Below are 115,343 nucleotides of genomic sequence, written 5' to 3'. Positions count from 1 at the left end.
CGCCGGGCGCGGGCGTCCAGGAGGCTCTGCCTGCGGGCGGCGAAGGCGTCGGCCGACTCGGCGCGCCGGTCGTCGAGTCGGGCGAGGAAGTCGTCGAACTCGGCGAACCTCGACTCCAGGTTCTCCAACCGGACGAGGACACCGGCGAGTTGGGTGTCGCAGGCTTCGGGGGTGTCGGCCGCCGCGAGGGCGCCGGTGACGGTCTGGCCCAACAGGGCGAATTCGGCGGCGAATTCGGCGCGACCCTCGCTGTCACGCAGGGTGCGGCGGCGGGCGTCGAGGAGGGCGCGGGCGCGGTTGACGCCGCCGAGGAGGCCGGCGATCCGCTCCAGCACGGACGTCCGTACGGTCGCGTCGCCGATGTCGAGGCCCGCCACCACCTCGGTGACGGTCCGCAGGCTCTCCCCGAGCGCCTCGATCCGGTCGGCGACGGGCCCGGCCCCGGCGACGGTCGTGACGGCCTCCGCGTCGGCCGACAGCCTCTCCACGTCGGCCTGTTGGCCGTCGAAGGCGTTCGGTCCGGCGAGGTGTTCGACGGCACGGCGCCCGAACCGGTCGAGGTCCGTCCCGGCCTGTCCGGTGAGCGCGTCGATACGCGGCAGGTCCGCGTACCGCATCTCCTTGAGGGTGAGCAAATGGCCCTGGGCGTGCCGGAGTTCGGTCAGTCCGGCCACCCAGTCGGCGGCGGTGCGCGGGGTCTCGCCGCGCAGCCGGCGCACGACGGAGGCGAGCCGTCCGTCGGCCTCGTCGAGGGCGTCGGCGGCCTGCCGGGTGAGAGTGCGGACGGTGCGGAACTCGACGAGGACCTGCTCGGCGGTGGCCCGGACCTCCGCCAACAGGTCGGCCAGGCCGCCGAGTTCGCCGTCGGCGAGCCAGTGGTGGGCGTCGGCGGCCCGGACGCAGGCGGCGACCAGCGCCTCGTGCCCCTCGACCGTCGCGGTGGTCTCCCCCACAGACCGCGCGATCGAGAGGCAGTCGGCGATCCCCCGCACCAGGTCGGCGTTCCCGACCCGGCCCAGCACCCCGCCGCCCCCGGCCGGCGGGTGCGTGTCGGAGGCGTACGGCGACGCCCAGCGCTGCACGGCGTGCACGCGCCCGGCCTCCTCCGCCGCCCGCAGCACCACGAGTTCGCCGTCGTCCCGGCGCGCCCAGCCGCGTCCGGTCAGCGGCGTCGCGAACTCCTTGCGGATGGTGTTGTACGAGAGCAGCAGCACCCGCCCCTCGGCGCGGAAGGCGTAGAGGACGTCCTCCCCGTGGGGCGAGGCCGTCTCTCGCTCGAACTCCAGCCCCTCGGCGTCGAGTTCGAAGGTCTTGTGCGCCCCGGAGGCCAGGCAGTACCCGCCGGGGAAGACGATGCCCTGGTCGTCGGGGAGGCGTCGGCACGCCTGTCCGATGCCGTCGAGCCGGACGACCGTCCGGGTCAGGGTGTTGACGACGAGGTACCGGTGGGCGGGTTCCCGGTAGGGGCGGACCCTGACGAGGATCAGGGTGCCGGCGCGGGCGTGGGCGATGTCGGCGTCGGCCAGGGACTGGAGGTTCTCGGTGACGGGCTCGGTGTGGAGGGTGCCGTCGGTGTCGGTCGCAAGGGTGAGGGCTCCGTCGGAGGTGGAGATCCGCAGGCCCTCGGGGAGGCGGGCGTAGCGGCCCTGGACGTGGTCGTCCCGTACTACTTCGGTCCAGGTGAGGTCGTGGCTCTCGGGTCGTACGTGGTCGCGGTCGCCGCGGGCGTCGAGGAAGACCGGTTCCCCGGCCGGGGTGAGGGACCAGCGCAGGGCGCGGATGTCGCCGGTCTTCTCGCCGGTGCGGAAGACGGCGAGGAGGCGGTCGTCGGTGAGGTGGAGCCTGAGGAGTCGGGCCTGCCGGTAGTAGCGGTGGAGGGCGGTGAACTCCCGTACGAAGTCGGGTGAGTCGAGGAGTCCGGGCAGGGCGTCGTCCGGGACGCGGTTCAACTCGCGGTCGTACAGGGCGAGTACGTCGGAGACCTGGCGCTCGGTGTGGCCCTGGCCGTCGGGGGCGGCGCCGTGTCCGGGGTCGTGGCCCAGGAGGAGGAACCCGCCGATGCCCGCGATGTCCCGGGGCAGGACGGGGTGTTCGGTGCGCAGGGTGTCCGTGCCGGTGAGGGCGAGGCCGGTGGCGCCGAACTCCTCGACCCGGCGGGCGTTCAACCGCTCGGTGTGCCGGGCGAGTTCGTCGGCCTGGGCGGCGAGGCGGTCGCGGAGGAGTTCGTAGGTACCGGGGTCGACACCGTCGTAGGTCTGTGGACTCAACGTCTCCCCCAGGGGTGTTGGTGGGTGGTGCGGGTGGGCGGGACGCCGGAGCTGCTGCCCCCCGCGCGGCAGCTACGGCGTCCCGCCGGGGTCAGGGCCTCGTGGTGCCGTTGAGTTCGGCGGGGCCCGATTCGGCTGCGGTGTCGAGGAGTTGGCGGATGAGCCGGTCCGGGTCGCCGGACTTCATCAGCTTCGCGAGCAGGGCGGAGACGGTGAGGTTCTGGACGTCGGACGTGCTGACGGAGCCCAGTACTCGGGTGAGGTCCTCGGTGAAGGGGGTGCTGCCGTCGAGCCAGGGCTTCGCCAACGCCTGGGCGGTGTCGGAGTGCTGGACGAATCCGTCGACGCCCTTGCCGAGCGAGATCGAGCCGACGAGGCGGTCGAGGAAGACGGAGTCGCCGCCGACGATGTCGATGTCCGCGTTCTCCAGGCCGGTCGCGAGGACGGTGGCCTGCGCCTCGGCGACCTGCCGCTGCACGTCGAGGCCGGCGAGGCGGATCTCCTTCTCCGCCTCCAGCCGCAGGCGGTACTCCTCGTGGGTGCGGGACGCCTCGTCGAGGGCGGCCAGCGCGGCGGCCTTGTCGGTGAGCCCGGCGGCCTCGGCCTTGAGCTTCTCGCCGATGGCCTTGGCGTCGGCGAGGGCCTGGGCCTCTGCGCCCTCGGCGCGGGCGAGGGCGGTCGCGCGGGTGCCCTCGGCCTCGGCGCGCAGCCTGGCCGCCGCCGCTTCGGCCTCGGCGCGGCCGGCCTTCTCGATGACCTCGGCCTCCTTGTCGCGCACCTGCACGGCGGCGAGTCCCTCGGCGGCGGCCTCGGCCTGGATGCCCTCCGCGAGGCGCAGTTTGGCCTGTGCGTCGAGTTCGGCGCTCTTCAACCGGGCCTCGGCGAGGGTGAGTTCCTCGGCGGCGCGGTGAACTGCCGCCACTTCGGCGGCTTCCGCGGCCTTGATGTCCTTGACGAGCTTCTCCTGGGCCTGAGCCTCGGCGGCGATGACGACGGCCTGGCGCTCCCGCTCGGCCTCCTCGACGGCCCGGAGCTTCTTGATGGCTTCTTCCTGTTCGGCGACCGTGCGGTCCACGGCGACCCGCTCGCGGACGACCTCGGCGATCTCCCGGCGCTCCGCCTCGACCTCCTTGTCGGCGGCGATCCGTGTCAGCTGGGTCTCGCGCTCGCGGGCGATGACCTCCAACAGACGGTCCTTCTCGATGCGTTCGTTCTCCACGGCGATGACGCGCTCGCGGTTCTTCGCGGCGACGGCGACCTCGCGGGCCTGGTTCTCGCGCTGGACGCCGAGTTGTTCCTCGGTGCGCAGGAACGCGCCCTGGGAGCGCAGCCGTTCCTCCTCGATCACGCGCGCGGTCTCGGCCTCCTCGCGGGCCCGGGTCGTCTCGATCTCGCGGCGCTGCTTGATCTCCGCGTCGGCCTGGCGGCGTTCGAGTTCGAGGATGGCCTCGCGCGCGTCGACGTTCTGGCGCGTGATCTCCTTCTCCTCGGTGCGCTGGGCCTCGTTGGTGCGGACGTGCTCGGTGGCGGTGAGTTCGGTGATCTTCCGAATGCCTTGCGCGTCAAGGACGTTGGCGGGGTCGAGCTGGCTGAGCGGCGTCTGCTCCAGGTAGTCGATCGCCGCGTCCTCCAGGTGGTAGCCGTTGAGGTCGACGCCGATGACCTCGATGATCCGGTACCGGAGCTCCTCGCGCTTGGTGTAGAGATCGGTGAAGTCGAGCTGCTTTCCTACGGTCTTGAGGGCCTCGGAGAACTTCGCGTGGAACAGTTCCTGGAGGGTCTTCTGGTCGCTGGCGCGGGCCGTGCCGACCGCCTGGGCGACCTTGACGACGTCCTCGACCGTCTTGTTGACCTTGACGAAGAACGAGATGCGGATGTCGGCGCGGATGTTGTCCCGGCAGATCAGCCCTTCCTTGCCGGCCCGGGTGATCTCGATCGCCTTCACCGAGATGTCCATCGTCTCGGCCTTGTGCAGCACCGGCAGGACCATCTGCCCGGTGAACGTGACGTCCACCTTGCGCATCTTGGAGACGATCAGCGCCTTGCCCTGCTCGACCTTGCGGAAGAGCCGGGAGACCAGGAAGAGGGCGAGTAGCAGCAGGATCAGGCCGACGGCTGTCAGCACGCCTATGACATCCATGGGGTACGTCCTCGGGCCGTTGGGTTGGTGCCGTCATCGTGGCCCGGGGGTGGATCTTCGCGCATTGCCGGTTCTCGGCAGTGTTCTCAGGGGTATTGATGCCGATCGCCGTTAAGAATCCGTCAAGAAGGCGTGAGGATCGGGTGGTTGGAGGTTTGGGAGCGCGACGGGGTGTCACGACGCCGAGGGGCGCAGGTGCTGTCCGGCGGGCCGTGCCTCGCTTCTCCCGTGCAGGGCACTGCCCTTGACCCATTCATGCCACGGCATGTTCCAGTCGCCCACGCCGTTCGAGAACGGGGTCATCTCCTGGCCGCGCGTGTGCACGGTCCGGGTGAGGTCGCCCTCGCCGAGGATGCGGAACAGCCATGCCGCGTCCTTCTCGCTCATGCCGACGCAGCCGTGGCTGACGTCCCGCCGCCCGAACGACGAGGCCGCCCAGGGGGCCGCGTGCAGGTATTCGCCGCTGCGAGTGAGGCGGATGGCGTGGTGCACGGCGAGGTCGTACGCCTCGTCGGTGTCGGAGGGGATGCCGATGGTCGTGCTGCGCATCCTGAGGACGGGCTGCTTGTCGAGGACGACCTTGACGCCGGCCCGGGTGCGGTAGCCCTCCTTGCCCGTCGTCACGGGGATGACCCTGAGCGTCATACCGTCGCGCAGGACGCTCATCCGGTGGGCGGAGGCGTCGATGACGGCCTCCACCCGGGGGCCGGTGGAGAAGCTCAGGGGTCGTACGGGGGCGACCCGTAGGTGGTCGGTGAGGCGCAGTCCGGCGAGGTCGTCGGCGGTGACGCCGATGTCGGCGTGGGCGGGCCAGTAGGTGCGGGGGCGGTAGTGGAGGGTGGTGGGGTTCAGCCAGTGCCAGGTGCCGGGGGCGGCGGCCGGGGTGGTGGTGACCCTCAGGTGGCTCTCCAGGAGGGCGCGGCTCTCGGGGGGTACGGGGTGGCTGAGGTGGGCGGTGATGATCTGGCCCACGCCGTAGGTACTACGGGGGGTGTCGGGGTCGGCGGGGGTGTGAGGGCCGGCGGTGGGGGTGTTAGGGCCGGCGGTGGGGGCCGGTCCCTGAGTACTACGGGTACGGGCCGCTGCGTCCTGGGCGCCGTGTGTATCGGCGGCTGCCCCCTGAGTACTACGGGTACCCCCGCCCTCGGGTCCCAGCGTCACCGTGAGGAGGCCGCTGCGGGCGCGCGAGGTGGTGAACTCCGTGCGGTGGTAGGTGTCGTGGCCCTGGGGGGCGGAGGCGTCCGGGGCGGGCGGCGTGGTCCGGGGGTCGGTGCGGATCTCGGCGACGTAGTGGGTGGCGGCCCGCAGGACCTGGGTGCTGCGCCAGACGCGGGCGGCGGCGTCGAGGCGGCCGGCGACCCGGTGGCCCGCGTCGTCCTTGAGGGTGACGTCGGTGAGGTTGCCCCGGCCGTTCAGGGTGACGGTGACGGGGGCGTCGGGGTCGACGGTGCCGGTACGCCCCAGGGGGTGCGCGCCGACCCGTACCTCCGGTTCCTGCGGGGCGGCCTTGTTGTCGCCCTCGGGTGCGTCGGTGTGCGGGTGGAGGGCGACGGTCAGGGCAACGGCCAGTACGGCGGCGGCGGTTGCGGCCGTGCCGTACGTCTTCAGAGCCCTGCCGCCGGGGCTGTTCGGGGTGCTCGGCGCCAACCTGTGCTCCAGCGGGGTGGGGGGCGGGTGGGTCGGCTCGCATGTAACCGGCTGCGGCGGCGGAGCGGCCCGTACGTCCCCGGCGTGTCCCGAGAACCGCGAATGATGAGCATCCGATCAGACGAAACGGCGGCCCCGGAGCGGGCGCCGGGACGGTCGTATCCGTCCGGATACACCCGTGGAGCTACGGGTCTCCCTGACAGGGGCGCCCCCATCTCCCCTTGCGGGACCCCCAATTGGCCCCTACCCCCTCCACCGGGCGCCCGCCAAAAGAACGGGGTGAATCCATGCGCCCATATGACGGCCGCTGCGCGTGCCGCCCGCCCGGCGCCCGTAAACGTAATGATCAATACGTTCATGATCATCCGATTTCCCCAGCGCGACGAGCACACCGGCGGGCCCGCTCCGCAGGCCGTCGCCGGTACCCTGGTCCGGCGGGCGGTCCTGCCCCTGGTCCTCGCCTGCACCGCCCTGTCCACCTGCTGGCCCACCCACGCGGCCCCGGCGGTCGCGCCCGCGGACGGGACCGGCACGAAGGGGCTGGTACTACGGGTGATCGTCAACAAGCGGCCCGGCACCGGCGCCGTGGACCCCGGTATCCGGACCGGCCACCCCGTACTCAAGGAGTACCGCCTCACCAACAAGGGCGGCGCCGACCTGCACGACGTCCGTGTCTCCGACCCCGGTATGAAGGGCGCCCGCATCGTCTGCGCGGGCGGCGCGGACAGGGTCCGGCTGCTCCCCGGCCTGACCTCGACGACGTGCACGGCGGAGGGCGGCGCGCAGAAGGGCCGGCGGGTCGCGCAGGCCACCGCCGCCGGCCGTATCCCCTCCCTGAACGCGCCGGTCAGAGCCTCGGCCCGCTCCGGGTACGCCGGAGTCGGCGGCACCCTCACCCTGAGCCAGCGCGCCACGGTCTCCGCGCCCGCCGGACCGGGTGACCCGGCGCGCGTCGACGTCCGGTACGCCCTGGTCAACACCGGCAACCTGCCCGTCCACGGCGTCCGTATCACCGACCGCCACCTGGCCCCCTCGGGAGTGAGCTGCGCGGAGGGTACTTCGGTACTACGCCGGGTGGCGCCGGGGCAGACCGTGCGGTGCACCGCCCGGCTGCGTCTCGACCCCGGCGAGCAGATCAGCGAGGGGCTCGCCGAGGGCAGCGACCGCCGGAGCACCCTGGACCGCAAGGGCCGGCTGATCGGGGCGCCGGTGCTGCGGGCGCGCAGCACGCTGCGGTTCGGCGTGCCGTACCAGGGGGCCGAGGACGTCGTCACGCCGGTGCCGATGCCGCTCGGCGCCCAGGTCGGGCCGGAGCCGGGCATCGCCGACGACGAGGCGCCCGCGCTCGGTACGACGGTGCCGGGGCAGACGTCGGCGAACGCGCCGGTCACCGCGCAGGACGTCGTACCGGGCGAGGTGCCCGCCGCGGGGTACGACGAACTCCCCGCCGTGGTCCCGGGGTTCCTCCCCGGCGTCGTACCAGGGGGCTACCTCCCGGGTATCCCCTCCACCCACCCGAGCGGTACCCACGTCCCCGGTGAGCTGCCCGCCTTCTCGCTGCTCCCGCCGGGGCACCACTACTCCGACCCGAGCGTGCCCGGCGGCCACACCCACCCCGGAACCGGCAGTACCCCTGGTACTTCCGGGGTGCACCAGGGCGGTACGCAGCCCCCGGGCTCCCGTCCGTCGGCCTCGCACGACGCGGCCCGTAGTACTCGGGTACCCGACCCGTACGACTACGGAGCCGCCGAAGCCTCCCCCGACGCCGGGAGCACGGCCCCCAAGGGCGCCTCCAACCTGGGCTGGTTCGGGATTCCGCGCAACACGTTCCTCGTCGGCGCGGTGCTGCTGGGGGCGTCGGCGGTGACGGGGGCGGCGCTGTTCCTGCGGCGGCGCAAGGGCGGGCCGGACGATCTGGGGTTCTGAATTCCCGGGTCCTTTTCCTGGCCGTTCAGCCGTTCAGCCGTTCCACGTTTCGTCGTAGGGGTCTTTCGGTTCGGTGACCGGGGCCGCCCGGGTCACCTGGATGAACGGAATGGGGCCGCCGTTCACCGGGTCCGCCATACGGCGCGGTGAATAGGTGCCGGTGATGAGGAGCCAGGTGTCCGGCTGGAGCACCGGAGGGATCTCTCCGGTGAGGGCGACTTTCACCGGCTGGGCGTCGGCGGCGCAGCAACTCAGCGCCATCCGCACCAAATAGGGTGTTCCGTCCTTGCCCAGCGCCAGGAATCCGGCGATCTGAATGGTTCGGCCCTTTATCTTCTCGTTGTCATAGATCGCCCGTCCCGCGTAGTCGACGAGCGCCAGCTTGAGAGGTCCGGTGGCGGGGATCTTCCCGTAGTAGACCGGTTCCTGGAGAGCCGTCCCGGTCCGGGTGGCGCTGTACGAACCGAGGGCGGGCGGCGCGACGAGAATCAGGGCGAGCAGGGGGAGGACGAGCATCCAGGAGATACGGGGTTCGCGATGGGAATGCCCGCCCTCCTCGGAATGCGATTCGCCGGAATGCGCCTCGGCGGAATGCGATTCGCCGGAACCGCTCTCCTCGACGGCCGGCTGCTTCCGCTCGTACCACCAGGTCGCCGCCGCCGCGACGATCAGTACCACACCCGCCGCGAGCAGCAGCGGCTGGAGCCCGGCCTTGACGTAGCGCAGGTAGAGGTCGGTGGACCCGGCGTGCAGCAGGGCCGCGCCGAGGAGGAAGAGAACGGCCGACTGGGCCTGACGATTCACAGCAGTACCGCCCCGGTGAGCACCGACACCACGATGGCGAGGACGAAGGTCGCCGGCGCGAATCGCAGCGCGAAACTCCGGCCGAACGTCCCCGTCTGCATGGCGAACAACTTGAGGTCGATCATCGGCCCGACGATCAGAAAGGCCAGTCGGGCGGTCAAGGAGAACTGCGTCAGGGAAGCGGCGACAAAGGCGTCCGCCTCCGAGCAGATGGAGAGCACGACGGCGAGAACGGACAGCGCCAGTACGGCGATCACGGGATTCTCGGCGGCGGTCCGCAGCCAGCTCTCCGGGGCCACCGCTTTCAGGGTCGCGGCGGCCATCGCGCCGACCACGAGAAATCCCCCGGCGTGCATCACGTCGTGCCGGACACCGCCCCAGAACGCGGCGCCTTTCGTCCGCCCCTCGTAAGCCGCGTGGGCCGGCGGTTTCAGCAGATCGGTCCGCCCGAGCCGCAACCACAGCCAGCCCATCACGCAGGCGACGACCAGGCTGCCGGCGAATCGCGCGACGACCATTTCGGGATTGCGCGGAAAAGCGACCGCGGTGGCCGTCAGCACAATGGGATTGATCGCGGGCGCGGACAGCAGAAAGGCGAGCGCGGCGGCCGGAGTCACGCCCCTGCGCACCAGGGCCCCCGCCACCGGGACGGAGGCGCATTCGCAACCCGGCAGCGCCACCCCGGCCAGCCCCGCGACGGGCACCGCGAGCGCGGGCCGCTGAGGCAGGGCGCGCGCGAAGAACGACGGGGGGACGTACACGGCGATCGCCGCCGAGAGCAGTACCCCTAGTACCAGGAAGGGCAGGGCCTGGACGACGACGGCGACGAACACGGTCGTCCAGCTCTGCATGACCGGGGCGCCCAGCGCGCGCCTGACGGGCGACTGGAACAGCACCATCAGCAGCATGCCGAGGACGAGGACGAGCGGGGAGTTGAGCCGGGCGGGCCGCTCCTGCCGCTTCGGGCCGCCGCCCTCGCGTTTCCCGTCTTCCACGCCCTGGCCGGTGACGACGGTGGTCACGGCCGGGGCACCTCGGTACGTCCGGATCGCATGTACGGCCTCCGCTCTCTGACGACCCCTAAGCCCCCCTTACGACTCAAGTACGACCGAATCGCCCGCTCCGTTCAGATGGTTGCTGGAACCATCTGTCCCGATGAGGCAGTCTTCTCCGTCGTGGGGAGCATTCCTGATCAGGCCGGACCGAGCGACGCAGAGGCGCACATGGTGGTGTGCGGCGACGACGGCCTCGCGCACCGTCTGGCCGCCGAACTCCGGGGCGTCTACGGCGAACAGGTCACTCTCGTGGTCCCGCCCGCCCAGCGCACGGTACGCCCTCCCGTGGTGGGCCGGGCTCGCGCGGTCTCGGCGGCGCTGCTCGACCGGGTGGTGAGCGCGGCCGTCAACAGGGCTTCGGGCAACGGAGGTTCATCGGCCCCGGAACCGGTCCTGGCCGGGAACGAACGGATGCTGGAGGCGGCCGAGCCCACCGAGGCGGTCCTCTCCGAGGCGGGCGTGGTCCGGGCGGCGGCCCTCGCCCTGGTCTACGACGACGATGAGACCAACATCCGCGCCGCCCTCACCGCCCGCCGCCTCAACCCGCGCCTGCGGCTCGTACTGCGCCTGTACAACCGGCGGTTGGGCCAGCACATCGAGGAACTCCTCGACCAGGCCGCCGTGTTGGCGTCCGGCGACGAGGACCTCGCGGCCGGGACGACGACGGTCCTGTCCGACGCGGACACCGCGGCCCCGGCCCTCGCCGCGACGGCGATCGCCGGCACCACCAAGGTCGTCCAGACCGACGGCCTGCTGCTGCGGGCGGTCGAGCACCACGGCGAGGAGGCCGCGCCCGGCCTCGCCACGCTCGCGCTGCTCTCCACGGAGACCCCGGGGAACATCGAGCAGGGTCCCCAACTCCTGCCGGACGCCGAGGCGGTGAGGACGGCGGCGGCCACCTCGCCGGGGCGCGGGACCGTGGTCCTGGAGCAGGTGTCGTACGCCTCGGAGGGCAGCCTCTCGACGGGGCGCGGGGCGGGGCTCATCGCCCCGATGGCGTCGCTGTTCTCGCGGCGGCTGCGCTGGTCGCTGGCGGGTCTCGTGGGCTGCGTCCTCGCGCTGGCGGTGGCGCTGTGGCTGACGACGGGCATCCATCCGCTGGGCGCGCTGTACCTGACCCTGCTGGACCTCTTCGCCATCAACGACCCTGCCGTGGGCGACCCGTTGGCCCGGCAGATCCTCCAACTCCTGTCCGGGCTGATGGGGTTGCTGCTGCTGCCGGTGCTGCTGGCCGCCGTGCTCGAAGCGCTCGGCACGTTCCGCAGCGCGAGCACCCTGCGCAAGCCGCCGCGGGGCATGAGCGGGCACGTCGTCCTGCTGGGCCTCGGCAAGATCGGCACCCGGGTGCTGATCCGGCTGCGCGAGCTGGACATCCCGGTGGTGTGCGTGGAGTCCGGGCCCGAGGCGCGGGGGCTCGCGGTGGCCCGCCGGCTCAGGGTTCCCGTAGTACTCGGGGACGTCACCCAGGAGGGGGTCCTGGAGGCGGCGAAGATCCAGCGCGCGGGCGCCCTGCTCGCGGTCACCAGCTCCGACACCACGAACCTGGAGGCCGTCCTCTACGCCCGCTCCCTGCGCCAGGACCTGAACGCGGTGCTGCGCCTGTACGACGACGACTTCGCGACCGCCGTGTACCGCACCCTGCGTGCCGCGCACCCCTACGCGCGCACCCGCAGCCGCAGCGTCTCCCATCTCGCGGCGCCGTCCTTCGCCGGGGCGATGATGGGCCGCCAGATCCTGGGCGCGATCTCCGTGGAGCGCAGGGTGCTGCTGTTCGCGGCGCTGGAGGCGGGCGGGCACGCGCAGTTGGCGGGCCGCACGATGGGCGAGGCGTTCCGCCCCGGGCACTGGCGGGTCCTCGCCCTCGACACGGGGACCGGTCTCGCCTGGGACCTGCCGGCGGACCGGGTGCTGCGGCCGACGGACCGGGTCATCCTGGCGGCGACCCGGCAGGGCATGGCGGATCTGCTGCGGCGGCGGGAACGGCGGGAGGGGTAGGGGGAGGGGCTGTACCTCGGGGGTAGCTCTCGGGAGCTGCCTCCCGAGAACTACCCGCTGAGAACTACCCCCTGGGAGCTACCTCCCGCCCTACTTCCCGAGATGCCGTTCCGCGAACTCCAGCTCCAGCCGGACCTGCTTGATCCGCTCGTCCACGACCAGCGAACCGTGCCCGGCGTCGTACCGGTACACCTCGTGGACGGCTCCCCTCGCCTCCAGGCGCCGGACGTAGTTGTCGACCTGGCGGATGGGGCAGCGCGGGTCGTTGACGCCGGCCGAGATGTAGACGGGGGCCTTCACCCGGTCGACGTAGGTCAGGGGCGAGGACGCCTCGTACCTCTCGGGTACCTCCTCCGGGGTACCCCCGAGGAGGGTGCGGTCCATCGCCTTCAGGGCCTCCATCTCGTCGTGGTAGGCGGTGACGTAGTCCGCGACCGGTACGGCGGCGATGCCCAGCGCCCACGCGTCGGGCTGGGTGCCGATGCCGAGGAGCGTGAGGTAGCCGCCCCAGGAGCCGCCGGTCAGGACGAGCCGGGCGGGGTCGGCGAGCCCGGAGGAGACGGCCCAGTCGCGGACCGCGGCGATGTCCTCCAGCTCGATGAGCCCGACCCGGTGCTTGAGCGCGTCGGTCCAGGCCCGGCCGTACCCGGTGGAGCCCCGGTAGTTGACCCGGACGACCGCGTACCCGTGGTCGACCCAGGCGGCCGGCGCGGCGGCGAAGGCGTCACTGTCGTGCCAGGTGGGGCCGCCGTGGATGTCGAACACGGTCGGCAGCGGACCCTCGGCACCGGCCGGCTTCTGGACGAGCGCGTGGATTCGGCCCCCGGGGCCCTCCACCCACACGTCCTCGACCGGCACCGAGCCCGGCGACCTCATACCAGGGGGGTCCAGTACCACCCCTCCGGAGGTGGACCGTACGACCGGCGGCTCGGCGGCGGAGGACCACAGGTACTCGACGCTGCCGTCGGGCCGCGCCGAGGCGCCGGAGACGCTCCCCGCGGGGGTGGGGACGCGCTCCAGTCCGCCCCCGGCGAGGTCGTAGCGGAAGAGTTCGCTGCGGGCCTCGTGGCTGTGGGCGATCAGCAGGGAGCCCCCGTCGGGGAACCACTCCGCGTTGACGTCGCCGGGCAGGTCGAGGGTCAGTTCGGTCTGGCCGCCGGTCGCGACGTCCCACACCAGCGGCTCCCAGCGACCGCGCCGCTGGTGCCCGATGAGCAGCCGGGTGTCCCCGGCGACGGGCGCGAACCCGAGGACCTCCAGGCCGAGTTCCTCCTCACCGCCCCGGGTGTCGTCCAGTTCGGCGACGGCCGTGCCGTCGAGCCGCAGCACGCGCAGCGCCGAGTGCATGGCGTCGCCGTGCTCGGTGTGCTCGACGGCGATCAGCGTCCCGTCGTACGACAGGTCACCGACGCCCGCGGACTCGCGGTGCCGGTAGATCTCCGTAGGGGTCTCCCCCTGGAGTACTACGTGGATGGTCGTGCCGTCCTCGTCGGTGGAGCGTCCCACCACGGAGGTACGGCCGTCCCTCCCGAGAGCCAGTCCGGCCGGGTAGGAGGGGTCGAGGCCGGGGGTGGCGGGCTCGTCGGGGCCGCCGGCGAACGGCTGCCGCCGCCAGACGCCGAACTCGTCCCCGTCCTTGTCGTCGAACCACCAGATCCAGTCCCCGTCCGGGGACAGCCTGCCGTCCGTCGTCCCGTTCGCCCGGTCCGTCACCTGTCGCTGGTCCCCGCTCGCGCGGTCCCAGGCGTACAGCTCGTACGTCCCGGTCGCGTTCGACGTGAACAGCGAGCGGTCCGGGGCGTCCTCCGCCCAGTCGGGCAGGGAGACCCGCGGCGCCCGGAACCGCTTCTCCCACTCGGGCATGGCCTCAGCGTCACTCATACGTCCATCAAACCTGATGGGGAGGGTCAGGCGGACATCCGCGGACGACGAGAAACCCCGCGCACGCCAGAAAGTGCGGGAGCGGTGCGGAAGCGGGGGTGATACCTCGGGCGTACGGCACCGCTCCCCGGGAGTACTACGGGTACGCCCCACACACCGCCGTCCGCTCCCCCGCCCCCTACCCCGCCGCCCTCCGCCCCGTACCCGGCGCGTACGGTTGAAGGCGTGTACCGGTTTCTGCTGACGCCCCGCTGGTGGGGGATCAACGTCTTCGTGCTGCTGGCCATCCCCTTCTGCCTGTTCATGGGGTCGTGGCAGCTGAGCCGGTTCGAGTCGCGGATGGACGACCACCGGGCGCTCGACCGGGCCGCGGAGACGGGCAAGTCGCAGCCGGCACGGCCGTTGGCCGGGATGCTGCCGGTGGACAAGGAGACCGTGGGCAAGCGGGTCACCGTCAGCGGGCGCTACGGCGAGCAACTGCTCGTGCCCGACCGGCAGGTGGACCGCAAGAGCGGGTACTACGTGCTCACGCTGCTGCGGACGGACTCCGGGAAGGCGCTGCCCGTCGTACGGGGCTGGCTCCCCGGCAAGGCCGGCGCCACGAAGGCCCCGGCCGTTCCGGGCGGCGAGGTCTCCGTGACCGGCGCGCTCCAGGCGTCCGAGACGCCCGGGGACAACGGCGTCACCGCCCGCGGCGGACTGCCGTCCGGTCAGGTCGGCGCGATCAGCACCGCCTCGCTCGTCAACCTCGTCCCGTACGACCTGTACGACGCGTGGGTGACGCTGGATACCGCCGACCCGGGTATGACGACCGTGCCCGCCGAGGCGCCCGCGAACACCGGGCTCGACCTCAAGGCGTTCCAGAACCTGGGGTACACGGGCGAGTGGTTCGTCTTCGCCGGGTTCGTGGTGTTCATGTGGTTCCGGCTGCTGCGCCGCGAGGTGGAGGCCGCGCGGGACGCCGAACTGGGGCTGGCGGCGGGGGACTCCGGGACTGACGCCGACGCCGAGGCGCCCACGCCCGCGTCCCCCGTCACGTCCGGCACCCCTTAGTACCAGTACCTCTTGAGTACCAGTACCTCTTGAGTACCGGCACCCCTTGGTACCGGCGCCTCTCAGCCTCTCAGGCACCGGCACACCTCAGGCACCGACGCCACCGCGACCGGCACCCCCTAGGGGCACCCGCCTCCGCTCACGGCGAGGCCACCACACCCGTCCGGTAGACCACCCCGGCGCACGCGTTCGGCACGGTCGCCGTGACCGACGGCGATCCCGCGTCGGCCGTGTAGGTCACCGACACGCTGCCCTCGGCGGTCGTGGTGCCGTCCTCCCTGACCAGCTGGGGACTGGTACCCGTAGTACCGCTGCTGGAGCCCGTCGTCTGCTCGGAGGGGCTGGGCGAGGGCGACGGCGAGGACCCGGTGTCGCCACCCGTGGTACTCCCGCCGGTGCTCCCACCGTCGCTGGGACACGAGGACGACGGCACCCAGGCGAACTTCACGTCGTACGCGGAGCCGGGCGCCAGCGCCAGTTGCGTGACGTACAGGGAGGGGTCGGGGAGGGCGGCGGCCGGGTCGCCCGCGGCGTGCTGGGTGACGCTGATCTTCGCGGCGTCGGCCGCGCCCTGCACCCCTGGGGAGAGGGTGACGGAACCGGCGACCGTACAGCTCTCGGTGGAGACGTTGACGACGCGGAACGTGCCGTACACGACCCCCGTGGAGTCCGGGCCGTCGACCGTCGAGGTCGCCGAGCCGAGCTGGCCGGCGGTGCAGGCGGGGGCGGTCGGGCTGAGCGACTTGGAGGGGTCGGCGCCGCTGGAGGCGTCCGCGCCCGGGGTCGGCTTGCCGGCACCGCTCCCCTTGGACTCCCCCGACCCCGTACCCGTAGTACCTCCGGAGGACTCCCCGACCTTCCCGGTGGAACCTCCGTCGGGGTTCTTGCCCTGGCCGGTGGAGCCGCCCGTCTCGGACGCCTGCCCCGCGACGGCGGGGTTCGCGTCGGGGTCGCCGACACCGGAGACGGTCATCAGGGCGGGGACGGCGACGCCCGCGAACAGGGCCGCCGCAGCCGCCCCCACGAGCGCCTGCCGCTTGCGGGCCTTGCGCGCGGGGACCGCCCGGCGGAGGTGGTCGAGGGCGCCGTCGCGCGGCGCCATCTCGTGCACCGCCCGGTGCAGCATGCGGCGCAGCTCCAGCTCGTCCGAGTCGAACCCGTCCTCCGGGCCCTGGTCGTCGAGGTGGTGGTTCACAGTCCTGTTCCCAGCGTGTGGTTGCTTCGGATCGTTCGGGTACGACGGTCCCGGACCGCCCCTGTCCGACGGGGCGCTTCCCCCCAGGAGTTCTCCCTGTCCCTCCAGAGGGTCATCGGCCCTGTCCGGTTCCCCGCTCACGCCGACGCCTCCATCGCGGTCCGCAGCGCCGCGATCCCGCGCGAGCCGTACGCCTTGACGGAGCCGAGGGAGATGCCGAGCGTCTCGGCGACCTGGGCCTCGGTCATGTCGGCGAAGTAGCGCAGGACCAGCACCTCGCGCTGGCGGCGCTGGAGCCCCTTCATCGCCTTGATCAGGGAGTCGCGCTCCAGCTGGTCGTAGGCGCCCTCCTCCGCGCTGGCCATGTCCGGCATCGGCTTGGAGAGGAGCTTCAGGCCGAGGATGCGGCGGCGCAGGGCGGAGCGGGAGAGGTTGACGACCGTCTGCCTCAGGTATGCCAGGGTCTTCTCGGGGTCACGGACGCGTTTGCGCGCCGAGTGCACGCGGATGAACGCCTCCTGGACGACGTCCTCGCAGGACGCGGTGTCGTCGAGCAGGAGGGCGGCGAGACCCAGGAGGGAGCGGTAGTGCGCCCGGTAGGTCTCGGTGAGGTGGTCGACGGTCGTGCCGGCCGCGACGGTGTCGTCGCCGGCACGCGGGCCGGGGATGCGGGTGGGCCGCGCTGCGGGCATCGGCGCGATCACCGGCAGACCGCCGGGCGCCCCGGCGACGCGGGGGCGGGCGGTCCGGCGGGGCGGGCGCAGGGTCGCACCGGTCGCCGCTGTGAAATCGAGTACCTCTGCCACGCCAGTTGGACACCCGTACCCCTGAGGAGGTTGTACGTGTCGGCCGTCACTTTTCGACGAACCGCCGGCGCGGGTGACCCGTACGACCCGTAATACCCGTACGCCCCGTAATACCCGTGCCCGCGCACCCCCGTCGCCGGAATCGTTTCTTCACCGACGCTCGCGCCGGTCCGCGGGGCCGGCCGTCTACCGGCCCGCGCCCCCTGGTCTACCCTCATACGTCCCGCTCTTCCCCTATGTTCCCTATGTCCCATAGGAAGTGTCCCCATACGAAACGGGCGTCCCCACGCCCGTCACACAGGCGTCCGACAGCTACAGCCCGTGGTCACACGCTTGCGCACCCGGAAAGGGTGACCGCAAAGACGCTCCCCGCGCACCGCACGGTTGCGGTGTACAGGGAGAAAAATCTTCGAACGCCGACCCGCCCGGGGACAAGGCGGCGCGACCGTCTTCCGGCTCACAGTCCTGACGTGAATCCTACAAAGCCACCCGGCCCTGGCCAGCGGCTTTTCACTCCGGGCGAGATCCGGACCGGGGTGTCCACTCGGCGGCGACCAGTTCCGCGAGCTGCGCCGTGTTGAGGGCGGCGCCCTTGCGGAGGTTGTCGCCGCAGACGAAGAGTTCGAGCGCGGTCGGGTCGTCGAGGGCCCGCCGGACCCGGCCGACCCAGGTGGGGTCGGTGCCGACGACGTCCGCCGGGGTCGGGAACTCGCCCGCCGCGGGGTCGTCGAAGAGGACGACGCCCGGCGCGGTGGCGAGGATCTCGCGGGCGCCGCGGACCGTGACCTCGTCCTGGAAGCGGGCGTGCACGGTCAGGGAGTGGGTGGTGACGACGGGGACGCGGACGCAGGTGACGGCGACCGGGAGCTTCGGCAGCCCGAGGATCTTGCGGGACTCGTCCCGCACCTTGCGCTCCTCCGACGACCAGCCGTCCTCGGTGAGCGATCCGGCCCACGGGACGACGTTCAGCGCGATCGGCGCCGCGAACGGCCCGACGTCGTCCCCGACGACCCTCCGTACATCTCCAGGGGTAGTACCGAGGTTTCCCCCTACGACCCCTACGACCTGCTCCAGCTGCCGCCGCAGCGTCTCGACGCCCTCCCGCCCCGCCCCGCTGACCGCCTGGTACGACGAGACCACCAGCTCACGCAGCCCGAACTCGGCGTGCAGCGCGCCCAGGGCGACGATCATCGACAGCGTCGTGCAGTTGGGGTTGGAGATGATGCCGCGCGGCCGGACCCGGGCGGCGTGCGGGTTCACCTCGGGTACGACGAGGGGGACGTCGGGGTCCATCCGGAAGGCCCCGGAGTTGTCGACGACGACCGCCCCCTTGGCGACCGCGACCGGCGCCCAGCGGGCGGCGACCTCGTCGGGGACGTCGAACATCGCGACGTCGACCCCGTCGAACGCCTCCTCCGAAAGAGCCACGACCTCGACCTCCTCGCCGCGCACGGCCAGCTTGCGGCCGGCCGAGCGCGGGGAGGCGACGAGGCGGATCTCACCCCAGACGTCGGCGCGCTGGGAGAGGATCGTGAGCATGACCGAGCCGACGGCCCCGGTCGCTCCCACGACCGCGAGCGTCGGTCGTCCGGTCATCGCCCGGTGCCACCGTAGACGACGGCCTCGTCGCTGTCGGAGTCGAGGCCGAACGCCGAGTGGACGGCGCGGACGGCCTCGTTGACGTCGTCCGCGCGGGTCACGACCGAGATGCGGATCTCGGATGTCGAGATCAGCTCGATGTTCACGCCCGCGTCGGAGAGCGCGGTGAAGAAATCGGCGGTGACCCCGGGGTTGGTCTTCATCCCGGCGCCGACCAGGGAGATCTTGCCGATCTGGTCGTCGTACCGCAGGGATTCGAAACCGATCCCGGAACGGTTCTTCTCCAGCGCGTCGATCGCCTTGCGGCCCTCGGACTTGGGGAGCGTGAAGGAGATGTCCGTCAGGCCGGTCGCGGCGGCGGACACGTTCTGCACGATCATGTCGATGTTGATCTCGGCGTTCGAGATCGTCCGGAAGATCGCGGCGGCCTCGCCCGGCTTGTCCGGCACGCCGACGACCGTGATCTTGGCCTCGGAGGTGTCGTGCGCGACACCGGAGATGATGGCCTGCTCCACCTTCTGGTCCCCTTGCTGCTGTGCCTTCGAAACGGGCGGCTGACTGCTCACCCACGTGCCCTGGAGTCCGCTGAAGCTGGACCGGACGTGGATCGGGATGTCATACCTGCGGGCGTACTCCACACACCGGTGGAGCAATACCTTGGAGCCGGAGGATGCAAGCTCCAGCATGTCCTGGAAGTGAATCCAGTCGATCTTCCGGGCCTTCTTCACCACGCGCGGGTCGGCGGTGAACACGCCGTCGACGTCGGTGTAGATCTCACAGACCTCGGCCTGGAGCGCGGCGGCGAGGGCGACGGCCGTGGTGTCGGACCCACCGCGGCCGAGCGTGGTGATGTCCTTCTTGTCCTGGCTGACGCCCTGGAACCCGGCGACGATCGCGATGTTGCCCCGGTCGAGGGACTCGCGGATACGGCCGGGCGTGACGTCGATGATCCGGGCTTTGTTGTGGACGGAGTCGGTGATGACGCCTGCCTGGCTGCCGGTGAAGGACTGGGCCTCGTGGCCCAGGTTCTTGATCGCCATCGCCAGCAGGGCCATGGAGATCCGCTCTCCGGCGGTCAGCAGCATGTCGAACTCACGCCCGGCGGGCATCGGAGACACCTGCTCGGCGAGATCGATCAGCTCGTCCGTCGTGTCGCCCATCGCGGAAACGACGACGACCACCTGATGGCCGTTCTTCTTCGCTTCCACGACCCGCTTGGCGACACGCTTGATGCCCTCGGCATCGGCTACGGATGAGCCTCCGTACTTCTGCACGACAAGGCCCACGTGCGCTCCTCGCTCAGTTCGTCGATTGCACCGGTCAGTCTAACGAGCGTCCGAATTCCCCTTCCGGGGTATCGCATGGTGAGATATCCGACGCCCGTTTCCGGTCTGCTACGTGAGAGCTAGTACCCAGGTCGTACGGGTTACGCGCGTGATTGCTGTGAATTAAGTTTCAAGCACTAGGGTGCCGCTGTGCGCGTACTTCTGGTGGAAGACGACGAGCCCGTCGCGGAATCTCTGCGGCGCGGCCTGAAACGGTACGGCTTCGAGGTGGACTGGGTGATGACCGGGGCCGCCGCGCTCGCTCACACCGACCCCCACGACGTCGTCCTCCTCGATCTCGGGCTGCCCGACACCGACGGGCTCGACGTGTGCAAGGCGCTGCGCGCCCGCAGCGACGTCCCGATCATCGTGATCAGCGCCCGCAGCGACGAGACGGACCGGGTGGTCGGGCTCGAACTCGGCGCCGACGACTACGTCTCCAAGCCGTTCGGGGTGCGTGAGGTCATCGCCCGGATAAGGGCGGTCATGCGGCGGGTCCAGCCGCGTACGGCCGCGGAGGCGGGGCCCGACCGGTACGGTCCCGGCCTCACCGTCGACCGCAAGGCGGCCCGCGTCCGGCTGAACGGGGAGGAGGTGTCCCTGGCGCCCAAGGAGTACGACCTGCTGGCCTTCCTCACCGAGGAGCCGGGGGCGCTGATGACCCGGGAACAGATCATGGAGGCCGTCTGGGACGCGAACTGGTTCGGGCCGACGAAGACGCTGGACGTCCACGTGGCCGCGCTGCGCCGGAAGCTGGCGGGGGCGATCACGATCGAGGCGGTGCGGGGGGTGGGGTTCCGGCTGGAGATCGTCGGGGCCGCGGGTACTACGGGTACTACGGGCACCCCCGGAGACGCGTCCGCATGATCCGGCAGCTCATCCTCAGCTACGTCCTGCTCGTCGCCGGCGCGATCGGCCTGTTCACCTTCCCGGTGGCCTTCACCCTGACCAACCAGCTCCGCGACGACACCGAGCTGTCGGTGAAGCGGGAGGCGACGACGATGGCGGTGCTGCTCAGCAACGGCGACACCGCGTCCTGCCAGGCACTGGCCCAGCTCGCCCGCGCGTACGCCAAGGAGACGAAGGACGACGTCCAGGTCACGGCGACCGCCGACTGCGCGGCCCCGCTGCCCCGCCCGGAAGCCGGCAAGGCGCTGGAGCGCGCGCTGGGCCAGGGCAAGGACACCACCGACTGGGGCTCCAACTTCATCTGGGGCAAGGAGCTGACGATCACCGTCCCGGCGAAGTCGGGCGACGAGGTCGTCGGCGCCGTACGGATCGTCTACTCGACGCACGGCATGACCAACCGCCTGTGGAACATCTGGGGTTTCCGGGCGGGACTCGCCGCCGCTGTCCTCGGCGTGGCCGCCGTGATCGGCGCCGTGGTGGCCCGCCGGCTCACCCGGCCGCTCCGCCAACTCAACGACATGGCCAGCAAGTTCAGCGACGGCGACCTGACGGCCCGTACCCCTGAGACGGGCCCCCAGGAAACGCGGACCCTCGCCCGCACCCTGAACCAGGCGGGCGAGCGCCTCGACACCCTGATCGCCTCGCAGCGCATCTTCGTCGCCGACGCGTCACACCAACTCCGCACCCCGCTCACGGCGTTGAGGCTGTCCCTGGACAACATCGCGGACGGTGTGGACGACGAATTCGTGCGCGAGGACGTCGAGCAGGCGACCGCGGAAGTGGTCCGCATGAGCCGCCTGGTCAACGGCCTGCTGGTGCTCGCGCGGGCCGAGGCGAAGGTGACCGCCGCGGAACCGCTGCCACTTGCCGAGATCGTGAACGAACGGCTCGCGGTGTGGAGGCCGGCCGCCGACGAACGCGGAGTCACCATCGCGCTCGTGGGGGGAAGTATCGACGACCGGCCGCTCGTGTTGGCCGCCCCCGGTCACCTGGACCAGGTGCTGGACAACGTGTTCTCCAACGCCCTGGAGGTCTCGCCGGACGGCGGCACCATCACGGTCCGGTGGGACGGGGGCACCGCCCGCTGGGATTCGGGCCAGCGGACGGTGGTCCTGTCGGTCCTCGACGAGGGACCGGGTATGTCGGACCAGGAGAAGTCGAGGGCGTTCGACCGCTTCTGGCGGGGACAGGGGCTCACCGGGCGAGGCGGTTCGGGGCTCGGCCTCGCCGTCGTCAAGCAGCTCGTGACGGACGACGGGGGCACGGTGACCCTGAAGGACGCGCCCGGCGGCGGCCTGTGCGTCTCGATCAGCCTTCGGGCATCTTCGAGGAGTGGTGGTTGATGATCTTCCAGTCGCCGTCGCGCTGCTTCTCGTACTCGTACGTGTAGCGGGCCTTGACGACGCTCTTCGCGCCCGTCTTCGGGTCGGTGAGCGTGAACTGGTAGACACCCGTGTCGATCGCGGAGTTGCTGTCGAGCACGTTCACGATGGTCGTGATCTTCTTGCCGACCGGCTTGTTGAGCAGGAAGTGCTCGAAGTAGTCGACGATCTCCGCGTGGTTGGTGCGGATCTTGTTGGAGACGGTGGGCAGCAGGACCGCGTTCTTCCCGTAGAGGTCGGCGACCTTCTCCGGGTCGCCGGTCTTCAGCGTGGCGTTCCACGTGTCGAAGAGTCCGGCGATCTGGGCCTTCGTCGCCAGCTTCGGCTGCGGCTTGTGCTCGGGGCCGGCGAAGCTGACGCCGGCGCCGACGGTCCCGGCGACGACGAGGGACGCCGTGCCGATGACCAGGGCCCGCTTGCTTATGGAACGAGGGCGACGGTTCATCACAACTCCAGTGCTTATGGGGGGAGTTCGTATCCTCCGGTTCTCCTGTGGAGGAAGTGACTCCAGACTCCCGTTTCACCGGTTAGCGCCCGTGCAGCCGTCGTACAGGAGAGATCCAGGACCTCTCCAAAACTCGTTCGCGCCGTGTTCGCGGTCAGGAGGAGGCGTGCTTGCCGCCGCGGTCGCGGACCAGGCTGACGCCGGCGCCGAGGGAGACGACGCCCATGCCGACGGCGGTCATGACGCCCTGGGTGCCGTCCACGACGAAGGGGGCTGCGGCGGCGACGACCAGGTTGAAGAGGAAGAGGAACCACAGGACGGGGCGGGAGGAGAGCAGCGACTTCATGGGGAATCCCTCGTTTCGGGGTCTCGGTCGGGGTTGACCTTGTGTGATCAACGATCCCGTTTTCCGGGGTCCGCAACGAGAGAGCCCGCCCCCGAACCCGTGGTGTAGCGGGCTACACCTCAAGGGGGAGGATCGGTCCCCCTACCCGGGAGCCACGTACCCGGGAGCTACGACATGAGGAGGACCCGGTGGACGATCTGGCCTGGGAGCAGGTACGGCGGCTGGTGGGCTGGCTGGACGAGCGCGCGGAGCCGGCCGCGGCGGGCGACGTACGGCTGCTGCGGGTGCTGAAGATCGGGGAGGAGTTCGGCGAGGTCGCCGAGGCGCTGCACGGCGCGCTGGGCGCCAATCCACGCAAGGGGGCGTCGCACACCTGGGACGACGTGCGCCAGGAGCTGTGCGACGTGATCGTGACCGCGATGGTGGCGCTGACGTCGTGCGTGGACGACACGGACGACACGGACGGCGCGGGCGATGCGGACGGCGCGGGCGGGCCGGCGGGGCTGCTGGCGGGACGGCTGGAGCTGCTGGTGGAGCGGGCGGGGCTGAACGCGCCGCCGGGTGGCGACGCGTCGTAACCGTTTTCCGTGCTGTTTCCGGCGCTGTTCTCCGTGCTGCTTCCGTGCGCTACTTCTGGGCCTTCAGCCCCAGCGGCTCGGCGATCTCCTCCGTCATCACGCGGCCCGCCTCGATCTCCAGGGTCTCGTCGCCCATGGCCTGGTCGGTGTCGAGGCCGTCCAGTTCGGCCAGCGGCTGGTCGAGGCGGATGTGGGCGAGGACGGAGTGCAGCGCGCGCAGGGTCGCCGAGGCCGTCGTACCCCAGTTGGAGAAGTACGAGAACTGCCACCACCACAGCGCCTCGGTGGTACGGCCCGCGCGGTAGTGGGCCATGCCGTGGCGCAGGTCGGTGATGACGTCGGCGAGGTCGTCGGAGATCCGGGCCGGTACCGGAGCCTTACGGGGTTCGTAGGGGTCGAAGACCTCGGAGTAGACGTCGACCGGCTCCAGCAGCCGGGCGAGGTTCTCGCGGAGTTCGTCGACGTCGGCGTCGGGGCCCGCGTCGGGCTCGTACCGCTCGTCCGGGACGATGTCCTCGTGGGCGCCCAACCTGCCGCCGGCCAGCAGGAGTTGGCTGACCTCCAGGAGCAGGAACGGCACCGCGGAACCGGGTTCGTCGCCCTTGGCGACCTCGGTGACCGCGACCAGGAAACTCTCCACCTGGTCGGCGATCTGGACCGCGAAGTCGTCCGGGTCCAGGCCGCTCGCGTGCAGAGTGGCGTCGGGCATCGTGACGTCAGACATCTAGGAGTCGTCTCCCCTCGAAGGCGCGGCCGAGGGTCACCTCGTCCGCGTATTCCAGGTCGCCACCCACCGGGAGGCCGCTGGCCAGGCGGGTGACCTTCAGGCCCATGGGCTTGATCATGCGGGCGAGGTACGTCGCTGTCGCCTCACCCTCCAGGTTCGGGTCCGTGGCGAGGATCAGCTCGGTGACCGTGCCGTCCGCGAGGCGGGCCAGGAGCTCCCTTATCCGCAGGTCGTCGGGGCCGACGCCCTCGATCGGGCTGATCGCGCCGCCCAGGACGTGGTACCTGCCCCGGAACTCGCGCGTCCGCTCGACCGCGACGACGTCCTTCGGCTCCTCGACGACGCAGATCACCGAGGGGTCGCGGCGCGGGTCGCGGCAGATCCCGCACAGCTCCTCCTGCGCGACGTTTCCGCAGGTCGCGCAGAATCTGACCTTCGCCTTGACCTCCAGCAGGGCGTGCGCGAGGCGGCGTACGTCCGTCGGCTCCGCCTGGAGGACGTGGAAGGCGATCCGCTGCGCGCTCTTGGGACCGACGCCGGGCAGCCGACCCAGCTCGTCGATGAGGTCCTGGACCACGCCTTCGTACACGGACTGCCGTCCTTCCTGGGGTTCGTTCAGTGCGTACGGTAGTTGCCGGAGGCCCCTCCCAGAAAGGCGACCGGCGTGAAGAAACCGGCCTGGCCTCGGGAAAGGGGTCCTGAGGGTTACGGGACCTGAGGGTTACGGGGTTCTCAGGGTGAGGTCCTCGAGGTGGGGCCCTCGGGGTGAGGGAGTCAGAAGGGCAGGCCCGGGATGCCGCCGCCGCCCAGCCCCTGGGCCAGCGGGCCGAGTTTCTGCTGCTGGAGGGTCTGCGCGTTCTGGTTGGCCGCCTGGACGGCCGCGACGATCAGGTCGGCGAGGGTCTCCGTGTCCTCCGGGTCGACCGCCTTGGGGTCGATCACCAGGGCGCGGAGCTCGCCGGAGCCGGTGACGGTCGCCTTCACGAGGCCGCCGCCCGCCTGGCCGTCGACCTCCGTGTTCGCCAGTTCCTCCTGGGCGAGCTGGAGGTCCTGCTGCATCTTCTGCGCCTGCTGGAGCAACTGCTGCATGTTGGGCTGGCCACCACCGGGAAACACCATCGGCTCCTGTGTCGTACGACGTCTGGGGCGGGGGTCTCCCGCTCGGCACGAGCCTACGTGGTCTGTGCGGGCGCTGCCCCGGCACTCTTTCGAGTGAGACTGCTCCACGGCCTATACCTGATCAAGGCCCACTTCCGGGCGTAAAACCGGCGAAACCTTCCTCTTCGCCACCCATTGGGAGGTAGGAAGGGTCAGACGCACCGGCACCACACGTCACGACGCCGTACGCGGTGCCGTCCGGCGGTGTCCGGGGGTATACGGCGGCTTCGGGGGTGTGGCTCTCAGGAGGTAGCTCCCGACGGGTAGCCCCCAGGGCTGACTCCTCGTGGGGCGTGCCGGGTGTGTGCAGGTCAGGTCAGGTAGCGGAACGGGGTTCAGGAGGGAGTGCCGGGTGGGTCAGCAGCCGGAGATGCAGCCCGAGGGTCCGCCTCAGGACGGACGGGACGAGGGCGCGGCCGGGCTGCGGCCGGGCGATCTGACCGGGCGGACGTTCCCGCACGGCGACTGGGGCGAGCCCGCGGTGCGGCTCGACGAGCTGTACCGGTGGGTGGAGCAGGGCGCGCTGGAGACGGCCGCCTGGTACCTCGCCGACCGGGGGTGGAAGCGGCGCGGGGCGCGGGTGCTGCGGGGGGCCGCGGCGGGGGGTGCGGTGATCGGCGCCGCGCTGCCGCTGCTCGACCTCGGCGGGCTGTGGCACGGCGCGTCCCCCTGGGGGTACCTCGCGCTGCTGATCGCCGTGTCCTGTGTCGCCGTCGACCGGTCCTTCGGGCTGACCTCGGGGTGGATGCGGGACGTCGCCACCGCGCAGGCCGTCCAGCGGCGGCTCCAGGTGCTCCAGTTCGACTGGGCCTCGGAGAGTGTCCGCGAGGTGCTGGGGCCGGCCGAGGGGACCGCGGGCGAGGCGGCGGAGCGGTGCCTCGGGGTGCTGCGGCGGTTCTCGGAGGACGTCACGGATCTGGTGCGTACGGAGACGGCGGACTGGATGATCGAGTTCCGGACGGCGTCGACGTCGCTGGCCCTCCAGACGACCGCGCCCAGCGTGCCGCGCCAGGAGCAGGCGGGGCCGCATCCGGGGCGGTTCTCGCCGCCGTCGGTGAACGGGACGCGGCCGAACATGCCGAGGCAGAGGCCGCCGGAGCCGCGGTGAGGGCGGTGGGGGCGGTGGGGGCGGTGGGGGCGGTGGCTCGGGAGTACTACGGGTACTACGGGGCGTACGAGGCCCTCGTCGTCGTACCGGTGTCCCCGTGGCCCCCGTACTCCCCGTAGTACCCGCACGCCTCCCCCAGATCTCCCGTACCTCCCGTAACCCCCGCCGGCAGGTGCAGGGTGGCTTCCGCGCCGCCCTCGGGGTGGTTGCGGAAGAGGAGGCGGGCGCCGAGGAGGCGGGACTGGCCGGTGGCGATGCTGAGGCCGAGGCCGGTGCCGCGGGCGGTGCGGAAGCGCTGCGGGCCCGAGGTGGCGAGGAGGGCGAGGGCCTCGGGCGGGAAGCCGGGGCCGAGGTCGCGGACGCGCAGGACGGGGCCGTCCGCGTCGTGGTCGACGTCGACGGTGACCGGGGTCGCGCCGTGCCGCAGGGCGTTGGTGACCAGGTTCGTCAGGATGCGTTCGACGCGGCGGGGGTCGGTCTCCGCGAGGGTGTCGGCGACAACCCGCACCTCGGCCCCTTCGAGCCCGGCGACCGCGCGCCGCGCCATCGCGCTGACCTGCCGGATCTCCATCTCGACGACCGCGACCCGGGCGTCGAGGCGGGCGATCTCCAGGACGTCCTCGACGAGCGCGTGCAGCTTGCGGACCCCGCCCGCGACCAGGTCGGCGGCGGGGTCCGGCGGCAGCAGGCCGATCGCGGTGACCATCGCGGCGACCGGGGTGCGCAGCTCGTGCGCGATGTCGGCGGTGACGCACCGCTCCGCCTCCAGGTGGGCGCCGAGCGCGTCGGCCATGGCGTTCATGGACCCGGCGAGCCGGGCGATCTCGTCCCGGCCGTGCGGGCGGACGCGGGCGTCGAGGTCGCCGTCGGCGATGCGTTCCGCCGTCCGGGCGGCGGCCGTGGCGCGGCGGCCCATGCGCAGGCCGAGGGCGAGGCCGAGCAGGGCGACGGCGCCGGTGGCCGCGGCGCCGGTGGTGGCGAGCGTCCGGTCGAGTTCGTCGAGGGCGTCCGCCTCGCGGCCGTAGGGGCGGGAGAGGGCGAGGACGGTCCGGTCGGAGACGTGGGTGGCCGCCCACAGCACGGGGTGCGTACCGCTCTGGAGGTAGGTCGCACGTACCCCCTTGGCGATCAGCCGGGTGAGGGGCGCGGGGAGGTCCGGCGGGTCGAGCCGGGCGGCGGACTCGCGTCCCGCGGCGTGGTCGTAGGCGGCGGAGACCAGCTGGCGGTCCAGGTCGGCGCGGGCGGTGGCGAGCTGGTCGGCGGCGGTGATGCGGTGGACCAGCAGGCCGACGGCTCCCGCGACGCAGACGGCCGCGGCGGCGACGGCGAGCGCCATCTTCGTACCGATGTTCATGGTGATCCCCTGGGGGCTCCTGAGGGTTACGGGATCTCCCCTAGGGGCGGAGTTTGTAGCCGAAGCCGCGGACCGTCTCGATGCGTTCGTGGCCGATCTTGGCGCGCAGCCGGCGGATGTGGACGTCGACGACGCGGGTGTCGCCGGTCCAGGCGTAGTCCCAGACCCGCTCCAGGAGGAGGTCGCGGGTGAGGACCGTGCCGGGGGAGGCGGTGAACTCCTGGAGGAGGCGGAGTTCGGTCGTGGTGAGGGAGAGGGCGCGGCCGGAGCGGTGCGCGGTCAGGGAGACGGGGCAGAAGTCGAGGTCGCCGAAGCGGAGGCGGGCGCTGCGGGGGGCCGCGGGGGCGGCACGGCGCAGCAGGCAGCGGATACGGGCGGCGAGGACGGTGCCGTCGAAGGGCTTCGTGACGTAGTCGTCGGCGCCGGCCTCCAGGCCCATCACGACGTCCACGGGGTCGTTGCGGGCGGATATCAGCAGCACCGGCACCCGGGACTCCTCGCGGATGCGGCCGGCCAGGCTGACCCCGTTCAGGCCGGGGAGCATGATGTCCAGGACCGCGACATCGGGCCGGTGCGCGCGGAAGAGGTCGAGGCCGGTGGCGCCGTCGGCGGCGGTCCGTACGGCGTATCCGCTCGCCTCCAGGGCGAGGCGGGTGGCCTCCCGGATCATCTCGTCGTCCTCCACCAGCAGGACCTCGTGCATGGCTGTACTCCGGGGGTAGGGGGTGGGGGTGGCTCTGAGGGGGGATCACGCGTTGGGCACCCTGAGTCGTACGGGCCCTACGTCCATGGCCCAGTCGGGGGCGGGGCCCCGGTCCGGGGTGAGGACGGCGTGGCTGTAGTACGCGGCGTACTCGCGTCTGACCAGGCCGCTGAGGACGAGGCCGGCCGGGAAGGACGGCGGGTCGCCGTGCGGGCAGCCCGAGACGCAGGCGAAGTCCACGACGAGGCCGGTCGCGACGGCGTGGGAGGTGCCCCAGCCGCGCCATTTGAGGCCGTACAGGGTGGTGGTGTCGGTGAGGTCCACCACGTCGGGGGTCTGCCGGGGTACGGAGCGCGCGTCGTTGACGTACGCGGGTCCCGACCAGGGGATCGCGGTCGGTGCCGGGCCCTCGGCGCGGGGGCCGCCGGAGACGGTGCCGCATCCCGCGAGCCCGAGGGCGAGCAGCGCGGCGAGCACGGGTCTGTCGTACCGCATGCCGCCCTCCTTCCGGTGTCTTCAGTGGCCTTGACCCCTTTTAGGAGAGGTCGAGACCACTTTCACCCGATCTCGGTAAACGCGACATGTCCTGACATTAAGAATCAGGCAAAGCAATGGAAGCGCTCCCACAACTCTGTAACAGCCCGCCGTCGCATCCGACCGCGAGCTGTGATCCGGCCGCCGGACCGCTGTCACGCGCGGCTGGTTCCTTGTGGCGCACCGGGGCCGACGGCCTCGACCGGGGCCGGCGGCCTCGGGAACCCGGAACGAGTCAAGGAGCACGAGGTGTCGACCTCCCCCACCCAGGTGTCCGCGCCCGTCGCGGAACGCCGTAAGAAGTCCCGGCTGCGCGGTCGCCGGGCCCTCACCGTCGCGGGCGTCCTGCTCGCCCTCGTCGGCGGCGCGGCCGGCACGGCCATCGCGCAGCCGCCGCCCGGCGCCTGCCGCCAGTGGTGCAACAACCCGCCCGGCGGCACCCCGGTCATCACCAACCAGCAGTGGGACGACGCCGAACAGGCCGCCGACTTCTGGGCGAACCATCAGGTCGATCCCCATCTCACCTGGGGCGTCGGCCGGTTGAACGACGCGAACGGCCACGGCTGGCCCGGCCAGGGCGACGGCGGTCGCTGGTTCGACTTCTGGGACAGCGCCGCGCACGCCTGGCGGAACATCTACTACGGCGGCCGGTTCAACGACCGCGGCGGCGACCTCGCGTCGTTCGAGCAGCAGGGCCGCGGTGTCTCGTCGAACCTCGCGTTCTCGACGGGCAACGGGCGTACGGCGCCCTACGTCGAGTACGACATCGACGAGCACACGTCGACGCGGTCGCAGGACCGGGGGCTGCGGCGGATCATCCGCAACCCGCTGACCGGGAACGTCTTCGCGACCTGGGACCACTACCAGACGTTCGCCTGGCTGGGTAAGTACTGACAGCCGCCTCAGGGGTCGCAGTCGGGGGTGCGGTCGGGGCCGCACCCCCTCCCTCTTCTTTCTCCTTCAACTCGAAAGGCAGGGGTGTCAGTTGACCGGCACGCCGACCTGGATTCGCCCGCTCGCCGAGGCTCCGGCCACCGCGCGGGAAGTACGCGGCTCGCTCAGCCGCACCCGTCAGGACCTGTTCACCGAGTGGGCCGCCGGACTCGGGTTCCCCGGCCATTTCGGCCGCAACTGGGACGCGTTCACCGACTGCCTGCGGGACGTCGGGCCGCTGGCGGTCGTCGTCCGGGAGGCGGGCGATCTCCTCGCGGACGCGCCGCCCGGCGAACTCGGCGTCCTCCTCGACGTGTTGGGGGAGAACGGGCTCGTCACGCTCCATCCGGACGACACTCCCGAGCGCCTGGAACGGTTCACCGAACGCCTGTCCGGCGCGAGTTGACGCCTCGGGCTACGACTGCGGCGAGGGGAACGCCACCGGCCCCCGCAACCCCGCCCGGTTCACGGCCCGTACCCCGAAGAACACGTTGTCCTTCGACAGGTCCACCTCGTACGAGGTCACGTCACCGGCCTCGACGACGTGCGTCCACTCGAATTCCGTCGTCTCGCGCCAGACGACCTCGTAGCCGGCGAGGTCGGGTTCCGTGCCCCGGCTCCACACCAGGCGGGTCGAGTTGGTGAGCGCCGAGGTGACGATCCGGGTACCGCGCGGGGCACCCGGCGCCTGGGCCAGCGTCCACAGCGCGGCGGCGTTCACCCGGGCGACGCGGGCCGTGAAGGCGAAGTCGCAGAACTCCGGCAGGTCCCCGAACTGGCGCCCGTTCTCGACGCGTACGTCCTGGTGCTGGTGCGCGAAGTCCTCGGCGGGCTCGGTGAACCGGAGTGCCGGGTAGCCGTTCTCCAGGAACGGGATGTGGTCGCCGCCCCGCAGATAGCGGTCGCGCCGGTAGATCACGCGCACACGCATGCCGGTGGCGTCGTTGTCGGCGACATCCCTTACGAATCGGGCGAGTTGGCGGGTCTCCGAGTCGTTCTCCCCGCCGACCGAGCGTCGTACGGCGGCCTGTTCGGGAGTCTCCGACGAGGGCACGCCCTCCGCGAAGAGCCGGAGGGTGTACGGGTCGCGGCTCCCGTCGTCGGCGGTCGAGCTGCCGACGATGTCGTTGGTGAACATCGCCCGCACCTCCGCTCCGGCACTCTTCAACTGCCGTGCCAGGTAGCCCGATCCGTACAGTCCCTGCTCCTCCCCCGCGACCGCCGCGAACACGATCGTCGACGCCGGACGCCGTCGCGCGAACACCCGCGCCAGCTCCAGTACGACGGCCACCCCGGACGCGTCGTCGTCCGCGCCCGGCGCGTCGGAGACGGCGTCCATGACGTCGCTGACCCGTGAGTCGTAGTGCCCGGAGACGACGTGCACCCGCTCGGGGGTGACCGAACCCCGCAGCGTGGCAAGGACGTTGGCGATCCGGGTCGGGACGGGGATTCTCGACGCCGGTTCCTGGACGTACGACTGGAGCTCCACGGTCATCCGGCCGCCCGACTCGGCGGCGTACGACTGGAGTTCGTCCCTGATCCAGTCGCGCGCGGCGCCGATGCCCCGGGCCGGGTCGTCCTGGACGGAGAGGGTGTGGCGGGTGCCGAAGGAGACGAGGGTGCGGACGGTCGCCTCGATCCGGTCCCGGTCCAACTCCTTGAGCAGAGCACGGAGTTCACGGCTCGGGCGCTGGGCCGTCGCCGGGCGGGGTACGGCGGTGCGGTCGGCCTCGTCCGCCTGGGCGGGCGTCGTGCCCAGGGCCGCCGCGGTGGCCGCTGTCGCGGTGAGGACGGTGCGCCTGGTGGGGGTGGTGCGCCTGGCGGGCGTGGGGGGCATGGCTCCTCCTGGGGCGGTGTCCCGTCGATGCTCCTGGACACCGCCTCGGGGCGGCAAGAGGGCCTGGGTCAGGGCGAGTTGGCGGGCTTGACGGTCTCCGCGCAGAGTTGCAGGCCCTGGGGGCTCCAGCACGGCAGGTGGCCGTGGGAGCGGATCGTCGTCTGCCCCTTGCCCCGGATGAGGTAGGTGAGGAAGCTCGCGGCGAGGGAGCCGGCGGGCGGGCTGTCGTAGGTGTAGGCGTACTCGATCTCGCGGTACGGGTAGGCGCTGGTGCCCTGTTCGATGGCCTTGAGATCGGGCTCGTTGCCGTCGAGGGCGAGCGGGTGCAGGCCCTTCGTGCCTTCGGCGACGTTGAGTTCGCTGTAGCCGATCGCGCCCGGCGTCCTGCGGACCATCGCCAACACCTGCTCCGTGGAGTCGAGTTCGCAGCGGATCGGCGCGTCCGGCGGCCGGTAGTCCCGCTCGACGCAGTCACCGGAGGTGTTGGCCGTCTCGTTCTGGCCCAGCACCCGGTGCTGGAACACCTTCCTGGTACCGGAGTTGGCGTCCCGGCTGACCATCCGCACCGGCAGGTCGGGGCCGCCCACCTCCCGCCAGTTGGCGATCTCGCCCCGGTAGACGCGCCGTACGGCGCTCGTGGAGAGGTTCGTCAGCGTCACGTCGTCGTTGACGACGAGCGCGAAGACCGAGAGCGCCGCCCGGTCCTCCACGAGTTCGTCCATGCCCGCGGACTTGGGGCCGTCTGAGATCGCGATCCGGGACGCCGAGCCCTTCCGGCCGCCCTCCGCGTCCAGTTGGCGCAGACCGGCGGTCGAGCCGTGCGCGTCCACCTCGATCGTCGCGCCCTCGCAGTCGTGCTCGAACCGTTCGGCGACGTCCCGCACGACCGGGGCGAAGGCGGTCGAGCCGCTGACGGTCAGTCTCCCCTTCGCGCACTCGATGGGCGGCGGGGTGTCGTCGCGGGCCACGACGATCGCCGCCAGCGTCACCACGCAGACCGTCAGCATCACCGAGATCGCCCGCGCCGCCCGGCTGAACAGCGGGGGTACGTCGTCCGGGGTAGCGCTGCGGTTGGGGTGTACCTCACCCTCACGTATGCCGCCGTACAGGCGTATGGGGCTGCCGACGTCGCCGCCGGAGAGCAGGACGAGCAGTTTGAAGTGGTCGCCCCGGTTGAGGGGGACGCGTGGGACGCGCAGGGTGTGGCCGTCGTAGCCGAAGCCCCGCTCCACGGTGAAGTGGCCCATCAGGTGGTCGGTGTCGGTGGGCTGGGTGACCGTGACGCCCTTGACCGTGCGGTCGGTGAACACCGCGGTCAGGCCGTGGACTTCGGGCGAGGTGTAGTCGTCGCGGTCGATGCCCTGCGAGCCGTCGTTCTCGATCCGCAGCAGCACCAGCGTCGCGTCGGTCATGCCCGGGGTCTCCTCGAAGAGACCCAGCCGCCGGTTGGCGCGGCCCGAACGGGCGTCGTCACCTATGGGGTTGTCCATCTGGACGCGGTAGCCGATCCGTCTTCGGCGCGGCACCCTGCGCTCGTACCAGACCATCACCCCGGAGGCGACGATGCCGAGCAGGGCCGTGCCGACGGCCACCACGTTCTCCGCGTTCAGCCACTCCACTGGGCTCCCCCGCCACCGCCGACCGCCGGATCGTGCCGTCACGGTACGTGCGCGCGAGGGTGTACGCCCGGACAAACCGGGCCAACTCCCTTATGTTCGCCGGACGTTCACCCCTTGGTGTAGGTCAGCCTCTCCCCGGTGGCGGTGTTGGTCCGTTGCAGGCCGCCGCTCGGCAGGAGGGCGACCTCCGTGGCGCCGCCAGGGGTACAGGAGGAGAGGGGGCGGCCGGTGGTGACACGGGAGGGGCCGTAGGTCAGGGGGCCGTCGTCGGTGGTCGCCCTGCGGGTGAGGGTGGCCGTGAACTCGCAGTGGTAGCCCGGGCCTTCGGCGACCAGGGTGAGGGCCGCGGTGCCCGGTTCGCCCTGGGTGATGGTGAGTTCGCGGGTGCTCACGCCGTTCGTGTTGTCGATGGTCGCCGTCCAGGTGCCCAAGTAGGTGGCGGGGACGGCTCCTTCGCCCGTGGGGGTGGCGGAGTCCGAGGGGCTGGGAGCGGGGGACGTGCTGTCCGGGGTGCCAGGGGTGTTCGCGCCGGCCGTCGGGGAGGGGCCGGGGTTCTTCGCCTCGGGGGTGCCGTCGCCGTTCATCAGCGCGTAGACGGAGGCTCCGGCCGCGACGGCGACGATCAGGGCCACGGCTATGAGGAGGGCGGTGGCGCGGTTGTTGCGTCGGGGGGCGGGGGTTTCCGGGGGGTACGGGGTGTAGGGGTGGTGGGGGGAATGGGCGGTGTGGGTGGCGTAGGGGGTGTACGGGGGGTGGGTCAGGTGCTGGGGCGGGCCGTAGGGGTTGGCGGGGCCCGTAGTACCCGTAGTACCCGCGGCGGACCAGGCGCCGGGGGTGTGGGCCGCGCCGGGGGCGCCGCCGTACGAGGGCTGTGGTGCGGGGCCGTACCCGGGCGCGGTCGGCGGCGAGGACTGCGGGGGGTACCCGTACCCCTCGGGGGCGGGCGGCGGGGCGGGGTGGCCGGCCGGTGCCGACGCCGGTCGTCCGGGATACCCGTACCCCTCCTCCGCCTGCGGTACGGGCTGGGGGTGCTGCTGGGGACGGCCGTACGCGGGGTGGTCGGGGGCGGGGCCGGCCGGGGTGGTGCCGGCGGGCGTGGCGGACGGGGGCGGGGTGCCGTCCTCAGCGGCGCTCCGGCCCGTGTTCCGGCCCGCGTTCCGACCGGCGTCGCGGTCGGCGTGCCGGTCGGCGCGGGCCTGACCCGGCGTGGGCGGACCCGCGGGCGAACTCCCGGGCGGGCCGCCCTCCTTGCCCCGCGGGCCGGAGTGCTCGGGCACCGCCTCGGTGCTCCCCTCCCCCTCGCCCGGCCCCTCGATGTCGAGCAACCGCACGGCGTGGCTCCCGAGTTGGGCGACCAGGCCGCTCGGCAGCCAGGGGTCGCGGGACCGCCCGTCGGAGACCGTGTCCTCGGCGCCGATGCCCTCCAGGACGGCGTCCAGGGAGGGCCGGGCGGCGGGGTCCTTGCGCAGGCAGGCGAGGACGAGATCGGCGATCCCCTCGGGCACGCCCGTGAGGTCGGGCTCCTCCTCGGCGATCCGGAACATCAGCGCGTGGATGCCGCTGTCGGCGTTGCCGAACGGCAGCAAGCCCGTCGCCGCGTACGCGAGCACGGACCCGAGGCAGAACACGTCGGACGCGGCGGTGATCCGATCGCCCCGCACCTGCTCGGGCGCCATGAAACCCGGAGACCCGACCATCGCCCCCGTAAGGGTCAGCTCGGGGGTGTCCCCCTCCAGCACGCGGGCGATGCCGAAGTCGATGACCCGGGGGCCGTCGATCGTGATCATGACGTTGGACGGTTTGAGGTCGCGGTGCACGATGCCCGCCGCGTGGATGTCCTGGAGCGCGTGCGCGAGCCCGGCGGCGAGGATGCGCACGGACCGCTCGGGCAGGGGGCCGTGGTCACGGCTGACGACCCGTTCGAGGCTCGGTCCGGCGACGTACCCGGTGGCGACCCAGGGCATCCCGGCCTCGGTGTCGGCGTCCAGGACGGGCGCGGTCCAGTGGCCGCCGACCCGGCGCGCGGCGGCGACCTCCTGCCGGAACCGCTCCCGGAACTCCTCGCGCGCGACGAGTTCGGCGCGGACCAGCTTCACGGCGACGGTGCGGCCCCGGTCCGATCTGGCGAGGTAGACGTGGCCCATGCCGCCGCCCCCAAGGCGCGCGACCAGCCGGTACTCCCCGGTCCGCCCCCGGAGCCGGAACCCCGGCGAGATCCCCATCGGGTCCCCCGCGCCCAGCTTCTCCATCGCCGCCGCCCGCCTTCCCCCCGCACACGTGAACGGGCCGAGAATAATCGGGCGGTACGAGGAGTCGTACGCCGCGGTGTCGACGGTTCCGTAACAGGGGGCCGGGGCCGATACCCGTACGACCCCCGAGGGCGGCTCGGGGATACCCGTAGTACCCGCACGGCCCGGCCCGCTCCCACCCCCGACAACCTGTCGCGGATTCTCCGCATCCACAGCACAGGACGCCGATACCTTTCCGCATCGCGGACATTTACGCTCACTCCCATGACCCTTGAGACCGACCCCCAGGCCGGCGCCGCAGTGAAGGCGGCGGACCGTGCGCACGTCTTCCACTCCTGGTCCGCCCAGGACCTCATCGACCCGCTCGCCGTGGCCGGCGCGCAGGGGTCGTACTTCTGGGACTACGAAGGGAACCGCTACCTCGACTTCAGCAGCGGACTGGTCTTCACGAACATCGGCTACCAGCACCCGAAGGTCGTCGCGGCGATCCAGGAGCAGGCGGCGAAACTCTCCACGTTCGCACCGGCGTTCGCGGTCGAGGCACGTTCGGAGGCGGCCCGCCTGATCGCCGAGCGGACCCCCGGCGACCTGGACAAGATCTTCTTCACCAACGGCGGCGCGGACGCGGTCGAGCACGCGGTCCGCATGGCCCGGCTGCACACCGGCCGCACCAAGGTCCTCTCGGCGTACCGCTCGTACCACGGGGGTACGCAGCAGGCCGTCAACATCACCGGCGACCCGCGCCGCTGGGCCTCGGACAGCGGCTCCGCCGGGGTCGTCCACTTCTGGGCGCCGTACCTGTACCGCTCGCGGTTCTACGCGGAGACCGAGGAGCAGGAGACCGCGCGCGCCCTGGAGCACCTGGAGACGACGATCGCCTTCGAGGGCCCGGCGACGGTCGCCGCCCTGATCCTGGAGTCGGTCCCCGGCACGGCCGGCATCATGGTCCCCCCCGCGGGCTACCTCTCCGGGGTGAGGGAGCTGTGCGACAAGTACGGCGTCGTCCTGATCCTGGACGAGGTCATGGCCGGGTTCGGGCGGACCGGCGAGTGGTTCGCGGCCGACCTCTTCGGCGTCGTACCGGATCTGATGACCTTCGCGAAGGGCGTCAACTCGGGGTACGTCCCGCTGGGCGGGGTGGCCATCTCGGGGGCGATCGCGGAGACGTTCGCCAAGCGGCCGTACCCCGGAGGTCTGACGTACTCGGGTCATCCCCTGGCCTGCGCCGCGGCGGTCGCGACGATCGGCGTGATGGCCGAGGAGGGCGTCGTCGAGAACGCGAAGCGGCTGGGCGCGGATGTCGTCGGACCGGCGCTGCGGGAGCTGGCCGAGCGCCATCCGAGCGTCGGCGAGGTCCGCGGCACCGGCATGTTCTGGGCGCTGGAGCTGGTCCGGAACAAGGAGACGCGCGAGCCGCTGGTGCCGTACAACGCGGCCGGTGAGGCGAACGCGCCGATGGCCGCCTTCGCCGCCGCCGCGAAGCGGGGCGGCCTGTGGCCCTTCGTCAACATGAACCGCACCCATGTCGTCCCGCCGTGCAACGTCACCGAGGAGGAGCTGAAGGAGGGCTTCGCCGCTCTGGACTCGGCACTCTCCGTGGCCGACGAGCACACGGTCGAGCACACGGCGTAACTCCGAGGTCGTAGCGGGGTACCCCTGCGGGGGTATCGCGCGATGAGGGCTTCTTCTGATTCGAACGCGTAAGGTGGCGTGCTCGTAGGTATAGGCGAGTACGTCACCCCACGGGCTCCGGCGACACCCCGCCGGCCGGCCGCGCGTCGAACGTGACGAAGGACGAAGGAGGCCCCCGACCATGTCCGCCGGCAGCGGCAACGGCGCCGTGACCCGCAGCACCCTGCGGCAGCAGATCGCCGAGGCCCTTCGCGACGAGGTACTGGGGGGCCGGCTCCAGCCGGGCCAGGAGTTCACGGTCAAGGAGATCGCCGAACAGTACGGGGTCTCCGCGACCCCGGTCCGCGAGGCGCTGGTGGACCTCTCCGCGCAGGGGCTCCTGGAGGCCGACCAGCACCGGGGCTTCCGGGTCCACGAGTACTCGGTGGCGGACTACCGGGGGATGATCGAGGCCCGCGCGCTCGTCATGGAGGGCATGTTCCTGGCTCTGGAGAGGGACAGGACCAGACTCCGCGACCCCCTGGACCCGGCGGTGGCGACCGTGCTCGCCGGGGTACGCCGCAGGGGTGAGGAGGCGCAGCGGGCCGCCGGTGCCGGTGACCTGACCGTCCTCATCGGGTACGACCTGAGGTTCTGGCGCGAGCTGAGCAGTCTCTTCGGCAACCCCTACCTTGCCGACTTCCTCAACCGGCTGCGCGTGCAGTCCTGGGTCTGCGCCGTCCAGCACCTGCGCCGCCTCACCGATCTGCGCGGCCACCTCTGGTCCCGCCACACCGACCTCGTCGACGCCCTCACCGCCCACGACACGACCACGGCCCAGGCCCTGCTCGACGAGTACAACAGGGGTGCGGTGGCGCTGATCGAGCGACTGGCCGCCACCGCATGAGGCGGGCGGAAACGGGAGAGCAAGCGGTTACGACCGACAAGAGCGGGGGCTCCGGGGGCGCCGACGCCGCTGTCCCCGGCCGGGCCGATGCGGTGTCCAGCGAGTCCGGTGCGACACCTGGCGGCCGGGCCGACACGGTTCCCGACACGCGATCCGCCGCGGTCCCCGGCCGGTCCGATGCCGTCCCCGACCTCTCCGTCGTCGTCCCCGCCTACAACGAGGAACACCGCCTCGCCCCCACCCTCGACGCGATCACCGCGCACCTCGGCCAAAACCCCTCCCGCAGCTGGGAGTTGCTCGTCGTCGACGACGGCTCGACGGACGCCACCGGGGACCTCGTCGCCGGCCGCGCGGCGGACGATCCGCGCATCCGTCTCCTCAACTCCCCGCAGAACAGGGGAAAGGGCCACGCTCTCCGGCTGGGCGTCGCCGCCTCCCGGGGGCGCCGGGTCCTGGTGACGGACGCCGATCTCGCCACCCCTGTCGAGGAGTTGGAGCACCTGGAGAAGGAGCTCGCGGACGGCGGCGCGGCGATAGCCTCCCGATCCGCCCCCGGCGCCACGGTCTCCGCCCACCCCCACCGGCTGCGCCGGCTCCTGGGCGGCGCGGGCAACTTCCTCATCCGCCGCACCACGCTCCCCGGCATCCGCGACACCCAGTGCGGCTTCAAGCTGTACAACGGCGACACCGCCCGGGACGCGTACGCCGCCTCGCGCCTCGACGGCTGGGCGACGGACGTCGAGGTCCTGCGCCGGCTGCACCGGGTCGGTGCCCCCATCGCCGAGGTCCCGGTGCGCTGGGCTCACCAACCCGGTTCGAAACTCCGCCCGTTGGACTACGGCCGCTTCCTCGCCGACCTGATACGCCTGAACCGCTCCGGGGTCCTCGCGGCGCTGCTGTTCCTGGCGTTCTCGGTGCTCCTGTACTCGGGCCGCTTCTTCGACCCGGCCGGCCGCTACCTCACCGACTCGCTCCAGGACCAGAACCAGTGGGAGTGGTTCTTCGCGGTGACGGCGGACAACGTCGCGCGTCTGCGCAACCCGCTCTTCACCGACCTCCAGGGCTACCCCGACGGCGTCAACCTCATGGCGAACACGGTCATGTTGGGGCTGTCGGTGCCTCTCACCCCGGTAACTCTCCTGTTCGGCCCGGCGGTTGCGCTGAGCCTCTGCATGACGCTGGGCCTCACCGCCACGGCGCTCGCCTGGTATCGCCTGCTGGTGCGGCGAGTTGTGCGCCACCGCCCGGCCGCGTTCCTCGGCGCGGCCCTCGCCGCGTTCGCGCCGCCGATGGTGAGCCACGCCAACGCGCACCCCAACTTCGTGGTCCTCTTCATGATTCCGCCGATCGTCGAGCGGGCGCTGCGGCTGTGCGAGGGCACCCGGCCGACGCGGGACGCGGTCGTGCTGGGGCTGATGGCGGCGTACCAGTGCTTCCTGGGCGAGGAGGCGCTGCTCCTGGCGGCCATGGGGATGACCGTCTTCGCCGTCGCCCACGCCGTCGTGCACCCGGAGGTCGCGCGGCGGGCGGCGCCGGGTCTGCTGCGGGGGCTCGCGGTCGCGGCGTCGGTGTGCCTGCCGCTCGTCTGCTACCCGCTGCTGTGGCAGTTCCACGGACCGCAGAGCTACTCCGGGATCGACCACGGCACGAACGCGGGCAACAGCCCGCTGGCGCTGCTCTCCTTCGCCGAGCGCTCGCTGCTCGCCGGGGACGCGGCGCGGGCGGACGCGCTCTCCCTCAACCCGACCGAGCAGAACGCCTTCTACGGCTTCCCGCTGGTGCTGCTGGCGCTCGCGGTCACCATGCTGCTGTGGCGGAGCAGGCCGGTCGTACGGGTACTAGGGGTCACCGCTCTCGTCGCCGGGGTGCTGTCCCTGGGGGCGCGGATCGGGGTCCCCTACACGGATGTCGTGCTGCCGGGGCCGTGGGCGCTGCTCGGGCGGCTGCCGCTGCTGGACTCGGTGATCGAGGGGCGGGTGGCGATGATCTGCGCGCCGGTCCTGGGGATGCTGGTCGCGATCGCCGTGGAGCGGTTGGCGGGGCCGGTGGGGCCGACAGGGGTGGCGCGGCAGGCAGGGGACGGCCGGTCCGCGGGGCCGGTGTCGCGGCCTCGCCTGGTGCGGTACGTCGGCCTGGCCGTCGTGGGGCTCGCGCTGCTGCCGCTGGTGCCGGCGCCGCTGAAGTCCGAACCCCGGGCGGCGGTGCCCGCGTTCTTCGCGGACGGGACCTGGAAGTCGTACGTCCGGGGCGGGGAGACCCTGGTGCCGGTGCCGCTCGCGGACCCGGCGGCGGCCGAGGCGCTGCACTGGCAGGTGGCCGCGGGGCTGGGCTTCCGGATGCCGGGCGGGTACTTCAACGGGCCGTACGGGGACGGGGACCGGACCGGGGTGTACGGGGTTCCCCTGAACTTCACCTCGGGGTTGTTCGCGGACGTCCATGCGACCGGTGTAGTACCTGTGGTGGACCCGGCGGCCCGGCGGCAGGTACGGGCCGATCTCGCCGCGTGGCGGGCGGGGGCGCTGGTGGTGGCCCCGGGGCGGTACGCGGAACAGCTGCGTGAGACCGTGGACAAGCTGATGGGGCGGCCTGGTGAGCGGGTGGGCGGTGTGTGGGTATGGGACCTGCACGAGGGGAGCTGACCGAAGCGGGAGCGACTACCCTTCCCTGACCGGACGAATGCGCTGAGTGACTTCGGATGAGGAGCGTTTCTTTGGCCTGTGACCTGTGGCTGGTACCGCTCGTGGACGTGTTGTGCCACACCCCCGACAACCCGTTCGCGGACGAACTCGCGCAGTACAACAACGTGCTCGCCGAGAGCGGACTCCCGCCGGTGCCGGTGTACCAGTACATGCCGGGCCTGTCGGGAGAGGTCGCTCCGGTGGCCGGCTTCGACTACGACGCGCTGCATTTCCTGCGCCGCGTCTACCTGTTGCAGGTGTGCGGGCTGCCGGTGACGCCGGTCGGCGAACTCGGCGGGGACTACGAACAGTTGCTGGAGATGTTCGAGGGGACCGCGCAGCAGTCGCATCTGGTGTGGCACTACGACCACGCGGGCGCGTACGTGCCGGTCGACTTCCCGGCGCCGCTGTCGAACGACGAACTCCTCGCCGGGGGCGGCCCCTTGGGCTCGTCGCAGGCGCTGCTGCGGGAGCTGGAGTACGTCGCCCCGGCGATCGGCATCGACCCGGCCAACCCGCCGGCGCCGCCGCAACCGCCGTCGGCGCCCACCGAGTTGGAGGAGCCTGCGGGACCGGCTCCGTACGACCCGAGCCCCTTCGCACGCGAGCGGCACGTATGGCTCGGGCTGCACGCGGCGGCGACGCGGAGCCTGGCGCAGGGGTCGATGATCGTGTTCAGCTAGGGCCCGTCGGGAAGGCGCCGGGCCGGTTCAGGTGCGGCCGGGCCGGTTCACGTGAGCTGGGAGAGGCCCCTCGCCAGGTCCTCCCGGTTCATGACCGGAGTCAGCTCGATCTCGGCGCCGAAGTCGAGGAAGAAGGGTTCGCCGATCTTCGGCATCTCGGAGCTGTCCTGGACGTCGATGACCAGATAGGCCGTGCGGCGGCCGTGGTCGAGGGTGAAGTAGGCGGCTTCCGGCTTGAGTTGGCCGAGCGCCTCCTCCATCAACTGCGGCATCTTGCCGCTGCGGATCGCGTCGTTGGCCCGCTCGGTGTCGAGCGCGGCCTTGAGGAGTACGCGCATTGCACTCACCTTCTCGGTCAGAAGCATCATATGCCCGAAAAGGTTTATTTGTGAGGTTGAGTGGTAGGGGGAGCCGGCGTCCGCGACGGCTCCCCCTACCCCTGTGGGAGGACTTCCCGTACCTCTGAGGGCCGGCTCAGAACACCGGCGTCCCGCCCTGCGTCAGCTTCCAGTTGACGGCCGCGAAGTCCGCCGGGTCGAGCGTCTTCTTCGCGGTCACGTAGTCGATCATCAGCTGCCGGATCTCGTTGGTCGAGCTGTACGCGATGTCGGCGGACGCGATGTGCGGGTACCCCGAACCGCCGTTCGCCCGGTAGTTGTTGACCGCGACGACGAACACCTGGTCGTCGGCGACCGGCTTCCCGGCGTACGTGAGGTTCTTGATCCGGGACCCCTCCGGCTGCGCGATGTCGATCTCGTAGCCGACGCCAGCGGCGGTGTCGTACATGTAGTCCCAGAAGTTGTTGGCGTTGGTGAGGGTGGCGGTGTCCACCTTCGTCCCGCTCGGCACCTGGTGGTAGTACTTCGCGGCGTACTCCAGGTAGTCCTTGAGCTGTACGCCGGTGAGCTTCTTCCCGTACAGGGTGTTGTCGTAGATGTAGAGGCCCGCGATGTCCTTGATGGTGACGGAGCCCTGCGGAATGTCGGCGGTGCGGCTGAAAGGCGCGGCCACGGAAATGATGGGGAGTGCGGCGTCGGCGGCGGAAAGGCCCGCTTTCACGTTGTCGATCTGGACCTGGTGGATGAAGTCCATGATCGGTACGTCCTGCCAGCAGGAATCGGCGGCCGAGAGGTCGGCGGTGCAGGTGCCCACGGCGGTGTTGACGTACTTGACGACCAATTCGTGGTCGGCTTCGAGGAGTTTCTTGATCTCCGGGTCCTCGTCGACGGTGTTCGGATTGAGCGTGGTGGCGGTCTTCTTCGTGACCTTCCACTGCCCGCGCACCAATTCGACCTCGAAGTCGAAGACGCTCAGCCGGTATCCCCAGCAATAGGGTTCGGAGAGGAGGACGTCCGCGCCGCTCTCCTCGTTCTTCACGGTGTACGACGGCACCTCGACGTGCGTGTGGCCGACGAGGATCGCGTCGATGCCGGGGACCTGCTGGGCGACCAGGTTGGAGGCGTTCTCGACGTACGGCAGCTCGTCGCCGTACGAGGAGGAGCCGTCCAGGCCGGAGTGGTCGGTGAGGAAGACGATGTCGCAGCCGAGGGCGCGGAGCCGGGGGACGAATTTCTTCGCCTGCTCCACGAGGCCGGGGAAGACCATTTTCCCGCTGACGTTGTCCTTGTCCCACAGGGCGATTCCGGGGTTCGTGAGGCCGAGAATTCCGACCTTGATGTCCGGTGCCCCGGGGACGCGGATGCGCTTCACCACGTACGGCTGGAAAGCGGGCTTGAGGGTCTTCGCGTCGAGTGCGTTCGCGCCGAGGAGCGGGAAATGACACTGCTTCTCGAATTTGCGGAGCGTGTCGATTCCGTAGTTGAACTCGTGGTTCCCGAGCGCGGCGGCGTCGTACCGCATGTGGTTCATCGCGACGGCCATCGGGTGTTTCGGGCCGCCCTTCGCGGTGATCGGCTCGACGCGGGCGAAGTAATAGGCGAGGGAGGTGCCCTGGATGATGTCGCCGGCGTCCACGAGGAGAACTCTGTCCTCCCCCTTCGCCTTTCGCTGCTGTTTGATGAGCGTGGCCACCCTGGCGACCCCTACGGAATTACCCTTGGTGTCGCTGTACGCGGCGTCCTTGTAGTAGTCCCAGTCGAAGACGTGGCTGTGCAGGTCGGTCGTCCCGAGGATCGAGAACGACCACGTCTTCGTCCGGCACTTCTCCGGCTGCGCCGCCTGCGCGGCCGGCGCCCCCACCGCGCTCGCGGCGGCGACCGCCGCACCGGTGACGGCCGATTTCTGCATGAACTGGCGGCGGTTCAAAGGGGACTTGGGCATGAGGGGGCTCCTGGAGCACGCGACGGGGTACGGACATGACTACCCGCGTAGATGCTTGCGTTCCCCGACTCGGGGGTGGAACCAGGAGTTGGCCATGGGCGGGTCAAGGATGGGATTCGGGGCGGTGATCGAGCCGATACGCTGAGTGGCGGCTGGTCTGCGTGGCGGGAGGCACATCATGACGTCGACGACCGAGCTGCCGACGGCGAGCGACATCGAGCCGCACGACTTCGAGGCGCTGCTCACGACCCTCGACGGGTTGGACGTGCCCGGCTACCGGGCCGAGATCGCCGGAGGGAGCATCGTCTTGTCGCCGTGGCCGAAGGGGTACTACATCGATGTCGTGGAGTCGGTCTGCGACCAGCTGAGGTCACGCCTCCCCGAGGATCACCGCATCACCATGTCCCCGGCCCTGTACGTCTTCCCGGGAGACGAGCGGGCCTACGGTCCTGACATCCACGCAGCGTCCCGGCAGGTCTTCAGCACCTCCAGCCCGCGCCTCGACGGCGAGGCCCTCTCCTTCGCAGCCGAACTGGCCTTCTCCCCGACGCGCGACAACGGCCTCACGGAGAAGGCCCGGGTCTACGGACGGGCCGGAGTGGCGGTGTACCTCCTTCTCGACATGCCGGCGGAGGAGGCCACCGTCTTCTGGATGCCCTGGGCCAAGGGGTATCAGGCACGTCACAGGAAGCCCTTCGGGGAGAAACTCCACATCCCCGCCCCCTTCGACTGCGAACTCGACACGACCGGCTTCCGCCGCCCCTGAGGTGCCCCTGAGGTGCCTCCAGGGGGCGCCCCCGAGCGTCCCCTACATCCCCGGTACCACCACCCCCAGCGCCCCCTCCCGCACCCGCCAGGTCCGAGTCCGTACCGGTCCCGCGACGCCCGCGTCGGCGTCGTACAGGAAATCGCCCCCGGAGACGGTCACCACGCCCCCGTGGGCGACCAGGGGTGACGCCTCCGCGCCGACGGAGGCGGGGCGGATCTCGATCAGGGCCGTGCCCGAGGCGCCCGGGGTCACGGACACCGCCTCCACCGGCTGGTCCAGGTCGACGAGGATCTTCCCGTCGACTTCGACGCGCAGCCGGAAGGGCCCGGGCGGCGCGGGCGCGGGACCGTCGAGGTGGGGGACGAGGGCCCGTACCAGGGAGCTACAGGTACGACGCCAGCGCCGGACCCCGGAGACGTCGTCCGAGGGCCCCGTAGTACCCGTAGTACCCCGGCCGCCCCCGCTCCCGCCCCCGCCCCGGCCCCCGGCTCCACCACCGCCGCTCCCGCCCCCGCCGGCCCCCCTGCCTCCCGTACCCCCCGTAATACCTCCGTCCAGCCCCGGAGCCCCCCGCCCGCCCGGCGGAATCCGCAGCACCCCCAGCACCACCCCGTCACTCTCGTCCACCAGCAGATCCACCCGCTTCTCCACCCCGTCCAGCACGGCCCGCGCGGCGGCGACGGCGTCGGTGGGCACCCCCAGCGCCCGGGCGACCGTCACCGCACCCCCCACCGGCACGACGGACAGCACGCACCCCGCCAGCTCCCGCCGCCGGTGCAGCAGGGAGACCGCCCGCAGCAGCGCCCGGTCGTCCCCTACGACCACAGGTCTACGGGACCCCCTACGGGCCAGCGCCCGCGCGAATTCGTCGTGATCATCGGGAAGGCACACTTTTGTCGCCGCCCCGGCACTCAGGACATCTTTCGCGATGCGCACGGATTCACCGTCGGTCTTCCGGGCAACCGGGTCGATGACCACCAGCAGCTGATCGGACGCCGCGAAATCGGAAGTCGCGAAAGTCGCCACCTCGGTCCTGCCTCGCTTCCTCGGGTAGCATCTTTGTGCAAGAGCCCCTTGCGCTATTGCGCCAGGGGCTTCGTCTATTCCGGGGCATCCGGGTCCGACGGGCAACGGCCGTACGACGGCTGCCGGCGACCGCAGTGCGGTTGCCGGGGTACGAGGCACAGGGCCGTGCCGCGTACGCCCCTGACCTTGGGTCTGCCCCGCCCGGAAGGGGTGTACGCGCGTGCCCGCACTTGTGCTGCTCGGTGCTCAGTGGGGTGACGAGGGCAAGGGAAAGGCGACGGACCTGCTCGGCGGCTCCGTCGACTACGTGGTCCGTTACCAAGGCGGTAACAACGCCGGCCACACGGTGGTCGTGGGCGACCAGAAGTACGCCCTCCACCTCCTCCCTTCCGGAATCCTCTCCCCCGGCTGCACGCCGGTCATCGGCAACGGCGTCGTCGTCGACCCGTCGGTCCTGCTCTCCGAGCTGAGCGGTCTGAACGAGCGCGGCGTCGACACGTCCAAGCTCCTGATCAGCGGAAACGCTCACATCATCACGCCGTACAACGTCACCGTCGACAAGGTGACGGAACGCTTCCTCGGCAAGCGGAAGATCGGTACGACCGGGCGCGGCATCGGCCCGACGTACGCGGACAAGATCAACCGCGTGGGCATCCGGGTGCAGGACCTGTACGACGAGTCGATCCTGACCCAGAAGGTCGAGGCGGCGCTCGACGTCAAGAACCAGATCCTCACCAAGTTGTACAACCGCAGGGCCATCTCCGTGGCTCAGGTGGTGGAGGAACTTCTGGAGTACGCCGACAAGCTGGCGCCCTACGTCGCCGACACGGTCCTGGTGCTGAACCAGGCCCTCGAGGACGACAAGGTGGTCCTCTTCGAGGGCGGCCAGGGCACGCTCCTGGACATCGACCACGGCACGTACCCCTTCGTCACCTCGTCCAACCCGACGGCGGGCGGCGCCTGCACCGGCGCGGGCGTGGGCCCGACGAAGATCAGCCGGGTCATCGGCATCCTCAAGGCTTACACCACCCGGGTGGGTGCGGGCCCCTTCCCGACCGAACTGTTCGACGCGGACGGCGAGGCGCTGCGCCGGATCGGTGGCGAGCGTGGTGTGACGACCGGCCGCGACCGGCGCTGCGGCTGGTTCGACGCGGTGATCGCCCGGTACGCGACGCGCGTCAACGGCCTCACCGACTTCTTCCTCACCAAGCTGGACGTCCTCACCGGCTGGGAGGAGATCCCGGTCTGCGTCGCGTACGAGATCGACGGCAAGCGCGTCGAGGAACTCCCGTACTCGCAGAGCGACTTCCACCACGCGAAGCCCATCTACGAGACCCTGCCCGGCTGGGCGGAGGACATCACGAAGGCCAAGACCTTCGCCGACCTCCCGAAGAACGCGCAGGCGTACGTGAAGGCGCTGGAGGAGATGTCCGGGGCACCGATCTCCGCGATCGGCGTCGGCCCGGGGCGTGACGAGACGATCGAGATCAACTCGTTCATCTGACAGGTCGGTTGAGCGGACGGCGGCCGAACTCCCGTACGGGGGACGGCCGCCGTCCGTGTGCCGCGCCCCGGCCGGCCCGGTTTTCCAAAGGTCTAGTTGACGCACATTTAACGCCCCGACCTCTCTCCCCGACTCATTCGGACTACAGCATTCCCCTCCGACGGCCGATACAGCGAAGACGGCTCACCGGCAGGGAGAGGGGTACCCGATGGCAGTGGACGAGGGCGTCGCGCCGGCGACGGGCAGCGGCGACGCGGGGACGGTTCACCGGCTGAAACCCAACGCCGTGGGGTTGTTGGGCGTGGTGTTCATGGCGGTCGCGACGGCCGCGCCGATCACCGCGATGACGGGGAACGTACCGTTCATCGTCTCCTCGGGCAACGGTGTCGGCGCCCCCGCGAGCTACCTCGTCGCAATGGTCGTCCTGGCTATCTTTTCCGTCGGGTTCACGGCGATGGCCCGGCACATCACGTCGACGGGCGCGTTCTACGGCTTCATCTCGTACGGCCTCGGCCGCACCGTGGGGCTCGCCTCGGGCCTGCTCGCTACCTTCGCGTACGTCATCTTCGAGCCGGCGCTGATCGGCATCTTCTCCTCGTTCGCGACGTCAACGCTCAAGGACCAGACGGGACTTCACATTCCGTGGTGGGTGTTCGCGGTGCTGATGCTCGGCGTCAACGCGCTCGGCACCTGGTTCGGCATCTCCGTCGCCGAGAAGCTGCTCGTCGTCCTGCTGGCCACCGAGGTGACCGTCCTCGCGGCGATGGCGGTGTCGGTCCTCTTCCACGGCGGCGGCCCCGACGGCTTCTCGCTGGACCCGGTGAACCCCGTGAACGCCTTCAAGGGCACCTCGGCCGGACTCGGCCTCTTCTTCGCCTTCTGGTCCTGGGTCGGCTTCGAGTCGACGGCGATGTACGGGGAGGAGTCGCGCGACCCGAAGCGGATAATCCCGAAGGCGACGATGGTGAGCGTGCTGGGAGTCGGCGTCTTCTACGTCTTCGTCTCCTGGATGGCGATCAGCGGCGTCGGCGAGCGCAACGCCGTGCGGGTCGCGACCGACAACCCGCTCGCCCTGTTCTTCGACCCCACCGAGCAGTACGTCGGCCACTGGGCCGTCGTCGTCATGCAGTGGCTGATGATCACCGGCTCGCTCGCCTGCGGGATGGCCTTCCACAACTGCGCCGCCCGCTACGTCTACGCCCTCAGCCGGGAGGGGGTCCTCCCCTCCCTCCAGAGGACTACGGGTCGTACGCATCCCCGGCACGGCTCCCCGCACATCGCGGGCCTCGCCCAGACCGCCGTCTCCGCCGTGCTGATCGGCGCGTTCTGGCTCGCCGGCAAGGACCCCTACAGCGGTACGTACGTACTGCTCGCGATCCTCGGGACGATGGCGATCCTGATCGTCCAGGCGGTGTGCTCGTTCGCCGTCCTCGCCTACTTCCGGTCCCACCACCCCGAGAGCCGCCACTGGTTCCGCACCCTCACCGCCCCGCTCGTCGGGGGTGTGGCGATGCTCGCCGTCGTCGTACTTCTGGTGTCCAACATGGGGGCAGCGGCGGGCCCGGAGTCCGGCGCGCTGCTCCTCAGGGCGACCCCCTGGCTGGTCGCCTGCGTCGCCCTCGGCGGGATCGGCTACGCCCAGTACCTGAAGCACCGCACCCCCGAGCGGTACGCGCTGCTGGGGCGGACGGTGCTGGAGGAGACGAAGGAACGCTGAGGGCGGCCGGAAAACCGCAGCAACCGGTTGCAGCAACCAGCGCCGGCACCGGCACCGGCCTCACCCCGACACCGGCCCAGCCCCAGCCCCGGCCCCGGCCCCGGCCTCAACTCCCGCCCCGGCCGGGCCGCCCCCCTCACCCCTGCCCGAACTCCCGCTCCCGATACTCCCGCCAGCGCTCCATCATGGCCCCGATCTCGCACTCGACGAACTCGAAGAAGGCGAGCGTCTCGGCCATCCGGCGCCCGGCGGGCGTCTCGGCGCCGAGGCTGTCGACGCCCTCGCGCAGCGACGACTCCCAACGCCTCAGCACGGACTCGCGGTTGGCGAACGCCTCGTACCACTGGTTGCCGCGCACCCGGTAGCGCTCGCGCCGCGAGCCCGGCTCCCGCTCGCGCGTCAGCATGCGCTGGTCCGCCAGGTAGCGCACCCCGCCGGACACCGCCGCCGGGCTGACCTGGAGCTGTTCGCCGAGGTCGGCGGAGGTGAGGACGCCCTCGTCGGAGGAGAGCAGCGCCGCGAAGATCCGGGCCGGCATGCGCTGCATCCCCGCCTCGACGAGCTGCGCCGCGAAGGACTCGACGAACTTCGAGACGGCTTCGGCGTCCCGCCCACCTGCTGTTCCGTCCATGGCCTCAGCCTACCCGGGCTTCAGATCATTCATGAACTTCACAAATTTCTGAAAGAAGCGTACGTTCGGAACCATGACGACCACCATCGAGGTCTCCGGACTGCACAAGTCCTTCGGCCGCACCCACGCCCTGGACGGCCTGGAGCTGAGCGTGCGGACCGGTGAGGTGCACGGCTTTCTCGGCCCCAACGGCGCCGGCAAGTCCACCACGATCCGCGTCCTGCTCGGCCTGCTGCGCGCCGACTCCGGCACCGCCCGCCTGCTCGGCCGCGACCCGTGGGCCGACGCGGTGGAGATCCACCGCCGGATCGCGTACGTCCCGGGCGACGTCACGCTCTGGCGCAACCTCTCCGGCGGGGAGATCATCGATCTCTACGGTCGGCTGCGCGGCGCCCGGCTCGACGCGCGCCGCCGCGCCGACCTGATCGACCGCTTCGAACTGGACCCGGCGAAGAAGGGCCGGACGTACTCCAAGGGCAACCGGCAGAAGGTCGCGCTGGTCGCCGCGTTCGCGGCGGACGTCGACCTGCTGATCCTCGACGAGCCGACGTCCGGACTCGACCCCCTGATGGAGGAGGTCTTCCAGGGGTGCGTCCGCGAGGAGCGCGAGCGCGGCCGGACCGTCCTGCTCTCCTCCCACATCCTGGGCGAGGTCGAGGAGTTGTGCGACCGCGTGAGCATCGTCCGGCAGGGCAGGACCGTCGAGAGCGGCTCCCTGGCCGAGCTGCGCCATCTCACCCGCACCAGCGTCAGCGCCGAACTCACCGGCCCCGCCGACGGGTTGCGCCAGCTCCCCGGCGTCCACGGCCTCGACGTCCAGGGCGACCGGGTCCGCTTCCAGGTCGATACGACCGAACTCGGCGCTGTGCTCAAGCAGTTGAGCGAGTCGGGGGTGCGGTCGCTGACGTCGAGGCCGCCCACGCTGGAGGAGCTGTTCCTGCGCCACTACGAGGAGGCGCGATGACAACGCTCGCCGGAACAAGGCCACTTCTGCGGTTCGCGCTGCGCCGGGACCGGCTGATGATCCCGGTCTGGGTGGCGGTCAACGCGCTGCTGGTCCTGTCGATGCCGAACACCCTCCGGAACCTGTACGGCACGCAGGCCGAACGCGCCGATCTGCTGGCCCAGTTGGAGACCAACTCCGGCTTCCGCTCGCTCATCGGCCCGCTGTACGGAGACTCCCTCGGCGCTCTGACCGCCTGGCGCGTCGGCGTCTTCGTCGGCGCCCTGGCCGCGACGACCGCGCTCCTGGTCGTCGTACGGCACACCCGCGAGGAGGAGGAGACGGGCCGTCAGGACAGTCTCGCGGCAGGGGCGGTGGGGCGCAGGGCGTCTCTCACGGCGGCGCTGCTCGCCTCGGGGGTCGCGAGCGGTGCGCTCGGTCTGCTGATCGCGGTCGGGCTCGCGGGGCAGGGGGCTTCGGGGGCGCTGGCGTTCGGGCTGGGGATCGCGGGGCTCGGGGCGGTGTTCGCGACGCTCGCCGCCGTCGTCGTGCAGCTCACCGAAAGCGCCCGGCTGGCAAGGGGGTTGACGGCCTCGGTGCTCGGCCTGGCCTATGTGCTGCGGGCCGCCGGGGACGCCTCGTCCACTGACGGGTCGTCATTCTTCACGTGGGTCTCGCCGTTGGGGTGGCTGGAGCATCTGCGTCCGTTCGCCGGTGAACGGTGGTGGGTGCTGGGGCTGTTCGCGGGGGCCGTCGTCGCGCAGGGGACGCTGGCGTACGTGCTCGCCGGGCGGCGGGACGTCGGGATGAGCTTCCTGCCGGCCCGGCCCGGTCCGGCCGTCGGGCGGCTCGGCAGCGCCGGGGCGCTGGCCTGGCGGTTGCAGCGGGGCAGTGTGATCGGCTGGGGGATCGGGTTCTTCCTCGCCGGGGTGGTGTTCGGCGGGCTCACCGACGGGGCCGCCGATCTCGTCGGGGACAACGAGCGGACCCGGGAGATCTTCGAGCGGATGGGCGGGCGGTCGGGGCTGACGGACGCCTTCCTCGCCTCGATGATCGGCATCATGGGGCTGGTCGCCGCGCTGTTCGTCGTCTCCTCGGTGCTGCGGATGCACGGGGAGGAGACGTCCGGGCGGGCGGAACCGCTGCTCGCGGGGGCCGTCGGGCGGGTGCGGTGGGCCGGCGGCCATCTGCTGATCGCGTTCGGCGGGGCGGTGTTCCTCATGCTGCTCACGGGGCTGGGATTCGCCGCCGGCTACGGGCAGCGGCCCTGGGCGATCCTGGGGGCCTGCCTGGTGCAGGTGGTGGGGGTGTGGGTGATCGGCGGGGTGGCCGTACTGCTGGTGGGCGCCTTTCCCCGCTGGGCGGTGGCGAGTTGGGCGGTCGCCGGGGCCGTCCTGCTCGTCGACTGGGTGGGGCCGGCGCTCGACGTCCCCCAACTCGTGCTGGACGTCTCGCCGTTCGGCCATCTCCCCAAGTTGCCCGGAAGCGCGATGACTTGGGGGCCTGTTGGTCTGCTCCTCGTGCTGGCAGGGGTGTTGGTGGCCGGTGGGCTGGCGGGGCTGCGGCGGCGGGACTTGGGCGGCTGACCGCGGAACCGTGTCCGCCGCGTCCACGTCGTTGCCCTCATGAGAGGCAACGGGCGGGACGCGGCGGGGTGTCTGCTGGCCGTCGGCGGGGCGGCGGCCGGTCTCGCGCTGTGGTCGGTGGGGGTCCGCAGCCGGTTCCACCGCTTCGAGGACTTCTCCGACTGGAGCGTCCTGTACGCCGAGCTCCCGCTGGCCGTCCTGGGCGGGACGGCCGGCGGACTCCTTTTGTGGGCAACGGTGTCGAGACGCCGGAAGCGGTAACCGGCGCCGTACGCCTCACAGTTCGACGTCGAGCCCCTCCAACCCCCTGATGACGAAGTTGGGTTTACGGCGGGGCTCCTGGGCGAGGCGCAGTGTCGGCGCCTTCTCCAGCAGGGCCGTGAGGGAGGCGGCCAGTTCGATGCGGGCGAGCGGGGCGCCGATGCAGTAGTGGATGCCGGCGCTGAAGGAGATGTGCGGGTTCTCCGCGCGTCCGAGGTCGAGCCGCTCGGGGTCGGCGAAGACGGCCGGGTCGTGGTTGGCGGAGCCGAAGAGCAGGGCGACCTCGGAGCCCCGGGGGATGACGACGCCGTCGACCTCGATCTCGTCGAGCACCCAGCGTTCGAAGAGCTGGAGCGGGGTGTCGTACCGCATCAACTCCTCGACGGCGCCCGGGATCAGGGAGTGGTCGGTGCGCAGGGCGGCGAGCTGGCCGGGGTGGTGGAAGAGGGTGTTCCAGCCGTTCACCGTGGCGTTGACGGTCGCCTCGTGGCCGGCGTTGAGGAGCAGGACGGCGGTGGAGATCATCTCCTGCTCGGTGAGCCGGTCGCCCTCGTCGTGGGCGGCGATGAGACCCGAGATCAGGTCGTCTCCCGGCTCGTCGCGCCGTGCGGCGATCAACTCCCGCAGATACGCGGAGAATTCGACGGACGCCCGGACCGCCTCCGTCGCCGTGTCCTCGGACGGGTTCAGCTCGTACATCCCGCAGATGGCCGCCGACCAGGGCCGCAGCGGCGCCCGGTCCGCCTCGGGGATGCCCAGCATCTCGGCGATGACGGCGACGGGCAGCGGCTCGGCGACGTCGGCGAGCAGGTCGCCCCCGCCCCGCTCGACGAGCTGGTCGACCAACTCCCCGGCGAGCTTGGTGACATACGGCTTGAGCCGCTCGACCGTGCGGGGCGTGAAGGCTTTGGAGACGAGGCGCCGGATACGGGTGTGGTCCGGCGGTTCGAGGTCCAGCATGCCGTGGTCGTTGAGCGTGTGGAACGGCTCGTGCTCGGCGGGCGGCGGGGTGCGGCCGAAGTCGTCGTGCGCGTAGCGGTGCAGATAGGTCCGCCCGAGCCGCCGGTCCCGCAGCAGCGCCGAGACGTCCGCGTGGTGCGGGACGAGCCACTGGTCCGTGGGCTCGTAGTGGATCACCCGCCCCCGGCGGCGCAGTTCGGCGTAGGCGGGGTACGGGTCGGCGAGGAACGCCGGGTCCCAGGGGTCGAAGGCTGCCATGCCGGGACGCTAACCCGGAAAACAGCCGCTGACCAGGGGGGTCTCACACGTGTGGTGAGCGCCGGGGGCGGTGCGGGAGGTCCGCCCCCGACGCGTACGACCTCGTGCGTACGACCTCGTGCGTCCGGCTCTCAGCGGACCTTCGCGGCGTGTGCCGCCGGGGCCACTCCGTTGTAGTACCCGTGATACTCGAACTGCCCGGCGCCCGCGCTGATCGCCCGGCCCGCCGCGTCGAGCGTGGCGGCGGCGACCGTACCCGTACCTCCGAAGGTCGCCGTGAACTGGATGCTCGCCGACGACTGGGTGAGGTAGCTCTGGACGACGCCGGGCAGGACGGTCGCCCTGGGGGTCCAGATCAGCGGGCTGAAGACGTTCATCGCGGCGGCGGCCGAGATGCCGTCGCGCCAGACCGGGCCGACGAGGGTGATCTGCCTCGGCGCCGCCCACCAGAACTTCGCGAGCGCGACGGACGTCGCCTCGTCGGTGCTGCCGGTGACCGGGTAGTAGACGGAGTTCGACGGCCACTTCGGGAAGCGGCTGTGCGCCACGGCGTACGCGGCGGGCGCGCCCACCGGGATGATCATCGTCTTGTTCGGGTTCAGGCCGTTGAGGTACGCCTGCACCGGGGCCGTCAGCTTGTTGCCGTTGCTGAGGACGACGCCGGCGGCGCCGCTCGTGCCCTGGGAACCGGCCGCCGCCGCTGCCGCGAGGGCCGCGTGGTAGTCGGCGCCGGTCGCGACGAAGACGTACTTCGGGGCGGTCGTGATCGCCTTGGCGGACAGCACCGAGGTCGCGTAGCGGTCCGCGCCGGCGATCCGCTGGGGGCTGTAGCCGAGGGATCTGACCTGGGTGGCGACCGTGTTCGTGAGGACCGAGGTGCCGCCCATGAGGTAGACGGGGGAGCCCTTCTTGAGCGTGCGCTTCAGTTCGTTCTTGACGGCGGTCGTCAGGCCCGTCCTGGGCGTGGCCAGCACCGGGCCCGCCTTCTTGCCGGCGAGGGCGGGCGCGGTGAGCGCGTACGCCCAGTCGTCGTGGTTGACGAGGACCGCCGAGCGCGCGGTCATCAGGCCCGGGACGCTCGGCGCGCCCAGCTTGTTCCAGGTCCAGACGGAGGCCGCGATGTTCGTCGCGTCGGGGTTCGCGCCCCACACCCGCCCGGTCTGGTTCTTGCGCAGCGGCTGCCAGCTCGGCCGGTCGCCCTTCGGCGTGCCGGGTACGCGCGTCACGTCGCCGGAGGCCAGGTCGACGTAGGCCGTGCTGTGCGCGTCCGTCGCGTCGGTCGCGGTGTGCGCGTCGAAGACGATCCGCTTGCCCGTCGGGGACCAGGACGGGTGCTCGGCCCAGCCCGTCCCGCTCGTCCGCTGCCGCACGCCCGTGCCGTCCGCGTTCGCCGTGAAGACCTGCTTGAGGCCGTTCGGGTCCTTGGCGACGTACGCCAGCTGTCCGCCGTCCGGCGAGAACGCGGGCTGCGACGCGTTGTCCAGCACCTTCTTCACGGTCCGCCTGGCGTTGTCGTACACGTACACCGCCTGGCCGCCCCCGCAGCCTCCCGTACTGCGGGCGAACGCGACGAGCCCCTTCTCGTTCACCGTCGGGCCGCTGTCGCACACCGTCGCCGGTTCGAGCGCCGCCGTCAGCAGCGGCTGCGGCACCCGGGAGCCGTCGGAGGGGCCGGCGACGAGCTGGCCGCCCGTCGCGAAGACGACGGCCTGTCCGCCCCACCAGAACGTCAGGTCCTGGTACGGCGCGGTCTTGCGCACCCCCTGCGGCTTCGGCAGCAGGAACTGCCCGCTGCCGTCCGGCCGCACGCTCGCGATCCTGCCGCCGACGACGCTGACGATCCGGCTGCCGTCCGGCGCCCACGTCGCGTACGTCCCCGTCCCGGAGCCGACCTTGGTCTGGGCGCCGGTCGCCGGGTCCACCAGCACCGGACCGTCGGTCAGCAGCCTGCCTTCCGTCCCCGGCCAGGAACCCGCGCCGTCGGCCAGGGCGCTCGGCGCCGCCACCACGGTCCCGACGGCGGCCAGTGCCACCGCCGAAGCGAGCGTCGCCGCAGTGCGACGCGTGAACAACGAACTCAAGTCGTCGACCCCCCAATGGATCTGACACCCCGCCCGGCCGTCCCCCGGCCGGGCGAAGTCGATGAGAAAAAGCGATGGGTCGCCTGCCGCCGGGTCAGCTGGAAAATCTCGGCCGACTCACAGTCACGGCACAGCGTCCCTGTGAGATTAGGTGCCCGAGTCGCCGGTGAGGAGGGGGTTTACGCGTTCATGGGAACACATTTACGACTACCGCCCCTAGTTCGGCACCACCAGCCTCGTCTCGTACGCGAACACCGCCGCCTGCGTGCGGTCGCGCAGGCCCAGCTTCACCAGAATCCGGCTGACGTGCGTCTTCACCGTCGACTCCGCCACCACCAGGTGCTCCGCCATCTCCGCGTTCGACAGGCCCTGCGCGATCAGCACCAGCACCTCCGTCTCCCGCTCGGTCAGGTCTCCGTAGGCCGCCTGCGCGCTCGCCGGAATCCGGGGTCGCTCGCTCTCCGCGAGCCGGGAGAACTCCGTGATCAGCCGCTTCGTCACCGAGGGGGCGAGGAGGGACTCCCCGGACGCCACCACCCGCACCCCGTCCGCCAGCTGCCGGGCCGAGGCGTCCTTCAGGAGGAACCCCGAGGCGCCGGCCCGCAGCGCTTGGTACACGTACTCGTCCAGATCGAACGTCGTCAGCACGAGCACCTTCGCCGCGCCGTCCGCCGCGACGATCTCCCGCGTCGCCTCGATGCCGTTCAGCTCCGGCATCCGGATGTCCATCAGGACGACGTCCGGGGAGAGTTCGCGGACCTTCGCCACGGCCTCCCGGCCGTCCACCGCCTCCCCGACCACCTCGATGTCCGGCATCGCGTTGAGCAGGACCGAGAAGCCCTCCCGGACCATCATCTGGTCGTCCGCCACCAGCACCCTGATCGTCATGTCCCGGCCCCGCCCTCACCCGTGCCGTGGCCCGCGACCGGCAGGAAAACCGCCACCTCGTAGCCCCCGTCGTCCGTATCGCCCGTCGTCATCTCGCCGTTCAGCATCGCGACCCGCTCCCGCATGCCCGTCAGGCCGTGTCCCGCGCCCGGCTGGGTCTTGGTCAGGGAGGGGTGCTCCACCGGGCCGTTCACCACCCGTATCCCGAGGCCGCCGAGGACGTATCCGAACTCCACCGTCGCCGTCGCCCCCGGTGCGTGCCGCAGTGTGTTGCTCAGGGCCTCCTGCACTATGCGGTACGCCGACAGCTCCACCCCCTGGGGCAGCTCCCGGACCGCTCCCGTCGTCACCTTCTCCACCGTCAGCCCGGCCTCCCGGACGTTGGCCAGCAGGCCGTCCAGGTCCGCCAGCGTGGGCTGCGGGGCGTCCGGCACCTCGTAGTCCTCGGCGCGGACCACGCCCAGCACCCGGCGCAGCTCGGTGAGGGCCGCCACCGCGTTCTCCCTGATCGTGACGAACGCCTTCGCCAGCTCCGGCGGGGTGTTCTCCACCCGGTAGGGGGCCGCCTCCGCCTGGATGGCGACCACCGACATGTGGTGCGCCACCACGTCGTGCAGTTCCCGGGCGATCGTCGTCCGCTCCTCCAGGAGCGTGCGGCGGGAGCGCTCGTGCTCGGTCACCGTCTGCTGCGCCGTGACCTCCCGCGCCGCCTGCCGGCGGGTGTGCCAGACGGTGACGGCCAGCAGGGAGAACGCGGAGAGCACCAGCATGGGGCCGGTGTCCGTGCCGTATCCGCCGTGGCTCCAGCCGAAGAACGACTCGGCGGTGAAGCCGTAGGCCGCCGTGAGCAGCCACATCCAGGCCGCCGTCCGGGGGCGGGTGCGGACCGCGACGACCGTCATCACCACGAGGTGCGAGATGAGGGCTCCCGGGGTCCAGGGCCACAGGGTGTAGGACGTGCCGACCGTGGCGACGACCGTCGTCGAGGCGAGGGAGAACCAGAAGGCACCCACCGGGCGGACCAGCGTCAGCAGCACCGGCGCCAGGACCAGCAGCCCGCACAGCGCGTTGATCGCGCCGCCCCGGGCGTCCGTCCACGTGTTCATCATCGCCAGGACGCCGGCCGCCGCGACCAGGGCGTGCCACGACCAGGCCGCCCACTCCCGCCTGCGGCCCTTCGAGCGGCGGACCAGGCGGCTGTCGTCGCCCAGGCGGGGAAGGGGGCGGTAGGCGAAGGCGTCGTCGATCAGGTCCTTGCGCAGCCCGCGCAGGGCGTCCAGCGCCGCCTTGGCCTCCGGACTGCGCGGGGTGTACGCGCCGTCGTCCGAATCGCCGTGCGGGCTCTGCGAATCCATGATCCGCGTCCGGGTGGTCTGCGTCGTCTCGGTCACGTTCACACCGTAGGACGGGGCCCGGACCGGCGTCGTCACCATTGAGGGGGGTTCCGCCGGGTCCGTCTCAAGTACTACGGGTCCCCCCGGGAGCTGCCCGGACCCGGGCGGCGGGCCGACGGCCGGCATCTCAGCGGGCCGCCGGGCGGACGAGGCCCACCTCGTACGCGAACACCGCCGCCTGGGTGCGGTCGCGCAGGCCCAGCTTCACCAGGATGCGGCCCACGTGGGTCTTCACGGTCTGCTCTGCGACGCACAGGTGCCGGGCGATCTCCGCGTTCGACAGGCCCTGCGCGATCAGCGACAGCACCTCCGTCTCCCGTTCGGTGAGTTCGTCGAGGCGGGCCTTCTCGGGGGCGCGCGGGCCGCCGTTGATACGGGAGAACTCGGTGATCAGCTTGCGGGTGATGCCGGGGGCGAGCAGGGCGTCGCCCGCCGCGACGACCTTGACCGCCTCGGCGAGCTGGTCGGCGGAGGCGTCCTTCAGCAGGAACCCGGAGGCGCCGGCGCGCAGTGCCTCGTACACGTACTCGTCGAGGTCGAAGGTCGTCAGGACCAGCACCTTCAGGTCGGGCAGGGTGGCGGTGATCCGGCGGGTCGCCTCGATGCCGTTGAGCTCCGGCATGCGGATGTCCATCAGGACGACGTCCGGGGAGAGTTCCTCGACCTTCGCCACCGCGTCCAGGCCGTCGACCGCCTGGCCGACGACCTCGATGCCGGGGTGGGTGTTGAGCAGGACGGTGAAGCCCTGGCGGACCATCTGCTGGTCGTCCGCGATGAGTACGCGGATCGTGTCGTCGTTCGTCATGTCTTCTCGTCTCCTGTCGCGTCGTTCGGAGGCTCCGGTGGCGGGGACGGTCCGTCGCGCCGTCCGCCCTTGCGGAGTGCCTCCGGGAGGATCATTCGAAATAGGGAGCTTTCGGGCGGGCCGTCGGTGAACTCCAGCCCGTCCAGGACCACTTCGTCGGCCGGGGGCGTTTCCGCCCGGACGCCGTCGCGGGGCAGGAACGCCGTGACGACGTAGCCGCCGTGCAGGTTCGGGTGGGCCGCCAGGTGGCCGCCCAGCATCGCCGTGCGCTCGCGCATCCCCAGCAGTCCGTGCCCCGCGCCGGGGGACGGGTCTGCCGGGCGGCTCGGGCGGGAGTTCGTGACGCACAACTGCACGCCGTCCCTCTGGTGCCCGATCTCCACGGTCACGCCCGCCCCCGGCGCGTGCCGCAGCACGTTGCTCAGCGCCTCCTGCACTATTCGGTACGCCGAGAGCTGCACGCCCGGTGGGTACGGCGGCACCGGCGGCTCCCCGGTCACCACCTTGACTACGTCGAGGCCCGCCGCGCGCGTGTTGTCCAGCAGGGCGTCCAGCCGGTCCAGCGTGGGCTGCGGGGCGTCCGGTGCCGTACCGGTCGCCGCGCCGAGCCCGTACGGGCCGTCGGCGTCCTGCGGAGTCTCCGAGCGCAGCACCCCGAGCACCCGGCGCAGTTCGGCGAGCGCCTCCAGCGCGTTCTGCCGGATGCCCGCGAGGTTCTCCTTGAGCTCCTCCGACGGGTCCGCGACCAGGTGCGGGGCCACTTGTGCCTGGATCGAGATCACCGACATGTGGTGCGCGACCACGTCGTGCAGTTCCCGGGCGATGCGGCTGCGCTCCTCCAGGAGGGTGCGGCGGGCGCGTTCCTCGGCTGTGATGCCGGTCTGCTCGACGAGTTGGGTGCGGGCCTCGCGGCGGCCTCGCATGGCCGCGCCCAGGAGGACGGCGCCCGCGAAGACGGCGACCGCCAGCAGACCGCTCGGCGTGTAACCCCATCCGCCGATCACCCCTTCCACCACCCAGGTGGCCAGCGCGGTCAGCATCAGCACGGCCGCGGAGACCCGCGCGGGGACCCGCAGGGCGAGCAGAAAGAGGACCAGCGCGTGGACGGCGAGACCGGGCTCGCCCCAGGGCCAGTAGGCACCGGCGCTCGGGCCCGTGTACCCCGGCCAGCCGGGAAGCATGGCGGGCACCATCATCCGGCTGCGCGCCGCGAGCGCCGCCACGACCGTCACCATCAGCGACAGCCACCAGCCGTGCAGCGGCCACCACAGCGCCACGACCAGGGCCACGCCCTGCGCCAGCGCGCACACCAGGCCGAACTCGACGCCCAGTCCGTAGCGGGTGTCGAACTGGTCCATGTTCGCCAGCGTCGCCACGACCGCCGCCAGGCACACCAGGCCGTGTGCCAGCCAGCGCACCCACGTCGACGGCGGCAGCGGCGCCGGGCTGGTCGGCCACAGGTCCTGCCGCAGCCGCGTCAGCACGCGGACCGGCCACCCGCCCTCCCGGGTCTTCCGCTGCGCCCCGCGCCGACGGTCCCCGCCCGGTGCCCGGCGCAGCGCGCGCTCCACCTGCTTCTCCAACCGCGTCACCCTCATCACCTTATGCACCGCCGGCCCCCTTCAGAGCGGTCGATCCCGGGCCCGGAAGCGCGGGCTTCCGGCCTGTGAGCTGGTACGCCGACTTCCTTGCCGCGTCCGGCCGTTCGGCGTCGGAGCACGGCGCCCCGTTGACGGTCCCGCCGTCCTTCGCCCGCACGACCCTGGCCCCCTCCGCGCGCCTGCCCGCGCGCCTGCCCCCACGACGGCCCGGCCGCGTCTCCCAGCCGTGGAACGCCGCCCAGCACACCGCGAGCGCCAGCGCGAACGCCGGGAGCCACAGGAGCCGGTACGGGACCCAGGCCGGGGTGTCGGGGAGGGTGTGCAGGCCGGGGAGGTGGCCGGCGGGGAGGGCCAGGGCCGTCGTCGCCATCAGGGCCGTCTGGTGCCAGAGGAAGACCGTCATCGCCGAGAGGTTGAGCAGGGCCACCGCCGCCCACGCGCGGGGGCGGCTCATCGCCCGCCGCAGCCGGCCCCGCAGCAGCAGCGCCAGCCCGCACTGGGCGAGCCCGAAGGAGACGGCCGCCAGGGTCGGCGGGTCGAGGTTGGAGACGCCCTCCCCGGGCACCCCCACCATCGACGCCGGGTATCCGCCCCACCGCACCAGCACCGCCGTCACCACCGCCCCGCCGGCCAGCAGGACCCATCCGGCCCGCCTGCCCTCCAGCTCGCCCCGCGTCCAGGCCGCGCCCAGCGTGTAGGGCACCGCCCAGCCCGCCGCCAGGTTCACCCAGCCCAGCCAGGCCGGGCCGCCGAGGCCGAAGCGGACCAGGTCGACATGGAGCACCACCACCAGCGGCCACAGCGGGTTGAGCCGGGCCAGCAGCGGAGTCGCCGCCGTCAGCCCCGCGAAGACCAGGAGGAACCACAGCGGGGACAGCGCCAGCTTCACGACCGTACGCACCGTCACGAACGAGGCGCCGCCCAGCAGCAGACAGACCGCCACCGCCGCCCACACCCCCACCAGCGCGGCCACCGGCAGGAACAGCCGCGCGAGCCGGGTCCGCAGCCAGCCGGCGTAGACGCCGCGCCGCTCGAACGTCGCACGGTACGACGGCTCCCGTCCACTCGCGTCCCGTACCCCGGCGGGCCGGTCGTCCCCGCGCGCGTGGTCCGCACCCCGTGCCCGCTTCCGCGCCGCCGCGTAGCTCCGTGTGGACACATGCCCGCCCACCATGAAGAACACGGCGAGCGTCTGGAACGTCCACGACACGGGCGCCAGCCAGGGCATCGACGCCAGCGGGCTCGCCGTGCGCAGGGTGTCGCCGTCGGCGACCAGGGCCGTCACCAGCCAGTGGCCGAGGACGACGCCGAGGATGGCCAGCGCGCGCAGGGCGTCCACGGCGCGGTCGCGGTGCGGAGGTGTGGCGGCGTCGATGCGGGCGGCCGTGCGGCCCAGGTACGTTCCGCGCGGATCACGTGTCTTGTGCACGGGTGACCTCCGTCGACTCGCCGAGGACGATCCGGGCGAGGTTGGCCAGCGAGACCGAGCCCGGGGTGAAGTAGTCGCTGTGGCCGCCGTCGCCGGCGGCGAAGACCTGGGCGCCGAAGGCCGGGGAGACCGGGTCGCGGCCGAAGCCGATCGTCGTGCCGAAGAGGTCCGCGCTGGTGTGGGGGACGTCCGCCACCCAGTCGTCCGCGCCGCGGGCCGCCCAGACTCGGGCACGGGTGCCGAGGCCGGACGCCGAGTCCGCGCCGGTGCCGGGGCTGCCGAGGAGGACCAGTTCGTCGGCGTCCAGGCGGGCAGCGGCTCGGGCGCACACCACCGTGCCGTAGGAGTGGCACAGGAGGCTGAGGTGGGTGTCCGGGCCGGTGAGGGCGCGCAGGCCGGCGACGAAGGCGCGGAGTTCGGGCGCCGCTTCGTCCGCGCGGTCCGGGGTCAGGACCGTCGTACTGATCGTGTCCGGTGTCGTGTACCCGAGCCAGGCGATCACCGCGACGCCCGTCCCTGCCGGGGCCTCTCGGGTCAGCCGGCGGTAGAGGGCGTCGGCGCCCGCGCGGAAGCGTGCGTACGTGTCCAGCGTGGTGTCGGAGCCGGGGACCAGGATCGCGATCCGGTGTGCGTGGGCGAGGTCGCCGAGGACTTCCGTGGCCCGGCCGTCGCCCCTGCCGTCGAAGGAGAGGAGGTGCCTGCCGGGGGCGGCCAGGGCGCTGTCCGCCGCCGCCCGGTGCCGGTCGCCGTTGTCCCGGGCCATCTCCGACGCCAGCTCGGCGTTCGACCGGTTGGCCGCGTACGTCTTCTCCAGCGTCCCGGCCGTCCAGGCGGTCCGCGCCGCCGGGGCGGGGGCCGGGATGTCGGGGCGGGCCGCCGCGACGAGGGGGACGACGACCGCCGCGACGACCAGGACGGCGAGCAGGGCGCGGAGCAGGCGCCCCGCCCTTCCTGTCGTCTTCTCCGCGTCGCCGATCCGCATCGCCGTTGTCCCTCCGCTTCCAGTCCGCCCGGCCGTCGGGCGTCACTGGCTTCGAAGTTAGGGATCGGCGCGTGTCGTTCGCGTCCCGCCGGAGAGCTGTTCTCCGACGTAGCTCTCAGGTATTACGGGTATGACGAGGGGCGCGGACCAGACATGCGGACCAGACATCCGGGCCAGGGGCGCGGACCACCGCCCCCGAGAACCCTCACCCCGTCATACCCGTAGCCCTCCGGGCCCGTCTCACCCCACCTCACCAGGCCAACTGCGCGATCTCCTCCCCCACCACCGCGCAGGCGTCCGCCACCGGATCGATCAACGGGAAGTGCCCCACGTCCTCCAGCAGGGTCACCCCCACCATCTCCCCCGCCTTGGCCGCCGCGTCCGCGTACGCCTCGGCGACCGCCATCGGCACGACCTCGTCGGCACGCCCCTGCACGAGGGTCGTCGCGATCCCCGTCGGCAGCAGCAGCGCCGGATCGGCGTACGGCCGACGCTCGGCGAACTTCCCTTCGCCGCCCAGGAGTTGGGTGGCGGCGCCACCGCAGACGTCCAGCTTCCGCGCGACCTCGAAGTCGGCGATCGGCGCGAGCGCGACCACACCGCGCAGGTCCGCGGGGCCGGCCGTGCGCCAGGGGGAGTCCGCCGGGAGGACGTGCCGGGCGGCGGCCCACAGCGCGAGGTGGCCGCCCGCGGAGTGCCCGGCGAGGACGATGCGGCGCGGATCGGCCGCCGGGAGGGCGTCCCGGACGAGGCCGGGGAGCGCGTCGAGCGCGGCGGCCACGTCGTCGAAGGTGTCCGGCCAGCGGCCGGCGACCGGCATCGCCTCCCCTGCGTCGTCCACAGGAGCGTTTCCGCCGGAGGCCGCCGCACTCTCCAACTCCCCGCGCCGGTACTCGACGTTGGCGACGGCGAACCCCCGTCGGGCCAGGAAGCCGGCGAACGGCGTGATGTGCAGGCGGTCGTACGGCGCGCGCCAGGCACCTCCGTGCAGCAGGACGACCAGTGGTGCGGAACCCGTACCCCCCGTACCCCTCGGGACGTAGAAGTCGATCACCTGGTCGGGGTGGTCGCCGTAGGCGGCACTCGCGTCGGGGTCGATGGGCGGGTGGGAGAAGGCGGACTGCTCCTCGGCGGCGGTTCGGGCTGCGGCGACGTCGTCCGGCATGCTCCAACCTCTCAGCAACGAAATGGAATTGACGACCAGGTAGATGTGGACGGCGGTGAATCCGTCCGCTGGCGGGGACGGTATCAGGCCCGTGACGTGCGCGGACACGCGGATGTCACGCTGGGTGAGGGGTAAACGGTTCTGCCCGGATATGACACCCTCGCGCCTCCCACCGTACGTGCCGAAGGGCACACCGCCCGTGTTCGCGCGGTGTGCCCTCCGTCCGGACCCCGGGTATGACAGGGCTACTTGAGAGCCAGCCGGAGCTCCCGCGCCGCACGCTCCACGTCCGCGAACCCGAGGTACAGCGGCGTGAACCCGAACCGCAGGACATCGGGGTACCGGAAGTCCCCCACGATCCCCCGCACGATGAGCCGTTTCATCACGTCCCCCGCGTCGTCGCAGCGCAGCGCGATCTGGCTGCCGCGCTCCGCGTGGGCCCGCGGGGTCACACACTCGACCCGGCCCGCGGGGACGTACTCCTCGACGCACGCGAGGAAAAAGTCCGTCAGAGCAAGGGACTTGGCGCGCACCGCCTCGATCGACACACCCTCCCACACCCCGAGGGCCGCCTCCAGCGCGAGCATGGAGAGGATGTCCGGCGTCCCGACCCGGCCCCGGACGAGGTCGGGCGCCGGTACGTACGACGGGCTCATCCCGAACGGCTCGGCGTGCGAGTTCCAGCCGGGCAGCGGGGAGTCGAAGTCCCCCTGGAGGTCCCGTCGCACGTACAGGTACGCGGGTGAACCCGGGCCGCCGTTCAGGTACTTGTAGGTGCAGCCGACCGCCAGGTCCACCCCGTGCTCGTCGAGCCCGACGGGCAGCGCGCCCGCGCTGTGGCACAGGTCCCAGACGGCGAGAGCGCCCGCCTCATGGATCGCGGCCGTCAGCGCGGGGAGGTCGTGCAGCCGTCCCGAGCGGTAGTCGACGTGGTTGAGCAGTACCGCGGCGGTACGGGAGGAGAGGGCGCCGGTGACCTCCGAAGGTCGTACGGGTCGTACCGTACAACCCGTCATCCTCGCGGCGGACTCGGCGATGTAGCCGTCGGTGGGGAAGGTCGTGGCGTCGACGACGATCTCGTCCCGCCCCGCCCCCGCCATCCGCCGGGCGACCACAAGTACCTTGAAGACGTTGACACTTGTCGAGTCGCCGACCACCACCTGGCCGGGACCCGCGCCGATCAGCGGGGCGATCCGGTCGCCGATCCGCTCGGGCGCCGTCCACCAGCCGCTCTCCTCCCAGGAACGGATGCGCAGTTCGCCCCACTGGCGCCGGACGACGTCCGCGACCGCGTCGGGGACGGCGGCGGGCAGCGCGCCCAGCGAGTTGCCGTCCAGGTAGACGCCCGGGTCGCCCGAGCCGTCGTCCAGGAGGAACTCGGCGCGCTTGCCCGCGAGTTCGTCCCTGGCATCCAACTCTTGAGCTTTGAGGGTCAGTTCAGACATGGGACCGCGCCGTCCAGAGCTCCGGGAAGACGTTCTTGCCGGCCCGCTTCTCCAGCCAGGCCACCCCCGCGGAGCCCCCGGTGCCGGCCTTGGCGCCCATCGCCCGGCGGGTGGCGACCAGATGGTCGTTGCGCCAGCGCCAGACCAGTTCGGCGACGTCGGTCAACGCCTCGCCGAGCCGGGCGAGTTCGGCGTTCTGGTCGCCCTGGTAGAGGGCCGTCCAGACCGCCTCCACCTCGGGCGAGGGCTCGTAGCGCAGCGCCACGTCACGGCGCAGCACCGCGTCCGGGACGGCGTGTCCGCGGCGCGCCAACAGCCTCAACACCTCGTCGTACAGGCTGGGTTCGTGCAGCGCCTTCTCCAACTCCGCGTGGACTCGGGGGGCTCCGCGGTGCGGGACGAGCATCGACGCGGACTTGTCGCCGAGCAGGAACTCCATCCTGCGGTACATCGCGGACTGGAAGCCGGAGCCCTCGCCGAGGGCCGAGCGGTACGAGTTGAACTGGGCGGGCGTGAGCTGGGCCAGGGGCCGCCAGGACGCGTTGAGCGCCTCCAGTTCCCGTACGGAGCGCTTCAGCGCGTCGACCGCGACCGGGATGTCGTCCGAGCGCAGGGCCTTCGTGGCCGTCTCCCACTCGTGGACGATGACGGTGAACCACAGCTCCATGACCTGGGTGGTGACCAGGAAGACCATCTCTCCGGGGTCGTCGGAGAGGGGGTGCTGGAGGTGGGTGAGCACATCCGCCCGGACGTAGTCCTCGTAGGGCGTCGTACCCGCGAAGTCGAGGTGAGGGGTCTCGGGCTCGTGGGCCTCGTGAGCCTCCTGGGACATCGCTGTCTCCTGTTGTTGCTCCGGGTAGCGGTCCGCCCCTGCCGTTACCGACACGGGGGCCCCGGTCCCCGCCGGGCATCCTCTTCGATCGTCCGCCGAAAAGGCAAGGCCCGCCTGATCACAGGTCCAGACGGGCCATGCTCCGGATTACCCGGAGCACCTACCCGAGTACTACGGGTATCACCCCGAGGCCCGAGCCGCGTGGCCCGAACCCCGAGGCCCGACCCGCGAACGCCGAGGCCCGACCCGCGAGCCCCGAGGGCCGGTGCCCGTCAGCCGAGCGTCTGCGCCGCCGTCGCCGAGGAGTCCTTCAGGAACTGCGTGCACCGCTCGTACTCGTCCTGCTCACCGATCGCGCCGGCCGCGCGGGCGAGGGCGTGCAGGGCGCGCAGGAAGCCGCGGTTCGGCTCGTGCTCCCAGGGCACCGGGCCATGGCCCTTCCAGCCGCTGCGGCGCAGGGCGTCCAGGCCCCGGTGGTATCCCGTACGGGCGTACGCGTACGACTCCACCACGCTCCCCCGCTCGAACGCGTCGTCGGCGAGGAGCGCCCAGGCCAGCGAGGACTTCGGGTACTTCGCGGCGACGTCGGCGGCCGAGGTGCCGCCCGCGAGCAGCTCGCGCGGCTCGGGGTCGTCGGGGAGGTGGGTCGGGGGCGGGCCCCCGAGGAGGTTCTCGTGAATCGTCATGGCCTCCAGTCTGTCACCCCGGACGGCGGCGAGCCCGGCACCCTGGGCAGGGCACCGGGCTCGGCCCGAGGAGTTACCTCCGAGGTATCACCGCGCGGCTACCCGCGAGGTATCACTTCGTGAAGTTGAAGTACTTCCACGGCCCGTACGACGTCGTGTTCGCGATGTCGCCGTTGTAGCCGTCGACGTACACCGACCGGACGCGGAACCGGTACCCGGCCGCCCCGTCGCCGTCGAGCGTGACGTACGCCTTGCCGGTGCTGTCCAGCTCGAAGAACTCCGAGCCGCCGGAGTACCAGCGACCCTGGTAGTACGTCTCAAGGTCGAGACGCGTGTACCGGCCGGGGTAGGCGTTGATCCACGTGGTGATCAGCGGGTCGGTCGTCTGGTGGAACGTCTGGTACGACGTCTTCCCGAACTTGGTCCACTTGTAGTGGCGCGACAGCGTGGTCGTCACACCCGCGCGGGTGCGCACGCCGGACTTGGCCTCGGCCTTGCCGAAGCGCGCGTCGCCGGTGAAGACGGCGCTGACCGTGGTGTCCCGGGTCATGCGCAGCGTCGTCGCCAGCTGGCCCTTGGCGTTGACGTTGCCCCGCTTGAGCAGCCGCTTCGGCTCCGGCCCCCACGGGTCGGCCCAGATCTCGACGGTCCGGTTCTTGTACGTCGCGCCGAGCGTCGCCGTGTACGTCACGTTGGTGCCGTAGTTGACGGTCGTGTTGTTCCGGTCGATCTTCAGGGCCGTCTTGTTGTAGGCGACCTTGACGAGCGCGGACCCGGAGGCGGCCGAGTGTGTCGTACTTCCGGCGTACGTGACCTTGTAGGTGACGTTGCCGGCGACGGCCGGGGTGTCCGTGAAGGAGAACGCCCCCTTCGCGGCCAGCTTCTTCGTCCCCAGGGACTTGCCCTTGGGGGACTCGGAGTCGAACCGGGTGACCGCGAGCGGCGCGCCGACGGGCAGCGCGACCGACCCCGAGACCGTCCCGGAGACGGTGAGCGCCTTGCCGAGCGCGGCCGTGGCCGGGGCCTTGACGGCGACCGCCGGGGCGGACTTCGTCGGCTCGTCCAGGACGTGCAGGCGGACGTTGCTGTCCCAGTTGTCGGTGACCGCGAACAGACGGCTGCCGCCCGGCTCCCAGGCGAGTCCGCCGTTGACGAGGCCGTCGCCGGCGGACGTCGTACCCGTCACCGGGAAGTCGTACTGCCGGACGGACGTGGTCTGCCCCGGGCGGTAGACGAAGACGTCCTTCCCGTAGGGGGCGTCGGAGCCCGCCGCGACGGTGCCGTCGGGGGCGATCGCGACCGACGTGCCGTGCTCGGTGCTGGCGTAGGTGCCGGTCTCGGTGAGGTCGGACGCCTGCCAGACGTGGTGCACCTTGCCGGGGTTGGCGGTGACGATGCGGGTGCCGTCCGGGGTGTACGCGAGGTCGTTGGTCTGCCCGGAGAGCGCGGAGGTATTACGGGACGTACGGGTCGCGGTGCCCGTGGTCACGTCGTACGTCGCGAGGGCGAACCGGTGGTAGTACGACCCGGCGGCGGCGATGGCGTTCGGGTTCGTCGGGGAGACGGCGAGGCGCGGGGCGCCGGAGTAGTCCGTCTCGGTGTCCTGGTCGAGGGCGACGACGGGCTCGGCGCCGCTCACGTCGAGGGAGCCGATCGAGCCGTCGGACTCGGTGCCGTACCCGAACCAGATCTTGCCGCCCGCGAGGGCGAGGAACTGCGGGTCGGTGCCGTCGCCGGTGGCGTACCGGGCCTGCTCGGCCATGGTGGTGGTGTCGAGCTCCACGATCGAGTCGACGCTCGGGACGGCCGCGTACAGGCGGCCCGAGTCGGCGGACAGGGCGAGCCCGGTGACGCCGTACAGCTCGGGCACGGTGGTGAGCACGTTGCCGGCGTAGTCCGTCGCGACGATCCGTCCGGTGACGGGGTCGCTGACGAAGACCTTGCGGTGGACGCCGTCCACCACGATGTCGCCCGCGGACTTCAGCGGGAGCACCTTGCTGCTGTCCGCCGCGGCCGAACCGGCCGTCCCCACGACCAGCGCGGCGGAGCTGACGAGAACCGCGAGCGCTGTCGCGGTCGAGAGAGTGCGCTTACGCACGAACACGATGAAAAGACCCCCCAATGGTCTTCGCTGCCCCGCAAGTTGGGGCGTGCCCCGAGAACCGGGGTGCGGTGATCGCAGCCTATTGCATGGCTATGACAACCTGTCCACAGGATTCCCACACATGGCGTGGCGTGGACACTGGCTCTCAGGTAGGGGGTACTCCGGACACGCGAAAGGCCCGGCGCCGTCCCCCGAAGGGAGACACCGGACCTCTCACTCGGAAGTACTACTTGATCCGCGTCCCCGCCGACCGCAGGTTCTGCGTGGCCTCGACGACCCGCGCCGCCATACCCGCCTCGGCGAGCTTGCCCCAGGTACGGGGGTCGTACGTCTTCTTGGAGCCGACCTCGCCGTCGACCTTCAGGACGCCGTCGTAGTTCTGGAACATGTGCGCCGCGACCGGACGCGTGAAGGCGTACTGCGTGTCCGTGTCGAGGTTCATCTTGATGACGCCGTTCTCCAGCGCCGTCGCGATCTCCTCCTCGGAGGAGCCGGAGCCGCCGTGGAAGACGAAGTCGAACGGCTGCGAACCGGCCGGCTTGCCGAACTTGGCGGCGACGCCCTCGTTCAGCTCCTTCAGCAGGTCGGGGCGGAGCACGACGTTGCCCGGCTTGTACACGCCGTGCACGTTGCCGAACGACGCGGCGAGCAGGTAGCGGCCCTTCTCGCCGAGACCGAGCGCCTCGACCGTGCGGATCGCGTCGTCGACGGTCGTGTAGAGGGAGTCGTTGATCTCGTGCGAGACGCCGTCCTCCTCGCCGCCGGTCGGGGTGATCTCCACCTCGAGGATGATCTTCGCGGCGACCGCGCGGGCCAGCAGCTCCTGGCCGATGGCCAGGTTGTCGGCGAGCGTCTCGGCCGAGCCGTCCCACATGTGCGACTGGAAGAGCGGGTTGCGGCCGGCCTTCACGCGCTCCTCGGAGACGGCGAGCAGCGGCCGTACGTACCCGTCGAGCTTGTCCTTCGGGCAGTGGTCGGTGTGCAGCGCGACCGTGACCGGGTACTTCTCGGCGACGATGTGCGCGAACTCGGCGAGCGCGACCGAGCCGGTCACCATGTCCTTGCTGTACTGGCCGCCCAGGAACTCGGCGCCGCCCGTGGAGATCTGGATGATGCCGTCGCTCTCCGCCTCCGCGAAGCCGCGCAGCGCAGCGTGCAGGGTCTGCGTCGAGGTGACGTTGATGGCCGGGTAGGCGAACTTGCCTGCCTTCGCCCGGTCGAGCATCTCGTTGTAGACCTCGGGGGTTGCGATGGGCATCTGTCCGCTCCTTGGGTGTGCGGGTGGGCGATCTTCGTACTACGGCCCTGACCTAGACCTTGGTGTCTGACGTCGTCGTCATCCCCATCTTTCCAGACATGGCCTACTGCTCCGGAAGGTGTAACCGGCTACGTCTCAGGTATCAGTCCAGGCCCAGCTCGTCCTTGGAGAAGGCGAAGAGGTACGGCACCCCCGCGCCCTCCTGGATCTTCCGGTCGGCGCCGGTCGCCCGGTCGACGATCGTCGCCACCGCCACGACCTCGGCGCCCGCCGCGCGCACGGCCTCCACCGCCGTCAGCGGGGAGCCGCCGGTCGTCGAGGTGTCCTCGACCACCAGCACCCGCCGCCCCCGGATCTCCGGCCCCTCGACCTGCCGCTGCATGCCGTGCGCCTTCGCCGCCTTGCGTACGACGAAGGCGTCGAGCTTCTGGCCGCGGGCGGCGGCGGCGTGCAGCATCGACGTCGCGACCGGGTCGGCGCCCATGGTGAGCCCGCCCACCGCGTCGAACTCCAGCTCCGCCGTCAGGTCCAGCAGCACCTGCCCGACCAGCGGGGCGGCCGTACCGTCCAGGGTGACGCGGCGCAGGTCGATGTAGTAGTCCGCCTCCAGGCCCGAGGAGAGCGTGACCCTGCCGTGCACCACGGCCTTGTCCTTGATCTGTTGCAGCAGCTCAGCGCGTACGTCCGTCATGGCGAACAGCTTAGAGGCGGGAGGTACGGGCTATGCGGGGCCGTGGCTCTCAGGTCGTACGGGTACTGGTCGTACGGGTACTACAGGCGCCGCCAGGTCCAGGTCGTCGACGCCTCCAGCGGGTCCACCGGGGTGACCAGGCGCGGGTGCGTGTTCAGGCCGTTGGGCGGGCCGGTCTGGGGTTCCACGCAGACGGCGGGCTCCTGCTCGTCGTACACCACGACCCACTGCTCGCGGCTGGTGACTTTCAGCTCCAGCTCGTCCGGCCAGGTCAGGGTCACGTCCACGCCGTCCGGCATGCCGAAGCAGTCGTCCCAGGGGCCGGGCTCGCGGTCGATCCGGTTGCCGGTGGGGAGGTGGTCGTCGCCGCGCTCCTCCTGCCAGGCGGGGTCGAAGGCGAGCTGTACGTCGCCGCCTCCCAGGTTCCGGTTGAACCAGGGGTGCCAGCCGATCTGCGCCGGGAAGGAGTCGCCGTACGTCTCCACCGCCATGGTCAGGGTCAGGGTCTCCTCGGTCAGGGCGAAGACCTGGGTGATACGTCCGGGGTAGGGCCAGGGAGCCACGAGGTCGTACGTGAGGACCGCCTCGTCGGCCGTGACGCGGGCGACGTTCCAGGCGTCGCCCCGCGCGGTGCCGTGGATCGCGTTGGGCGGGGCGTTGAGCGGCATCTGGTGCGTGGTGCCGCCGTTGCGAAACTTCCCGTCCCTGATCCGGCCGCACCACGGAACCATCGGGAAGCAGCCGAAGCGCTCACCCTGGCGGAGGAGTTCGACGCCGTCGACCTGGAGGGAGGCCACGCGGGCGCCGTTGGCGGGGTGCACGGTCGCCTGTGCGGAGCCGGCGGTCAGGGTGATCTCTTCGTTGCTCACAAGGGATGACAGTACTGGGGTACTACGGGGGTGACGGGGTGGTGGGTGGGGTGGAGTGGGCTTTGTGGTGGGGGTGTTCGGGGTGCTCTGGGGGCGGCGTCGGGAGGTGCTCCGGGGGGCCGAGCGGCAGAGCGACGGGGCGGGGAGGCGCGGCGAAGTCGGGTACGGCGGCGGGGGCTGTCGGTGGGGCCGGTGCCGCAGGGCAACGAGGGTCGGGGGAGCGGCGGTCGGCGGGCGGGCGCGCGGCTTCACCGGGCGGGTCGGCTGTGGGGCGGGGTGGCGGGTGTCATGCGCGGGGGCGGTCGGCGGGCGTGAACGCAACCCGTGCGGGCGTTGCTTGCCTGTGCTGTGGACGCCGGGCCCGTACGGACTCCGCTTTCCTGTTGACCGGTAGGTCCTTGCAGGCGCCGCTCAACTGGTGGGCGCCCGCGGGTGCGCGTCCGTACAAGAGCCGAGTGCGTCCGAGCGTCGCGTCCGTGCAGGTCAGCGGCGTCTGCGCAGTGCGCGTCCCACCACCACCGCCGACACCACGGCGAAGGCCGCCGCGGGGGCCGCCCAGCGGAGGGTGTTCGCCGGGGTGAAGGTCTGGGGGGCCGGGACCGGGGCGTAGCGGCCTCGCGGTGGGGCGTGGTCGACCTCTTCCGCGCTCCGGCCGATCATCGTGCGGCGGGCGTGGGCGGCTTCGGCCGGGGGGTCGGAGGGGTGCGCGGGGTCCAGCGGGTCGAGAGGGTCCAGCGGGTCGAGTGCGGACGGGGGGATGTCGGTCTCGAAGATCGTGGGCGGGAAGGGGTGTTCGGGTTTCCGGTCGGGGGTGGGGTCCGACTCGGGGGCCGGCTTGGGGTCGGGGCCTTGCCTCGGGTCACGGCTCTCGTCGGGGCTCCGGTCGGGGGCTGAGCCTTGACGGTCGGGACCTTGCTCGCCCTCACCGTCCTGCCCGCCCTCACCGCCGCGCTCGCCCTCACCGTCCTGCTCAGCCTCGCCGCCGCGCTCAGCCTCGCCGCCGCGCTCATCCTCGGCGCCCCGCTCGGCCTCACCGTCCCGCCGGGCCTCACCGCCCGGCTCGCCCACCACCCCCTGTTCACCCTCCGCACCCCGTTCGCCCGCACTCACCCCTCCGGCCTCGCCACCCTCCCCCGCCTCCGAACCCCGCACCACATCCCGTTCCGCTTCCAGCCCCGCTCCCCGTTCCGAGGACGGCTCTCCCGCCCCCGTACCCGTAGTACCCAGGTTCCCCCCGAACCGGTTCAGCAGGCGGGCCACCGCCGCGGTGACCGTCTCCGACGGGAGTTCCGCGATCCGCCCGTCCACCCGCGCGGTGCCGGTGAACCTCAGGGTCGTACCCGCACCCGTACCTGTACTCGTACCCGCAGCCCCGGCCCCCTCCGTGAGCGTGAGGCTGAGGGCGAGGTGGACCTTCCCGGTGCCTCTGGCCTCCGCCGCGTCCGCCCGGACGGTGTACGTCCCGTCGGCGGCGGGTGATACCTGGGCGGTACCCCGATAGGTGATCGTGTGGCTGCCGACACGGATCTTCAGGCGGCCGGCGATCGGCGGCGTCCCCGCGTCCTGCTGGAGGCCGGGGACCGCGCGGGCCACCTGCGCGGGGTCGGCGAGGGCCGCTCGCAGCCGCTCCGCCGGAACCGGAACGAACACCTCTTGCTCCATGTCGGTGGAGCCTACCCACCGGTTCGGGAAAAGCACCCCCGGAGCGGGGGATTCGCTCCGCTGGGCCGACGCGCGGACGAGGCCGTTCCCGGGACGCCGGAACCGAGAACGGCAGGGGCCGCGCGCCCGGCCGTCCGGCGTGCGAGCAACTCACCCACTCACCAGGCAGGTCGGACAAGCCCCCAGAGGCCGGACCGACCCCAAGCCGCCACCTCCACACCCACATCCACACTCACACCCACCTCCACTCCCGCCTCCACGCCCGCCCCGCCCGCCCCCACCCCGTACCCCTAGTACCTCGGATGGACCAGCGTCGATACCCGCACCCCCGCCACCCGCGTCGCCGCCGCTTCCCGCGCCCCCTCGGCCAGCGCCTGCGGACTCAGCGTCCTCGGCCGCGGCGGGCGCGGGTCGAGGGCGAGGACGGGAGCCCGGGGCCCGGCCGAGGCCAGCAGGAACCCCCAGTCCTTCGGCGCCCGCGAGCGGGCGGTCGTCCGGTCGGGCCCGGCCGCGAACCCGGAGTCGCTGCCGGTCACCCGGTAGGGGACGGTGACCAGCCCCGCCGCCCGCATCGTCGCGTCGACGGTCCAGAAGACCCGCGACCGGGTGGTCACCGGCCCCGCGTGGACGACGAGCCGCCCCCCGCGTGCGAGGGAGCGGCGCGCGAGGCCGTAGAACTCCTCCGAGTACAGCTTGGTGCTGGCGGTGATGCCCGGGTCGGGCAGGTCGGCGACGACGACGTCGTACGTGCCCGGCGGCGTCGTGCGCAGGACGTGGAACGCGTCCCCGATGGTGACGTGGACGCGGGGGTCGGCGAGGGCGTGGCCGGCGAGGCGGGAGAGGGCCGGGTCGGTGCGGGCGAGGCGGACGAGCCCTGCGTCGAGGTCGACGACGTCGACGCGCCGGACGCCGGGCCGGGTGAGGACCTCGCGCGCGGCCAGCCCGTCCCCGCCCCCGAGGACCAGGACGCGCGCGTGCGACCCGTACATCGCGGGTTGGACGAGCGCCTCGTGATACCTGCGTTCGTCCCGGCCCCCGACGCGCAGCCGGCCGTCCAGGTAGAGCCCTAGGGGATGTCCCGGAGTACCCCCCGTGAGGACCACTTCCTGTACGTCGGTCTGGAGGGCCACCCGGACGTCGTCCCCGTAGACCGCCTGGCGGGCCGCCCGCTCGAAGTCGTCCACGAGGACGGCCGCGGCGGCGAGGACGCCGAGCACGGTCACGTTGGCGACGAGCAGCAGCCAGCGCGCCCGGCGGGTCAGGTCGCGCCGGAACAGGCCGAGGATCAGCGCGCTGCCGGCGACGACGTTGACGGCTCCGGTGAGCAGCGAACTCGTCAACTGCCCCAGGAACGGCAGGAGCAGGAAGGGAAAGGCGAGGCCGCCGACGAGCGCGCCGACGTAGTCCGCGGCGAACAGGTCGGCGACCGCCCCGCCCGCGTCCTGGCGGCGGATGCGCTGGATCAGCTCCATCAGGAGGGGTACCTCGGCGCCGATCAGCAGGCCGATGCCCAGGGAGAACGCGACGAGCAGCACGCGTGGGCCGTTCGCCCACAGGCCGCCCCAGTCGCCGGTCCAGGCGAACACCGCGTACAGGGCCATCGCGCTGCACCCGCCGATCAGCGCGAGCGCCGTCTCGACCGCGCAGAATCCGGCGGCGGCCAGGCCGCGCAGCCGTTTGGCGGCGAGCGAGCCGATGCCCATGGCGAACACCATGACGGACAGCACGACGGACGCCTGCGTGACCGAGTCGCCCATCAAGTACGAGGCCAGCGCGACGAGTTCGAGTTCGTAGACCAGCCCGCACGCGGCGCACACGAACACGCAGGCCAGCACCAGGAACCGCCCCGTCGCCGGCCGGACGGGCAACGGGGCCCGGCCTCCCCACGGAGGCGGGGCACCGGGGGGAGCGGGCGCGTGCGGTTCGATCACGACTGCGACGTTACGTCACGGCCCGAGTACGCCATGTCACCCACACGCGTGAAACCGGAGGCCGAAGTGGTCCCTTGGGTTTACGGGAGGTGGTCCCGAGGGGGTCCTGACGGGCTGCTCCACCCGTGTGAGGAGGGGGAGTGCGCCGGGCCGGCCGTCGCGGGGATTCCACCCGAAGGTGTACGACCCCTACCCCACAGGTACCCGTACCCCGACCCGGGTCCGGGTCGCGACGAGCTGTCCGTCCTGCGGGTAGGCGTGCCAGGTGCGCCAGTGCACGTACCCGTCCACCCGCTGGGCCAGCAGCGCGGTGAAGGCGTGCGGGCTGCCGGGGAAGACGCCGGCCAGGCCGTGGGGGTGGTCGGAGACGAGGGCGAGGAGTTCCTGCGCCCGGCTCGCGAACCGGTCGGGCGAGAGCACCTCGACGCGGGCCGCGAACTCGTACTCCCAGTCGCCGACGCGTTTGGCGACGCCGAGCGGGAGCGGGGTGCTGCTGCCGGGGATGCAGGCGACCGTCTCCGAACAGGAGCTTTGTTCTTCCTCCAGCAGCACCTGATGGGAGGCGCCGAGGAGCCTCAACTGGAGTCGGGTACCGGACAGTTCGAGGTCGAGCGTGGCCAGGGCCGGCAGCGGCTCGCGCCCCAGGGCCCAGGCGAGGTCGGCCGCGCGCGTGTCGGTGTAGGAGGTGGTCAGGGTCGTGAGCATGGATCGGCTCCGCAAGCACGCGAGGAAGAAGCGGGTAGGTCCGGCGCGCCCCGGTCGACTCCGGGGTCCGGCCCCGGCCGGCCCGGTCTGAGAGGACGTCCGCGCGGGATGTCCGAGGGGTCCGAGGGGCTGCGTTGGTGTTTTAGAGGGAATCATGAACTGCGGTCCCGCCACAGCGTTTTTACCCAACTTCGTGGGGTTTCCATCCCTCAGAGGGCTCCACAGCTCAACTGTTCAACTACGGCGTACGCCGGGTGGGCCTGGCGTACGCGGGGCGTATGTCACATACGAGGACGCCCGCCGCGTGTCGTCACACGGCGGGCGTCCCTCTGCGGTAGCCCCTCGGGTCCCCCACAGGTCTCCCCCGGCTCTCCCGTAAGGGAAACCCCGTACCCCTTGGGGCCCGCGTACCCCTGGAGGCCCCCCGGCCCCGGGCGAAGCTCAGCTGCCCCGTGTCAGCTGCCTCCGCCGCAACCCCCGCCCCCTCCTCCCCCGCAGGAGCTACCCCCGCCGCAGGAGTGCCCTCCCCCGCAGGAGTGACCCCCGTGGCCCCCTCCATGACTTCCTCCATGACTTCCTCCGTGGCTCCCTCCGGAGTCACCCCCCGAGTCACCCCCGAAGATCCACCAGCCGCCCCCCGTGTAGGAGCTGTTCATGCTGTCACTGTTCGCGCTGCCGTTGCCGCTGGTGCTGCCGCTCCCGCTGTACGTCCGCCGCCGCGCCGCGCGCGCCTTCCTCTCGGCGCGCTCCTGCCGCCTGCGGCCGACGAGCGCGACGGCGATCAGGGTCACGAACAGGACGAGCAGGATGACGCCGACTGCCATGGGCATGACGACCACCCTCCTTCCGCTTCTCACAAGTCCCCCGAAGCGGCCCCCCTCGGGCGCCTCGCACACCGTGTGAGCGGTGCGTGACCTGGGGATGCCCGGCCGTCTCAGCAGCCAAAGCACACTTGAGGAACTCCAGAGCTTGAGCGCAGGATGACCGGTATGACCAGCAGCGCACGCCCCTTCCTCAACCGCCGCCTCGCCGAGTTCGGGACGACGATCTTCGCCGAGATGTCGGCTCTCGCGGTGCGCACGGGCGCCATCAACCTCGGCCAGGGCTTCCCCGACACGGACGGCCCGCAGGAGGTGCGCGAGGCCGCGGTGCGCGCCCTGCGCGACGGACGCGGCAACCAGTACCCGCCGGGCCCGGGCGTACCGGAGCTCCGTACGGCGATCGCCGCGCACCAAAGCGCGCGCTACGGCCTGTCGTACGACCCCGACACCGAGGTCCTGGTGACGGTCGGCGCCACGGAGGCCGTCGCGGCCGTCATGCTGGCCCTCCTGGAGCCCGGGGACGAGGTGGTGGCCCTGGAGCCGTACTACGACTCGTACGCCGCCTGTATCGCCATGGCGGGCGCCCGCCGGGTCCCCGTGACCCTGCGCCCCGACCCCGAGGCGGCCCGCTTCCGCCTGGACCTGGACGAGCTGCGTGACGCGGTCACCGACTCGACACGACTGCTTCTGATCAACACGCCGCACAATCCGACCGGAACGGTCCTCACGCGCGCGGAACTCACGGCGATCGCCGAACTGGCGGTGGAACGGGACCTGCTCGTCGTCACGGACGAGGTGTACGAGCACCTCGTGTACGACGACGCGGAGCACATCCCGCTGGCGACCCTCCCGGGGATGCGCGAGCGGACGGTGACCATCGGGTCGGCCGGCAAGACGTTCTCGTTCACCGGCTGGAAGGTCGGCTGGGTGACGGCCTCCCCGGGGCTGACCACCGCGGTCCGCTCGGCGAAGCAGTTCCTCACGTACGTCGCCTCCGGGCCGTTCCAGTACGCGGTCGCCGAGGCGCTCGCCCTCCCGGACAGCTACTTCACCGCGTTCCGCGACGACATGCTCGCCAAGCGGGACCTGCTGGCGGGCGGCCTGGCGGAGGCCGGTTTCAGGGTCTTCAAGCCGGCCGGTACCTACTTCATCACCACCGACATCCGCCCCCTGGGCGAGAGCGACGGCTTCGCCTTCTGCCGCGCGCTGCCCGAGCGCGCGGGCGTCGTCGCCATCCCGAACGCGGTCTTCTACGACCACCGCGAGGAGGGCGCGCCCTTCGTACGGTTCGCGTTCTGCAAGCAGACCGCGGTACTCCAGGAGGCCGTGAAGCGCCTGAAGTCGTAGCTCGTGCCCGCAAGGGCTCCGCCCGCCCAGGGGAGACACCAGCGATTTGCCGACCGCGGACGGTCAGCCGGCAGGTGAGGGCCACAGCCGTGGACCGGTGTCCGTGTCACGGCGGGCCGGCTCGACGACGCGTGACTGCCGGCCTGCCGCACCGGGCAGTGCCGGCAACGGCGCGCTCGCCGAGCGGTTGGTTCCGCGCCACGGGTCGAGCGGGAGTCGCCGTCCGCCGTGGTGTCCCGTCCGAAGCGCACCGCATGATCGGATGACAGGTTCTTCAAAGGTTCTTCATCACCTCCGGCCTACGGTCGGGAGGCCCGCCGCGCCCGCGGTCGGGCGCGACAGGAGGCGGGAGAACCGATGAGAACGAACCGGGTGCTGATGGCCGTGGTGTCGGCGTCGGTCATGGCGATCACCCTGGCCGGCTGCGGCGACGGGGGCGACACCCCGAAGGTCCCGACGGCGGGCGGCGAGAAGGCGTCCGGCAAGGCGACCGCGCCGAGTGGTGGCGACGACGTGACCGCGTACGTGAACGCCCAGCGCGAGTGGGTGAAGTGCCTGCGGGACAACGGGCTCGACGCCTCTGACCCGGACGCCAAGGGGCAGGTCGACTTCGGCGACAACGCGGCGCTGAAGAAGAACACGAAGTTCCTGAACGCCTCCGAGAAGTGCGCCTCGCTCAAGGCGGCCGTCCCCGAGAGCCTTGAGAACGCCAACCAGCCCAAGCTCACCCCCGAGCAGATCAAGGTCAAGCGTGACTACGCCGACTGCATGCAGAAGAACGGCGCCCCCGACTTTCCCGATCCCGGCCCCGACGGGACCGCGCAGGGCTCCGAGTGGAACCAGACGTCGGCAGGAGCCGAGCGTGCCACCCGTGTCTGCGCTCCGATCATCGGTGCCCCGGCGGACCAGCCCACGGGCAAGGGCTGACAATGGCGGAGACGGTTGTGCAGACCGATCACGAGCGCGGGGCGGCGCCCGCGCCGCCGCCGCGCGGTCGGCGCGGACGGCGAACGGTCCTGGTGGCGTCGGCTCTGGTCGTCGTGGCGGCGGTCGCCGTGGTCGGTGCGCTGGGCCTCGGCGGAGACGGGTCGGAGGCGGGCTCCTCCGCCCCACCCCGCTCGGGCTCCACCGTCCCGGCCACCCGGACCACACTGACCGAACGCACCACGGTGGACGGCCAGTTGGGCTACGGCACTGAGATACCGCTGCCGGTCAAGGCGACGGGCACCGTGACCTGGCTGCCCGCGGAGGGCACGACCGTGGAGCGCGGCGGCCCGCTGCTGCGCGTCGACGACCGGCCGGTGGTGCTGCTGCACGGGACGCTGCCGATGTACCGGGAACTGGGCCTGACCGCGGGCACCCAGCAGGGCACCAGGCAGGAGGCCGGGACCGAGGGGGACACCCAGGGTTCGGGTGACCAGGGCCGCACGGACGAGACCTCCGGGACTCCGGAGCCCTCCGGACCGCCGACGCCAGGTGGCGCCGGGGCTGGGGCCGGAGGGACGGGGGGCACGCTGCACGGAATGGACGTCTTGCAGTTCGAGAGCAATCTCGCCGCTCTCGGCTACACCGGCTTCACAGTCGACGAGGAGTTCACCGACCTCACCGCCCGCGCGGTCAAGCGCTGGCAGAATTCCCTCGGACTCCCCCAGACCGGCACGGTCGGCATCGGGGACGTCGTCTACTCCGCCGGCAAGGTACGGATCGGCCACGCGAGTGTCCGGCTCGGCTCGCCGACCACCGATGACGTCCTCACGTACACCGGTACGTCTCGGAAGGTCGTCGTCAACGCCTCGGCGGCGGAGGACTCCTGGGCCGTGCGCGGCGCCGCCGTCACGATCGGGCTGCCCGACGGGAAATCGGTGAAGGGCGAGGTGGCCTCGGTGGGGAAGAGCGCGACCGCGCCCGAGGAGGGAGGCGGGGAGGGTGGCTCCGCGGCACCGACGGTTCCGGTGACCATCACCATCAAGGACCAGAGATCCGTGGGACGGCTGGAGAGCGCGCCGGTCACCGTCGAGTACGTGGGGCGGGAACGGGCGGACGTCCTCACCGTCCCAGTCGCCGCGCTGGTCGCCCTTGCCGAGGGCGGCCACGGCTTGGAGACCGCGGACGGCCGGTTCGTCGCGGTGAAGACCGGGCTCTTCGCGGACGGCCGGGTGGAAGTGAGCGGAAGCGCGGTTCGCGAGGGCATGAACGTGAGGATTCCGGAGTGAGCGCGGCATCGGCGGTCGTGGCGTTCGACGCGGTCACCAAGACGTACCCCGGTGGTGTGGCGGCGGTACGGGACGTGAGCCTGAGCATCGGGCGCGGCGAACTCGTCGCGGTCGTCGGCCCGTCGGGCTCGGGCAAGTCCAGCATGCTGAACCTCATGGGCAGCCTCGATCGGCCCTCCGCGGGGCGGGTGCTGGTCGACGGCCACGACGTGGCGAAGCTGACGGACCGTGAGGTGTCAGCTCTGCGGGCCACCCGGATCGGCTTCGTCTTCCAGCAGTTCCATCTGACGGTAGGGGTTCCGGTCCTGGACTCCGTAGCCGACGGGCTGCTGTACGCCGGGGTACCGCTACGCCGCCGCCGGGCCGGCGCGGCGGCGGCGCTGGAACGGGTCGGCCTCAGCCACCGCGTCCACCACCTCCCGCACCAGCTGTCCGGTGGCGAGCGCCAGCGGGTGGCGGTGGCCCGGGCGGTGATCGGCGAACCGGCGGTCCTGCTGGCGGACGAGCCGACCGGCAACCTGGACTCCGCTTCCGGGGAGGCCGTACTCGGTCTGCTGCGCGAGTTGAACGCCGCCGGAACCACGGTCGTGATCATCACCCACGACCGGGAGATCGCGGCCGGGCTGCCCCGCCGTATCGAGATGCGTGACGGCCACGTGGTGGCGGACGCCGCGACCGATGCCGCGCCGGGCGAGGCGGTCCGATGACCGACGTCACGACGAACGGCCCGCCCATGGACGACACCCCACCGGCCCTGCCGTCCGGCCCCCGCAAGGGCGGCGGACGTGGCCGCGGACGAGCGAGCGGTGGCGTCGGTGGCACGGGCGGCCGACTGCGGGCCGCCCGCCTCGGTCCTCAGGACATCGTGCGGCTCGGCGGGACCGGGCTGCGGACTCGCCCCCTGCGGATCTTCCTCTCCGCGCTCGGGATCGCGATCGGCGTCGCCGCCATGATCGCGGTGGTCGGAATCTCCGGCTCCGGCCGGGCGGAGGTGGACCGCCGGCTCGACGCGCTCGGCACCAACCTGCTGCGGGTCGCCCCCGGCGACTCACTCGACGGCACCGAGGCCAAGCTGCCCCACGAGGCCGTCGCGATGATCGGCCGCATCCCGCCCGTACGGCAGGTCGCCGCCACCGGCGCAACCGACGCGCACATCTACCGCAATGAGCACATCGCCATCGGACGCACCGGCTCCCTCGAGGTCCTCGCGGCCGACAGGCACCTGCTCCCGGCCGTCGGCGGCCACGTCCGCCGGGGCCGCTGGCTGGATTCCGCGACCGAGCAGTACCCGGCGGTCGTGCTCGGCTCCACGGCCGCGGGCCGGCTCGACGTGTACACACCGGGGACCCGGGTCTGGCTCGGCGACCGCTGGTTCTCCCTCGTCGGCGTCCTCGATCCCGTACCGCTCGCGCCGGAGCTCGACAGCGCGGCGCTGGTCGGCTGGCCGGCGGCCCGGACGTACCTGCGCTTCGAAGGCCATCCGTCGACGGTCTACGTCCGTGCCGAGGACAGCCAGATCGCGGAGGTACGGGCCGTGCTGCCCGCCACGGCGTACCCGGAGAAACCGGGACAGGTCCGAATCTCCCGGCCCTCCGACGCGCTCGCCGCCCGCGAGGCCACCGAGTCGGCGCTCACCGGGCTGCTGCTCGGCCTCGGTGGCGTGGCGCTGCTCGTCGGTGGCGTCGGGGTCGGCAACACGATGGTCATCTCGGTCCTGGAGCGGCGCCCCGAGATCGGCCTGCGCCGGGCGCTGGGGGCGACCCGCGGCCAGATCCGGACCCAGTTCGTGACGGAGTCGCTGCTGCTGTCGCTCATCGGCGGCCTCGGCGGGACGGTGCTGGGGACGGCGATCACGGCGGCTTACGCCCTCAGCCGCGACTGGCCGACGGTCGTCCCGGTGTGGGCGAGTGCGGCGGGGATCGGCTGCACCCTGGTCATCGGCATGATCGCCGGACTGTATCCGGCGGTACGGGCGAGCCGGCTGTCACCGACGGAGGCCCTGTCCGGCTCCTGAGCGGCCCGTCCGTCGTCCGGGTCAGGGGCGGCGGTGGGTGTTGTTCCAGGAGCTGTTGTCCATGCCGGAGGCGGTCCTGCCCCAGGACGCGGCTGCGGTGGCCGGGGTGGAGAGGGCGAGCGGGACGGCTATTGCCTACTCGCCAGGGCGGGTACGACAGCCGCGATTCGACGCTTCATTTTTGAACCCCCATTGAATGCGTTCTCTGTTGACACTGCTTGAGAGACCGAAATTACCGGAAGATGAAATGCGCCACTCCACAGTCCTTTCGGCCGGAAGCGCCCCCTTGACGAGCATCCGAGTCCCGTTGAACACACACGTCCTGGCAAATAGGCGGGGTGGCATGCGATGAGCTTCCGGCTCCGGGTACTCGGCCTGCTGATGCTGGTCGCGATGGCCGCCACCGCCGCCACCGCCTGGTTGACCCTGCGTCAGGCGAACCGCCAGGTCCAGGAGAGTGTCGCCGCGGGACGGCAGGAGGTCTCCCGGATCACCGGCGACCTCCGCGCGTACGGGTTCGCGCACGGCACCTGGGAGGGCCTCTCGCCGACGGTGAGCCGCCTGGCCGAGGACACCGGCCACCGCATCCGGGTCGCCACCGAGAACGACGTCCTGCTCGCCGATTCCGACGCGCTCGAGGGCCGCGCCCCCCGCCCGGTGAGCAACCAGCCGCCCGTGCTGGTCGACCCGCGTCCCCTCCTGCGAATCCCCGCGGGACAGCTACCGCGGACCTCGATGAAGCTGACGGCGACCGCGATCGCCCAGTACCGCGCCGAAGCGGTGTACGCGGCCTGTCTGACCCGGGCGGGGGCCGAGGTGACGGCCCGGCCGGACGACACCGGCGTACCGCGAATCAGCACAGAGCTCCGGCCGGAACAGTGCAAGGAGCCGAAAGGCGAACCGGACCGGCAGACTCCGCAGGACCTCGAGGTGATCCGGACATGCGAGTCGGAGCAGCAGTTCATCACCTGCCTGCGGCGGGTGTTCAACGAGCGCGTGGGCTCCGCCGCCCCGCCACGTCTGGTGATCCGTCTCGGCGTCCGGGACGAGTCCCCGCCCACCCTGGCCGCGGCACCCACGATGGCCGTCGCAGGGGGCGTCGCCCTCGCCGCCGTGCTCGGCGCGCTGCTCCTGAGCCGGGCGGTGCTGCGCCCGGTCCGTGCCATGACCCTGGCCGCCGGAGGGCTGGGCGAGGGTGACCTGGGGCGGCGGGTGCCCCTCTCCGGCCGGGACGAGATCGCCCAACTCGGCCGTGCCTTCAACCGGATGGCGGACTCCATACAGAGCGGCGAGGAACGCCAGCGCCGCCTCATCGGTGACATCGCCCACGAACTGCGCACCCCGCTGGCCAATCTGCGCGGCTATCTGGAGGCCCTGCGGGACGGGGTCGTCGAACCGACCCCCGAGCTGCTCGATTCGCTCCACGAGGAGGCCCTGTTGCAGCAGCGGATCGTGGACGACCTTCAGGATCTCGCGCTGGCCGAGGCCGGTGTGCTCACCTACCACCGGGTGCGCGTCGATCTGCGCGAGCTCCTCGAAGCCGCCGCCACGGCCCACCGCGCCCAGGCCGACGCGGCGGGTGTCGCGCTGAGGCTGGAGGCGCCGCAGCCTGTGTACGTCATCGCCGACGCCGACCGACTGCGCCAGGTCGTCGGCAATCTGGCCGGCAACGCGCTGAGGGCCACGGCACCGGGCGGCACGGTGACACTGGCCCTGGCCCAGCACGGCGATCTCGCGTTCCTTCAGGTGCGGGACACCGGAAAGGGAATACCCGCCGAGGACCTGCCGCATCTCTTCGACCGCTTCTGGCGGGCGGACGCGGCACGGGGCCGCGCCACCGGAGGAAGTGGCCTGGGGCTGTCCATCGCCCGCCAGATCGTGACCGACCACCAGGGGACGATCGCCGTGGAGAGCACCGTCCGCGTCGGCACGACCTTCACCGTCACGCTCGCCACGAGCGGGCCGTCGCCGGCCGACGCCGGCTGATCGACCCGGTCAGGACCCCGCAAGCGCTCGGGTGGGCACGGAGCCGTCCACCATGCGGTATCCCCGGCCGTACACGGTCTCCAGATGGCGTGGCCGGGCCGGGTCGTCCCCCAGCTTCCGGCGCAGGTTGCGCACATGGGCGTCCACCGTGCGCTCGAGTACATCGCTGTCGAAGCCGAAGGCGCACTCGATGATCTGGGCCCGGGTGAACACCCGCCCCGGCTTGCGGGCCAGAGCCTCCAGTACCGAGAACTCCTTGGAGGTCAGCGCCACCGGACGGCCCGCCACCCGGACCTCGAAGCGGGCGGTGTCCAGTTCGACCGCGCCGACCCGCAGCACCTCGCTCCCGGCCGCGCCGCCTTTCCTGGAGCGCCGCAGCAGCGCCCGTACCCGCGCGGTGAGTTCGCGGGGGCTGTAGGGCTTGGTGAGGTAGTCGTCGGCCCCCAGGTCGAGGCCGAGAAGCATGTCCTCCTCGGTGCTGCGGGCGGTCAGCAGCAGAATCGGCACCTCGGAGCCCTCGGCACGCAGAATGCGGCATACGTCGAGTCCGTCGACGAGCGGCAGCATCACATCGAGAACGATGAGATCCGGCCTCGCCGAACGCGCCCGTTCCAGCGCTGCCCGGCCGTCGGCCACGACCTGCACCGCGTTGCCTTCCCGTTCCAGATAAATCCGGATGAGACGAGATTGTTTTTCGTCGTCTTCGGCGACCAGGATGCGCGCGCTCAACGATTCTCCTCAGGGGGCCCTGCACGATTCCAGCACCGTTAAAACCAACCCGCCTCCGGAATTCCCTCCTCCGGAAATTCCCGGGCAGGCCGCGCTCGCTGAACAGTACCGCGAGCGGACCATCCTTCGGCGTGGGCGGCATCCGGGGTGGTGATCACTTGATCGCCCGCGGCCGGGACCAGCTCCTCCAGGTCCCTGGGCGGCTCATGAGCCGGTCGGGATGGGAGATCCCCCCGGTAGAGCTGTCGCCCCACATGCGAACAGGCGTACGAACAAGGTGTCGGCTGGGTGACGGCGTCCCCGGGGCTGACCACCGCGGTCCGCTCGGCGAAGCAGTTCCTCACGTACGTCGCCTCCGGGCCGTTCCAGTACGCCGTCGCGGAGGCACTGGCCCTCCCGGAGTCGTACTTCACGTCGTTCCGCGCGGACATGCGCGCCAAGCGGGACCTGTTGTCGGCGGGCCTCCGGGAGGCCGGTTTCGGGGTGTTCAGCCCGGCCGGCACGTACTTCGTCACCACCGACATCCGGCCGCTCGGCGAGAGCGACGGCTTCGCGTTCTGCCGCGCGCCGCCGGAGCGCGCGGGGGTCGTCGCGATCCCCAACGCCGTCTTCTACGACCACCGCGACCAGGGGGCGCCGTTCGTCCGGTTCGCCTTCTGCAAGCGGACGAGTGTCCTGACGGCGCCTCTACAGGGGGCGTCGTTTCGGACATCCGCGGAACGTGACACTCCGCGGATGTCCGATGATCCGTCAATTTCCCCCACCCGGCCCCTTCCTGCTCGCGTGTCGGGCCGTCCGGCTGCATGGTGCCGAGTGTGACTCACGCCACCACCGCACTCGCCCCGCCGTCCGCCGTCGCGCACCGCCCCGCCGTACGACGTCACCGGGGCGTGCTCGTCGCCCTCGGGCTGTTCGTCCTGGCGCGGCTCGCCGGGGCGGGGGTGCTCGCGGGGGTCGCCCACGCGGCCGGCAAGCAGCCGCTGACGCTGCTCGCGCGCTCCTGGGACTCACGGTGGTACCTGGGCATCGCCGCGCACGGCTACGGGCGCACCCTGCGCTTCGGCCCCGACGTCGTCCACAGCGATCTGGCGTTCTTCCCGCTCTACCCGGGCCTCGTGCGCGCCGTGACCGCCGTGACGCCCCTCAGCGGCGGTTCTGCGGGCCTCCTGGTGTCCTGGACGGCCGCCGCGGTCGCCGCCTGCGGGATCTACGCCGTGGCGTGCCGTCTGCGCGGTCCCGCCGTCGCCGCCGCGACGGTCCTCCTGTGGGGGCTCCTGCCGCACTCCGTCGTCCTGTCGATGGCCTACACCGAGCCGGTCCTCACCGCCTTCGCCGCGTGGGCGCTGTACGCCGTGCTGACCGGGCGGTGGGTGTGGGCGGGCACCCTGGCCGCAGCGGCGGGGCTGTCCCGGCCCAACGGGTTCGCGGTCGCGGCGGCCGTGGTGGTGGCGGGGGTGTGCGAGGGGGTACGCGCGCGGGGGCGCGGGGTGGGGGCGTCCGGGTGGGCCGGCGGGGTCTCGGCGCGCGTACGCGCGTGGGGGCACGGGGTCGTGGTGTGGGGACAGGGCTCCGGCTCCGGCTCCGGCTCCGGCTCCGGCTCCGGCTCCGGCTCCGGGCAGGCTGCACGCGCGCGTGGGTACCTCGCGGGGATGCCGAGTCAGGGTGGGGGCCCGCGTACGGAGCGGGCGGCACGCGCGCGTGTGGGTCTGCAAAAGGCGGCGGGGGTCACGCACGGCGCACGCGCGCGCGGGCCGGTTTCCCACAGGCTGTGGACGGGGGTCGCGCTCGCACCTCTGGGGTGGGCGGCGTACGTGCTGTGGGTGGGGGTGCGGAAGGGTGATCCGCTGGGGGGTTACTTCACGGTGCAGCGGCTGTGGGGGTCGCGGTTCGACTTCGGGGAGGGGTCGCTGCGGTTCGCCCGGCACCTGCTGCTGGAGGGGGACCGGTTCGTCTTCCCGGCGACCCTGCTGATCGTCGGCGCCGCGGTCCTCCTGTACGCCCTGCTCCTCGCCGAGCGCGTCCCGCTGCCCCTGCTGGTCTACACCGGCGCCCTGCTGCTGATCGCCGTCGGCGGGTCGGGGTTCTTCGAGTCCAAGCCGCGGTTCCTGCTGCCGGCGTTCCCACTGCTCCTGCCGCTCGCGGCGGCCCTGACCCGGACGGCGAGAACCCGGCCGTGGCACGCGGCCGTGGTGGTCGCGGCCCTGGCCGGGCTCTCGTTCGCGTACGGGGCGTACCTGGTCGTGCTAGCGGATACGCCGCTGTAGGCCGGAAGGTCTACGGGTCGTGCGGGGTGCGCTCCCGTAGTACTACGGGGGTACGCCACCCCGGCCACCCCTACCCCGCCAGACCTACGGGCCCTTTGGAGGGGGACGGCCTACTGGTCGTCGTCCGCCGGCTTCTCCAGCTCCACGCCTTCGCCCTCGTCCTCAAGGCCGAGCTGCTCCACGAGCCACTTGTCGAACTCGATGGCGGCGCGGACCCAGCTGACCGTGGAGGAGACGAAGAACTCGATGTTCACGCCCGCGCCGATCAGCATCTGCGTCTCGCCGATGAGGCGGACCGAGCCGTCGTCGTGGGTGTGCGTGTAGACCTTGGGCCACAGGGTGCGGCGGTTCCAGTCGTCGATCGCCTCAAGGAGCTGGGGCTTGTCGTCGATCTGGTGCGGCCGGTCGAAGAAGGTCCGCACCGAGTAGACCTGCTGCTCGCCCTCCCCGCGGAACATGAAGTACGTGCGGAACTGCTCCCACGGCGCGGCGAGGTCACCCTCGTCGTCGATGACGTACTTCAGCTCCATCTGGTCGAGGAGCTGCTTCACGAGATCCTGGTCCGGGACGACGGGGCCCGCCGGTCCTTGGGACTGCGGCTCGGGCTGGCCCCCGAAATTCGGAATCGAGGACGGGTCGATGCTCACCGTGTTTTTCCCTTCGTACGGATGCCGCCATCCTCCCCCATGCGGGGCGGGGACTGGCAACCCCCGCAGGACCCTGTCAGCCGACGGCTGACACGAACTGACCGGGGCTTGAACATCGGGGGTGCCGGGAGGCCGGAAAGCCGGTGGCCGCAGGGGCCGGCAGGTGCCGGTATTACGGGCACTACGGGTATTACGTGCCCTCCGGCGGGGCCGGGGGTACTACGGGGTTCCCCGTAGTACCCGTAGTACCCCGACTCCGTCCCACGCCCCCCACCCGGTGCCCCTTACAAACTCTTCCCGGTAGCCGCCCCCACGATCAGCCCGTCCCCGAACACGTCCACCCGGACAGTGTCCCCGTCCTTGACCTCCCCGGACAGGATCTCCTTGGCCAGCCGGTCCCCGATAGCCGTCTGGACGAGCCGCCGCAGCGGACGCGCCCCGTACGCGGGATCGTTCCCCTCCGTCGCCAGCCACGCGAGCGCCTCCTCGCTGACCTCCAGCGTGAGCCGCCGGTCGGCGAGGCGCCGGGCGAGCCGGTCGATCTGGAGGCGCGCGATGTGCGCCAGCTCGTCCTGCGAGAGGGCGGAGAAGACCACGAGATCGTCGAGCCGGTTGAGGAACTCCGGCTTGAAGGACGTCCGCACGACCTCCAGCACCTGCTCCCGCTTCTCGTGCTCGCTCGTCAGCGGGTCGACCAGGAACTGGCTGCCCAGGTTGGACGTCAGCACGAGGATGGTGTTCCGGAAGTCGACCGTCCGACCCTGACCGTCCGTCAGACGCCCGTCGTCCAGCACCTGGAGGAGCACGTCGAAGACCTCGGGGTGCGCCTTCTCCACCTCGTCGAGCAGCACGACGGTGTACGGCCGCCGGCGCACCGCCTCGGTGAGCTGGCCGCCCTCCTCGTACCCGACGTAACCAGGAGGCGCCCCCACCAGCCGGGCCACGCTGTGCTTCTCGCCGTACTCCGACATGTCGATGCGGACCATGGCCCGCTCGTCGTCGAAGAGGAAGTCCGCGAGCGCCTTGGCGAGTTCGGTCTTGCCGACGCCGGTCGGGCCGAGGAACAGGAAGGACCCGGTCGGCCGGTCGGGGTCGGCGATCCCCGCGCGGGCGCGGCGTACGGCGTCGGAGACGGCCTGGACGGCCTCGGCCTGGCCGATCAGCCGGCGGCCCAACTCCTCCTCCATGCGCAGGAGTTTCTGGGTCTCGCCCTCCAGGAGCCGCCCGGCCGGGATGCCGGTCCAGGAGCCGACGACGTCCGCGATGTCGTCGGGACCGACCTCGTCCTTGACCATCGTGTCGCGGGCGGCCACCTCCTCGGCGGCCGACGCCTCCTCCAAGTCCCGTTCCAGCGTGGGGATCTCGCCGTACAGCAGCTTGGAGGCGGTGTCGAAGTCGCCGTCGCGCTGGGCGCGTTCGGCCTGGCCGCGCAACTCGTCGAGCTTCTCCTTGAGTTCACCGACCCGGTTGAGGGACTGCTTCTCCTTCTCCCAGCGGGCGTTGAGGCCGCGCAGTTCCTCCTCCTTGTCGGCGAGGTCGCGGCGCAGCCGGTCCAGGCGCTCCCGGGAGGCGGCGTCGGTCTCCTTCTCCAGGGCCAGCTCCTCCATCCTCAACCGGTCGACGGCGCGCTGGAGTTCGTCGATCTCGACAGGCGACGAGTCGATCTCCATGCGCAGCCGGGAGGCCGCCTCGTCGACGAGGTCGATGGCTTTGTCGGGCAGGAAGCGGGAGGTGATGTACCGGTCGGAGAGGGTCGCGGCGGCGACGAGGGCGCTGTCGGCGATCTGGACCTTGTGGTGCGCCTCGTAACGGCCCTTCAGGCCACGGAGGATGGCGATCGTGTCCTCCACCGAGGGTTCGGCGACGAGGACTTGCTGGAAGCGGCGCTCCAACGCCGGGTCCTTCTCGATGCGTTCGCGGTACTCGTCGAGCGTCGTGGCGCCGACCATGCGCAGTTCGCCGCGTGCCAGCATCGGCTTGAGCATGTTGCCGGCGTCCATCGCGGAGTCGCCGCCCGCGCCGGCGCCGACGACGGTGTGCAACTCGTCGATGAACGTGATGACCTGGCCGTCCGACTCCTTGATCTCGGCCAGCACGGTCTTCAGCCGCTCCTCGAACTCGCCGCGGTACTTGGCGCCCGCGACCATCGCGCCGAGGTCGAGGGAGACGAGCCGCTTGTTCTTGAGGGACTCCGGGACGTCGCCCTTCACGATCCGCTGCGCGAGCCCCTCCACGACGGCCGTCTTGCCGACGCCGGGCTCACCGATGAGGACCGGGTTGTTCTTCGTACGCCGCGACAGCACCTGGACGACCCGGCGGATCTCCTGGTCGCGGCCGATGACCGGGTCGAGCTTGCCCTCGCGGGCGGCTGCGGTGAAGTCCGTGCCGAACTTCTCCAGCGCCTTGTACGACCCCTCGGGGTCGGCGGAGGTGACGCGCCGGCCGCCGCGCGCCTTCTGGAACGCGTCCAGCAGCTTCTTCGCGGTGGCGCCCTGCCGGACGAGGACGTCGCCGGACTGGCCGCCCTTGTCGGCGATGCCGATCAGGAGGTGCTCGGTGGAGAGGTAGTCGTCCCCGAGGTCGGCGGCGCGGCTCTGGGCGTCCGCGATCACGGCGAGCAGCTCGCGGTTGGGCTGCGGCGGGGCCACCGTCGACCCCGTCACCCTTGGGAGGGAGGCGAGCACCTGCTCCGCCCCCTGGCGCACGGCGGCCTGGTCGGCCTCGACGGCGACGAGCAGGTCGGTGACGTTCTCGTTGTCCTGCCCGGCGAGCAGAGCCAGGAGCAGGTGGGCGGGGGTGAGATCGGGGTGCCCCTCGGACACGGCACGGCTGCTCGCCGCGTTGATCGCGTCCCGGCTCCGGTTGGTCAGCTCTGCGTCCACGGTCGGGGTCTCCTCCTTGCGTCCTACGGGTACTACGGGTGCCGACTGTTGCTGACTTGAGCAACGTCCATAAAGTTGAGTCTATTCCACTCAAGGTGTGCCGGGGAGAGGAAACGGTGAGAGCGGTTACATTCACGCCATGGCCGCGTACCCCCAAGACCTGGACGCGCCGGATGCCGCGTACGTCGACTTCTGGCGCGAATACCACCTGTGCACCCTCACGACACCACGCCCCGACGGCACCCCGCACGTCGTACCCGTAGGGGTTACGTACGACCCCGGAAATCGACTCGCACGCGTGATCGCCAGCAGGACCAGCACGAAGGTGCGGAACGTGCTGGCCGCCGGGGAGGAAGGGGCGCGCGTCGCCGTCTGCCAGGTGGACCGGGCGCGCTGGGCGACGCTGGAGGGGCGGGCCGTCGTACGGAGCGAGCCCGAGCGGGTGGCCGACGCGGAGCGGCGTTACGCCGAGCGGTACGGGAGGACGCCGTCGCCGAACCCCGAGCGCGTAGTGATCGAGATCACACTGACGCGAGCGATGGGGCGGGGTGACCCCAGGGGCCGGAGCGATGGTTTCCGGCCAACCGGGAAACCGTCGTCAAGCGTGAAATGTCGCCACAAACTGCAGCGGCGTCACCGTGTTCAGGTCACGGTGACGCCGCTGCGGGGGGAAGCACCTGAGCGATCTTTTACGACGGGGGAATCGCGTCAGGCACTGCGGGGGGTGGCTGAGATCGTCCGCGAGGTGGGGGGCTCCGCGTCCGTCAGCCGGTGGTCTCGTCGATCGAGGTTCACAAAGATCATTCCGTACCGGATGGCACACTGCACCGGCTGCGGCGCGCCCCGGGGCCGCCGCAGACATCGGTACGCCCGCACGTCCCCGTCCTCGTCCCGCGTCACGACCACCGGTTCTCCGAAGACAGTCACCATCAGCGAGTCACCGTTGTGGGGGATGGCGGTGACCAGATCGATGAAGTGCCAGCCGGAGCGGTAGGCGGTGGCCATTTCTCGGCGGAAGGAGCGGTCGTCGGGTGGGGTTGTCATCAGGGGCCCCAACTGCTGTTGGCCGGAGCAACGAGAACTTCACTCGACCCATCCAGCGAGAGCACCTGCTGAGGGCCCCAACTGCTGTCGGCCAAGCCATTGGTCTTCGCCTCAGGGAGGCCAGCCAGTACACCGAAGGCCGCCACGACAGAGAAAGCCACGGCAAGCGCCGAGCGGAGCAATCTCTTTCGCATAGTCGGCTTCTTCCTCTCTTAAACGTCACCCCATTCCCCCGACGGATACGACGATGGCTCATTCAGGCACGTCATGGCCACACAATCGATGCATCATGTTCCTGCATGTTCAGGACCCTGGGGGGTGGAGATTTTATGAAAAATCGGACACACGGGGCACATCCCCACTCGGCAACCGAACTGTGTGAAGAGGGCAGCCGCCTCTATCTCACTGCTCTCCGTGCGGGACGCATCGCCCGTTCGGACGTCGACGCTGCCCCCTGTCTGATGGAGTTCGCCCTGCTCCACCCCGACCCTGACGATGCGAACTGGCTGAGGCCGGCTCTCCCGTCGGTCGCGTTGGCCCAGCGTCTCAACCCCATTGAGCGGGAGATCTCGGAGCGCAGACGGCTCGCGGCCGAGTTGGTCGAGTCCTTCGAACCGTTCATGGCAGTCAGCGCCCAGGCCGCCACGGACACTAATGCGATCACTGTGCTGGAGGGCTTCGACCGGATCAACGCAGCACTTGATCTGGCTACGTCGCAGTGCCAGTCCGAGATGCTCACCGTCCAGCCAGGTGGCCGCCGTCTCGAAGAGACACTGGCGAAAGGATTGGAGCGGGACCGGCCGCTGGTCGAGCGCGGTGTCACTGTGCGCACTCTGTACCAGCACACGGCCAGGCATAACCCGCAGACGCTGGCCTACGTGGAGCAGACGTCCAACGGCAAGGTGGAGATACGTACGATCGACGAGCTTGTGGAACGCCTCATCATCTGCGATGAGACTGTCGCCTTCATCCCCACCCGTAACGATCACCGCATCGCGCTGGAACTCCGCAATCCCGGACTGGTCCGCTACCTGATCAAGGTCTTCGAGTTCATGTGGAACCGTGCGGTCCCGCTGAACGCCGGCGGCCCCTACGAGACATCCCTCGACGGCATCTCCGAGATCCAGCACTCCATCGCCAAACTCCTCATCGAAGGCCACGTGGACGAAGCCATCGCCCGCCGTCTCGGTATGAACGTCCGCACCTGCCGCGCCCACATCGCCAAGCTCGCCACAGCCCTCGGCAGCGGCAGCCGCGCCCAGCTCGGCTACCTCATCGCCCAGTCGGGCATCCTGGACAGGGAGAACTGAAGTGCCGTGGAAGCACACCGTCACGGCACCGAGGAAACGCGCGAGGAGAGCCCCGTACGCCGCCCACGGCGGCTGACCAGGCGACGGACACGGCGGACAGGGGCCGACGCGACATACTGCGGCCTCACTCACCCGAACGGCCCCACCAGGGCCGACGACACCCCCGCCCGGCCCCCCGACGAGCCCCGGGCCTCTTCACCGGCTCCCTCGCAGGAGCAGAGGCGGGAGCGGGAGACGCCGTCGTCCCAAAGGGTTCGTACGGACCCCCCGCACCGGCACCCGAGCCGGTACGACCCCCTAGTACCTGCGCGGTACGAGCCACCCGCCGACACCCCCGAGGCCCACCCCCTCGGCGTGTCCCGGAACCGCCCCATCACCTTCGTCCCGGCCGACGCCGAACATACGATGGCCGCGGGATCACGACATCACCCCAAGGTCGCCCACCTGGCGACAGCGTTCGACCGACTGTGGCGGCCGGCCACCCCTCCGCACCCCGAGGCCGCCCGACAGCCTTCGTACGACGGTGTCACGCCCTGCCGACGGACCATCGCCGCACTCCTGGCGGAAGGCCGCACGGACACCGCGATCGCGGAACGTCCCGGCATGAACCTCCGGACCACCCGCGAGCGCACGGCGAGACCCACAGCGGCCCCCGGCAGCGCCGGCCGTGCCCGACTCGGCCACCTCACCGGCGGGACCGGAATCCTGAAGCAGAAGGAAGCCGACACATGACGGTGCCCCACCCACCCCATGGAGTGGAGGAGCTGTGCGAGGCGGGCCTGGAGCTGTACACCCGCGCGCTGCGTGAGGAGCAAGTCGCCGCGGATGAGGCGGAGTCACTGCCCTGCCTGATCGAAGCGGGCCTGTTGCAACCGGACTTGGAGGACGTACGCCGGCTGAGACCGGTACCCCCCGCCGTCGCCCTGTCCCGCCTCCAGCGCACAGCAGACGACGACATCGCCGAACGCCGCAGACAGAGCACGCGGTTGGCGGAGAGCTTCGAGCCGCTTCTCACACTCGTCATGCCGGACAACGGGAGCACGGACACGTCCGGCATCCACCTGCTCAGCGGCCTGGACCGGATCAACTCCGCCATCTCCGCGGCGATGGCGGCCGTGTCCGGTGAACTCCTCACCGTCCAGCCCTCCCCCAACCGCCACCCCAGGACGGTCAGCGTGGCCCTGGACCGCGACCAGGCCCTGCTGGACCGGGGCGGCCGTATCCGCACGCTGTACCAGCACACCCAGCGCCACATACCCGAAACCCTGGCCCGTTACGAGCAGTTGAGGGGCGACGTCGAGGCCCGCACCCTCGACGAGGTCACCGACCGCCTGATCCTCATCGACCGCAAGGTCGCCTTCGTCCCCGCCGGCAAGGACCGCACCCTAGCCCTGGAAGTCCGCAACCCGGCCCTCGTCAGCTACTTCACCACCACCTTCGACCGCCTCTGGCGCCTCGCCACCCCCATGCACCCCCAGGCGGTCCACCACACCCCCCTCAGCGGCGTCACACCCCGCCAGCGCGCCATCGCCGCTCTCCTCGTCGAAGGCCACACCGACGCCGTCATAGCCGACCGCCTCGGCATGAACATCCGCACCGCTCGAGTCCACATCGCCAAACTCGCCACCACCCTCGGCAGCGACAGCCGAGCCCAACTCGGCTATCTCATAGCCCGATCCGGCATCCTGGACGGGGAAGGAAAAGACCGGTGAACCATCAGGAGCACGGTGCGGAGAGGCTGTGTGAGGCGGGCAGGGAGTTGTACGGACGTGCGCTGCATGCCGGTTGGCTCGCGGCGGCGGATGCCGGGCCGGCACCTTGCCTGGTCCGGTTCGGGTTACTGCACCCGACTCCCCATGATCTGGGCCGACTTGAGCCGGTCGCCCCGACGGTCGCGCTGCACCGCCTGCTGCGCTCCGCCGAGGACCGCATCGCGGACGAGCGTCGCCGCGAGGCCGAACTGGTCGACTCCTTCGAGCCGTTGCTGCGGATCGACGTCCCGCCGGACCTGACGTACGACAGCCCCGCGCTCCGCGTCCTCAGCGGCACCGAACGCATCAACCAGGCCCTGGACGAGGCCCTCCTGAGCGCCTCCCTCGAACTGCTCAGCATCCAGCCGCACATCCCGTACAGCAGCGGGCGCATCGAACGCGCGCGAGCCGCCGCCATGCCGCGCGACCAGGCACTCCTCGACCACGGCGGCCGTATCCGCACCCTCTACCAGCACACCCAGCGCCACTCCCTGGGCGTCCTCGGCTACACGGAACAGCTCAAGGGCGACGTGGAGTGCCGGTCCCTGGACGAGGTCACCGACCGCCTCGTGGTCGTGGACCGTGCCGTCGCCTTCATCCCCGCGGGCGACGACGGCCGGCTCGCCCTGGAGATCCGCCACCCCGCGCTGGTCAAGCACTTCGTGACGACGTTCGACCGGCTCTGGCGCCTCGCCACCCCCATGCACCCCAGACCCGTCACTCCCCGCCCCGCCCTGAACGGCGTCACCCCCCGCCAACGCGCCATCGCCGCCCTCCTCGTGGAGGGCCACACCGACGCCGTCATCGCCGACCGCCTCGGCCTCAACGTCCGCACCGCCCGCGAGCACATCGCCAAGCTCGCGGCGACTCTCGGCAGCGACAGCAGGGCCCAACTCGGCTACCTCATAGGCCGGTCGGGAATCCTTGACCGGGAAGAGTGACCCCGCCGCCACGCGCCCCGCCGTCCCCGCGCGCCCCACCGCCACGCGCCCCGCCGTCCCCACCCGCCTCGCCACCCCGGTACGACTCGCCCCCCTCGTACGCCTCCCCGCCCCCGACCAGCCCCACCTGCGCGATCCGCACGCCGAGTTGGGTACGGCTGGCCGCCCCCAGCGTCTCGGAGAGGCGGGCGATATGGGCGCGGCAGGTGCGGACGCTGATGCCCAACCGCTCGGCGATGACGGCGTCCTGGTGCCCCTCGGCGAGGAGCGCGGCGATGGACTGCTCCCGGTGGGAGACGCCTTCGAGGGCGGGGGCGGGGATGGGCGCGGTGAGGGGGATCGCGAGGCGCCAGAGGCGTTCGAAGACGGTGACGAGGTAGGTGATGAGCGCGGGGTGGCGGAGTTCGAGTGCCATCGTGCGGTCGGGGTTCGCGGGGATGAAGGCGACGGCGCGGTCGAAGACCATCAGCCGGTCGGTGACCTCGTCGAGGGTGCGCGCCTCGACCGCGTCCCCCATCAGGTCGAGGTAGGTCAGCAGCCCCTGGCCGTGCCGGGCGACGTGGTTGTAGAGGTCGCGCATCCGAACTCCCCTCGCCCGCAGGGACATCGCGCGATGCAGTCCCTCGGAGAGCTCGTGCTCGCGCCGGATGCCGCCGGGCTGGACGGTCAGCACCTCGGTCGTGCAGGCGTCGGTCGCCTCGTCCAGCGCCGCCTGGATACGGGAGGCCCCGTCCAGCACGCGCAGTGCCATGCCCTCGCCGGAGACGCTGACGGGGCCGCCGAGTCCGGCGTACCACTCGAAGGCGGCGACCGCCGCGCCCATCCGTCGCCGGCTCGCGCTGACCTCGTCGTACAGGCCGTGCAGCAGGCGGGTCATGACCTCCTGCGGCGCCGTGGGGACGAGCCAGTCCATGTCGTCGGGATCGGGGTGCAGCAGGGCGAGTTCGAGGAGGCAGGCCGCCTGTTCGGCGTCGGCGCGCGGGATACGGCCGCGGCGCACGGCGCGGGAGTAGACGCGGTCACCGGCCTCGCACAGTCGGTCGGCACCGTGGGGATGGTCCTCCGTCCCGTGCCCGGTCATCGTCCATCCCACCCCCGCAGTTTGCTCTTCCGCAGCGCAACTATGCGGGGCGTCCGCCCGGCTCCGCAACACGGCGCCCCCGCTCACACGACCTGAAATCCCCCGGTATACGGCCGTTTCGACCCGCCTCCGCCCCTCGCACTGCAACAAGCTGACGGTGGTGCACCGTACCCACTCAAGGCATCGTGGAACCGCTCCACCCGGGCTGCCGCTCGCCCGGGAGACCCGGCCGGACGCTCCCCGTCCGGCCGGGTCCACCACGCCGCGAGGGAACCCGTACGACCCGTAGTACCCCCGGCCCCCTCCGGCCCTAGTACCTCCGGCCCCTCCCGCCGTAGTACCTCCGGCGCCGGAAAGAACCCCGGCTCAACCCTCCGCACCCCTCCCCACCCCCGCCGTAACCCCCCACAATCCCCGGTATGGCGAACCGAGACGCACGGAAACCACCCCGCCTGACCCAACCCGTACGACCCGTACGACCCGTACGACCAAGCCCCGGCCCCGTACGCCTCCTCCTCGCCCTCCTCACTCCCCTCCCCCTCCTCCTCACCACCAGCTGCGACACAGGCTCCACCCCCGACGTCACCACCACCCCCGGCGCCACCACCCAGCCCCCCTCCCGCCCCCACCAGGACGGCCACCTCGTCTTCACCGTCCTCTCCCTGCGCTGCGGCCTCACCGGCGTCAGCGGCACCCACAGCGACGCGGAGCCCGACGGCCAGTTCTGCTCCGCCCGGCTCCGCGTGGACAACCCCAGCGCCGACTTCCACACCTACGTCGTGAAGGACCAGCGCCTGGAGGGCGTGACCGGCCGCGCCGCCCGCCCCGACAGCTTCGCCATGGCCGTCCGCCGCCAGCACGAGTCCGTCTCGATCGGCGGCCACTCCCTCATCGAGGTGGAGCTCTGGTACGACGTCCCGCGCGACGCGAAGGTCACCGGCCTGCGCGTCATGGGCGACCGCGACCCGGCGGGCTGGATGGCGACGACACCGGCGGCACACGCGCCGGACGGGCTGGTGATCCCGATGAAGCCCTTGATGGGCTGGTGACCCCCTACTCGAGACCGACTACTTGAGGCCGACTACTTGAGGCCGACCGCCGCACAAGCCGACTCGAACTTCGCCGTGCAGATCTGCGCCACCGTGTAGATCCCGTCCGCCACGACCGTCGACTTCACCTTGTCCTTGGTCACCGCGACCACCGTCACCAGCTGCGCCGGGATCTTCTTGTTCGTCGGGCTGTCCACCCGGTCCCGCGTCAGGGAGTCGAACTTGATGTCCTTCCCCTGGATCTTGGCGACGGCCATCTCCGCGGCGGCGGCGGCCATCTCGGGGTACGGCTTGTAGACGGTCATGTACTGCTTGCCGCTGATGATCCGCTGCACGGCCGGCAGCTCCGCGTCCTGCCCGGTGACCGGCGGCAGATTCGTGACCCCGGCGTTCTCCAGCGCCTTCAGCGCGCCCCCGGCCATCGCGTCGTTCGCCGAGTACACCCCCGCGATGTTGTTCTTGCCGATCTTCTCGATCGCCTGCTCCATCTCGGACTGCGCGAGAGTCGGGCTCCACTCGTCGGTGTCGTAGGTGGCCGCGATGGTCACCCGCCCGTCGATCTCGCCCAGCGCGCCCGCCTTGAACTGCCCCGCGTTGGGGTCGGTCGGCGAGCCGTTGATCATCACGATCTTGTCGGCGGTGCTGGCGTCGTTGATCGCCTCGACGAGCGTGCGCCCCTGCACCTGCCCGACCAGCTCGTTGTCGAAGGAGACGTACGCGTCGATCGGCCCCTCGGCGAGCCGGTCGTAGGCGATGACCGGAATCCCCGCGTCCTTGGCCTTCTGCACGGTGTCCGCGATGCCCTTGGAGTCGACCGCGTCGAGGAGGATCAGGTCCACCTTGTCGCTGATCATCTTCTCCATCTGCTGGACCTGCGTCGCCGCCTTGGCCGCCGCGTTCTGGTAGACCGTCTTGCCCTGCTTGTTCGTGAGCTCGGCGATCTTCTCCTTGATGATCGGATAGTCGAACTGCTCGTACCGGGTGTTGGTCTTCTCCGGCATGAGCACGCCCACGGTGAGGTCGTTGCCCTTCGTCGGGGTGGCGTCGGCCGTGTCTCCCGTCGCGTTGAGCATCCCGCATCCGGCGAGCGAGAGGGTCATCGTGGAGGCGACGACGGATATGGCGATACGACGCATGCGGGGGCTCACTTCAGGTGGCGTTCCGGACATGGGTACGACTTCTTGGACCCAGGTGTCTGAAAGCCAACGCGGCCCGCTCCCACAGAGTCAAGAAGAATCACTTAACGAGATAGCAACATCACACTGCGCTCAAGCAACGACAACACATGGAGACGACTCCCCGGCATCTCCAACACCCTTCACACACCCGCCACTTGAGAAGCCCGAAAGGGCCCGGAGTCATGAACTCCGAGCCCTTCGAAGGCATTCGCCCCACTTGGGAAGAATTTCAGTCCTTCGGCTTCTTCGGCCGCCAGACCACCAACGCACTGGTCTGCTGCACCTCCTGGTACGGCACCAGATCCCGCCGGTACGACGCGTGCACCGCGGCCTCGCGCTGCTGCATCGCCGCCGCCGCGCCGTCCAGCGCCGACTCCAGCTCCGTCACCCGGGACTGGAGCGCGGCGACCTGGTTCTCCAGCTCGATGATCCGCTTGATACCTGCCAGGTTGATGCCCTCGTCCTGCGACAACTGCTGCACGGCACGCAGCAGTTCGATGTCGCGGGCCGAGTAGCGGCGGCCCCGCCCGGCCGTGCGGTCCGGGGAGACCAGGCCGAGACGGTCGTACTGCCGCAGGGTCTGCGGATGCAGACCGGAGAGCTGGGCCGCCACCGAAATGACGTAGACCGGGGTCTCCTCGGTCAGTTCGTACGGGTTGCGCCGGCGGCCGTCCATCACTCTCATGCTCCCTTCGCGGCCTCGAACAGCTCCGCCCGCGGGTCCTCGCCCGCGGTCGCCTCGCGATACGCCTCCAGTGCGTCACGAGCCTTCCCCGTCACGTCCTTCGGGACACTCACCTCGACGGTGACCAGAAGGTCCCCGCGGGTGCCGTCCTTGCGGACCGCGCCCTTCCCGCGCGCACGCATCGTGCGCCCGTTGGGCGTGCCCGGCGGCAGCTTGAGCGTCAGCGCGGGCCCGCCCAGGGTGGGCACCTTGATCTCGCCGCCGAGCGCCGCCTCCGAGAACGTGACCGGCACGGTCACCGTCAGATTGTCGTCCTTGCGCCCGAAGACGGGGTGACTTCCGACGTGGACGACGACGTAGAGGTCGCCCGCCGCGCCGCCCCGCTCGCCGGGGCCGCCCTTGCCGCGCAGCCGGATGCGCTGCCCGTCCGTCACCCCTGCGGGGATGCGGACCTGCATCGTCCGCGAGGACTTGGCCCGGCCGCTGCCGTGGCAGTCCTCGCAGGGCTGCTCGGCGATCAGGCCGCGCCCCTTGCAGTCGGGGCACGGGTCGGTGAGCGAGAAGCCGCCGCCCGAGCCGCGCGCGACCTGCCCGGTGCCGACGCAGGTCGGGCACACGCGCGGCGTGCCGTTCTTGTCGCCGGTGCCGGAGCACGTCTTGCAGGCGGCCTGTGAGGTCATGCGCAGCGGGACGGTCGCCCCCTCGATGGCCTCGGTGAAGCTGAGGGTCACCTCGGTGTCGATGTCCTGGCCGCGCCGGGGCTGGGTGCGCCCGGCGGTCGTACCGCCCCGGTTGAACAGGCCCCCGAAGACGTCCCCGATGCCGCCGCCGAAGCCGCCCTGGGCACCGCCCTGGCCGCCGCCCCCGAAGAGGTCGCCGAGGTCGAAGTTGAACGAGCCGCCGCCCGCGCCGGGCCCCGGACGGAAGCCGCCGTTGCCGAAGAGAGCGCGCGCCTCGTCGTACTCCTTGCGCTTCTTGGGGTCGCCGAGGATGTCGTTCGCCTCGGAGATCTCCTTGAAGCGCTCCTCCGCCTTGGCGTTGCCCTTGTTGGCGTCCGGGTGGAACTCGCGGGCGAGCTTGCGGTACGCCTTCTTGATCTCGGCCTCGGTGGCGTCCTTGGGGACGCCGAGGACCTTGTAGAAGTCCTTCTCGATGAAGTCCTTGGTGCTCATCCTCGACGTGCCCCCTTCCGCTCGTCGGCTGCGTCAGCCCTCCTCAGGGCCGTTGTCCTTCTCGTCGCCGGCCTCGTCCTCGGCCTTGACGGTCTGTGCGCCGGGCTGCGGTTCGGCGACGGCCACCCGCGCGGGGCGGATGGTCCGCTCGCCGATCCGATACCCCGGCTGGAGAATCGCCACGCACGTCGTCTCCGTGACGTCCGGCGCGTACGAGTGCATCAGCGCTTCGTGGATCGTCGGGTCGAAGGGCTCGCCCTCCTTGCCGAACTGCGTCAGCCCCATCTTGGCGGCTGTCGTCTCCAGCGACTCCGCGACGGACTTGAATCCGCCGAGCAGTTCGCCGTGCTCCCGCGCGCGGCCGATGTCGTCGAGGATCGGCAGCAGTTCGGTCAGGAGGTTCGCGACGGCGATCTCCTTGACCGCGATGCGGTCCCGCTCGACCCGGCGGCGGTAGTTCTGGTACTCGGCCTGGAGGCGCTGGAGGTCGGCGGTGCGCTCGCCGAGGGCGGTGCGCACCTGGTCCAGCTGGGCCACCAGACCGGCGGTCTGGTTCGCGTCCCCGGCCGGGGCCGCCTCCTCCTTGGGGGCGGCGGCCGTCGGCTCGGCGTCTTCAGGGGCGCCGGAGGGGACGTCGGGCTTCTCCTCGAAACCCGGGGTCTCCTCCGTCACGCGGCACCACCCTTGGGCTTCTCGTCGTCGACGATCTCGGCGTCCACGACGTCGTCGTCGGCCTTGGGACCGGCCGCGCCCTCGGCACCCGCCGCGCCCTGGGCCGCCTGCGCGTCCGCGTACATGGCCTGGCCGAGCTTCTGGGAGACGGCGGCGACCTTCTCGGTGGCGGTGCGGATCTCGGCCGTGTCCTCGCCCTTGAGCTTCTCCTTCAGCTCGACGAGCGCGTCCTCGACCTCGGTCTTGATCTCGCCGGGGACCTTGTCCTCGTTGTCCTTGAGGAACTTCTCGGTCTGGTAGACGAGCTGCTCGCCCTGGTTGCGGGCCTCGGCGGCCTCGCGGCGCTTGTGGTCCTCGTCCGCGTACTGCTCGGCCTCCTGGCGCATGCGGTCGACCTCGTCCTTCGGCAGCGAGGAGCCGCCGGTGACGGTCATCTTCTGCTCCTTGCCCGTGCCGAGGTCCTTCGCGGTCACGTGCATGATGCCGTTGGCGTCGATGTCGAAGGAGACCTCGATCTGCGGGACACCGCGCGGGGCGGGCGGCAGGCCGGTCAGCTCGAACATCCCGAGCTTCTTGTTGTACGCCGCGATCTCGCGCTCGCCCTGGTAGACCTGGATCTGCACGGAGGGCTGGTTGTCCTCGGCGGTGGTGAAGATCTCGGAGCGCTTGGTCGGGATCGTCGTGTTGCGCTCGATGAGCTTCGTCATGATGCCGCCCTTGGTCTCGATACCGAGGGACAGCGGGGTGACGTCGAGCAGCAGGACGTCCTTGACCTCGCCCTTGAGGACACCGGCCTGGAGGGAGGCGCCGATCGCGACGACCTCGTCCGGGTTGACGCCCTTGTTGGCCTCACGGCCGCCGGTCAGCTCCTTGACGAGCTCCGCGACGGCGGGCATCCGGGTCGAACCGCCGACCAGGACGACGTGGTCGATCTCGCTGAGGGAGATGCCGGCGTCCTTGATGACGTTGTTGAAGGGCGCCTTGCAGCGCTCCAGGAGGTCCGCGGTGAGCTGCTGGAACTGCGCGCGGGTCAGCTTCTCGTCGAGGTGCAGGGGGCCCTCGGCGGAGGCCGTGATGTACGGCAGGTTGATCGACGTCTCGGAGGACGACGACAGCTCGATCTTCGCCTTCTCGGCGGCCTCGCGCAGGCGCTGGAGGGCCATCTTGTCCTTGCCGAGGTCCACGCCGTGGCCCGACTTGAACTGCTGGACCAGGTAGTCGACGACGCGCTGGTCCCAGTCGTCACCACCGAGGTGGTTGTCGCCGTTGGTGGCCTTCACCTCGACGACGCCGTCGCCGATCTCCAGCAGCGAGACGTCGAACGTGCCGCCACCGAGGTCGAAGACCAGGATGACCTGCTCGTCCTTGTCGAGGCCGTACGCGAGGGCGGCGGCCGTCGGCTCGTTGACGATGCGCAGGACGTTCAGGCCCGCGATCTCGCCGGCCTCCTTCGTCGCCTGGCGCTCCGAGTCGTTGAAGTACGCGGGGACGGTGATGACCGCGTCGGTCACCTTCTCGCCCAGGTACGCCTCGGCGTCGCGCTTCAGCTTCTGGAGGATGAACGCGGAGATCTGCTGCGGGTTGAAGTCCTTCCCGTCCAGCTGGATCTTCCAGTCCGTGCCCATGTGGCGCTTCACGGAGCGGATGGTCCGGTCCACGTTGGTGACGGCCTGACGCTTGGCCACCTCGCCGACGAGCACCTCGCCGTTCTTCGCGAAGGCGACGACGGACGGCGTGGTCCTGGCGCCCTCTGCGTTGGTGATGACGGTGGGCTCGCCGCCTTCAAGAACGCTGACGACGGAGTTAGTCGTGCCCAGGTCGATGCCGACCGCACGTGCCATGGTGATCTTCCTCCAGCTGACTTGAGTGGAACAGGCTCAAGTGTGCATCACCCGCCCAGCCGAGTCAACAGAGCTGAGCCACCAAGGCTCAACTCTTATCCGTTCCTTACACGCATGTCACCCCTGACCTGCGAGGACTCCCCCCTCCGAGGCCCCTGAACACGTGCCCCAGGGGTGACACCAACAACCTGAGCCCCCTTGCGCCCCACACTCCCCAGCCCGAGACGGCGCACGCCCCCGAGACGCCGTACGACGAGACGGCTTACGAGGGTGAGGCGCCGCGAGCCGGAAGCGCGCCCGAGCCGCCGCGGGCCGGGTGCCCGGTTTCCCACCCTCTCCCCGCTCCGCCCCGCACGCACCTTCACGGCCGGCGCCGGCCGCCCCGGCGCCCCGTACACGCGCACGCGCAGCAGCCCCAGGACGGCCACCACCGCACCGGCCGCCACCCACACCGACGCGGCCCCACCCGTCCACCCCATGTGGACGAGCACGCCCACCAGGACGCCCGCGAAGACCCCGGCGCCGATCAGGACGACACTCCCCTGCGCGGTGATCCCGAGGCGGCGCAACCGGTGCGCGAGGTGGTCCGGCGCGGTCCGCAGCAGCGGCCGTCCGGCGCGTGCGCGCGAGAGGGCCACGAGGACGACGTCCAGGGCCGCCACGGCCGTCAGGGCGAGCAGCACGCCCGCGCCGGCGAGCGGTTCGCGTCCCGCGCACGCCTGGACGGCGACGGCGGCCGGCAGGAACCCGGTGAACAGCGCGCCGCACGTACCGAGCCCCACGCGCGCGTGCGGCCAGTTGTGCATCAGGAACCCCGTCAGGGCCGCGGCGAGGACGCTGAGCAGGGCGGCCGGCCCGTCCAGCACCTCGGCGGCGGCGCACGCTCCGGCGCCGAAGGCGGTGACGACACCGGCCGTCCCGGCGACGCCGTCCGCGTGATCGAGGCTCCGGAAGGCGAGGGCGACGAAAACGACCCAGGCGACCGAAACGACGCCCCCCAGGACGCCGATATCGCCATAAGGGATCACGAACGACGCCGAGACGGTCGTACCGATCACCAGGAAGCGGGTCTTCAGCCGCCACAGGTCGGCGGCGAGGCCGAGGAGGGCGACGGCGCCGGCGGCGGCGAGGAGGGCGCCCGTGCCGGGGTCGAGGGGGGCGAGGCCGGTGCGGTCCCCGAGGACGGCGATCCCGCAGGTGGCGGCCACCACCGCCGGCCCCCCGGACGACGGCACCCTTCGCACCCGCTGCCGCCGCTCGACCAGCCCCACGCGCAGCGCGGGGACACGGAGCAGGGCGGCCAGGACTGCGGCCAGCGCGAGCGCGGCGGTGGCGGCGGCGATTCCATAGAGCACGGTCTTAAATTAGTCACAAATGTAGCAATTAAGTACGAATGACATGAACGGAACGATCCCGTCATACCCGTAGCCCTCACGTCACCCGTTCTAAGGCAAGCCTCAGCGACTCAGATCACTCCGCACCCCGCTACAGTGCGACGGAGAATACGGGGTACCCTCGGACGGACTGAATAAGTTACCGCTTAGTAACTCCGATCCTCCCCTCGCAGGCACGAGGAGCCCCCATGCAACTCGCCGCGATCATCGTGTCGCTGGTCCTGATCGTGGTCGGCGTGGCCCTGTTCGCGCGCGCCCTGCTACAGATCTACAACTTCATGCGCCTCGGCCAGGACGTGCCGGCCGGCACCCGCACCGACGAGCCCGCGCAGCGCACCCTGACCGTCGCCAGGGAGTTCCTCGGCCACACGCGGATGAACCGCTGGGGCGTCGTCGGCGTCGCGCACTGGTTCGTCGCCGTCGGCTTCTTCTCGCTGCTGCTGACGATCGTCAACGCCGTCGGCCAGCTCTTCCAGGCCGACTGGCTGCTGCCGGTGGTCGGCGAGTGGGCGCCGTACAACGTCTTCGTCGAGTTCATCGGCACGATGACCGTGCTCGGCATCCTCGTCCTGATCGTCGTGCGCCAGCTCAGCAAGCCGGACAAGCCGGGCCGCAAGTCCCGCTTCGCCGGCTCGAACTTCGGCCAGGCGTACTTCGTCGAGACGGTCATCCTGATCGTCGGCGTCTGCATCTTCATGCTGCACGCGCTGGAGGGCGCCCAGCACCACGTCGACAGCTACGAGGCGTCGTTCTTCATCTCGTACCCCGTGGTGTCGTGGCTGGGGGGGATGGACCTCTCCACCCTCCAGAACCTCACCTACTTCTTCGCCGGCCTGAAGATCGCGACGTCCTTCATCTGGATGATCACGGTAGCTCTCAAGACCGACATGGGCGTCGCCTGGCACCGCTTCCTCGCGTTCCCGAACATCTGGTTCAAGCGCGACGCGAAGGGCGGTACGTCGCTCGGCGCGCTGCTGCCGATGACCTCCGGCGGCGAGCCGATCGACTTCACCGACCCGGGCGACGACGACGTCTTCGGCGTCTCGCAGGTCGAGCAGTTCTCGTGGAAGGGCCTGCTGGACTTCTCCACCTGCACGGAGTGCGGTCGCTGCCAGTCGCAGTGCCCCGCCTGGAACACCGGCAAGCCGCTCTCGCCGAAGCTGCTGATCATGTCGCTGCGCGACCACGCGCACGCCAAGGCGCCGTACCTGCTCGCGGGTGGCGGCAAGGACATGGAGGGCACGGAGAAGGCGTCCGAGGAGCAGCTGGCCGGGGTGCCCGCCGCCGCGCTCGCGGAGGCCGAGCGGCCGTTGATCGGGACCGCCGAGGAGAACGGCGTCATCGACCCGGACGTCCTGTGGTCCTGTACCACCTGCGGGGCATGCGTCGAGCAGTGCCCGGTGGACATCGAGCACGTCGACCACATCGTCGACATGCGGCGCTACCAGGTGATGATCGAGTCGGCCTTCCCCTCCGAGGCGGGCACGATGCTCAAGAACCTGGAGAAGAAGGGCAACCCCTGGGGGCTCGCCAAGAAGCAGCGCCTGGAGTGGCTGAAGGAGCTGGACTTCGAGGTCCCGGTCGTCGGCAAGGACATCGAGGACCTCTCCGAGGTCGAGTACCTGTACTGGGTCGGCTGCGCGGGGTCCCTGGAGGACCGCGCGAAGAAGACGACGAAGGCGTTCGCCGAGCTGCTGCACATCGCGGGCGTCAAGTTCGCGATCATGGGCGGGGACGAGAAGTGCACGGGTGACTCCGCGCGGCGCCTCGGCAACGAGCCGCTGTTCCAGGAGCTCGGCATGGAGAACGTCATGGCGCTGAACATGGCGTTCGGCGAGGAGATGGACGACAACGGCAAGGTCACGCCGGAGTCCCGCAAGCCGAAGTCCGCGAAGAAGATCGTCGCGACCTGCCCGCACTGCCTGAACACCATCGGCAACGAGTACCCGCAGCTCGGCGGCGACTACGAGGTCGTCCACCACACGCAGTTGCTGCAACTCCTCGTCGACGAGGGCAAGTTGGTGCCGGTGACGCCGGTCGAGGGGATCATCACGTACCACGACCCCTGCTACCTGGGGCGGCACAACAAGATCTACACGCCGCCGCGCGAGATCATCGCGAAGGTGCCGGGGCTGCGCAACGAGGAGATGCACCGGCACAAGGAGCGCGGCTTCTGCTGCGGCGCCGGTGGTGCGCGGATGTGGATGGAGGAGCGGATCGGCAAGCGCATCAACAACGAGCGCGTGGACGAGGCTCTCTCGCTGAACCCCGACATCGTCTCGACGGCCTGCCCCTTCTGCCTCGTCATGCTGACCGACTCGGTCAACGGCAAGAAGAACGAGGGCAAGGCGAAGGAGTCCATCACGGTCGTCGACGTCGCCCAGCTGCTGCTGGAGTCGGTGAAGACGCCGGTGGACCCGGAGGGGGCCGCGGAGACGGAGAGCGAGCCGGAGCCGGAGCCGGTGAAGTAGCCCGCGGGTATTACGGGTACGAGGGCGCCCCTCGCCTCCTTCTTCGGAGGTGGGGGGCGTCGTCGTGGGGTGAGGGCGTCGGAGGGGGACGGCGTCCGAGTGGTGTCCGCCCCTCTCGTCCGGCTTGTCGTACTTGAGGTGTACGGGGTTCTCAGGGGCGCGCCGTAGGGGTCGTACGGGTACTACGGGCCCGCTCCCCTAGGGGATGTCACAGGTCGGCCGCAATGGGGTCCGGTATCCGTCCGCTCCCCCACCTCACTCTCCGGGACCAGGTACGTTCGAAGGCGTGGCTGGATTCAGGATCGGACGCGGCGGCCGGGACGACCGCGCCCCGCAAGCGCGACCGCAACACCCCCCGCACGGGCAGCAGGCGCCCCAGGGACCGTCGTACGGTGCCCAGGGCCCCACGTACGGGCAGGGTGCACCCTCCTACGGCCAGGGCGGCCCGCCTGCCGGGTACCCGCCGCAGCCGTCGTACCCGCAGCAGCGGCCGTACGGCGGGCCGGGCGGCGGCAACCAGGGCGGGAGAGGCGGCGGCTCGGAGGAGCCGGAGTACTTCGGCGCGGGCGCGGGCGGGGGCCATCCGCAGGGGCCGGGCCAGGGCTACGGTCAGCCGCAGGGCGCCCCGTACGACCCGTACGCCGCGAACAACCCCGGGCACACGCAGGCGTTCTCGGTCGACGACCACCAGCAGTACAACCAGGGCGAGACGTACCACGCGGGCTCCGCGCCGGCCGGTCCGGCCGGACCCCGCCTCCCCTGGAAGGAACTGCTGAAGGGCATCGTCACCGCCCCGAACCAGACCTTCCTCGTCATGCGGGACTACACGATGTGGGTCCCCGCCCTCATCGTGACCTTCCTCTACGGCCTCCTCGCTGTCTTCGGCTTCGACGGGGCCCGCAAGGACGCCATAGACGCCACCCTCGCCAACGCGATCCCGATCGTCCTGACGACGGCCGTCGCGATGGTGATCTCCTCCTTCGTCCTCGGCGTCGTCACCCACACCCTCGCCCGCCAACTCGGCGGCGACGGCGCCTGGCAGCCCACCGTCGGCCTCTCCATGCTGATCATGTCCCTCACGGACGCGCCCCGGTTGGTCGTGGCGATGTTCTTCGGCGGGGACGCGTCGTTCGTCCAGCTGTTGGGGTGGGCGACCTGGGTGGCCGCGGGTGCGCTGCTCACGCTGATGGTGAGCAAGTCGCACGATCTGCCTTGGCCGAAGGCGCTCGGCGCGTCCGCGATCCAGTTGGTGGCACTGCTGTCGATCGTGAAGCTGGGGACGTTCTGAGCGGCGGTCCCGAGGTATTACGGGTACGACCACGAAGGGCCCGGTGTCGTCGCGACGCCGGGCCCTTCGTGGTCGTACCCGTCTCCTGCCTCAGGCGTCCGAGCCGGTGCGGGGCTGTGAGCGGAAGATCCGGCGGAAGGTTTCCGGGGGGCGCCGGGGCGGAGGGCTGAAGCACCACGGGGACGCACCGGCGCACCGACGTGCCGGAAGCGGACCTTCCCCGCCGCCTCTCGACCCCGGACACACCACACACCGGCACCGCAGGGATCTCCGCACGGTCGGTGTCGCCTCCGTCGGCGAACCCTTCGACCAGGCCGGCTTCCCGCGCGCTGCCTAGCGCATCTCCTCCGAACAGAAGACTGGGGCGGGGCGTGCGCGTCGTGGCGCGTCCCGGAGCCGTACGCCCTCGGCGAGCCGGCCCGCTCGCGAGGTCAGCCCGGGCCGGGATCGGAGGTGTCGGACGCCGCGCTCGCGGCACGGCGGTACTCGGCGTTGATGCGCTGGGCGTCCTCCAGCTGGTCCTCAAGAATGACGATGCGGCAGGCGGCGTCGATCGGGGTTCCCTTGTCGACGAGCTCGCGGGCGCGGGCGGCGATCCGCAGCTGGTAGCGGGAGTACCGGCGATGTCCGCCCTCCGAGCGCAGCGGAGTGATCAGCCGAGCCTCACCGATGGCCCGGAGGAAGGCGGGGGTGGTGCCGAGCATTTCGGCGGCCCGGCCCATGGTGTATGCGGGGTAGTCGTCGTCGTCCAGACGATCGCCGAGCGGATTATCTGCTGCCATGTCACCTCGTTGTGCAACGCGTCGAGGGGCCCTGGTACCGAACGGCACCAGGGCCCCGAGGGGAATTCAACACCATCCGCCGACCCTCGTACCGCGTCGGCCTTCTGTTTCCGCTTCCCGGCCCGGCAAGGGGAGGGGTGCGGGGATCGCGACTGCGTGACCGGGGACCACCATCCGATCCGGGGTCTTGCGGCACCCGGACCGAGAACGTGTCGGGCCGGGCGATCCTGATGGCGTCTGCTCCTCCGTTCTACCCGGCAGTTCATGTCTGCCAGGTCCATCTCGACCATGTCTACGAGAAGAAGAGCAACCACACGAGGAGTCAATATCTACTCTCACAAGAGTAGATATTGACGCCCAGGGATCACAGGCATCCGAGCCCCCGCGACAGAGGGTGGAAGAAGTCGCCGTGGCCGGCGAGGTGCCGGGGCGGCCTCGGGCTGCTCGTGGCAGGTGAAGCCGAGGCGGGTCATGGCCCGGACGACCTCGCCGCTGCTGAAATCGCGGCGGTCCTGTCGGGTGATGACCTGTCCCACTTGCTTGACCGGGTAGGGGCGACGGCCGATGGTCACGGATTCACTCGTGACGATCTCGGGCGTGATGCCCTTCATCGAGGCCGGCACTCCGCTCTTGGTCAGCTCGGACGAGTACCGGGCGATGACACAGCGCATGACGCCTCACAGGTGAAAAAAAGGGGGGACGGGCCTATCGGGCGAGGTGGATCAGGGGGCGAGCGCGAGGACGCTCGGGGTCCGGGCCGGCTCACCGAGAGCGCCGGACGACGTGGAGGGCTCTTCGCCAGGAACGCTCCGCGGTTCGTCGAGAACGTCCCTCAGACGGAGCCGGTCCGTGTACTCGGGGCTGTCGCGGAGGGCCGCGAGCCGGGCCCGGGTGATCAGTCCCGTGCTCTGCTCGTCCCCGTCGCAGAGGACGAGGTGATCGACACGGGCACCGGCCATGAGGGACAGAGCCACCTCGACGGTCATGTCGTCACAGACCCGAGGCCCGGACGCGGCCCTGCCGTCGACCACAGCCTTGAGGGGGGAAACCACTCCATCGTGCTGCGTCCCGGTCGGCGTCAAAACGTCTCCTCTGAGAAAGGGGCAGGTCTGTGAGGTGGGAGAGCGTGCTCGCCGGGCAGGGGGCGGGCACGCGGGCAACGGGGCGCCAGTGCCTGGCGTCACGTTCCCGTCGTCCACCCGGAGGGCGTCGACGCGGTGGACGGCGGCGCGGTGGGCGGGAAGGTGACGACAGGCCCTGGGCAGCCGAGCCGGAGCCGGCCCGCCGCTGTGCCCTGCGGGGTACCGCTTCGCCTCCGGCCCGGCCCTGGCCCCAGCGCCCCCGACGGCCCCAGGACGAGGAGGACTCGCCACACGGTCGTTCCGCCTCCGGCGCGGCGATGACGACCGGGACAGCGGAAGGGGCCCGGGCACCGGTGATCCGGCTCAACTCCGCCTCGCCCGACCGCACCTGGGCGATCCGGGGAGTGATGCCGGCCGAAGCCGTCAGCCGGCTCACCTCGCGACGCCGGCCATGGGTCACCAGGGTGACGACGCTGCCGGACTCGCCGGCCCGCGCCGTACGACCGCCGCGGTGCAGGTAGCCCTTGTGGTCGGTGGGCGGATCGACGTCGACGACCAGGTCGAGGTCGTCGACCCCGCCGTACGGGCCGGCGTGGCGAGGCCGAGAGCGAGGGTCTTGCCCGAGCCGGTACGGCCTCGGCCGTGTACGTCACGACCCGCCAGGGAGTTCGGCAAGGTCGCCGCCTGGATCGGGAACGGTACGGTCGGCCCCTCGTGGCCGAGCGTGGCCAACAGCCGCGCGGGCATGGCGAGTTCGGCGAACGTCTCGACAGCGGGGAGCGCGGTCGTGACCGTCCTCGGCGGCGCGAACTCACCCTGTACGGCCTGCCGGTTTCCGTGGCTCCTGGACCGGTGCGGAACTTCGGAGCGGCCACGTGTGCGCGTGGTCGTGCGCGTGCGGTTCATACGGAGCCTTCCTTGATGCGGCGCGTATCAAGGAATTCCCGCAGCAGATGAGCGGCGCAGAGAATTGTGAGAACGAGCCGATACGGCAGGGAGTGCGCCCTGAAATACAACGAGCTGGGGCCCGCACCCCAAGGTGCGGGCCCCAGCCACGAAGAATGCGTGCCGGTGTCGGCGTCAGGCGGGAACGATGTTCTCGGCCGTCGGGCCCTTCTGGCCCTGCGCGATGTCGAACGACACCTTCTGGCCTTCCTGGAGCTCGCGGAAGCCCTGGGCGGCGATGTTCGAGTAGTGGGCGAAGACGTCGGGGCCGCCGCCGTCCTGCTCGATGAAGCCGAAGCCCTTTTCCGCGTTGAACCACTTCACGGTGCCAGTAGACATATCTTTATCTCCTTCGGAGACGGTTTCAGGAATTCACCCTGCGTGAAATCCGTGTCGCCGTGCTGATTAACCCGTCGGAAATGAACCTTCTGGCAACCACACCTGCAACCGAGATCGACAGTAGCACGGTCCGATCGACCTCGAAGGGCCAATAATTCCGACCCTGCCGACGATCGAGAAATACTCTCCGCCCTCCGCGCCTATTTCTCACTCCACGGGAACAGATATTGCCCGCCGCGAGCATGACCTTCCTTGCCGCAAGCTTCGTCCCACAGCTCTGGTCACATAGCGCCCCTGTCCTCCGGGCCCACCATCCACGTCGTCCACCGCAACATCGAGGGCGACCGCCGCTCGTCAATCCGCCGCAGCTCGGCCTGGCCAGGACGTCGTTGCAACGGTCAGGGCGTGACCCGGTTGCGGTGTGCCGCTCTTCCAGCGCCAGGAACCAGACCCCGCCCGGAGTCTCAGCCGACGAGTTGGTGGATCGCCGCCACGAAGTTGAACACCGTCGGCAGAACGAGGACGCCCCCGACGCCGATCCGCACGCACCCCGCGGTGCGACAGCCTCGGCTCGACGGCGGCGGTCGGATCAGCTGATCGCCTGCCCTCATCGTCTCGTCCGGAGCGGTCGAGCCACGCCCGGTACGGCGTTGCCTCCGCCCCAGCCCTTTGAAGACGGCCGGCGCCGTCGCCGTGAAGGCGGCCGGCTGGAAATGCTCACCCGGCGAATGGTTCACCCGGGTCAAGCGGGTGGGGGCGTTCGCCTGCACCCATGTGCAATCGACAGTCCTGACCGGTGCGGGCTCGGGCCGCACTCCCGACGACAGCGCGGAGAGGGCCCGAGGCCGGTTGCCGGACCTGACTGCTAGGCGGCCTTGGGTCCTGCCGCCCGCACGCCCGACGCGGGCCCGTGCGCGTCCTCGGGCGGGGAGATCATGTCTTCCCCGAAGTCCGGCGCCTGGAAGGGGGTTGTCGTCGGAGGTGGCGATGCCGCGGTGGAACGGCGGGGTTGCTCTTCCGGAGCGGAGAACAGCGACGTCAGGTTGATGAGAGGTCTGCCTTTCGTTGCAGGCCCCTGAGCGGGCCTGGTGTGCCGTGACCGGGCACAGCGGTCCTACAGCCTGGTCATCTTGGCGTACGGGCTCAAGATCCGCATTTGCGTCGAGCCGAAATCCACGAGCGCGGCGATCCCGTCCTCGATGCCGATGACCCGGCCGAGACCGTACACGTCGTGTGATACCTGGTCGCCCAGGGCGAAGTGCTTGGGGGCCGGTGCGACCGGACTCTTGAAGGGGCTGGTGGGCAGGCGGCGCTTAGGCGCGGCGGGCTTTGTCATTGCCCCCAGTATGCGCCCATGTGTATCCGGTTCGGTATGGCCTTCCGCATACGCCGGGGGCGACATCGCTGTCCGAGAGGCCAGGAACCCATGCCACCGCTCTGGGGCTCCCAGACCGGGCAGGGCGGTCGGAGACTCGACTGCGGGACCCTGCCCGACTCGATCCTCCGAGGTGAGAGCCACACTCAGCCGGCTGCGATCATCGCCCAGGCCGTGGTGGCGGGCCTCGCAACGCCGCTTTCCCTCACCGGCACTCCCGAGAAGGATCAGATCGCTTCCCGGTTGTCCTTCGGCGCCTCGCCCGACCTGTGTACCGGTGGCAGAACGCTCCAAGGAAAGTTGATCCAGTCGTCCGTGCGCTTCCAGACGTAGTCGCACTTCACGAGGGAGTGGGACTTCTCGTAGATGACGGCGCTGCGGACCTCGGCGACCGTGTCGAGGCAGAAGTCGTGGACCAGTTTGAGGGTCTTGCCGGTGTCGGCGACGTCGTCCGTGATCAGGACCTTCTTGTCGGAGAAGTCGATCACGTTCGGGACGGGGGCCAGCATGACCGGCATTTCGAGGGTCGTGCCCACGCCGGTGTAGAACTCGACGTTCACCAGGTGGATGTTCTTGCAGTCGAGCGCGTACGCGAGACCGCCGGCCACGAAGACGCCGCCGCGGGCGATGGAGAGGACGATGTCCGGCTCGTACCCGTCGTCGGCGATGGACTGGGCGAGCTCGCGGACGGCGACGCCGAAACGGTCGTACGTCAGGTTCTCTCGTACTTCGGTCATGCCGCCCGCCTCATACCTGGGTGCGATGGAAGTTACGGAAGGAGCGGGAGGCGGTCGGGCCGCGCTGTCCCTGGTAGCGGGAGCCGTACCGCTCGCTCCCGTAGGGGAACTCCGCGGGGGAGCTGAGGCGGAACATGCACAGCTGGCCGATCTTCATACCCGGCCACAGCTTGATGGGGAGCGTGGCGAGGTTGGAGAGTTCGAGGGTGACGTGGCCGCTGAAGCCGGGGTCGATGAAACCCGCGGTGGAGTGGGTGACGAGACCGAGGCGGCCGAGGGAGGACTTTCCCTCGAGGCGGGAGGCCAGGTCGTCCGGAAGGCTGATCACCTCGTAGGTGGAGGCGAGGACGAACTCCCCCGGATGGAGGATGAACGGCTCGTCCCCCTCAGGTTCTACGAGTCTCGTCAGGTCCCCCTGCTCGACCGAGGGGTCGATGTGGGGGTAACGGTGGTTCTCGAACACCCGGAAGAACCGGTCGAGTCGTACGTCGATGCTGGACGGCTGCACCATGGATTCGTCGTAGGGATCGATCCGTACCCGTCCGGCGTCGATCTCGGCCCGGATGTCCTTGTCTGAGAGAAGCACGTCCCGAGGATACGCAAGACGCGCGGAGTCGCCCCAATCGGACGGCTCCACGCGTCGGGTCACTGCCGGGTACCGCTCGCTACCGGGTCTGCTCCACCCCGGCCGGCGCCGCGCCGATCGATGCGGGGCCGGTCGCCGCCGTGCTCACCGATACCGCGCCGACCGGTACCGCGCTGCGTAGCCGGGCGCAGCGCGGGCATCGGACGAGGCGTCCGGGGCCGAGCCGGTCGGCCTGCTGCATCGGGAACGAAGCGGTGCTGAACACGTGCCCATCGGCACAACGGACGACGGTGAGTTCCATCAAGTCCAGAGTCCCTTCCCCAAGAACCGCGTCACCTCTGGCGGGGATGCCGTGACGACGGGCGTCACATTACGGGATGAAAGGGACGGGCCTCCAGGCGGCACTCCGCGCTTCCCGGACCCTCTTCCACACCTCCACCGTACGCCCCAACTCCCGTTCCACGAAGCCCGATCCGCCCTACGAGACGCCCCTCGCACCCCTGCCTCCAGCGGCGTCGCCTCGTGATGGGGTAGAGTGACGGAGCAGTCGGGCGCCGGGTTCTTCCCGCTCCGATTTTGTGCGGGTGTAGTTTAGTGGTAGAACATCAGCTTCCCAAGCTGAGAGTGCGAGTTCGATTCTCGTCACCCGCTCTATTAAAATGGCTCAGGTTTAGCGACCTGGGCTTTTTTGTTTTGCGTTGCAGCTACTGAGCTTGAACTCATGATGTCGTTGGGGTGAGGGATAGTCCGGTTCCGGCGAGGCATCCGTCGATGAGGTGGGGGCGGTACTGGATCTTTCG

The 115,343-nt window shown here is 71.2% G+C and carries 97 protein-coding genes, 1 tRNA gene and 3 pseudogenes (1 of these 101 running past the window's edge); 37 read left to right on the top strand and 64 right to left on the bottom strand.

Annotated features, from left to right (window positions below; translation table 11 throughout):
- From ABZX85_RS34895 to ABZX85_RS34885, 3 genes are all read right to left on the bottom strand, one after another.
- Positions 1–2,267, bottom strand: partial view of a DNA repair ATPase gene (locus ABZX85_RS34895; protein WP_355877805.1) — the 5' portion only. It extends 2,539 nt beyond the left edge of the window; 2,267 of the gene's 4,806 nt are visible here — the first part of the coding sequence; the start codon lies at positions 2,265–2,267; the stop codon falls past the left edge of the window.
- Between the two features lie 91 nt (positions 2,268–2,358).
- A complete protein-coding gene (locus ABZX85_RS34890; RefSeq protein ID WP_355877802.1) occupies positions 2,359–4,407 on the bottom strand; it encodes a flotillin family protein in 2,049 nt (682 codons plus the stop codon).
- Positions 4,408–4,581: 174 nt separating this feature from the next.
- Complete coding sequence (locus ABZX85_RS34885) at positions 4,582–6,054, bottom strand: Ig-like domain-containing protein (RefSeq protein ID WP_355877799.1); 1,473 nt, start codon at positions 6,052–6,054, stop codon at positions 4,582–4,584.
- 357 nt (positions 6,055–6,411) lie between these two features.
- Between ABZX85_RS34885 and ABZX85_RS34880 the strand changes: the two genes are divergently transcribed.
- Positions 6,412–7,980, top strand: a complete 1,569-nt coding sequence (locus ABZX85_RS34880) for a hypothetical protein (RefSeq protein ID WP_355877796.1) — start codon at positions 6,412–6,414, stop codon at positions 7,978–7,980.
- 33 nt (positions 7,981–8,013) lie between these two features.
- Here the strand turns inward: ABZX85_RS34880 and ABZX85_RS34875 are convergent, their stop codons facing one another.
- Both ABZX85_RS34875 and ABZX85_RS34870 read right to left on the bottom strand, forming a co-directional pair.
- Complete coding sequence (locus tag ABZX85_RS34875) at positions 8,014–8,784, bottom strand: TIGR03943 family protein (protein WP_355877793.1); 771 nt, start codon at positions 8,782–8,784, stop codon at positions 8,014–8,016.
- Positions 8,781–9,779, bottom strand: coding sequence for a permease (locus ABZX85_RS34870; RefSeq protein WP_355877999.1), 999 nt, complete (start codon positions 9,777–9,779; stop codon positions 8,781–8,783). The genes ABZX85_RS34875 and ABZX85_RS34870 overlap by 4 nt, the downstream gene beginning before the upstream one ends.
- A gap of 228 nt (positions 9,780–10,007) precedes the next feature.
- Between ABZX85_RS34870 and ABZX85_RS34865 the strand changes: the two genes are divergently transcribed.
- On the top strand, positions 10,008–11,834 hold the full coding sequence (locus tag ABZX85_RS34865) for an NAD-binding protein (protein WP_355877996.1): 1,827 nt from the start codon (positions 10,008–10,010) through the stop codon (positions 11,832–11,834).
- A 90-nt stretch (positions 11,835–11,924) separates the two neighbouring features.
- Here the strand turns inward: ABZX85_RS34865 and ABZX85_RS34860 are convergent, their stop codons facing one another.
- The gene (locus ABZX85_RS34860) at positions 11,925–13,715 is read right to left on the bottom strand and encodes a prolyl oligopeptidase family serine peptidase (RefSeq protein WP_355877790.1); all 1,791 of its coding nucleotides are present in this window, start codon (positions 13,713–13,715) and stop codon (positions 11,925–11,927) included.
- Between the two features lie 225 nt (positions 13,716–13,940).
- On the opposite strand from ABZX85_RS34860, the gene ABZX85_RS34855 reads away from it, so the two are divergent.
- Entirely contained in the window at positions 13,941–14,768 is an 828-nt protein-coding gene (locus ABZX85_RS34855) for an SURF1 family protein (protein WP_355877787.1), read from the top strand.
- Positions 14,769–14,907: 139 nt separating this feature from the next.
- On the opposite strand, the gene ABZX85_RS34850 is transcribed toward ABZX85_RS34855, so the two are convergent.
- The 4 genes from ABZX85_RS34850 to ABZX85_RS34835 all read right to left on the bottom strand — a co-directional run bounded on the left by ABZX85_RS34850 (position 14,908) and on the right by ABZX85_RS34835 (position 19,654).
- The gene (locus ABZX85_RS34850; RefSeq protein WP_355877784.1) at positions 14,908–15,963 is read right to left on the bottom strand and encodes a hypothetical protein; all 1,056 of its coding nucleotides are present in this window, start codon (positions 15,961–15,963) and stop codon (positions 14,908–14,910) included.
- Between the two features lie 137 nt (positions 15,964–16,100).
- Positions 16,101–16,769: a SigE family RNA polymerase sigma factor gene (locus tag ABZX85_RS34845; protein WP_355877781.1), complete on the bottom strand. Its 669-nt coding sequence runs from the start codon at positions 16,767–16,769 to the stop codon at positions 16,101–16,103.
- Between the two features lie 510 nt (positions 16,770–17,279).
- On the bottom strand, positions 17,280–18,365 hold the full coding sequence (locus ABZX85_RS34840) for an aspartate-semialdehyde dehydrogenase (protein ID WP_355877778.1): 1,086 nt from the start codon (positions 18,363–18,365) through the stop codon (positions 17,280–17,282).
- On the bottom strand, positions 18,362–19,654 hold the full coding sequence (locus ABZX85_RS34835; protein ID WP_355877775.1) for an aspartate kinase: 1,293 nt from the start codon (positions 19,652–19,654) through the stop codon (positions 18,362–18,364). Before ABZX85_RS34835 ends, ABZX85_RS34840 begins: the two co-directional genes overlap by 4 nt.
- Before the next feature lie 189 nt (positions 19,655–19,843).
- Between ABZX85_RS34835 and ABZX85_RS34830 the strand changes: the two genes are divergently transcribed.
- Both ABZX85_RS34830 and ABZX85_RS34825 read left to right on the top strand, forming a co-directional pair.
- The gene (locus ABZX85_RS34830) at positions 19,844–20,560 is read left to right on the top strand and encodes a response regulator transcription factor (protein ID WP_355877772.1); all 717 of its coding nucleotides are present in this window, start codon (positions 19,844–19,846) and stop codon (positions 20,558–20,560) included.
- Positions 20,557–21,945 (top strand): HAMP domain-containing sensor histidine kinase, encoded by a 1,389-nt coding sequence (locus ABZX85_RS34825; RefSeq protein WP_355877769.1) that lies wholly within the window; start codon positions 20,557–20,559, stop codon positions 21,943–21,945. Before ABZX85_RS34830 ends, ABZX85_RS34825 begins: the two co-directional genes overlap by 4 nt.
- On the opposite strand, the gene ABZX85_RS34820 is transcribed toward ABZX85_RS34825, so the two are convergent.
- Entirely contained in the window at positions 21,911–22,429 is a 519-nt protein-coding gene (locus ABZX85_RS34820; RefSeq protein ID WP_355877766.1) for an SgcJ/EcaC family oxidoreductase, read from the bottom strand. The genes ABZX85_RS34825 and ABZX85_RS34820 overlap by 35 nt on opposite strands.
- Before the next feature lie 154 nt (positions 22,430–22,583).
- On the bottom strand, positions 22,584–22,775 hold the full coding sequence (locus tag ABZX85_RS34815; RefSeq protein WP_355877763.1) for a hypothetical protein: 192 nt from the start codon (positions 22,773–22,775) through the stop codon (positions 22,584–22,586).
- 188 nt (positions 22,776–22,963) lie between these two features.
- Between ABZX85_RS34815 and ABZX85_RS34810 the strand changes: the two genes are divergently transcribed.
- Entirely contained in the window at positions 22,964–23,353 is a 390-nt protein-coding gene (locus ABZX85_RS34810) for a MazG-like family protein (protein WP_355877760.1), read from the top strand.
- A 49-nt stretch (positions 23,354–23,402) separates the two neighbouring features.
- Here ABZX85_RS34810 and ABZX85_RS34805 read toward each other — a convergent pair whose 3' ends face one another.
- The 3 genes from ABZX85_RS34805 to ABZX85_RS34795 form a co-directional block, all read right to left on the bottom strand.
- A complete protein-coding gene (locus ABZX85_RS34805) occupies positions 23,403–24,062 on the bottom strand; it encodes a DUF5063 domain-containing protein (protein ID WP_355877993.1) in 660 nt (219 codons plus the stop codon).
- A gap of 7 nt (positions 24,063–24,069) precedes the next feature.
- The gene (recR, locus tag ABZX85_RS34800; RefSeq protein WP_355877757.1) at positions 24,070–24,669 is read right to left on the bottom strand and encodes a recombination mediator RecR; all 600 of its coding nucleotides are present in this window, start codon (positions 24,667–24,669) and stop codon (positions 24,070–24,072) included.
- A gap of 185 nt (positions 24,670–24,854) precedes the next feature.
- Positions 24,855–25,196, bottom strand: a complete 342-nt coding sequence (locus ABZX85_RS34795) for a YbaB/EbfC family nucleoid-associated protein (RefSeq protein WP_355877990.1) — start codon at positions 25,194–25,196, stop codon at positions 24,855–24,857.
- A 394-nt stretch (positions 25,197–25,590) separates the two neighbouring features.
- On the opposite strand from ABZX85_RS34795, the gene ABZX85_RS34790 reads away from it, so the two are divergent.
- On the top strand, positions 25,591–26,346 hold the full coding sequence (locus tag ABZX85_RS34790; RefSeq protein WP_355877754.1) for an SLATT domain-containing protein: 756 nt from the start codon (positions 25,591–25,593) through the stop codon (positions 26,344–26,346).
- Between the two features lie 55 nt (positions 26,347–26,401).
- Here the strand turns inward: ABZX85_RS34790 and ABZX85_RS34785 are convergent, their stop codons facing one another.
- Genes ABZX85_RS34785 through ABZX85_RS34775 form a run of 3 tightly spaced genes read right to left on the bottom strand, consistent with a single transcriptional unit; the run spans position 26,402 to position 28,898 of the window.
- Positions 26,402–27,700, bottom strand: a complete 1,299-nt coding sequence (locus tag ABZX85_RS34785) for a HAMP domain-containing sensor histidine kinase (RefSeq protein ID WP_355877752.1) — start codon at positions 27,698–27,700, stop codon at positions 26,402–26,404.
- A gap of 40 nt (positions 27,701–27,740) precedes the next feature.
- On the bottom strand, positions 27,741–28,403 hold the full coding sequence (cseB, locus tag ABZX85_RS34780; RefSeq protein WP_355877749.1) for a two-component system response regulator CseB: 663 nt from the start codon (positions 28,401–28,403) through the stop codon (positions 27,741–27,743).
- A 45-nt stretch (positions 28,404–28,448) separates the two neighbouring features.
- A complete protein-coding gene (locus tag ABZX85_RS34775; protein WP_355877746.1) occupies positions 28,449–28,898 on the bottom strand; it encodes a hypothetical protein in 450 nt (149 codons plus the stop codon).
- Between the two features lie 288 nt (positions 28,899–29,186).
- Here ABZX85_RS34775 and ABZX85_RS34770 point away from each other — a divergent pair, with 288 nt between their 5' ends.
- A complete protein-coding gene (locus ABZX85_RS34770; RefSeq protein WP_355877743.1) occupies positions 29,187–29,831 on the top strand; it encodes a ribonuclease domain-containing protein in 645 nt (214 codons plus the stop codon).
- 91 nt (positions 29,832–29,922) lie between these two features.
- Complete coding sequence (locus tag ABZX85_RS34765) at positions 29,923–30,276, top strand: barstar family protein (protein WP_355877740.1); 354 nt, start codon at positions 29,923–29,925, stop codon at positions 30,274–30,276.
- A gap of 9 nt (positions 30,277–30,285) precedes the next feature.
- Here ABZX85_RS34765 and ABZX85_RS34760 read toward each other — a convergent pair whose 3' ends face one another.
- The 3 genes from ABZX85_RS34760 to ABZX85_RS34750 form a co-directional block, all read right to left on the bottom strand.
- Complete coding sequence (locus ABZX85_RS34760; protein WP_355877737.1) at positions 30,286–31,707, bottom strand: M20/M25/M40 family metallo-hydrolase; 1,422 nt, start codon at positions 31,705–31,707, stop codon at positions 30,286–30,288.
- A gap of 68 nt (positions 31,708–31,775) precedes the next feature.
- On the bottom strand, positions 31,776–33,326 hold the full coding sequence (locus tag ABZX85_RS34755) for a substrate-binding domain-containing protein (RefSeq protein ID WP_355877735.1): 1,551 nt from the start codon (positions 33,324–33,326) through the stop codon (positions 31,776–31,778).
- Positions 33,327–33,433: 107 nt separating this feature from the next.
- Positions 33,434–35,575, bottom strand: a complete 2,142-nt coding sequence (locus ABZX85_RS34750) for a protein kinase (protein WP_355877732.1) — start codon at positions 35,573–35,575, stop codon at positions 33,434–33,436.
- Positions 35,576–35,839: 264 nt separating this feature from the next.
- Here ABZX85_RS34750 and ABZX85_RS34745 point away from each other — a divergent pair, with 264 nt between their 5' ends.
- The 4 genes from ABZX85_RS34745 (at position 35,840) to ABZX85_RS34730 (ending at position 41,454) form a co-directional block, all read left to right on the top strand.
- Positions 35,840–37,207, top strand: coding sequence for an aspartate aminotransferase family protein (locus ABZX85_RS34745; protein ID WP_355877730.1), 1,368 nt, complete (start codon positions 35,840–35,842; stop codon positions 37,205–37,207).
- Positions 37,208–37,388: 181 nt separating this feature from the next.
- Positions 37,389–38,093: a GntR family transcriptional regulator gene (locus tag ABZX85_RS34740; RefSeq protein WP_355877727.1), complete on the top strand. Its 705-nt coding sequence runs from the start codon at positions 37,389–37,391 to the stop codon at positions 38,091–38,093.
- A gap of 92 nt (positions 38,094–38,185) precedes the next feature.
- On the top strand, positions 38,186–40,732 hold the full coding sequence (locus ABZX85_RS34735) for a dolichyl-phosphate beta-glucosyltransferase (RefSeq protein ID WP_355877724.1): 2,547 nt from the start codon (positions 38,186–38,188) through the stop codon (positions 40,730–40,732).
- A gap of 71 nt (positions 40,733–40,803) precedes the next feature.
- Positions 40,804–41,454, top strand: coding sequence for a hypothetical protein (locus ABZX85_RS34730; protein ID WP_055723778.1), 651 nt, complete (start codon positions 40,804–40,806; stop codon positions 41,452–41,454).
- Between the two features lie 47 nt (positions 41,455–41,501).
- Here ABZX85_RS34730 and ABZX85_RS34725 read toward each other — a convergent pair whose 3' ends face one another.
- Positions 41,502–41,792 carry a hypothetical protein gene (locus ABZX85_RS34725; protein ID WP_355877721.1) on the bottom strand — a complete coding sequence of 97 codons (291 nt, stop codon included), beginning with the start codon at positions 41,790–41,792 and terminating at the stop codon, positions 41,502–41,504.
- A 136-nt stretch (positions 41,793–41,928) separates the two neighbouring features.
- A complete protein-coding gene (locus ABZX85_RS34720; RefSeq protein ID WP_355877718.1) occupies positions 41,929–43,734 on the bottom strand; it encodes a 5'-nucleotidase C-terminal domain-containing protein in 1,806 nt (601 codons plus the stop codon).
- 178 nt (positions 43,735–43,912) lie between these two features.
- Between ABZX85_RS34720 and ABZX85_RS34715 the strand changes: the two genes are divergently transcribed.
- Entirely contained in the window at positions 43,913–44,500 is a 588-nt protein-coding gene (locus tag ABZX85_RS34715) for a Uma2 family endonuclease (protein WP_355877715.1), read from the top strand.
- A gap of 42 nt (positions 44,501–44,542) precedes the next feature.
- Here ABZX85_RS34715 and ABZX85_RS34710 read toward each other — a convergent pair whose 3' ends face one another.
- Positions 44,543–45,529, bottom strand: coding sequence for a diacylglycerol kinase family protein (locus tag ABZX85_RS34710; RefSeq protein WP_355877712.1), 987 nt, complete (start codon positions 45,527–45,529; stop codon positions 44,543–44,545).
- 220 nt (positions 45,530–45,749) lie between these two features.
- On the opposite strand from ABZX85_RS34710, the gene ABZX85_RS34705 reads away from it, so the two are divergent.
- A complete protein-coding gene (locus ABZX85_RS34705; protein WP_355877710.1) occupies positions 45,750–47,033 on the top strand; it encodes an adenylosuccinate synthase in 1,284 nt (427 codons plus the stop codon).
- A gap of 208 nt (positions 47,034–47,241) precedes the next feature.
- Positions 47,242–48,750, top strand: a complete 1,509-nt coding sequence (locus tag ABZX85_RS34700; RefSeq protein WP_355877708.1) for an APC family permease — start codon at positions 47,242–47,244, stop codon at positions 48,748–48,750.
- Positions 48,751–48,886: 136 nt separating this feature from the next.
- On the opposite strand, the gene ABZX85_RS34695 is transcribed toward ABZX85_RS34700, so the two are convergent.
- Complete coding sequence (locus ABZX85_RS34695; protein WP_355877705.1) at positions 48,887–49,381, bottom strand: MarR family transcriptional regulator; 495 nt, start codon at positions 49,379–49,381, stop codon at positions 48,887–48,889.
- Positions 49,382–49,454: 73 nt separating this feature from the next.
- Here ABZX85_RS34695 and ABZX85_RS34690 point away from each other — a divergent pair, with 73 nt between their 5' ends.
- The 3 genes from ABZX85_RS34690 to ABZX85_RS34680 are packed head-to-tail and all read left to right on the top strand — an operon-like array spanning position 49,455 to position 52,171.
- On the top strand, positions 49,455–50,345 hold the full coding sequence (locus tag ABZX85_RS34690; protein ID WP_355877703.1) for an ABC transporter ATP-binding protein: 891 nt from the start codon (positions 49,455–49,457) through the stop codon (positions 50,343–50,345).
- A complete protein-coding gene (locus ABZX85_RS34685) occupies positions 50,342–51,910 on the top strand; it encodes an ABC transporter permease (RefSeq protein WP_355877700.1) in 1,569 nt (522 codons plus the stop codon). Before ABZX85_RS34690 ends, ABZX85_RS34685 begins: the two co-directional genes overlap by 4 nt.
- A gap of 39 nt (positions 51,911–51,949) precedes the next feature.
- On the top strand, positions 51,950–52,171 hold the full coding sequence (locus ABZX85_RS34680; protein WP_355877697.1) for a hypothetical protein: 222 nt from the start codon (positions 51,950–51,952) through the stop codon (positions 52,169–52,171).
- Between the two features lie 15 nt (positions 52,172–52,186).
- Here ABZX85_RS34680 and ABZX85_RS34675 read toward each other — a convergent pair whose 3' ends face one another.
- The 19 genes from ABZX85_RS34675 to ABZX85_RS34585 form a co-directional block, all read right to left on the bottom strand.
- Positions 52,187–53,389: a cytochrome P450 gene (locus ABZX85_RS34675; protein WP_355877695.1), complete on the bottom strand. Its 1,203-nt coding sequence runs from the start codon at positions 53,387–53,389 to the stop codon at positions 52,187–52,189.
- Between the two features lie 131 nt (positions 53,390–53,520).
- Positions 53,521–55,422 (bottom strand): cell wall-binding repeat-containing protein, encoded by a 1,902-nt coding sequence (locus ABZX85_RS34670; RefSeq protein WP_355877693.1) that lies wholly within the window; start codon positions 55,420–55,422, stop codon positions 53,521–53,523.
- Between the two features lie 264 nt (positions 55,423–55,686).
- Positions 55,687–56,358 carry a response regulator transcription factor gene (locus ABZX85_RS34665; protein ID WP_355877690.1) on the bottom strand — a complete coding sequence of 224 codons (672 nt, stop codon included), beginning with the start codon at positions 56,356–56,358 and terminating at the stop codon, positions 55,687–55,689.
- Entirely contained in the window at positions 56,355–57,713 is a 1,359-nt protein-coding gene (locus tag ABZX85_RS34660; protein ID WP_355877987.1) for a histidine kinase, read from the bottom strand. The genes ABZX85_RS34665 and ABZX85_RS34660 overlap by 4 nt, the downstream gene beginning before the upstream one ends.
- Positions 57,714–57,879: 166 nt before the next feature.
- On the bottom strand, positions 57,880–58,557 hold the full coding sequence (locus tag ABZX85_RS34655; protein WP_355877687.1) for a response regulator transcription factor: 678 nt from the start codon (positions 58,555–58,557) through the stop codon (positions 57,880–57,882).
- Positions 58,554–60,155 carry a histidine kinase gene (locus tag ABZX85_RS34650; RefSeq protein WP_355877984.1) on the bottom strand — a complete coding sequence of 534 codons (1,602 nt, stop codon included), beginning with the start codon at positions 60,153–60,155 and terminating at the stop codon, positions 58,554–58,556. The genes ABZX85_RS34655 and ABZX85_RS34650 overlap by 4 nt, the downstream gene beginning before the upstream one ends.
- 4 nt (positions 60,156–60,159) lie before the next feature.
- Positions 60,160–61,587 (bottom strand): acyltransferase, encoded by a 1,428-nt coding sequence (locus ABZX85_RS34645; RefSeq protein WP_355877685.1) that lies wholly within the window; start codon positions 61,585–61,587, stop codon positions 60,160–60,162.
- Entirely contained in the window at positions 61,571–62,569 is a 999-nt protein-coding gene (locus ABZX85_RS34640) for an alpha/beta hydrolase (RefSeq protein ID WP_355877683.1), read from the bottom strand. Before ABZX85_RS34640 ends, ABZX85_RS34645 begins: the two co-directional genes overlap by 17 nt.
- Before the next feature lie 250 nt (positions 62,570–62,819).
- Entirely contained in the window at positions 62,820–63,734 is a 915-nt protein-coding gene (locus ABZX85_RS34635; RefSeq protein ID WP_355877681.1) for an alpha/beta hydrolase, read from the bottom strand.
- Positions 63,735–63,979: 245 nt separating this feature from the next.
- Positions 63,980–65,179 carry a kynureninase gene (kynU, locus tag ABZX85_RS34630; protein WP_355877678.1) on the bottom strand — a complete coding sequence of 400 codons (1,200 nt, stop codon included), beginning with the start codon at positions 65,177–65,179 and terminating at the stop codon, positions 63,980–63,982.
- Positions 65,172–66,011, bottom strand: a complete 840-nt coding sequence (locus tag ABZX85_RS34625; RefSeq protein ID WP_355877675.1) for a tryptophan 2,3-dioxygenase family protein — start codon at positions 66,009–66,011, stop codon at positions 65,172–65,174. The genes kynU and ABZX85_RS34625 overlap by 8 nt, the downstream gene beginning before the upstream one ends.
- A gap of 272 nt (positions 66,012–66,283) precedes the next feature.
- Complete coding sequence (locus ABZX85_RS34620) at positions 66,284–66,697, bottom strand: DUF3151 domain-containing protein (protein WP_355877673.1); 414 nt, start codon at positions 66,695–66,697, stop codon at positions 66,284–66,286.
- A gap of 112 nt (positions 66,698–66,809) precedes the next feature.
- Entirely contained in the window at positions 66,810–68,795 is a 1,986-nt protein-coding gene (locus ABZX85_RS34615; RefSeq protein ID WP_355877670.1) for a WD40 repeat domain-containing protein, read from the bottom strand.
- A 232-nt stretch (positions 68,796–69,027) separates the two neighbouring features.
- Positions 69,028–70,059, bottom strand: coding sequence for a class II fructose-bisphosphate aldolase (gene fbaA / locus ABZX85_RS34610; protein WP_355877667.1), 1,032 nt, complete (start codon positions 70,057–70,059; stop codon positions 69,028–69,030).
- A 142-nt stretch (positions 70,060–70,201) separates the two neighbouring features.
- Positions 70,202–70,750: an orotate phosphoribosyltransferase gene (pyrE, locus tag ABZX85_RS34605; protein WP_355877664.1), complete on the bottom strand. Its 549-nt coding sequence runs from the start codon at positions 70,748–70,750 to the stop codon at positions 70,202–70,204.
- An 80-nt stretch (positions 70,751–70,830) separates the two neighbouring features.
- Positions 70,831–71,619 carry an aldose 1-epimerase gene (locus ABZX85_RS34600; RefSeq protein WP_355877661.1) on the bottom strand — a complete coding sequence of 263 codons (789 nt, stop codon included), beginning with the start codon at positions 71,617–71,619 and terminating at the stop codon, positions 70,831–70,833.
- Positions 71,620–72,102: 483 nt separating this feature from the next.
- On the bottom strand, positions 72,103–73,281 hold the full coding sequence (locus tag ABZX85_RS34595; RefSeq protein WP_355877658.1) for an SRPBCC domain-containing protein: 1,179 nt from the start codon (positions 73,279–73,281) through the stop codon (positions 72,103–72,105).
- Between the two features lie 290 nt (positions 73,282–73,571).
- A complete protein-coding gene (locus ABZX85_RS34590) occupies positions 73,572–75,212 on the bottom strand; it encodes a polyamine aminopropyltransferase (protein ID WP_355877655.1) in 1,641 nt (546 codons plus the stop codon).
- Between the two features lie 189 nt (positions 75,213–75,401).
- Positions 75,402–75,917: a DUF2617 family protein gene (locus tag ABZX85_RS34585; RefSeq protein WP_355877652.1), complete on the bottom strand. Its 516-nt coding sequence runs from the start codon at positions 75,915–75,917 to the stop codon at positions 75,402–75,404.
- A 654-nt stretch (positions 75,918–76,571) separates the two neighbouring features.
- Between ABZX85_RS34585 and ABZX85_RS34580 the strand changes: the two genes are divergently transcribed.
- From ABZX85_RS34580 to ABZX85_RS34550, 7 genes are all read left to right on the top strand, one after another.
- Entirely contained in the window at positions 76,572–76,820 is a 249-nt protein-coding gene (locus tag ABZX85_RS34580) for a hypothetical protein (RefSeq protein WP_355877649.1), read from the top strand.
- Positions 76,821–76,897: 77 nt separating this feature from the next.
- Entirely contained in the window at positions 76,898–78,085 is a 1,188-nt protein-coding gene (locus ABZX85_RS34575; RefSeq protein WP_355877646.1) for a pyridoxal phosphate-dependent aminotransferase, read from the top strand.
- A gap of 357 nt (positions 78,086–78,442) precedes the next feature.
- Positions 78,443–79,012 carry a hypothetical protein gene (locus tag ABZX85_RS34570; RefSeq protein ID WP_355877643.1) on the top strand — a complete coding sequence of 190 codons (570 nt, stop codon included), beginning with the start codon at positions 78,443–78,445 and terminating at the stop codon, positions 79,010–79,012.
- A 17-nt stretch (positions 79,013–79,029) separates the two neighbouring features.
- Positions 79,030–80,298 (top strand): peptidoglycan-binding domain-containing protein, encoded by a 1,269-nt coding sequence (locus ABZX85_RS34565; protein ID WP_355877641.1) that lies wholly within the window; start codon positions 79,030–79,032, stop codon positions 80,296–80,298.
- Complete coding sequence (locus tag ABZX85_RS34560) at positions 80,295–81,005, top strand: ABC transporter ATP-binding protein (protein ID WP_355877638.1); 711 nt, start codon at positions 80,295–80,297, stop codon at positions 81,003–81,005. The genes ABZX85_RS34565 and ABZX85_RS34560 overlap by 4 nt, the downstream gene beginning before the upstream one ends.
- Positions 81,002–82,312: an ABC transporter permease gene (locus ABZX85_RS34555; RefSeq protein WP_355877635.1), complete on the top strand. Its 1,311-nt coding sequence runs from the start codon at positions 81,002–81,004 to the stop codon at positions 82,310–82,312. Before ABZX85_RS34560 ends, ABZX85_RS34555 begins: the two co-directional genes overlap by 4 nt.
- 348 nt (positions 82,313–82,660) lie before the next feature.
- The gene (locus tag ABZX85_RS34550) at positions 82,661–84,298 is read left to right on the top strand and encodes an ATP-binding protein (RefSeq protein WP_355877632.1); all 1,638 of its coding nucleotides are present in this window, start codon (positions 82,661–82,663) and stop codon (positions 84,296–84,298) included.
- 9 nt (positions 84,299–84,307) lie between these two features.
- Here the strand turns inward: ABZX85_RS34550 and ABZX85_RS34545 are convergent, their stop codons facing one another.
- Positions 84,308–85,027 carry a response regulator transcription factor gene (locus ABZX85_RS34545; RefSeq protein ID WP_355877629.1) on the bottom strand — a complete coding sequence of 240 codons (720 nt, stop codon included), beginning with the start codon at positions 85,025–85,027 and terminating at the stop codon, positions 84,308–84,310.
- Positions 85,028–85,306: 279 nt separating this feature from the next.
- On the opposite strand from ABZX85_RS34545, the pseudogene ABZX85_RS34540 reads away from it, so the two are divergent.
- Positions 85,307–85,705 (top strand): annotated as a pseudogene (locus tag ABZX85_RS34540) (aminotransferase class I/II-fold pyridoxal phosphate-dependent enzyme); the annotation flags it as partial.
- Positions 85,706–85,842: 137 nt separating this feature from the next.
- Positions 85,843–87,291 carry a hypothetical protein gene (locus ABZX85_RS34535; protein WP_355877626.1) on the top strand — a complete coding sequence of 483 codons (1,449 nt, stop codon included), beginning with the start codon at positions 85,843–85,845 and terminating at the stop codon, positions 87,289–87,291.
- A 110-nt stretch (positions 87,292–87,401) separates the two neighbouring features.
- Here ABZX85_RS34535 and ABZX85_RS34530 read toward each other — a convergent pair whose 3' ends face one another.
- Together ABZX85_RS34530 and clpB are read right to left on the bottom strand one after the other, a co-directional pair.
- Complete coding sequence (locus tag ABZX85_RS34530; RefSeq protein ID WP_355877623.1) at positions 87,402–87,938, bottom strand: YbjN domain-containing protein; 537 nt, start codon at positions 87,936–87,938, stop codon at positions 87,402–87,404.
- A gap of 284 nt (positions 87,939–88,222) precedes the next feature.
- Positions 88,223–90,820, bottom strand: coding sequence for an ATP-dependent chaperone ClpB (gene clpB / locus ABZX85_RS34525; RefSeq protein ID WP_355877620.1), 2,598 nt, complete (start codon positions 90,818–90,820; stop codon positions 88,223–88,225).
- Positions 90,821–90,959: 139 nt separating this feature from the next.
- Between clpB and ABZX85_RS34520 the strand changes: the two are divergent.
- Positions 90,960–91,370, top strand: a pseudogene (locus tag ABZX85_RS34520) (TIGR03618 family F420-dependent PPOX class oxidoreductase); the annotation flags it as partial.
- Between the two features lie 158 nt (positions 91,371–91,528).
- Here the strand turns inward: ABZX85_RS34520 and ABZX85_RS34515 are convergent.
- Positions 91,529–91,864 carry a hypothetical protein gene (locus tag ABZX85_RS34515; RefSeq protein ID WP_355877617.1) on the bottom strand — a complete coding sequence of 112 codons (336 nt, stop codon included), beginning with the start codon at positions 91,862–91,864 and terminating at the stop codon, positions 91,529–91,531.
- Positions 91,865–92,193: 329 nt separating this feature from the next.
- On the opposite strand from ABZX85_RS34515, the gene ABZX85_RS34510 reads away from it, so the two are divergent.
- From ABZX85_RS34510 to ABZX85_RS34495, 4 genes are all read left to right on the top strand, one after another.
- Positions 92,194–93,174: a helix-turn-helix transcriptional regulator gene (locus ABZX85_RS34510; RefSeq protein ID WP_355877981.1), complete on the top strand. Its 981-nt coding sequence runs from the start codon at positions 92,194–92,196 to the stop codon at positions 93,172–93,174.
- Between the two features lie 603 nt (positions 93,175–93,777).
- The gene (locus tag ABZX85_RS34505) at positions 93,778–93,906 is read left to right on the top strand and encodes a hypothetical protein (RefSeq protein ID WP_355877614.1); all 129 of its coding nucleotides are present in this window, start codon (positions 93,778–93,780) and stop codon (positions 93,904–93,906) included.
- Complete coding sequence (locus ABZX85_RS34500) at positions 93,903–94,886, top strand: LuxR C-terminal-related transcriptional regulator (RefSeq protein WP_355877611.1); 984 nt, start codon at positions 93,903–93,905, stop codon at positions 94,884–94,886. The genes ABZX85_RS34505 and ABZX85_RS34500 overlap by 4 nt, the downstream gene beginning before the upstream one ends.
- Positions 94,883–95,866, top strand: a complete 984-nt coding sequence (locus tag ABZX85_RS34495; protein WP_355877608.1) for a helix-turn-helix transcriptional regulator — start codon at positions 94,883–94,885, stop codon at positions 95,864–95,866. Before ABZX85_RS34500 ends, ABZX85_RS34495 begins: the two co-directional genes overlap by 4 nt.
- On the opposite strand, the gene ABZX85_RS34490 is transcribed toward ABZX85_RS34495, so the two are convergent.
- Positions 95,829–96,947 carry a helix-turn-helix transcriptional regulator gene (locus ABZX85_RS34490; protein WP_355877978.1) on the bottom strand — a complete coding sequence of 373 codons (1,119 nt, stop codon included), beginning with the start codon at positions 96,945–96,947 and terminating at the stop codon, positions 95,829–95,831. The two genes, ABZX85_RS34495 and ABZX85_RS34490, sit on opposite strands and share 38 nt — an antisense overlap.
- A 419-nt stretch (positions 96,948–97,366) precedes the next feature.
- On the opposite strand from ABZX85_RS34490, the gene ABZX85_RS34485 reads away from it, so the two are divergent.
- Entirely contained in the window at positions 97,367–97,996 is a 630-nt protein-coding gene (locus ABZX85_RS34485) for a hypothetical protein (RefSeq protein ID WP_355877606.1), read from the top strand.
- A 32-nt stretch (positions 97,997–98,028) separates the two neighbouring features.
- Here ABZX85_RS34485 and ABZX85_RS34480 read toward each other — a convergent pair whose 3' ends face one another.
- The 6 genes from ABZX85_RS34480 to ABZX85_RS34455 all read right to left on the bottom strand — a co-directional run bounded on the left by ABZX85_RS34480 (position 98,029) and on the right by ABZX85_RS34455 (position 104,899).
- On the bottom strand, positions 98,029–99,132 hold the full coding sequence (locus ABZX85_RS34480; RefSeq protein ID WP_355877603.1) for a substrate-binding domain-containing protein: 1,104 nt from the start codon (positions 99,130–99,132) through the stop codon (positions 98,029–98,031).
- A gap of 271 nt (positions 99,133–99,403) precedes the next feature.
- Positions 99,404–99,850: a helix-turn-helix domain-containing protein gene (locus ABZX85_RS34475; RefSeq protein ID WP_355877601.1), complete on the bottom strand. Its 447-nt coding sequence runs from the start codon at positions 99,848–99,850 to the stop codon at positions 99,404–99,406.
- 5 nt (positions 99,851–99,855) lie between these two features.
- Positions 99,856–101,031, bottom strand: a complete 1,176-nt coding sequence (gene dnaJ / locus ABZX85_RS34470; protein ID WP_355877598.1) for a molecular chaperone DnaJ — start codon at positions 101,029–101,031, stop codon at positions 99,856–99,858.
- Between the two features lie 33 nt (positions 101,032–101,064).
- The gene (gene grpE, locus ABZX85_RS34465; RefSeq protein WP_355877595.1) at positions 101,065–101,703 is read right to left on the bottom strand and encodes a nucleotide exchange factor GrpE; all 639 of its coding nucleotides are present in this window, start codon (positions 101,701–101,703) and stop codon (positions 101,065–101,067) included.
- Positions 101,700–103,544, bottom strand: coding sequence for a molecular chaperone DnaK (gene dnaK / locus ABZX85_RS34460; protein WP_355877592.1), 1,845 nt, complete (start codon positions 103,542–103,544; stop codon positions 101,700–101,702). The genes grpE and dnaK overlap by 4 nt, the downstream gene beginning before the upstream one ends.
- 95 nt (positions 103,545–103,639) lie before the next feature.
- Positions 103,640–104,899 (bottom strand): undecaprenyl/decaprenyl-phosphate alpha-N-acetylglucosaminyl 1-phosphate transferase, encoded by a 1,260-nt coding sequence (locus ABZX85_RS34455; protein ID WP_355877589.1) that lies wholly within the window; start codon positions 104,897–104,899, stop codon positions 103,640–103,642.
- Positions 104,900–105,126: 227 nt separating this feature from the next.
- Here ABZX85_RS34455 and ABZX85_RS34450 point away from each other — a divergent pair, with 227 nt between their 5' ends.
- Together ABZX85_RS34450 and ABZX85_RS34445 are read left to right on the top strand one after the other, a co-directional pair.
- On the top strand, positions 105,127–107,409 hold the full coding sequence (locus ABZX85_RS34450) for a (Fe-S)-binding protein (RefSeq protein ID WP_355877586.1): 2,283 nt from the start codon (positions 105,127–105,129) through the stop codon (positions 107,407–107,409).
- 205 nt (positions 107,410–107,614) lie between these two features.
- A complete protein-coding gene (locus ABZX85_RS34445; protein WP_355877583.1) occupies positions 107,615–108,697 on the top strand; it encodes a YIP1 family protein in 1,083 nt (360 codons plus the stop codon).
- Positions 108,698–109,128: 431 nt separating this feature from the next.
- On the opposite strand, the gene ABZX85_RS34440 is transcribed toward ABZX85_RS34445, so the two are convergent.
- From ABZX85_RS34440 to ABZX85_RS34400, 9 genes and pseudogenes are all read right to left on the bottom strand, one after another.
- Entirely contained in the window at positions 109,129–109,479 is a 351-nt protein-coding gene (locus ABZX85_RS34440; RefSeq protein WP_355877580.1) for a helix-turn-helix domain-containing protein, read from the bottom strand.
- A gap of 335 nt (positions 109,480–109,814) precedes the next feature.
- On the bottom strand, positions 109,815–110,150 hold the full coding sequence (locus ABZX85_RS34435) for an SCO5918 family protein (RefSeq protein WP_355877577.1): 336 nt from the start codon (positions 110,148–110,150) through the stop codon (positions 109,815–109,817).
- Positions 110,151–110,201: 51 nt separating this feature from the next.
- On the bottom strand, positions 110,202–110,465 hold the full coding sequence (locus tag ABZX85_RS34430) for a CBS domain-containing protein (RefSeq protein ID WP_355877574.1): 264 nt from the start codon (positions 110,463–110,465) through the stop codon (positions 110,202–110,204).
- Between the two features lie 295 nt (positions 110,466–110,760).
- Positions 110,761–111,467, bottom strand: a pseudogene (locus tag ABZX85_RS34425) (DEAD/DEAH box helicase); the annotation flags it as partial.
- A 174-nt stretch (positions 111,468–111,641) separates the two neighbouring features.
- The gene (locus ABZX85_RS34420) at positions 111,642–111,845 is read right to left on the bottom strand and encodes a cold-shock protein (protein WP_355877571.1); all 204 of its coding nucleotides are present in this window, start codon (positions 111,843–111,845) and stop codon (positions 111,642–111,644) included.
- A 1,114-nt stretch (positions 111,846–112,959) separates the two neighbouring features.
- Positions 112,960–113,181, bottom strand: a complete 222-nt coding sequence (locus ABZX85_RS34415; protein ID WP_355877569.1) for a hypothetical protein — start codon at positions 113,179–113,181, stop codon at positions 112,960–112,962.
- 266 nt (positions 113,182–113,447) lie between these two features.
- On the bottom strand, positions 113,448–113,957 hold the full coding sequence (locus tag ABZX85_RS34410) for a phosphoribosyltransferase (RefSeq protein ID WP_355877566.1): 510 nt from the start codon (positions 113,955–113,957) through the stop codon (positions 113,448–113,450).
- A 10-nt stretch (positions 113,958–113,967) separates the two neighbouring features.
- Complete coding sequence (gene dcd, locus ABZX85_RS34405; RefSeq protein WP_355877563.1) at positions 113,968–114,543, bottom strand: dCTP deaminase; 576 nt, start codon at positions 114,541–114,543, stop codon at positions 113,968–113,970.
- A 79-nt stretch (positions 114,544–114,622) separates the two neighbouring features.
- Complete coding sequence (locus ABZX85_RS34400) at positions 114,623–114,808, bottom strand: hypothetical protein (protein ID WP_355878009.1); 186 nt, start codon at positions 114,806–114,808, stop codon at positions 114,623–114,625.
- Between the two features lie 315 nt (positions 114,809–115,123).
- Here ABZX85_RS34400 and ABZX85_RS34395 point away from each other — a divergent pair.
- Positions 115,124–115,194 (top strand) — tRNA-Gly (locus tag ABZX85_RS34395).
- The last annotated feature ends 149 nt before the right edge of the window (positions 115,195–115,343 follow it).

The organism is Streptomyces sp. NPDC004539 (assembly GCF_040610055.1).
Taxonomy (GTDB): Bacteria; Actinomycetota; Actinomycetes; order Streptomycetales; family Streptomycetaceae; genus Streptomyces.
Note: the sequence above shows the minus strand (reverse complement) of the source record. Positions and strands in the feature narration are given on the sequence as shown.

Excerpts from the sequence above, each read along its gene's own strand:
- ABZX85_RS34640 (WP_355877683.1), bottom strand. The coding sequence starts at position 62,569 with ATGCGGATCGGCGACGCGGAGAAGACGACAGGAAGGGCGGGGCGCCTG.
- kynU (WP_355877678.1), bottom strand. The coding sequence starts at position 65,179 with ATGTCTGAACTGACCCTCAAAGCTCAAGAGTTGGATGCCAGGGACGAA.
- ABZX85_RS34820 (WP_355877766.1), bottom strand. The coding sequence starts at position 22,429 with ATGAACCGTCGCCCTCGTTCCATAAGCAAGCGGGCCCTGGTCATCGGC.
- ABZX85_RS34480 (WP_355877603.1), bottom strand. The coding sequence starts at position 99,132 with ATGCGTCGTATCGCCATATCCGTCGTCGCCTCCACGATGACCCTCTCG.
- ABZX85_RS34505 (WP_355877614.1), top strand. The coding sequence starts at position 93,778 with ATGAACCTCCGGACCACCCGCGAGCGCACGGCGAGACCCACAGCGGCC.
- ABZX85_RS34655 (WP_355877687.1), bottom strand. The coding sequence starts at position 58,557 with ATGACGAACGACGACACGATCCGCGTACTCATCGCGGACGACCAGCAG.
- ABZX85_RS34695 (WP_355877705.1), bottom strand. The coding sequence starts at position 49,381 with ATGGACGGAACAGCAGGTGGGCGGGACGCCGAAGCCGTCTCGAAGTTC.
- ABZX85_RS34650 (WP_355877984.1), bottom strand. The coding sequence starts at position 60,155 with ATGAGGGTGACGCGGTTGGAGAAGCAGGTGGAGCGCGCGCTGCGCCGG.
- ABZX85_RS34500 (WP_355877611.1), top strand. The coding sequence starts at position 93,903 with ATGACGGTGCCCCACCCACCCCATGGAGTGGAGGAGCTGTGCGAGGCG.
- ABZX85_RS34815 (WP_355877763.1), bottom strand. The coding sequence starts at position 22,775 with ATGAAGTCGCTGCTCTCCTCCCGCCCCGTCCTGTGGTTCCTCTTCCTC.
- ABZX85_RS34595 (WP_355877658.1), bottom strand. The coding sequence starts at position 73,281 with ATGGAGCAAGAGGTGTTCGTTCCGGTTCCGGCGGAGCGGCTGCGAGCG.
- ABZX85_RS34635 (WP_355877681.1), bottom strand. The coding sequence starts at position 63,734 with ATGCCGGACGACGTCGCCGCAGCCCGAACCGCCGCCGAGGAGCAGTCC.
- ABZX85_RS34805 (WP_355877993.1), bottom strand. The coding sequence starts at position 24,062 with ATGCCCGACGCCACTCTGCACGCGAGCGGCCTGGACCCGGACGACTTC.
- ABZX85_RS34745 (WP_355877730.1), top strand. The coding sequence starts at position 35,840 with ATGACCCTTGAGACCGACCCCCAGGCCGGCGCCGCAGTGAAGGCGGCG.
- ABZX85_RS34490 (WP_355877978.1), bottom strand. The coding sequence starts at position 96,947 with ATGACCGGGCACGGGACGGAGGACCATCCCCACGGTGCCGACCGACTG.
- ABZX85_RS34700 (WP_355877708.1), top strand. The coding sequence starts at position 47,242 with ATGGCAGTGGACGAGGGCGTCGCGCCGGCGACGGGCAGCGGCGACGCG.
- ABZX85_RS34620 (WP_355877673.1), bottom strand. The coding sequence starts at position 66,697 with ATGACGATTCACGAGAACCTCCTCGGGGGCCCGCCCCCGACCCACCTC.
- ABZX85_RS34625 (WP_355877675.1), bottom strand. The coding sequence starts at position 66,011 with ATGTCCCAGGAGGCTCACGAGGCCCACGAGCCCGAGACCCCTCACCTC.
- ABZX85_RS34515 (WP_355877617.1), bottom strand. The coding sequence starts at position 91,864 with ATGACAACCCCACCCGACGACCGCTCCTTCCGCCGAGAAATGGCCACC.
- ABZX85_RS34680 (WP_355877697.1), top strand. The coding sequence starts at position 51,950 with ATGAGAGGCAACGGGCGGGACGCGGCGGGGTGTCTGCTGGCCGTCGGC.
- ABZX85_RS34450 (WP_355877586.1), top strand. The coding sequence starts at position 105,127 with ATGCAACTCGCCGCGATCATCGTGTCGCTGGTCCTGATCGTGGTCGGC.
- ABZX85_RS34825 (WP_355877769.1), top strand. The coding sequence starts at position 20,557 with ATGATCCGGCAGCTCATCCTCAGCTACGTCCTGCTCGTCGCCGGCGCG.
- ABZX85_RS34715 (WP_355877715.1), top strand. The coding sequence starts at position 43,913 with ATGACGTCGACGACCGAGCTGCCGACGGCGAGCGACATCGAGCCGCAC.
- ABZX85_RS34685 (WP_355877700.1), top strand. The coding sequence starts at position 50,342 with ATGACAACGCTCGCCGGAACAAGGCCACTTCTGCGGTTCGCGCTGCGC.
- ABZX85_RS34890 (WP_355877802.1), bottom strand. The coding sequence starts at position 4,407 with ATGGATGTCATAGGCGTGCTGACAGCCGTCGGCCTGATCCTGCTGCTA.
- ABZX85_RS34860 (WP_355877790.1), bottom strand. The coding sequence starts at position 13,715 with ATGAGTGACGCTGAGGCCATGCCCGAGTGGGAGAAGCGGTTCCGGGCG.
- ABZX85_RS34570 (WP_355877643.1), top strand. The coding sequence starts at position 78,443 with ATGAGAACGAACCGGGTGCTGATGGCCGTGGTGTCGGCGTCGGTCATG.
- ABZX85_RS34775 (WP_355877746.1), bottom strand. The coding sequence starts at position 28,898 with ATGCGGTACGACAGACCCGTGCTCGCCGCGCTGCTCGCCCTCGGGCTC.
- ABZX85_RS34585 (WP_355877652.1), bottom strand. The coding sequence starts at position 75,917 with ATGCTCACGACCCTGACCACCTCCTACACCGACACGCGCGCGGCCGAC.
- dnaJ (WP_355877598.1), bottom strand. The coding sequence starts at position 101,031 with ATGAGCACCAAGGACTTCATCGAGAAGGACTTCTACAAGGTCCTCGGC.
- ABZX85_RS34660 (WP_355877987.1), bottom strand. The coding sequence starts at position 57,713 with ATGGATTCGCAGAGCCCGCACGGCGATTCGGACGACGGCGCGTACACC.
- ABZX85_RS34750 (WP_355877732.1), bottom strand. The coding sequence starts at position 35,575 with ATGGAGAAGCTGGGCGCGGGGGACCCGATGGGGATCTCGCCGGGGTTC.
- ABZX85_RS34880 (WP_355877796.1), top strand. The coding sequence starts at position 6,412 with ATGATCATCCGATTTCCCCAGCGCGACGAGCACACCGGCGGGCCCGCT.
- ABZX85_RS34510 (WP_355877981.1), top strand. The coding sequence starts at position 92,194 with ATGAAAAATCGGACACACGGGGCACATCCCCACTCGGCAACCGAACTG.
- cseB (WP_355877749.1), bottom strand. The coding sequence starts at position 28,403 with ATGCACGAGGTCCTGCTGGTGGAGGACGACGAGATGATCCGGGAGGCC.
- pyrE (WP_355877664.1), bottom strand. The coding sequence starts at position 70,750 with ATGACGGACGTACGCGCTGAGCTGCTGCAACAGATCAAGGACAAGGCC.
- ABZX85_RS34415 (WP_355877569.1), bottom strand. The coding sequence starts at position 113,181 with ATGACAAAGCCCGCCGCGCCTAAGCGCCGCCTGCCCACCAGCCCCTTC.
- ABZX85_RS34840 (WP_355877778.1), bottom strand. The coding sequence starts at position 18,365 with ATGACCGGACGACCGACGCTCGCGGTCGTGGGAGCGACCGGGGCCGTC.
- ABZX85_RS34665 (WP_355877690.1), bottom strand. The coding sequence starts at position 56,358 with ATGACGATCAGGGTGCTGGTGGCGGACGACCAGATGATGGTCCGGGAG.
- ABZX85_RS34445 (WP_355877583.1), top strand. The coding sequence starts at position 107,615 with ATGTCACAGGTCGGCCGCAATGGGGTCCGGTATCCGTCCGCTCCCCCA.
- ABZX85_RS34675 (WP_355877695.1), bottom strand. The coding sequence starts at position 53,389 with ATGGCAGCCTTCGACCCCTGGGACCCGGCGTTCCTCGCCGACCCGTAC.
- ABZX85_RS34550 (WP_355877632.1), top strand. The coding sequence starts at position 82,661 with ATGAGCTTCCGGCTCCGGGTACTCGGCCTGCTGATGCTGGTCGCGATG.
- ABZX85_RS34435 (WP_355877577.1), bottom strand. The coding sequence starts at position 110,150 with ATGCGCTGTGTCATCGCCCGGTACTCGTCCGAGCTGACCAAGAGCGGA.
- ABZX85_RS34575 (WP_355877646.1), top strand. The coding sequence starts at position 76,898 with ATGACCGGTATGACCAGCAGCGCACGCCCCTTCCTCAACCGCCGCCTC.
- ABZX85_RS34440 (WP_355877580.1), bottom strand. The coding sequence starts at position 109,479 with ATGGCAGCAGATAATCCGCTCGGCGATCGTCTGGACGACGACGACTAC.
- ABZX85_RS34725 (WP_355877721.1), bottom strand. The coding sequence starts at position 41,792 with ATGCGCGTACTCCTCAAGGCCGCGCTCGACACCGAGCGGGCCAACGAC.
- ABZX85_RS34555 (WP_355877635.1), top strand. The coding sequence starts at position 81,002 with ATGACCGACGTCACGACGAACGGCCCGCCCATGGACGACACCCCACCG.
- ABZX85_RS34740 (WP_355877727.1), top strand. The coding sequence starts at position 37,389 with ATGTCCGCCGGCAGCGGCAACGGCGCCGTGACCCGCAGCACCCTGCGG.
- dnaK (WP_355877592.1), bottom strand. The coding sequence starts at position 103,544 with ATGGCACGTGCGGTCGGCATCGACCTGGGCACGACTAACTCCGTCGTC.
- ABZX85_RS34580 (WP_355877649.1), top strand. The coding sequence starts at position 76,572 with ATGCTGTCACTGTTCGCGCTGCCGTTGCCGCTGGTGCTGCCGCTCCCG.
- ABZX85_RS34485 (WP_355877606.1), top strand. The coding sequence starts at position 97,367 with ATGGCGAACCGAGACGCACGGAAACCACCCCGCCTGACCCAACCCGTA.
- ABZX85_RS34475 (WP_355877601.1), bottom strand. The coding sequence starts at position 99,850 with ATGGACGGCCGCCGGCGCAACCCGTACGAACTGACCGAGGAGACCCCG.
- ABZX85_RS34420 (WP_355877571.1), bottom strand. The coding sequence starts at position 111,845 with ATGTCTACTGGCACCGTGAAGTGGTTCAACGCGGAAAAGGGCTTCGGC.
- ABZX85_RS34720 (WP_355877718.1), bottom strand. The coding sequence starts at position 43,734 with ATGCCCAAGTCCCCTTTGAACCGCCGCCAGTTCATGCAGAAATCGGCC.
- ABZX85_RS34430 (WP_355877574.1), bottom strand. The coding sequence starts at position 110,465 with ATGACCGTCGAGGTGGCTCTGTCCCTCATGGCCGGTGCCCGTGTCGAT.
- ABZX85_RS34690 (WP_355877703.1), top strand. The coding sequence starts at position 49,455 with ATGACGACCACCATCGAGGTCTCCGGACTGCACAAGTCCTTCGGCCGC.
- ABZX85_RS34785 (WP_355877752.1), bottom strand. The coding sequence starts at position 27,700 with ATGAACATCGGTACGAAGATGGCGCTCGCCGTCGCCGCCGCGGCCGTC.
- ABZX85_RS34410 (WP_355877566.1), bottom strand. The coding sequence starts at position 113,957 with ATGACCGAAGTACGAGAGAACCTGACGTACGACCGTTTCGGCGTCGCC.
- ABZX85_RS34760 (WP_355877737.1), bottom strand. The coding sequence starts at position 31,707 with ATGCCCCCCACGCCCGCCAGGCGCACCACCCCCACCAGGCGCACCGTC.
- fbaA (WP_355877667.1), bottom strand. The coding sequence starts at position 70,059 with ATGCCCATCGCAACCCCCGAGGTCTACAACGAGATGCTCGACCGGGCG.
- ABZX85_RS34865 (WP_355877996.1), top strand. The coding sequence starts at position 10,008 with ATGGTGGTGTGCGGCGACGACGGCCTCGCGCACCGTCTGGCCGCCGAA.